Origin of the sequence: Lentimonas sp. CC4, from assembly GCF_902728235.1 — a bacterium.
Lineage (GTDB): Bacteria > Verrucomicrobiota > Verrucomicrobiia > Opitutales > Coraliomargaritaceae > Lentimonas.
Map to the genome: position 1 here is coordinate 3,791,288 of NZ_CACVBO010000001.1, position 115,343 is coordinate 3,906,630.

At 52.3% G+C, this 115,343-nt stretch carries 101 protein-coding genes, 3 tRNA genes and 1 pseudogene (1 of these 105 cut by a window edge); 57 read left to right on the forward strand and 48 right to left on the reverse strand.

Annotation, left to right across the window (positions count from 1 at the left end; translation table 11 throughout):
• The 6 genes from GZZ87_RS16160 to GZZ87_RS16185 form a co-directional block, all read right to left on the reverse strand.
• Window positions 1–1,031: the 5' portion of an MFS transporter gene (locus tag GZZ87_RS16160; RefSeq protein ID WP_162024608.1), read on the reverse strand. The gene continues 532 nt to the left of window position 1, outside the view; only the first 1,031 of its 1,563 coding nucleotides appear in the window; its start codon is at window positions 1,029–1,031; the stop codon falls past the left edge of the window.
• A 447-nt stretch (window positions 1,032–1,478) separates the two neighbouring features.
• Window positions 1,479–2,915, reverse strand: coding sequence for a sulfatase-like hydrolase/transferase (locus tag GZZ87_RS16165; protein ID WP_162024609.1), 1,437 nt, complete (start codon window positions 2,913–2,915; stop codon window positions 1,479–1,481).
• Window positions 2,916–2,942: 27 nt separating this feature from the next.
• Entirely contained in the window at window positions 2,943–4,034 is a 1,092-nt protein-coding gene (locus tag GZZ87_RS16170; RefSeq protein ID WP_162024610.1) for a sugar kinase, read from the reverse strand.
• Between the two features lie 10 nt (window positions 4,035–4,044).
• Window positions 4,045–4,683 carry a bifunctional 4-hydroxy-2-oxoglutarate aldolase/2-dehydro-3-deoxy-phosphogluconate aldolase gene (eda, locus tag GZZ87_RS16175; protein WP_178106547.1) on the reverse strand — a complete coding sequence of 213 codons (639 nt, stop codon included), beginning with the start codon at window positions 4,681–4,683 and terminating at the stop codon, window positions 4,045–4,047.
• Between the two features lie 16 nt (window positions 4,684–4,699).
• Window positions 4,700–6,100: an aldehyde dehydrogenase family protein gene (locus GZZ87_RS16180; protein WP_162024611.1), complete on the reverse strand. Its 1,401-nt coding sequence runs from the start codon at window positions 6,098–6,100 to the stop codon at window positions 4,700–4,702.
• A 4-nt stretch (window positions 6,101–6,104) separates the two neighbouring features.
• Window positions 6,105–7,250 carry a mandelate racemase/muconate lactonizing enzyme family protein gene (locus GZZ87_RS16185; protein WP_244648101.1) on the reverse strand — a complete coding sequence of 382 codons (1,146 nt, stop codon included), beginning with the start codon at window positions 7,248–7,250 and terminating at the stop codon, window positions 6,105–6,107.
• Between the two features lie 248 nt (window positions 7,251–7,498).
• Here GZZ87_RS16185 and GZZ87_RS16190 point away from each other — a divergent pair, with 248 nt between their 5' ends.
• From GZZ87_RS16190 to GZZ87_RS16235, 10 genes are all read left to right on the forward strand, one after another.
• Window positions 7,499–8,428: an XdhC family protein gene (locus GZZ87_RS16190; RefSeq protein WP_162024612.1), complete on the forward strand. Its 930-nt coding sequence runs from the start codon at window positions 7,499–7,501 to the stop codon at window positions 8,426–8,428.
• Window positions 8,422–9,030, forward strand: a complete 609-nt coding sequence (locus GZZ87_RS16195; protein ID WP_162024613.1) for a nucleotidyltransferase family protein — start codon at window positions 8,422–8,424, stop codon at window positions 9,028–9,030. Before GZZ87_RS16190 ends, GZZ87_RS16195 begins: the two co-directional genes overlap by 7 nt.
• Window positions 9,031–9,042: 12 nt before the next feature.
• Window positions 9,043–9,507, forward strand: a complete 465-nt coding sequence (locus GZZ87_RS16200) for a (2Fe-2S)-binding protein (protein WP_162024614.1) — start codon at window positions 9,043–9,045, stop codon at window positions 9,505–9,507.
• Window positions 9,504–11,585 carry a molybdopterin cofactor-binding domain-containing protein gene (locus tag GZZ87_RS16205; RefSeq protein WP_162024615.1) on the forward strand — a complete coding sequence of 694 codons (2,082 nt, stop codon included), beginning with the start codon at window positions 9,504–9,506 and terminating at the stop codon, window positions 11,583–11,585. Before GZZ87_RS16200 ends, GZZ87_RS16205 begins: the two co-directional genes overlap by 4 nt.
• Before the next feature lie 413 nt (window positions 11,586–11,998).
• Window positions 11,999–12,760 (forward strand): DUF3450 family protein, encoded by a 762-nt coding sequence (locus tag GZZ87_RS16210; protein ID WP_162071469.1) that lies wholly within the window; start codon window positions 11,999–12,001, stop codon window positions 12,758–12,760.
• Window positions 12,761–12,780: 20 nt separating this feature from the next.
• Window positions 12,781–14,181: a MotA/TolQ/ExbB proton channel family protein gene (locus tag GZZ87_RS16215; protein WP_162071470.1), complete on the forward strand. Its 1,401-nt coding sequence runs from the start codon at window positions 12,781–12,783 to the stop codon at window positions 14,179–14,181.
• A 19-nt stretch (window positions 14,182–14,200) separates the two neighbouring features.
• Window positions 14,201–14,788, forward strand: a complete 588-nt coding sequence (locus GZZ87_RS16220) for a MotA/TolQ/ExbB proton channel family protein (protein ID WP_162030927.1) — start codon at window positions 14,201–14,203, stop codon at window positions 14,786–14,788.
• A 145-nt stretch (window positions 14,789–14,933) separates the two neighbouring features.
• Entirely contained in the window at window positions 14,934–15,332 is a 399-nt protein-coding gene (locus tag GZZ87_RS16225) for a biopolymer transporter ExbD (protein ID WP_162030928.1), read from the forward strand.
• A 53-nt stretch (window positions 15,333–15,385) separates the two neighbouring features.
• Window positions 15,386–16,042: an energy transducer TonB gene (locus tag GZZ87_RS16230; RefSeq protein ID WP_162028275.1), complete on the forward strand. Its 657-nt coding sequence runs from the start codon at window positions 15,386–15,388 to the stop codon at window positions 16,040–16,042.
• 39 nt (window positions 16,043–16,081) lie between these two features.
• Window positions 16,082–17,437: a tetratricopeptide repeat protein gene (locus GZZ87_RS16235; RefSeq protein ID WP_162071472.1), complete on the forward strand. Its 1,356-nt coding sequence runs from the start codon at window positions 16,082–16,084 to the stop codon at window positions 17,435–17,437.
• Between the two features lie 335 nt (window positions 17,438–17,772).
• Here GZZ87_RS16235 and GZZ87_RS16240 read toward each other — a convergent pair.
• Window positions 17,773–17,846: transfer RNA gene (locus GZZ87_RS16240), tRNA-Cys, on the reverse strand.
• 150 nt (window positions 17,847–17,996) lie between these two features.
• Between GZZ87_RS16240 and GZZ87_RS16245 the strand changes: the two genes are divergently transcribed.
• Window positions 17,997–18,272, forward strand: a complete 276-nt coding sequence (locus GZZ87_RS16245) for a hypothetical protein (RefSeq protein ID WP_162025509.1) — start codon at window positions 17,997–17,999, stop codon at window positions 18,270–18,272.
• Here GZZ87_RS16245 and GZZ87_RS16250 read toward each other — a convergent pair.
• Together GZZ87_RS16250 and GZZ87_RS16255 are read right to left on the reverse strand one after the other, a co-directional pair.
• Complete coding sequence (locus tag GZZ87_RS16250; RefSeq protein ID WP_162025508.1) at window positions 18,269–18,967, reverse strand: sulfite exporter TauE/SafE family protein; 699 nt, start codon at window positions 18,965–18,967, stop codon at window positions 18,269–18,271. The two genes, GZZ87_RS16245 and GZZ87_RS16250, sit on opposite strands and share 4 nt — an antisense overlap.
• A 47-nt stretch (window positions 18,968–19,014) precedes the next feature.
• Window positions 19,015–19,464, reverse strand: coding sequence for a S24/S26 family peptidase (locus GZZ87_RS16255; protein WP_162025507.1), 450 nt, complete (start codon window positions 19,462–19,464; stop codon window positions 19,015–19,017).
• Between the two features lie 283 nt (window positions 19,465–19,747).
• Between GZZ87_RS16255 and GZZ87_RS16260 the strand changes: the two genes are divergently transcribed.
• From GZZ87_RS16260 to GZZ87_RS16275, 4 genes are all read left to right on the forward strand, one after another.
• Window positions 19,748–20,227: a S24/S26 family peptidase gene (locus GZZ87_RS16260; protein WP_162025506.1), complete on the forward strand. Its 480-nt coding sequence runs from the start codon at window positions 19,748–19,750 to the stop codon at window positions 20,225–20,227.
• 172 nt (window positions 20,228–20,399) lie between these two features.
• Window positions 20,400–21,065: a response regulator transcription factor gene (locus GZZ87_RS16265; RefSeq protein ID WP_162025519.1), complete on the forward strand. Its 666-nt coding sequence runs from the start codon at window positions 20,400–20,402 to the stop codon at window positions 21,063–21,065.
• 360 nt (window positions 21,066–21,425) lie between these two features.
• Window positions 21,426–24,785, forward strand: coding sequence for a mechanosensitive ion channel domain-containing protein (locus tag GZZ87_RS16270; RefSeq protein WP_162025505.1), 3,360 nt, complete (start codon window positions 21,426–21,428; stop codon window positions 24,783–24,785).
• Between the two features lie 136 nt (window positions 24,786–24,921).
• A complete protein-coding gene (locus tag GZZ87_RS16275; protein ID WP_162025504.1) occupies window positions 24,922–25,863 on the forward strand; it encodes an AEC family transporter in 942 nt (313 codons plus the stop codon).
• Between the two features lie 350 nt (window positions 25,864–26,213).
• On the opposite strand, the gene meaB is transcribed toward GZZ87_RS16275, so the two are convergent.
• The 7 genes from meaB to mce form a co-directional block, all read right to left on the reverse strand.
• Entirely contained in the window at window positions 26,214–27,206 is a 993-nt protein-coding gene (meaB, locus tag GZZ87_RS16280) for a methylmalonyl Co-A mutase-associated GTPase MeaB (protein ID WP_162025503.1), read from the reverse strand.
• 95 nt (window positions 27,207–27,301) lie between these two features.
• Window positions 27,302–28,822, reverse strand: a complete 1,521-nt coding sequence (locus tag GZZ87_RS16285) for an acetyl-CoA hydrolase/transferase family protein (protein ID WP_244648145.1) — start codon at window positions 28,820–28,822, stop codon at window positions 27,302–27,304.
• Window positions 28,823–28,930: 108 nt separating this feature from the next.
• The gene (locus tag GZZ87_RS16290) at window positions 28,931–30,436 is read right to left on the reverse strand and encodes a sodium ion-translocating decarboxylase subunit beta (protein ID WP_162025502.1); all 1,506 of its coding nucleotides are present in this window, start codon (window positions 30,434–30,436) and stop codon (window positions 28,931–28,933) included.
• Between the two features lie 34 nt (window positions 30,437–30,470).
• Window positions 30,471–30,872, reverse strand: coding sequence for a biotin/lipoyl-containing protein (locus GZZ87_RS16295; RefSeq protein WP_162025501.1), 402 nt, complete (start codon window positions 30,870–30,872; stop codon window positions 30,471–30,473).
• A gap of 45 nt (window positions 30,873–30,917) precedes the next feature.
• Complete coding sequence (locus tag GZZ87_RS16300) at window positions 30,918–31,391, reverse strand: OadG family transporter subunit (RefSeq protein WP_162025500.1); 474 nt, start codon at window positions 31,389–31,391, stop codon at window positions 30,918–30,920.
• A gap of 35 nt (window positions 31,392–31,426) precedes the next feature.
• The gene (locus GZZ87_RS16305; protein ID WP_162025499.1) at window positions 31,427–32,977 is read right to left on the reverse strand and encodes an acyl-CoA carboxylase subunit beta; all 1,551 of its coding nucleotides are present in this window, start codon (window positions 32,975–32,977) and stop codon (window positions 31,427–31,429) included.
• A 42-nt stretch (window positions 32,978–33,019) separates the two neighbouring features.
• On the reverse strand, window positions 33,020–33,424 hold the full coding sequence (mce, locus tag GZZ87_RS16310; protein ID WP_162025498.1) for a methylmalonyl-CoA epimerase: 405 nt from the start codon (window positions 33,422–33,424) through the stop codon (window positions 33,020–33,022).
• A gap of 135 nt (window positions 33,425–33,559) precedes the next feature.
• Here mce and GZZ87_RS16315 point away from each other — a divergent pair, with 135 nt between their 5' ends.
• Both GZZ87_RS16315 and scpA read left to right on the forward strand, forming a co-directional pair.
• On the forward strand, window positions 33,560–35,707 hold the full coding sequence (locus tag GZZ87_RS16315; RefSeq protein WP_162025497.1) for a methylmalonyl-CoA mutase family protein: 2,148 nt from the start codon (window positions 33,560–33,562) through the stop codon (window positions 35,705–35,707).
• Window positions 35,708–35,747: 40 nt separating this feature from the next.
• A complete protein-coding gene (scpA, locus tag GZZ87_RS16320) occupies window positions 35,748–37,913 on the forward strand; it encodes a methylmalonyl-CoA mutase (protein ID WP_162025496.1) in 2,166 nt (721 codons plus the stop codon).
• Window positions 37,914–38,873: 960 nt separating this feature from the next.
• Here the strand turns inward: scpA and murJ are convergent.
• Entirely contained in the window at window positions 38,874–40,430 is a 1,557-nt protein-coding gene (gene murJ / locus GZZ87_RS16325; protein ID WP_162025495.1) for a murein biosynthesis integral membrane protein MurJ, read from the reverse strand.
• A gap of 174 nt (window positions 40,431–40,604) precedes the next feature.
• Between murJ and GZZ87_RS16330 the strand changes: the two genes are divergently transcribed.
• From GZZ87_RS16330 to dxs, 4 genes are all read left to right on the forward strand, one after another.
• The gene (locus GZZ87_RS16330; protein ID WP_162025494.1) at window positions 40,605–41,675 is read left to right on the forward strand and encodes a phosphate acetyltransferase; all 1,071 of its coding nucleotides are present in this window, start codon (window positions 40,605–40,607) and stop codon (window positions 41,673–41,675) included.
• A gap of 39 nt (window positions 41,676–41,714) precedes the next feature.
• Window positions 41,715–42,896, forward strand: a complete 1,182-nt coding sequence (locus tag GZZ87_RS16335) for an AAA family ATPase (protein WP_162025493.1) — start codon at window positions 41,715–41,717, stop codon at window positions 42,894–42,896.
• Window positions 42,897–42,996: 100 nt separating this feature from the next.
• Window positions 42,997–43,236: an exodeoxyribonuclease VII small subunit gene (gene xseB / locus GZZ87_RS16340; RefSeq protein ID WP_162025492.1), complete on the forward strand. Its 240-nt coding sequence runs from the start codon at window positions 42,997–42,999 to the stop codon at window positions 43,234–43,236.
• 51 nt (window positions 43,237–43,287) lie between these two features.
• Window positions 43,288–45,174, forward strand: a complete 1,887-nt coding sequence (gene dxs, locus GZZ87_RS16345) for a 1-deoxy-D-xylulose-5-phosphate synthase (protein ID WP_162025491.1) — start codon at window positions 43,288–43,290, stop codon at window positions 45,172–45,174.
• Between the two features lie 160 nt (window positions 45,175–45,334).
• On the opposite strand, the gene GZZ87_RS16350 is transcribed toward dxs, so the two are convergent.
• Window positions 45,335–45,424 (reverse strand) — tRNA-Ser (locus tag GZZ87_RS16350).
• A 156-nt stretch (window positions 45,425–45,580) separates the two neighbouring features.
• Here GZZ87_RS16350 and GZZ87_RS16355 point away from each other — a divergent pair.
• Window positions 45,581–46,135 carry an acyloxyacyl hydrolase gene (locus tag GZZ87_RS16355; protein WP_162025490.1) on the forward strand — a complete coding sequence of 185 codons (555 nt, stop codon included), beginning with the start codon at window positions 45,581–45,583 and terminating at the stop codon, window positions 46,133–46,135.
• A gap of 135 nt (window positions 46,136–46,270) precedes the next feature.
• The gene (locus GZZ87_RS16360; RefSeq protein WP_162025489.1) at window positions 46,271–47,575 is read left to right on the forward strand and encodes a glycosyltransferase N-terminal domain-containing protein; all 1,305 of its coding nucleotides are present in this window, start codon (window positions 46,271–46,273) and stop codon (window positions 47,573–47,575) included.
• Between the two features lie 42 nt (window positions 47,576–47,617).
• Here GZZ87_RS16360 and GZZ87_RS16365 read toward each other — a convergent pair whose 3' ends face one another.
• The 7 genes from GZZ87_RS16365 to fabG all read right to left on the reverse strand — a co-directional run bounded on the left by GZZ87_RS16365 (window position 47,618) and on the right by fabG (window position 55,150).
• Window positions 47,618–49,372, reverse strand: coding sequence for a GspE/PulE family protein (locus GZZ87_RS16365; protein ID WP_162025488.1), 1,755 nt, complete (start codon window positions 49,370–49,372; stop codon window positions 47,618–47,620).
• A 42-nt stretch (window positions 49,373–49,414) separates the two neighbouring features.
• A complete protein-coding gene (locus tag GZZ87_RS16370; protein WP_162025487.1) occupies window positions 49,415–50,719 on the reverse strand; it encodes a response regulator in 1,305 nt (434 codons plus the stop codon).
• 37 nt (window positions 50,720–50,756) lie between these two features.
• Complete coding sequence (locus GZZ87_RS16375) at window positions 50,757–52,070, reverse strand: response regulator (RefSeq protein WP_162025486.1); 1,314 nt, start codon at window positions 52,068–52,070, stop codon at window positions 50,757–50,759.
• A gap of 25 nt (window positions 52,071–52,095) precedes the next feature.
• A complete protein-coding gene (locus GZZ87_RS16380; protein ID WP_162025485.1) occupies window positions 52,096–52,623 on the reverse strand; it encodes a hypothetical protein in 528 nt (175 codons plus the stop codon).
• A 170-nt stretch (window positions 52,624–52,793) separates the two neighbouring features.
• Window positions 52,794–54,050 carry a beta-ketoacyl-ACP synthase II gene (gene fabF, locus GZZ87_RS16385; RefSeq protein WP_162025484.1) on the reverse strand — a complete coding sequence of 419 codons (1,257 nt, stop codon included), beginning with the start codon at window positions 54,048–54,050 and terminating at the stop codon, window positions 52,794–52,796.
• 62 nt (window positions 54,051–54,112) lie between these two features.
• Complete coding sequence (locus GZZ87_RS16390) at window positions 54,113–54,367, reverse strand: acyl carrier protein (RefSeq protein WP_162025483.1); 255 nt, start codon at window positions 54,365–54,367, stop codon at window positions 54,113–54,115.
• A 36-nt stretch (window positions 54,368–54,403) separates the two neighbouring features.
• Window positions 54,404–55,150 carry a 3-oxoacyl-[acyl-carrier-protein] reductase gene (gene fabG, locus GZZ87_RS16395; protein WP_162025482.1) on the reverse strand — a complete coding sequence of 249 codons (747 nt, stop codon included), beginning with the start codon at window positions 55,148–55,150 and terminating at the stop codon, window positions 54,404–54,406.
• 133 nt (window positions 55,151–55,283) lie between these two features.
• Here fabG and GZZ87_RS16400 point away from each other — a divergent pair, with 133 nt between their 5' ends.
• The 6 genes from GZZ87_RS16400 (at window position 55,284) to proC (ending at window position 60,565) form a co-directional block, all read left to right on the forward strand.
• Window positions 55,284–56,021, forward strand: coding sequence for a pseudouridine synthase (locus GZZ87_RS16400; protein ID WP_162025481.1), 738 nt, complete (start codon window positions 55,284–55,286; stop codon window positions 56,019–56,021).
• A gap of 13 nt (window positions 56,022–56,034) precedes the next feature.
• Window positions 56,035–56,973, forward strand: coding sequence for a hypothetical protein (locus tag GZZ87_RS16405; protein WP_162025480.1), 939 nt, complete (start codon window positions 56,035–56,037; stop codon window positions 56,971–56,973).
• A gap of 44 nt (window positions 56,974–57,017) precedes the next feature.
• The gene (gene folD, locus GZZ87_RS16410; protein ID WP_162025479.1) at window positions 57,018–57,896 is read left to right on the forward strand and encodes a bifunctional methylenetetrahydrofolate dehydrogenase/methenyltetrahydrofolate cyclohydrolase FolD; all 879 of its coding nucleotides are present in this window, start codon (window positions 57,018–57,020) and stop codon (window positions 57,894–57,896) included.
• On the forward strand, window positions 57,893–58,519 hold the full coding sequence (locus GZZ87_RS16415) for an RDD family protein (protein ID WP_162025478.1): 627 nt from the start codon (window positions 57,893–57,895) through the stop codon (window positions 58,517–58,519). Before folD ends, GZZ87_RS16415 begins: the two co-directional genes overlap by 4 nt.
• A 119-nt stretch (window positions 58,520–58,638) precedes the next feature.
• Entirely contained in the window at window positions 58,639–59,751 is a 1,113-nt protein-coding gene (locus GZZ87_RS16420; protein WP_162025477.1) for a hybrid sensor histidine kinase/response regulator, read from the forward strand.
• A gap of 7 nt (window positions 59,752–59,758) precedes the next feature.
• Window positions 59,759–60,565: a pyrroline-5-carboxylate reductase gene (gene proC / locus GZZ87_RS16425; RefSeq protein WP_162025476.1), complete on the forward strand. Its 807-nt coding sequence runs from the start codon at window positions 59,759–59,761 to the stop codon at window positions 60,563–60,565.
• 97 nt (window positions 60,566–60,662) lie between these two features.
• Here the strand turns inward: proC and GZZ87_RS16430 are convergent, their stop codons facing one another.
• From GZZ87_RS16430 to glgB, 3 genes are all read right to left on the reverse strand, one after another.
• Window positions 60,663–60,881: a SlyX family protein gene (locus GZZ87_RS16430; protein ID WP_162025475.1), complete on the reverse strand. Its 219-nt coding sequence runs from the start codon at window positions 60,879–60,881 to the stop codon at window positions 60,663–60,665.
• 108 nt (window positions 60,882–60,989) lie between these two features.
• On the reverse strand, window positions 60,990–61,685 hold the full coding sequence (locus GZZ87_RS16435; RefSeq protein ID WP_162025474.1) for an ATP-dependent Clp protease proteolytic subunit: 696 nt from the start codon (window positions 61,683–61,685) through the stop codon (window positions 60,990–60,992).
• A gap of 38 nt (window positions 61,686–61,723) precedes the next feature.
• Complete coding sequence (gene glgB / locus GZZ87_RS16440) at window positions 61,724–63,868, reverse strand: 1,4-alpha-glucan branching protein GlgB (protein WP_162025473.1); 2,145 nt, start codon at window positions 63,866–63,868, stop codon at window positions 61,724–61,726.
• Between the two features lie 227 nt (window positions 63,869–64,095).
• Between glgB and GZZ87_RS16445 the strand changes: the two genes are divergently transcribed.
• From GZZ87_RS16445 to GZZ87_RS16455, 3 genes are read left to right on the forward strand one after another with little or no spacing between them, the layout of a single operon-like run.
• Window positions 64,096–66,267, forward strand: a complete 2,172-nt coding sequence (locus GZZ87_RS16445) for an LPS-assembly protein LptD (protein ID WP_162025472.1) — start codon at window positions 64,096–64,098, stop codon at window positions 66,265–66,267.
• A gap of 15 nt (window positions 66,268–66,282) precedes the next feature.
• Window positions 66,283–67,062 (forward strand): segregation/condensation protein A, encoded by a 780-nt coding sequence (locus GZZ87_RS16450; RefSeq protein WP_162025471.1) that lies wholly within the window; start codon window positions 66,283–66,285, stop codon window positions 67,060–67,062.
• Window positions 67,063–67,070: 8 nt separating this feature from the next.
• On the forward strand, window positions 67,071–67,316 hold the full coding sequence (locus GZZ87_RS16455; protein ID WP_162025470.1) for a hypothetical protein: 246 nt from the start codon (window positions 67,071–67,073) through the stop codon (window positions 67,314–67,316).
• Window positions 67,317–67,357: 41 nt separating this feature from the next.
• Here GZZ87_RS16455 and GZZ87_RS16460 read toward each other — a convergent pair whose 3' ends face one another.
• Window positions 67,358–67,903: a hypothetical protein gene (locus GZZ87_RS16460; protein ID WP_162025469.1), complete on the reverse strand. Its 546-nt coding sequence runs from the start codon at window positions 67,901–67,903 to the stop codon at window positions 67,358–67,360.
• 35 nt (window positions 67,904–67,938) lie between these two features.
• Here GZZ87_RS16460 and trxA point away from each other — a divergent pair, with 35 nt between their 5' ends.
• Window positions 67,939–68,253 carry a thioredoxin gene (gene trxA, locus GZZ87_RS16465; RefSeq protein ID WP_162025468.1) on the forward strand — a complete coding sequence of 105 codons (315 nt, stop codon included), beginning with the start codon at window positions 67,939–67,941 and terminating at the stop codon, window positions 68,251–68,253.
• 404 nt (window positions 68,254–68,657) lie between these two features.
• Here the strand turns inward: trxA and GZZ87_RS16470 are convergent, their stop codons facing one another.
• A complete protein-coding gene (locus GZZ87_RS16470; RefSeq protein ID WP_244648146.1) occupies window positions 68,658–70,052 on the reverse strand; it encodes a Mur ligase family protein in 1,395 nt (464 codons plus the stop codon).
• A 196-nt stretch (window positions 70,053–70,248) separates the two neighbouring features.
• Here GZZ87_RS16470 and purD point away from each other — a divergent pair, with 196 nt between their 5' ends.
• The 4 genes from purD (at window position 70,249) to GZZ87_RS16490 (ending at window position 73,375) form a co-directional block, all read left to right on the forward strand.
• Window positions 70,249–71,535, forward strand: a complete 1,287-nt coding sequence (gene purD / locus GZZ87_RS16475) for a phosphoribosylamine--glycine ligase (RefSeq protein WP_162025466.1) — start codon at window positions 70,249–70,251, stop codon at window positions 71,533–71,535.
• Window positions 71,536–71,548: 13 nt separating this feature from the next.
• A complete protein-coding gene (locus GZZ87_RS16480; protein WP_162025465.1) occupies window positions 71,549–72,454 on the forward strand; it encodes a S41 family peptidase in 906 nt (301 codons plus the stop codon).
• 61 nt (window positions 72,455–72,515) lie between these two features.
• Entirely contained in the window at window positions 72,516–72,998 is a 483-nt protein-coding gene (locus GZZ87_RS16485; RefSeq protein WP_162025464.1) for a low molecular weight protein arginine phosphatase, read from the forward strand.
• Window positions 72,999–73,012: 14 nt separating this feature from the next.
• Window positions 73,013–73,375 carry a nucleotide pyrophosphohydrolase gene (locus GZZ87_RS16490; RefSeq protein WP_162025463.1) on the forward strand — a complete coding sequence of 121 codons (363 nt, stop codon included), beginning with the start codon at window positions 73,013–73,015 and terminating at the stop codon, window positions 73,373–73,375.
• Window positions 73,376–73,730: 355 nt separating this feature from the next.
• On the opposite strand, the gene GZZ87_RS16495 is transcribed toward GZZ87_RS16490, so the two are convergent.
• Together GZZ87_RS16495 and GZZ87_RS16500 are read right to left on the reverse strand one after the other, a co-directional pair.
• Window positions 73,731–75,302 (reverse strand): choice-of-anchor I family protein, encoded by a 1,572-nt coding sequence (locus GZZ87_RS16495; RefSeq protein WP_162025462.1) that lies wholly within the window; start codon window positions 75,300–75,302, stop codon window positions 73,731–73,733.
• A 237-nt stretch (window positions 75,303–75,539) separates the two neighbouring features.
• A complete protein-coding gene (locus tag GZZ87_RS16500) occupies window positions 75,540–76,337 on the reverse strand; it encodes a DUF4197 domain-containing protein (protein WP_162025461.1) in 798 nt (265 codons plus the stop codon).
• Window positions 76,338–76,606: 269 nt separating this feature from the next.
• Between GZZ87_RS16500 and GZZ87_RS16505 the strand changes: the two genes are divergently transcribed.
• Entirely contained in the window at window positions 76,607–76,993 is a 387-nt protein-coding gene (locus GZZ87_RS16505) for a hypothetical protein (protein ID WP_162025460.1), read from the forward strand.
• A 67-nt stretch (window positions 76,994–77,060) separates the two neighbouring features.
• Here GZZ87_RS16505 and GZZ87_RS16510 read toward each other — a convergent pair whose 3' ends face one another.
• From GZZ87_RS16510 to GZZ87_RS16525, 4 genes are all read right to left on the reverse strand, one after another.
• The gene (locus GZZ87_RS16510) at window positions 77,061–77,504 is read right to left on the reverse strand and encodes a MarR family transcriptional regulator (RefSeq protein WP_162025459.1); all 444 of its coding nucleotides are present in this window, start codon (window positions 77,502–77,504) and stop codon (window positions 77,061–77,063) included.
• An 83-nt stretch (window positions 77,505–77,587) separates the two neighbouring features.
• On the reverse strand, window positions 77,588–78,379 hold the full coding sequence (locus GZZ87_RS16515) for a TonB family protein (protein WP_162025458.1): 792 nt from the start codon (window positions 78,377–78,379) through the stop codon (window positions 77,588–77,590).
• A gap of 6 nt (window positions 78,380–78,385) precedes the next feature.
• A complete protein-coding gene (locus GZZ87_RS16520) occupies window positions 78,386–78,799 on the reverse strand; it encodes a biopolymer transporter ExbD (RefSeq protein ID WP_162025457.1) in 414 nt (137 codons plus the stop codon).
• Window positions 78,800–78,856: 57 nt separating this feature from the next.
• Window positions 78,857–79,591: a MotA/TolQ/ExbB proton channel family protein gene (locus GZZ87_RS16525; protein WP_162025456.1), complete on the reverse strand. Its 735-nt coding sequence runs from the start codon at window positions 79,589–79,591 to the stop codon at window positions 78,857–78,859.
• A 186-nt stretch (window positions 79,592–79,777) separates the two neighbouring features.
• Here GZZ87_RS16525 and GZZ87_RS16530 point away from each other — a divergent pair, with 186 nt between their 5' ends.
• On the forward strand, window positions 79,778–80,887 hold the full coding sequence (locus GZZ87_RS16530; RefSeq protein WP_162025455.1) for a carbohydrate kinase family protein: 1,110 nt from the start codon (window positions 79,778–79,780) through the stop codon (window positions 80,885–80,887).
• A 4-nt stretch (window positions 80,888–80,891) separates the two neighbouring features.
• Window positions 80,892–81,521 carry a dTMP kinase gene (gene tmk, locus GZZ87_RS16535; protein WP_162025454.1) on the forward strand — a complete coding sequence of 210 codons (630 nt, stop codon included), beginning with the start codon at window positions 80,892–80,894 and terminating at the stop codon, window positions 81,519–81,521.
• A 197-nt stretch (window positions 81,522–81,718) separates the two neighbouring features.
• Here the strand turns inward: tmk and GZZ87_RS16540 are convergent, their stop codons facing one another.
• Entirely contained in the window at window positions 81,719–81,997 is a 279-nt protein-coding gene (locus GZZ87_RS16540) for an RNA-binding protein (protein ID WP_162025453.1), read from the reverse strand.
• Window positions 81,998–82,353: 356 nt separating this feature from the next.
• On the opposite strand from GZZ87_RS16540, the gene GZZ87_RS16545 reads away from it, so the two are divergent.
• The 4 genes from GZZ87_RS16545 to GZZ87_RS16560 all read left to right on the forward strand — a co-directional run bounded on the left by GZZ87_RS16545 (window position 82,354) and on the right by GZZ87_RS16560 (window position 86,635).
• On the forward strand, window positions 82,354–84,120 hold the full coding sequence (locus tag GZZ87_RS16545; RefSeq protein ID WP_244648147.1) for an ABC transporter ATP-binding protein: 1,767 nt from the start codon (window positions 82,354–82,356) through the stop codon (window positions 84,118–84,120).
• Window positions 84,121–84,290: 170 nt separating this feature from the next.
• Window positions 84,291–84,596, forward strand: coding sequence for an HPr family phosphocarrier protein (locus GZZ87_RS16550; protein ID WP_162025452.1), 306 nt, complete (start codon window positions 84,291–84,293; stop codon window positions 84,594–84,596).
• Window positions 84,597–84,996: 400 nt separating this feature from the next.
• Window positions 84,997–85,659 (forward strand): TetR family transcriptional regulator, encoded by a 663-nt coding sequence (locus GZZ87_RS16555; RefSeq protein ID WP_162025451.1) that lies wholly within the window; start codon window positions 84,997–84,999, stop codon window positions 85,657–85,659.
• A gap of 124 nt (window positions 85,660–85,783) precedes the next feature.
• Entirely contained in the window at window positions 85,784–86,635 is an 852-nt protein-coding gene (locus tag GZZ87_RS16560; protein WP_162025450.1) for a tetratricopeptide repeat protein, read from the forward strand.
• 317 nt (window positions 86,636–86,952) lie between these two features.
• On the opposite strand, the pseudogene GZZ87_RS16565 reads toward GZZ87_RS16560, so the two are convergent.
• Window positions 86,953–87,120: pseudogene (locus GZZ87_RS16565) on the reverse strand (GIY-YIG nuclease family protein); the annotation flags it as partial.
• 82 nt (window positions 87,121–87,202) lie between these two features.
• A tRNA-Arg gene (locus GZZ87_RS16570) sits at window positions 87,203–87,277 on the reverse strand.
• A 382-nt stretch (window positions 87,278–87,659) separates the two neighbouring features.
• Here GZZ87_RS16570 and GZZ87_RS16575 point away from each other — a divergent pair.
• From GZZ87_RS16575 to GZZ87_RS16590, 4 genes are all read left to right on the forward strand, one after another.
• Window positions 87,660–89,012 carry a porin gene (locus GZZ87_RS16575; protein ID WP_162025448.1) on the forward strand — a complete coding sequence of 451 codons (1,353 nt, stop codon included), beginning with the start codon at window positions 87,660–87,662 and terminating at the stop codon, window positions 89,010–89,012.
• A 67-nt stretch (window positions 89,013–89,079) separates the two neighbouring features.
• Entirely contained in the window at window positions 89,080–89,607 is a 528-nt protein-coding gene (locus GZZ87_RS16580) for an FMN-binding protein (protein ID WP_162025447.1), read from the forward strand.
• Window positions 89,604–90,371, forward strand: coding sequence for a PepSY domain-containing protein (locus tag GZZ87_RS16585; RefSeq protein WP_162025446.1), 768 nt, complete (start codon window positions 89,604–89,606; stop codon window positions 90,369–90,371). The genes GZZ87_RS16580 and GZZ87_RS16585 overlap by 4 nt, the downstream gene beginning before the upstream one ends.
• Window positions 90,372–90,448: 77 nt before the next feature.
• Entirely contained in the window at window positions 90,449–91,405 is a 957-nt protein-coding gene (locus GZZ87_RS16590) for an FAD:protein FMN transferase (protein ID WP_162025445.1), read from the forward strand.
• A gap of 7 nt (window positions 91,406–91,412) precedes the next feature.
• On the opposite strand, the gene GZZ87_RS16595 is transcribed toward GZZ87_RS16590, so the two are convergent.
• The 3 genes from GZZ87_RS16595 to GZZ87_RS16605 are packed head-to-tail and all read right to left on the reverse strand — an operon-like array spanning window position 91,413 to window position 96,428.
• A complete protein-coding gene (locus GZZ87_RS16595) occupies window positions 91,413–92,522 on the reverse strand; it encodes an endo-1,4-beta-xylanase (protein ID WP_162025444.1) in 1,110 nt (369 codons plus the stop codon).
• A 12-nt stretch (window positions 92,523–92,534) separates the two neighbouring features.
• On the reverse strand, window positions 92,535–94,931 hold the full coding sequence (locus tag GZZ87_RS16600) for an alpha/beta fold hydrolase (RefSeq protein ID WP_162025443.1): 2,397 nt from the start codon (window positions 94,929–94,931) through the stop codon (window positions 92,535–92,537).
• A 48-nt stretch (window positions 94,932–94,979) separates the two neighbouring features.
• Window positions 94,980–96,428, reverse strand: coding sequence for an MFS transporter (locus tag GZZ87_RS16605; protein ID WP_162025442.1), 1,449 nt, complete (start codon window positions 96,426–96,428; stop codon window positions 94,980–94,982).
• 196 nt (window positions 96,429–96,624) lie between these two features.
• On the opposite strand from GZZ87_RS16605, the gene GZZ87_RS16610 reads away from it, so the two are divergent.
• Genes GZZ87_RS16610 through GZZ87_RS16620 form a run of 3 tightly spaced genes read left to right on the forward strand, consistent with a single transcriptional unit; the run spans window position 96,625 to window position 102,155 of the window.
• A complete protein-coding gene (locus GZZ87_RS16610; protein ID WP_162025441.1) occupies window positions 96,625–98,970 on the forward strand; it encodes a hypothetical protein in 2,346 nt (781 codons plus the stop codon).
• 3 nt (window positions 98,971–98,973) lie between these two features.
• Complete coding sequence (locus GZZ87_RS16615) at window positions 98,974–100,485, forward strand: sulfatase (RefSeq protein WP_162025440.1); 1,512 nt, start codon at window positions 98,974–98,976, stop codon at window positions 100,483–100,485.
• Between the two features lie 23 nt (window positions 100,486–100,508).
• Complete coding sequence (locus tag GZZ87_RS16620; RefSeq protein ID WP_162025439.1) at window positions 100,509–102,155, forward strand: sulfatase-like hydrolase/transferase; 1,647 nt, start codon at window positions 100,509–100,511, stop codon at window positions 102,153–102,155.
• 286 nt (window positions 102,156–102,441) lie between these two features.
• Here the strand turns inward: GZZ87_RS16620 and GZZ87_RS16625 are convergent, their stop codons facing one another.
• The 6 genes from GZZ87_RS16625 to GZZ87_RS16650 form a co-directional block, all read right to left on the reverse strand.
• A complete protein-coding gene (locus tag GZZ87_RS16625; protein ID WP_162025438.1) occupies window positions 102,442–102,885 on the reverse strand; it encodes a biopolymer transporter ExbD in 444 nt (147 codons plus the stop codon).
• A gap of 3 nt (window positions 102,886–102,888) precedes the next feature.
• The gene (locus GZZ87_RS16630; RefSeq protein ID WP_162025437.1) at window positions 102,889–103,302 is read right to left on the reverse strand and encodes a biopolymer transporter ExbD; all 414 of its coding nucleotides are present in this window, start codon (window positions 103,300–103,302) and stop codon (window positions 102,889–102,891) included.
• Window positions 103,303–103,570: 268 nt separating this feature from the next.
• A complete protein-coding gene (locus GZZ87_RS16635) occupies window positions 103,571–105,178 on the reverse strand; it encodes a DUF11 domain-containing protein (RefSeq protein WP_162025436.1) in 1,608 nt (535 codons plus the stop codon).
• A 323-nt stretch (window positions 105,179–105,501) separates the two neighbouring features.
• Window positions 105,502–106,263: a succinate dehydrogenase/fumarate reductase iron-sulfur subunit gene (locus tag GZZ87_RS16640; protein ID WP_162025435.1), complete on the reverse strand. Its 762-nt coding sequence runs from the start codon at window positions 106,261–106,263 to the stop codon at window positions 105,502–105,504.
• Between the two features lie 27 nt (window positions 106,264–106,290).
• Window positions 106,291–108,234 carry a fumarate reductase/succinate dehydrogenase flavoprotein subunit gene (locus tag GZZ87_RS16645; RefSeq protein ID WP_162025434.1) on the reverse strand — a complete coding sequence of 648 codons (1,944 nt, stop codon included), beginning with the start codon at window positions 108,232–108,234 and terminating at the stop codon, window positions 106,291–106,293.
• Between the two features lie 12 nt (window positions 108,235–108,246).
• Entirely contained in the window at window positions 108,247–109,059 is an 813-nt protein-coding gene (locus GZZ87_RS16650; RefSeq protein WP_162025433.1) for a succinate dehydrogenase cytochrome b subunit, read from the reverse strand.
• A gap of 360 nt (window positions 109,060–109,419) precedes the next feature.
• Here GZZ87_RS16650 and GZZ87_RS16655 point away from each other — a divergent pair, with 360 nt between their 5' ends.
• From GZZ87_RS16655 to GZZ87_RS16680, 6 genes are all read left to right on the forward strand, one after another.
• Window positions 109,420–111,015: a CTP synthase gene (locus GZZ87_RS16655; RefSeq protein ID WP_162025432.1), complete on the forward strand. Its 1,596-nt coding sequence runs from the start codon at window positions 109,420–109,422 to the stop codon at window positions 111,013–111,015.
• A gap of 6 nt (window positions 111,016–111,021) precedes the next feature.
• Window positions 111,022–111,567, forward strand: coding sequence for a DUF5069 domain-containing protein (locus GZZ87_RS16660; RefSeq protein WP_162025431.1), 546 nt, complete (start codon window positions 111,022–111,024; stop codon window positions 111,565–111,567).
• A 63-nt stretch (window positions 111,568–111,630) separates the two neighbouring features.
• Window positions 111,631–112,428: an indole-3-glycerol phosphate synthase TrpC gene (locus GZZ87_RS16665; RefSeq protein ID WP_162025430.1), complete on the forward strand. Its 798-nt coding sequence runs from the start codon at window positions 111,631–111,633 to the stop codon at window positions 112,426–112,428.
• A 42-nt stretch (window positions 112,429–112,470) separates the two neighbouring features.
• Window positions 112,471–113,304 carry a 16S rRNA (adenine(1518)-N(6)/adenine(1519)-N(6))-dimethyltransferase RsmA gene (gene rsmA, locus GZZ87_RS16670; protein WP_162025429.1) on the forward strand — a complete coding sequence of 278 codons (834 nt, stop codon included), beginning with the start codon at window positions 112,471–112,473 and terminating at the stop codon, window positions 113,302–113,304.
• A 54-nt stretch (window positions 113,305–113,358) separates the two neighbouring features.
• Window positions 113,359–114,672 carry a dicarboxylate/amino acid:cation symporter gene (locus GZZ87_RS16675; protein ID WP_162025428.1) on the forward strand — a complete coding sequence of 438 codons (1,314 nt, stop codon included), beginning with the start codon at window positions 113,359–113,361 and terminating at the stop codon, window positions 114,670–114,672.
• Window positions 114,673–114,754: 82 nt separating this feature from the next.
• Window positions 114,755–115,213, forward strand: coding sequence for a RidA family protein (locus tag GZZ87_RS16680; protein ID WP_162025427.1), 459 nt, complete (start codon window positions 114,755–114,757; stop codon window positions 115,211–115,213).
• The last annotated feature ends 130 nt before the right edge of the window (window positions 115,214–115,343 follow it).

Here is a 115,343-nt window from a genome sequence, read left to right on the forward strand (position 1 = left end):
CTCAGACCAAGACTCACGATAATCCAAACCATGCCGCCGATAATGAGCGGACGACGACCCAGCTTATCCACCAGCAGTAATCCGAAAACCGTGAAGACCAACGCGGTCAATCCAATCCAAATCGCTTGAGAAAAGGCTGCATTTTCGCCGGCCCCCAATTGCTGGAACACCGTCGGGGCATACACCAGAATCGCATTGATCCCTGTAGCTTGCTGAGCGACCGAAATCGTCAACGCAATGATCATCGTCAAACGCATCGGACTGCCGAGCATTTCCTTGATTTGCCCTCCGATCGTGTGCTTCTCATCGCCCATATGCATACTGTCATTCATCTCATCGATGTGATGGCCAATCTGTTCTTCGGGAAGCAGTTTACGCAAGGTCGACTTTGCACACTCGACGCGCTTTTGCAGCATGAGCCAGTAAGGACTTTCTGGGATTTTCAGAAGCAGGAAAAACCAGACGAGTGCAAACGGGATTTCCGAACCAAGCATCCAGCGCCATGTATGTTTATCCACCCCCAGGGAGAGCGCCAAATCAGACCCAGAGCCTGCGAGCTGTAAGATGTAGTGATTGACAAAATACGCGCCAGATAAGCCGACGACGATGTTGATCTGTGTCATCGACACGAGCTTCCCGCGCCATGCTGGCGGAGCAATTTCACCGATATACATCGAAGCCAATGTAATCGAACTAAATGCCAACCCACCCAAGAAACGGGCGGCGACCAGCATTTCAAAGCTCGTTGCAAAGGCGGAACCTAGCGCTGAAACCAAATACAAGACAGCCACCACCAGGATCGCGAGTTTACGCCCCCAACGATCACTCAGATAACCCGCAAACGGCAGCGCAATTAACACACCCAGCGCTGGCGCACTGGCCGCAGTGCCGACCTCTAAAGAACTCAAGCCAAACTCAAGTTTAAGGAACTCAAGCGTTCCGGAAATAAGAACGGCATCTAAGCCAAATAGAAAGCCCCCCATTGCCACGATCGTGGCGAAGGTAAATGCATTGCGTTGATATGAGGTCATAATTTTCAGAATAAAGGGGCGGTTCAGTAAGAAACAGCCCGTTCGGCTGCGTCAGTGAGACATAAGGTCTGTGATAATAGCGAAGTATCCCATATTTGGACGAATCAGAGAATAGCGAATACTCTAATAAACATAGCTGATCCTGTAATCTGGGCAGCGTGCCCCCCATCTAAGTTGGACAAAGCCCGTAGCGTGCAACTTTAACAATCGCCACCAGTAGGGGCTTTGCTCGCGAAGACCGCGAAAACGCCACAACGCAACGCACCCCGAAAAGCCATCGATACCACCACAACACTCCAAACGAAAACGGTGATAACGGTTCGCGAAAGTCGCCTGCAAACACTTCATTCCATAAATTGACCGTAGCGTTCCTGCTAGCTGTTTCAGCGGAGTGCTGCTACCACCCGTAAGCCAAATCCTTAAGGACTTGAGTAATTTGAGACAGACTCAACGAATCTCAAAGTCCTTATCGTAATTGGGCATGTCCTGCTCATTCCACATATCACGCGCTTCCATGGCGTGGAACCACCTCGGCTCGGTATGCGTGCGGCTCCATTGCTCGACTTTCGACACCATGGACTCCAACAATTCTGGATATTGGCCGCTCAGATCATGCTTCTCGGAGATATCCTTTGTAATATCATACAGTCGCCACGGGCGATTGCCCTCGCGCACAATCTTCCACTGATCCTGGCGTGCACCGACATCCGTAAAGCTACTACGGTGACGCATGGCAAAAATCATACCACCCTCGCGCGGATTGGTGCCTTCGATGATCGCTGGCATGACATTTAAACCATCCAGTTCCTTATGCTCAGGAATGGTGGCTTCACCGAGCGCGGCAAAGGTCGGATAAAAATCGAGCGCGGAGACGGGATAGTCGAAGTTCACACCGGCACGCACATGCTTCGGCCAGTGCATAAACATCGGCACGCGGAAGCCACCTTCAGTCGTGGTGCCCTTCTCGCCGCTCAATGGCGTATTCGTGGCGCCAGCTTTGAGCTTACCGCCATTATCGCTAAGAAAGATCACTAAGGTGTTCTCGAATTCGCCATTGTCTCTCAACGCCTCGGCGACTTGCCCCACGCCACGGTCGACGGCAGCCATCATACCTGCGAATTGGCGGCGTTTCTTGTCCTTGATATTCGCATACTGCTCCATGTCCTCAGCTTTGGCTTCTAATGGCGTATGTGGTGCATTGTAAGCGAGATACAGGAAGAACGGCTGATCCTTTTTCGATGCTTCGTTAATAAAGCGCACCGCTTCACGCGAAAGCCCATCGGTCAAGTATTCCGTTTCATTCACCTCTTTACCGTTGTGCTCTAGCGGCACTAGGTAGTCGTTGATATACTTTTGACCTGCATCCTTTTGCCTCTGATAGGCCGCTCGATACTGGTCGGGGAAGAAGTTATGCCCGCCTCCAAGGAACCCGTAAAAGTCATCAAACCCACGATTGTTTGGATGATATTGAGGCTCAATTCCCAAGTGCCACTTCCCGATCGCACCAGTATAGTAACCAGCATCTTGCAATACCGTTGCAATGGTCGTCTCACTCTCCGGTAGTCCCAGTTTATTATATTCCTCGATGCCATGCCCACTATTGGGTAAATTAAAGGGCGCACCATATTCATGCGGGTAGCGCCCTGAAATGAGCCCCATACGGCTCGGCCCACAGAACGGATGCACCACATACGCTGACCCAAAGATCGTGCCATCACTGGCAAGTCGATCCATCTGTGGAGTCTGAATATCTGGAGATCCATTGAATCCCACGTCTGAATAACCCAAGTCATCACATAAGATGAGGACAATATTAGGCCGCTCAGATGCAACTAAGGATGCACTGAGAACAAGGGATGAGACTGCGAGGAGTTTGGTAAGCATTTTGGGTATCACACAAGAAACGAGACGTTAGCGAACAACGCGACCGGATGCAGAGCCTCCCATGAGGGCTTCGACCTCGGAGCGTGTTGAAAAGTTAAAGTCACCCTTGATGGAGTGCTTCAGGCACGATGCGGCCACCGCATACTTCACCGCAGTTTGAGGCTCGCTCAACTCAGGAGTGGTCAGTGCAAAGATCAGGCCACCGGCAAAGGAATCGCCACCACCGACACGGTCGACGATGTTCTTGATCTCGTAGGACTGATAGTTGCCATCTGCATCCAACGGAGCAAACGCAGCTTTATCGGACGCCGCATCAAAGAGCATCGCGCCCCAATTGTTATGCGTTGCGGAATAGCTCTCGCGCAAAGTGATCGCCACCTTACTGATATTCGGGAACTGCTGCACGACCTGACGTGCGACATCAGGATAGCGTGACGTATCGAGCGCACCGGAATGCACATCTGTATCACCGGCACGAATACCGAGCACATCGTGACAGTCTTCCTCGTTGGCAATGACCACGTCCACAAATGGAAGGATCTTACGCATGGTCTCTTGAGCCAACTCACGGGCAGTCTTACTGCTATCCCAGTCCCACAGCTTGCCGCGGAAGTTCAAATCGATCGACACTTGTGCACCAGCTGCTTTGGCTTTTTGTGCCGCAACCAATGTCGCTGCTGCAGCATTGGCGGACAATGCGGGAGTGATGCCACTCAAGTGCAACCAGCTCGCGCCGTCAAAAATAGACTCCCAATCATACTGCTCGGCAGGTGTGATCGCGATCGCCGAATCGGCACGATCATACACCACATTGCTCGGGCGTTGATTTGCACCGGTCTCCAGGAAGTAGAGTCCTAGACGGCCCTTGTCTGTGCGTAGAATATACTGCGCATCGATGCCGACAGCACGAACCGAGTCCATGGTCGCTTCAGCCAAGCTATGCTTTGGCAGCGCAGTGACATAGCGTGCCTTGCCTCCAAAGTTGCAGATCGATGCAGCCACGCTGGCCTCAGCGCCTGCGTAGGTCACATCAAACGTGCGCGTTTGACGTAAACGAAGATTCTCTGGTGCCGCGATGCGACCCATGATTTCACCAAAAGTAACGACGATATTGCTCATAATAGTATCCTTATTTCAATGCGTCTGTGACGCTTTTTGCACGGGCAGTGATTCCAGCCCAATCTTCTTGATCTACGAGATCTTGTTGCACGATCCACGACCCACCGATGCAAGGGACATTGTCCTCTTTCAGATAGTCGTGCATGTTCTCGGCATTCAAACCACCTAATGGGAAATATTGAATACCGAGGTGCTTATAGGGAGTGCTGATACTTTTGAGATACTTGATCCCCCCAGCGGCCTCCGCAGGAAAAAACTTAACAAAACGGCAGCCCAACTCGATCGATATTTCGAGCTCTGATGGCGTTGCAATGCCAGGGCCAAACGGCAAGCCAGCCTCGATCGCCGCACGAATCACACGTGGATTCATGCCTGGAGCCACGCCGAAGTGGCCGCCTGCGGCTTTCACCGCATGTGCTTGTTCGGGCGTCAGAATCGTGCCGACTCCGAGTAAGACCTCAGGCACTGCCGCGCTGATCGCCTTCACGGCCTCAAGCCCGGCGTCGGTGCGTAGCGTCAGTTCGATGACGTCAATCCCGCCTGCCAGCAACGCTTTCGCAAGCGGCACGGCATGATCGACGTTTTCGATTGAAAAGCCTGCGACGACTTTTGAGTCGGCAAGGCGTTTAAGTATTTCGTCTGGAAACATAATATTTTTGATTGGGTTAGTCTCCAATTAAAACGGACACACGCTTCAGAGTGAGATACTCCTGTAGGCTATAACGTGAGCAATCTTTGCCGACGCCGCTCTGCTTCAGTCCACCGTGTGGTAGTTGAATCGAATAGTGTGGCTCGTTCACACACACGCTACCGGCTTTAATATCGCGCGCCGCAGTGAGCGCTTTCTTCAGATCTTTGGTGAACACGTATGCGGCCAGGCCGAACTCCGTGTCATTCGCCAACGCGATCTCGTCGTCCGCATCCGAGAATGAGAGGATCGGCAGCACCGGCCCGAAAATCTCTTCACACGACAGACGCATCTTGCGTTTCACATTGCTCAAGATCGTCGGCTCCATGAAATAACCCGGCCCATCGACCGCAGTGCCACCGCAGACGATTTCAGCGCCGTCGGCCTTCGCAGATTCAACGAGACCGAGCACGCGTTGGCGCTCTTTGTCTGTGATCAGCGGCCCCATCGTGACATCGGCCGCACGCTTCTTCGCGAATGCGACAAACTCGTCATGAACCGATTCATGCACAAAGCAACGGTTCGGCGACACACAGACTTGACCAGTATTTGCAAATTTCAGGTCGACGATTTTGTTCGCCGCAGCTTCGACATCGGAGTCTGGATAAACCAGAACCGGACCGTTGCCACCGAGCTCGACGGAGAAATGTTTCACACTCGTGCACGAGGCATTCATCACTTCAAGCCCACCACGAGTCGAACCGATCATGGTCACCAACTCTGGCACATCACTCTCAAGCAACACGTTTGTCACCGAGTGATCGGCAGCAGTAATCATGTTAATCACACCGTCAGGGATACCTGCATCCTTCGCCAAGTATGCCACTTCGTAAGACGCCAGCGGTGTGAACGAAGACGGCTTAATGATCACACTACAACCGGCAGCCAAGGCAGGTCCGATCTTGTAGCCGACATTCAACAGCGGGAAGTTCCAAGCGAGGAAACCGACAACTACTCCTAATGGCTGACGCTGCACATAGTGCAAAAAGCGGCCATCTGGGTCATGCAGCACGGGTTGATCGAGGCGCTCATACTCTTCGAGGAAGAAACGCAAACACGTCGGCAACATGTCAAAATCATATTCAGCAATCTCGCGGGTCTTACCAGTCTCCGCCATGAGCAAAGTCACGATACGCTCACGGTTCGCGTCGAGCAGCTCCGCGTAGCGAAGAATAATCGTCTTACGCTCTGCTGGCGTCATTTTGGACCATACTTGAAAGCCGGATTGCGCAGCATCCAAGCTGTCTTGAATCAGCGCTTCGTTGATAGCAGGCACCATACCGAGCACTTCCTCGGTGGATGGATTGATCACATCGATAGTTGTCTCAGTCGTGACTGACTGACCATTGATGAGCATTGGATATAGTTGAGTAGACATAAAATTATTTCTCTGTTTGTTGAACACAGTATTGTTTAAGAGCTTCGCGATCCGGCTCGACACCGAGTCCAGGCGCAGTCGGAACAGTTGCGACCCCGTCTTTGATCTCAAGCGCCACCGCATACATCTCATCACGCATCGGATTCGGCGTGCGATCCACTTCCAGTAGTGGCTCAGCAGACTCTGCACGCCCTGGCTCGTAGTAATTCGTCGCCAAGAAGTGAGTGGCCGTAGCAAGGTTGAGCATCGTTCCCCAAGCATGTGCTACCAGGTTGACACCATGCGAAGATGCGATTGCTCGAATCTTCAGCGCTTCAGTTGGCCCGCCGCAATACGCGAGGTCAGGCTGAGCGATTTGCACACCGCCGGCGCTGAGTAGGTCTTGAAAGCCCCAACGGGTTTGTTCGCACTCGCCCGTTGCAATCGGCACATCCAGCTTATCAGAAAGTTGACGGAATAGACCACGATGCTGCGGGGAGAGCGGCTCTTCGAACCATGCATAGTTGCACTCGTCTAACACACGCCCCACTTCAATTGCTTCCGGTAAATCGTAAGCATGATTCGAGTCGGCCATCAGGCGCGTATCCGGAAAGGCTTTACGCATCTCACGCACTAGCAACTTGTCGAACTCGATGTTTTTACCGACTTTGATCTTCAGCGCCTTAAAGCCCTGTGCGATGTAGCCCTTCGCCTCCTCGAGGATTCCCGCTAGCAATTCAGGCTCCGGCACTTTTTTGAAATACATCCCAGTCGCATAGCAGGCGACTTCATCGCGCAATCGACCGCCCATCAGCTCGGAAGCCGAAACGCCGAGCAATTTGCCCTTCAAGTCCAACATCGCCATATCAATACCTGACATCGCGCCCATCATGATGCCCTTGCGCGCAAAATCCAGAGAGGCACGCCAGCAATGCTGCCAGGCAGCTTCGTTTTGTAGCGGGTTCCAGCCGATCAACAACGGCGCATAAAAGGAATTAATCGCAGACTGCGTAACCTCAGCTGGGCCATAGCATTCGCCCCAGCCAACCGCACCAGAATCGTCAATTACTTCGACCAGAAGTCCGTGCCTGCAGTCGTAGTGCCACTGCGAGAAGCCGAATGATTCTTCCAGCTTATGCTGTAAGCGGTAAGTTCGGATGGATTTTATCATTATAAAAAAAGTAAATCAATGTGCTGCATTGCATGGAGCATGCAACGTCCCCGACAGCGCGCCGAGTGGCATAACTATGCCAGATACGCGCCCATCCGAGAATGGCGAATACTCCAATAAACATGACCATTCTTGCTCTCTGAACCGATCGATGGTCAACATCACCCATATTAAATACACAAATCACTATATGCAGGTGCCATGATATATGATAAATTCCCCGAACTCCCCTCCTCCATCACGCCTCCTTGAACTGGACTAAACTAACATCTGCCCTACTGAGCGCTCCTCTGCGATCCCATGTGCTCATCTCACTGGTTTCGAAGGAAGGCTCCAGCTACCTACAACCTGGAGCGCGTATGCTCGTGCGCGAAGATGGCAAGCATTGGGGCAATATCAGCGCGGGCTGCCTGGAAGAAAAAGTCACAGATCTGGCGCTGCACTGTTTGCGCACGGGAAAGAGCCAATTAGTCACCATCGACACGCGTCCACACTACGGCTGTTTTGGCAAAATCACATTATTGATAGAGGTCTTCACCAATGCCACTGAAATGGCAGAATTATTTCAACAAATATCCGAGCGTCTTGCCCGCCGTGCCACCTTCAACATCGAGACCGACTACTCGGATTTAACACGATCACCACTCACCCGCATCAGCGAAGCTACCACCTCGGGCAACAGCCTGATCGAGACCGTGCATCCCGTCGAACGGCTACTGATCTTCGGCAATTGGCCTGACGGTCAAGCCCTCGCCGCCATGGCGCGCATTCTACAGTGGGAAGTCTCCATTTTCGATGCGAACGCTCCGCACTTTTCCATCGAAGACACGCTGAGCGAACAACGCATCGACTCAAAAACTGCTGCAATGGTCATGACACACAGCCTCGCAAGTGACACGCGCTGCCTAAAGACCGTCCTCTCTCTGAACTTCGGATACATCGGAGTGATCGGCTCACGCAAAAGAGGCCAAACGCTCGCCGAGTCGATTGCCGACATCGGAGCTTACCATTTAATCGAAGCGCTCGATCAAATCCACTGCCCATCCGGCCTAAATATCGGCGGCAGCGGCCCCGAAGCCATTGCCCTTTCCGTATTAGCTGAAATCCAAGCCACCTTCTCAGCCCGCGACGGCTCCGCCCTGAAGCACCGCTCCATCCCGATCCACTGCACATGCTAAATCAGAGCACACAGATCGGTGCGGTTATCTTAGCCGCAGGCTCATCCAGTCGCCTCGGCACACCGAAGCAATTGGTCACACACAACGGAACAAACCTACTCGAACAGACGATCCAAGCAGTGCGCTCCGCAAGCAACGGCCCAATTCTAATCGTCACAGGGGCGCACGCCGAGCGCATCGAAGCAACGCTATCCTCCCTCACCCAGAAAAATATACGAATCCATCGCAACACTAATTGGGAATCCGGAATGGGTAACAGTCTCGCTCACGGAGTCTCCGCTCTACTGGAAAACGCCCCGCACTTATCCGCGATCCTAGTGTCCGTTTGCGATCAACTACATATCAACGCCATACACATAGACACCCTGATCGATCGATCCACACAACAGCCGGATGGCATTGTGGCATCCAAATACGGCGACACGATTGGGCCGCCCGTTCTATTTCCCAAAACATACTTCACAGACCTCAAGAACTGCTCTGGCAATAAAGGCGCTAAGGCCATCCTATCCCACAACCTCAACGCCGTCGTCACGGTCGATTTCCCCAACGGAGAAGTGGATATCGATACACCGGACGACCTCAAATTACTCCCCTCTTAACCCTATCTATCCATGGATCTCGAATTAAACATCAACGGCACAGTGCATGCACTCGAAAATGCCGACCCAAACATGCCACTCCTATGGGCATTACGCGACACACTAGGACTAACCGGGACGAAGTATGGCTGCGGCATCGCTCAGTGCGGCGCCTGCACCGTGCACTTAAACGGCGCACCCATTCGCGCCTGCTCACTCCCCTTGGCCGCAGCGGCCGGTGGTGAAATCACAACGATCGAGGGACTGTCCGAAGATGGCAGTCACCCGGTGCAACAAGCATGGATCGAAGAAGACGTGCCACAATGCGGCTATTGCCAAGCGGGGCAAATCATGTCGGCCGTCGCGCTCCTGCAGCAGAACCCGAACCCCAACTACAACGACATCGATCAATTCATGGCAGGTAACCTCTGCCGTTGCGGCACCTACCCACGCATCCGCAAAGCCATTCAATCCGCAGCCCAGAAACTCGCCCAATGAAAACGATACTATGCTCCCGTCGTGACTTTCTCAAAGCCACTGGCCTGTCCGCCGCTGGCCTCGTCTTAGGTTTTAGAGCCGCGCAAGCCGCCTCACCAGCAGACTCAGAATTCAAGCCCAATGCTTACATCGTCATCAGCGAAGCAAGCGGCGTGCTCCTCTACATTCCCATTCCGGAAATCGGTCAAAACATCCGCACCACGTTTGCCATGGTGTTAGCCGACGAGCTCGGTGCCGACCTCAACAGCGTCACACTCAAACAAGCACCACCACAGGCTGACATCGGCCATCAAAATGCCGGAGGCAGCAACAGTGTCCGTCGCCAATACCAGCCCCTGCGCGAAGCCGCAGCCATCGGCCGTGAAATGCTCATTGCTGCTGCCGCCAAAGAATGGGGCGCACAGCCAAAGGATTGCCGGGTCGATGCCAGCATCGTGTATGGCCCGAGCGATGTATCCATGCCATTCACGCAAGCCGCGAAACTCGCAATCGGACAACCCGTGCCGACGAGCGCACCGCTCAAGCCAGCCAGCGAATTTAAATACATTGGCCAAGCCACCCGTTGCCTCGACACGACAGATATCGTCACCGGTAAAATGACCTTTGGTATCGATGCCTATCCAAAAGACCTTGCCTACGCCGTGCTACTGCGCAGCCCTGTGCACCAAGGACAGCTCAAGAGCTTCGACGCCAGCGCCGCGAAGGCCATGCCTTCAGTTAAAGACATTTTTCAAGTTGGCAATGCCGTCGCAGTCATCGCCACCAACACTTGGGCAGCCATGAATGCCTCACGCGTCGTCTCCGTAAAATGGGACGAAGGTGAAAACGCTACGCTCAATACTGAAACACTCGACCAGCAACGTATTGATGCCGTCACGTCCGGTAACGAAATCACTTTCAAAAAAGGCAATTTCGACAACGCCTATTCCAACGCCGCCATCCAACTGGAATCGGAGTTCTACATCCCCACCATCGCGCATGCCACATTGGAGCCACCCAATTGCACCGCATGGTTCCATAACGGCCGCGTCGAAATATGGGGCAGCTGCCAAATGTTGGGGCGCCTACACAAACAGTTACCACGCATAACGGGGCTGCCACACGAAAAAATCACTTACCATCAGTTACGCATCGGCGGAGGATTTGGCCGAAAGCTTGAGATCGATTATGTCGAAGAAGGCATCGCGATTGCCAAGCAAGTCGACTATCCCGTTAAAATGATCTTCACCCGTGAAGACGACATACGACATGATCGCTACCGAGCGCCCGACCAATACAAGTTCCGCATTGGTCTAAACCAGTCAGGGTTCCCCGAAGCAATTGAAGAAGCCAACGTGCTTAAGCCCAAAAAACGCGCCAGCGAACTCGCTCGATTCTTCGACACCATTGCAATGAAGCACACCACAGTGCCAAGCGGATTACCCAGCGGCTGGCTACGAGCCCCAGGGCACAATGTGACCAGCTTTGCCGAACAGAGCATGATCGATATCATGGCAGAAAAATCAGGCATCGACCCGATCGACTACCAACTCGCGCTACACGGCGACGCCGAAACCGTGCGCAAACTGGGCTGGAAAAACGCGCCCGCAAACATTCCTGAAATCTGCGAACTACTTAAAATCGTTAAGCAGCGCTCCAACTGGAAAGGCGACTCAAACTACGGCTATGGCCTCTCCACCTTTACTGGCTACGGCAGTTACAGCGCAGTCGTCGCACTGGTATCCAAGAGCGGCGGCTCCCGACCGGTCGAACGTGTCTATGCTGCAGTCAATTGCGGCACCGTTATCAATCCACTCGGCGCACACGCTCAAGTCGAGGGCGGTATCATCGATGCACTCGGTGCAACGCTCTATCAAAACATCACGCTTAAAAAAGGCCGCGTCGTGCAAAGCAATTATCACGACTTCAAACTCTTACGCATGGCAGAACACCCCGAAGTCGATGTGCATTTCGTAGAGAGTGATGCGAAACCACAAGGGTTGGGTGAAGTCTCCTACCCCGCAATGCCAGCGGCAACAACCAACGCACTCTATGCTGCGACCGGTAAACGGATCACAAAACTGCCACTACGAAGTTAGCCACGCGCACAGTCAAATAAGCGAATAGCAAGAATAGTCATGTTTATTGGACTATTCACCGTTCTAATCTAAATGCGGATATGAGATAGTCATCTATCTCCCCGATTCATTAGTATACGCAGACTCCAGACGCGCTAACACTTAGCCGTTCAGCTTACCAATGGAATGATCATCCCATTGGAACATTCAGCAATACGACACGCACCACCTCTACACCTACCTTAGAATTCCTCTCCCAATGGGCTCAGTGGCAACATTACCTATATTTTATACGTAAATGACTATATCTTAAAAGCTCTAGATATAGTAAGTTCACGGTCAAGCTACCGACGCTCCCCTCAACACATTGCCTCAAACCAGCGACTATCGCGTAACATCTTGCACTGCAAAGACAGCAAGAACTCATCTATTTTATGAAAACTAAACTCCTACTTGGGATCGCACTCGGGATCACCGCAGCGACGTTCCCATTAAACGCACAGACAGACCTCGAATCCACCCGCGACGTGCTGGACCAATGGGTTCAAACTCGTCAAATCACTTCCAAAGAGAAGAGCGACTGGCGCTTGGAACAAGCGATTCTGACTGACACACAGAAACTCCTAAGCAGTGAGCTGACTCGCCTAGACACCTCACTCGAAGAACTCAATAGCTCTGCCACTGCAGCCGATGAAGATCGCGCCGAACTCACGGCAACCAAAGAAGCGATCGCCGAAGCCTCAGCCGTCGTCGAAGGCAGCATCATAGATCTAGAGACGCAGATTAAAGCGATCGTGAAAACGATGCCAGCGCCGCTAGTTGATAAGATCAAGCCACTGATTCGTCGCCTGCCAGAAGACTCCAACGATACCACGCTCTCCCTCGGCGAGCGCGTGCAAAACATCGTCGGTATCCTCAGCCAAGCGGATAAGTTTAACACCACCATCACTCAAACCAGTGAATCACGCGAACTGGACAGCGGCAAAGTCGTCGAAGTGCGCACACTCTACTGGGGCCTCGCGATGGCCTACTACGTCGATGCCGCAGGCGAATATGCTGGTATTGGCTTCCCTGGAAAAGATGGCTGGGAATGGCCTCAAATCGACGGCGCAGGCCCGCAAACCAAGAAACTCTTAGATGTCTATGAAGGCAGCGAAGAGATTCAGTTTGTCGAAGTCCCCGCCCGCATCAACTAAGCCCTTTATTACGCGATATCATGCAAGCACTTTCTAAAACGCTCCTCGCCCTCACCGTGGCTACCCTTGCGCTGCCATTTGGCGCACAGGCACAAACCTTTGACGCTGCTGGCGGCAAAGCCAAGGCCGACCTCGATGCGGCCCTGGCCGAACTCACTCAAGTGCGCGAATCCATCGCCGCTGAGAAGATTCCACTCATCAGCGACGTTTCGAAACTCGAAGATCAAGTCAGTCAAAAGAGCGACGAACTCAATCGCCTACGCCGCCTACGCGACAATAGCGACCTCGGCCTCAACCGCCTGCGCGACCAAGTCGAAGCCCTGCAATCTCAAAATGAATACGCTGGCAGTCTGCTCGACGAATTCGTGCGCTCCTTTGAGACGCGCATTGATTACAGCGAGACTCAACTCTATGCAGACACCGCCGAAGAAGCACGGCTCGCACTTGACGATCCCAACATGAGCACCACTGAGCGCTTCCAAAAGCAGATCACAGTGATCGGTGTCGCGATCGATCGCCTGCAAGAACTCGTCGGTGGTTACACCTTCGAAGGTGAAGCCCTCGCCCCCTCTGGCGAGATTGAAACCGGCACCTTCGCAGTCTTCGGCCCGAGCGTTTATTTTGCATCGAATCAATCAGAACTGTCCGGCGTAACCTACAATAAGCTCAACGCCGCGGTCTCTGCCATCGCCGTGCCCGCCAATGCACTCGGCATCCGTCCATTCATCGAGACCGGCGAAGCCAGCATCCCAACCGACCCGACACTCGGCAAAGCGCTCAAGATCCAAGAAGGCAACGATAGCATTGCAGAGCACCTCGCAAAAGGTGGCAGTGTTGGTGCCGTCATCATCGGCCTTGGCTGCGTCTGCTTATTACTCGGTCTGGTCAAATTCTTCGAAGTCACCAGCTTCAAAACACCGAAGCCCGAAAACGTTCAACAAGTCCTTTCGCATGTTACTAGTGGTGATCTTGACGCAGCACAAAAAGCAGCATCCAGCATCTCTGGCGCAGGCGGCGTGCTACTGAGCACTGGCGTCGAATATGCCGACGAAAAGCGCGGCACACTTGAAGAAATCCTTTACGAAAAGATCCTCGCGGCACGTCCAAAGCTCGAACGCTTCCTTCCCTTCATCGCGCTCACTGCAGCAGCCGCACCACTCCTCGGACTGCTCGGCACCGTCACTGGTATGATCAAAACCTTCAACTTGATCACCATCTTCGGCACCGGCGACGCAAAGAGTCTTTCATCCGGTATTTCCGAAGCACTCGTCACCACCGAGCTTGGCCTGATTGTTGCGATCCCCGCACTAATCCTACACGGCTTACTCGCACGCATGGCGCGCCAAAAGATCGGCGACCTAGAGCAAACCGCTGTCGGCTTCATCAATGGCGTCGTCGCTTCCAAGCACGAAGACAAGTAAGCCCCAACCTCATCCATAGATGTTTGAAAAAATCATAGGCATTTGGCTAAGCGGCGGCTGGGTAATGATCCCACTCGCTCTCCTAGCCGTGCTCATTTACTCCAGCGGCATCCAGTTGCTACTCTTCTTACGTAAGGGTAACATACAGCTCGGCCATGAAAGTGAATGGATGAGCTGGATCTACGATCCCTCCAAAGCCACAGGCCGCGCCGGCGAGATCATTCGCTACACGCAGGAAAACATCTCCGAGTCTAAGCACGTGCGTAACCGCTTCGAAGAAGTGCGTCAAAGTATGCTGCACGACATCGAGCGACGTATGATCTTTCTGAATACACTCGTCGCAGCCGCCCCACTCATGGGGCTACTCGGCACCGTCATCGGCATGCTCGGCACCTTTGCCGCCATCTCCAGTGGCGGCGGTGCAGAAACCGCAGCCATGGTCGCAGCAGGGATCTCCGAAGCACTCATCACCACACAAACCGGCCTATTTATCGCACTACCAGGCATCTTCCTAGTCTTAGTCGTGCGCCGCCGTAAACACGCCATCGAAGCCGCACTCGCACGCATCGAAGCACTCAGCCTCACGAAGCTTTCGTTGAAAAGCTGAAATACGGAAAATTTGAAACATGGAAACGTGGGAATACGTAAACTTTGAAATCCGGAAACACGGAAAATCTGAAACGCAGCTTCCCCACTTTCACTCCCCTCACTTTCACTCTCACTCCCTTCACTTTCACTCCTTTCACTAAATCATGCGCCGCAACCTAGCATCCGAAGACAGAGACGACGTCGAGATCAACCTCTCGCCCATGATCGACATGGTGTTCATCCTCCTCATTTTCTTCATCGTCACCACCGTGTTCGTCGAAGAGACAGGCGTCGAGGTCAACAAGCCCGAAGCCTCTGCAGCCATCCAGCTGGAGAAAAACAGCATCTTGATCGCCGTCACCGCCAATAACAAAGTCATCTATGGCGGACGCGATATCGGCGTCAGTGGCGTCGCGCCCATCGTCAAACGACTCACCTCGCAAGAAGACATCCCCGTCATCATCCAAGCCGACCAAGGTGCCAGCCACGGTGTCTTCGCCCGCGTCTATGGCGAAGCCAAACTCGCCGGAGCCAAATCCATCAACTTCTCAACGAAGCGATAGCTTCGCTTACAGTTTCAGATTTTCAAACTTTCAGCATCTCAGCTTTTCAATAAATGTCATCGGTTTATAAATCTCCTAAAGGAAAAGGCACCCGCACCATCGGGGTGTTGCTCGGCCTCGGCGTCAGTGCGCTCATCTTCCTAGCGATCCCGCTGACGCAGATCTTTACCGAATACGAAAAGACTCCTTCCGACATCGAATCAATTGAACTGGCAACACCGCCACCACCACCGCCAGAGGACGAACCTCCACCACCGCCAGAGCCCGAAGAGGAAGAGCCACCTCCTGAACTCGACACGCCACCGCCACCGGTCAGCTTAGAACAGCTCGACATGGCACTCGAACCCGGCACCGGAGACTCCCTCAGCGGTGACTTCGCGCTCCCGACCGTCGATCTCAAACAAAACCTCGGCAGTCTCGACATTTTTGACCTTAGCGACGTGGAAAAGAAGCCACATCCCAAGAAACAAAGCGCACCTAAATACCCAATGGACGCCACACGCCGCGGACTCAGTGGCTACGCCATCGCAGTCTTTATCGTCGATCAAAACGGCAACGTCATCGACGTTGACATCCCGAAATCAAGTGACCCCATTTTTGATAAGCCGACCATCGAAGCGATTCGCACGTGGAAATTCAGTCCCGGTGAAAAAGACGGCAAAACCGTTAAAACACGTATCAAAATCCGCATCCCTTACGAAATCGAATAAGCCGCACGCACCACGCGACACCCACACACACTTTTTGCCATGAACAAACTCCTGCAACTCCTCCTCGGCCTGACCGTCTCGCTCAGCACGCTCAGCGCACAATCCGATCCCACAAAAAACATGTGGAACGACCCGGCCTTCGTGAATTCCTTCACTGGCAGCTACGGCATACTTTCCGAATACGAGCCACCCATTTCCAACGATGAAAAGCTCGTCCTGCGCGCCGTCATGGACGCGATCAAGTCCAACCCGCGCGCAGCTATCCAGCAACTCGAGCCGCAGATTAAAGCAAAGACCAGCGCCGCCTTCGACTTCATCCTCGCCAACCTTTACTTCCAAGAGGGCGACCTAAGGAACGCTGAAAAAAACTACAACAAAGCGATCCGTAAATTCCCGAACTTCCGTCGCGCCTATAAGAACCTTGGCCTCGTGCAAGTGCAGGCTGGCAAATATAAGGTCGCCGTCAAAACCATCTCCAAATCCATGGAACTGGGCGATGTCGATGGCCGCTCCTACGGACTCCTCGGCTACGGCTACCTCACGCAAGAGCTCTACTACCCAGCAGAGACCGCGTATCGTCAGGCCATCCTAATGAATCCCGAAACACTCGACTGGAAGCTCGGCCTCGCCCGCTGCCTGATGGAAACACAGCGCTACGAAGACGCCATTGCCCTCTTCGACACACTCATCAAAACACAGCCCAACCGCCCAGACTTTTGGCTCCTCCAAGGCAATGCCTACATCGGCAACGACAACCCAATGGCAGCCGCACGTAATATCGAAATCGTCCGCCGCATGGGTAAGGCGCAGCTCGCCACCCTCACCCTACTCGGTGATATTTACATCAATAACGATGCTCCCGCACTTGCACTCGATGCCTATCTCGCCGCACTCCAACTCGCCGGCAATAAAGATACACACTCACTCATACGCGCCGCCAAAATCCTCACCCGCAGCGGCAACTACGACGAAGGTAAGGTGATGATCGCACAGACACGCCAGCAACTCGGCACTCAGATTAAAGATGCCGACGACCTCGCACTGCTCATTCTCGAAGCCAGGATTGCACGCGCCGAGGACGACAACGAGACCGCCATCACAGCACTCGATCAAATCATCAAGCGCGACGCCCTCAACGGCGAAGCCATCATCGACCTCGGCCGCATCTACGCCGCCCAAGGCGAACTCGCCAAAGCAATCAACCGCTTCGAGCAGGCCGAAAAGATCGCTGAATTTGAGCGCAAAGCACTCATCGCCCACGCACAAGCACTCGTCGCCAACACAGACTATCAAGCAGCACTACCACTGCTACGCCGCGCCCTCTACATGGAGCCCGACGAAAACATCGAAGACTACCTCAAACGCGTCGAACGCGCTGCCCGCAACAAAGCGTAGGGCGCGTTGCTTGGAGACTGTCTCACAAATAGAGCTATAAGGATTATCGACGTCATAATCGTAATCTTACTCATAATCTTAATCCTCTGGACTGATTTGTAAGGTCTTCAATCAGAACGCTTCGATTATGATTACGATGAAGAGTAAGATTAAGAGAGTAGCAGCCACGCCAGCAATTTTCGGCTCAAAAGATACGTAGAATAATCGGCCTGCTCAATATTCACAGCGACTTCCGATTCAAATAAAGGCAGTTTAAAGGCACTGCTATCAAAGGAGAACCAGCCCCATTCGCACAAAAAAAGCCCTCACTCGTTATGAATAAGGGCTTTAAAAGATGGAGGCGCGGGTCGGAATCGAACCGACGATAGAGGATTTGCAGTCCTCGGCCTTACCACTTGGCGACCGCGCCTTCTCAAAAATTGATGTGGGGAAAAAGACGCAGGAAGCCGACAAGATCAAGTGTATTCTGCACATAAAATGATTTTATCGATTTGGTTTGTCTACGAGTGATATTTTTTAATTCTCAGAAGCCTCCATATTCCCCCACATCAAAAGAATCATGCCCCTCACTCAGCGAAGACGCTCCATCACCTCATACGACTCGAAACGTAGCGCGCCATCAAAGTTCATACCGAACCTGACCCAACTCCAAGAGGCGCTTACAGACCTACCCGACCCTGAGCTGTGGGCTGAAAATACATGCTCGTGCTCCATACTCGTCGAGAAGAAGCAGAAGTTCATCGAATTCACGCGCAAGCGTATCAATCGCGGCAGCTCCCGCCCCTATCGCTGGATTTACGAAGGTAAAATCCTGATCCGCAAGCGCGACGCCTAGAACGGGTGGCACATCCAATCCTCCGCCCCCTCGATACCGAGCGTCGTGCGTAAGCGCCAGGCGATCACCAACGCGGCAATGAAAGCCACACTGCGCTGAATACGTAGTAGCCACTTCGAACTCACACGCTGGTTGAGGCGCATGAATTGGCTCTGCGCCAACCAGAGCAGCGGCAACGTGCCTAGGCCAAACCCGATCGCGAACTCCGCCCCTTTTAATGCCGAGCCTGAAAACAAGGCTAGGCCGAAGATCATATAGAGCGGGCCGCAGGGCAGCAGCGGACTGGCAAAACCGATCATCGCAGCTGCCACTGGCTTCGAAAGCTTAAAGAAGCGAGCTGTGCAGCGCCGGTAGATGCTCCCGAGCCACTTCGGCTTTGGCAAAAATCGATCCAGCCTAAATGCCACGATCACAAAAAACACCACGAGTATCCAAGGCAGGTAGTTTAGCCACGAGTCCTCGACCGAGCGAATCACGACACTTCCAAAGGCACCAGCCAGAGCACCCACCAACCCGTAGGCAAACAACTTTGCCAAATGGTAACAGGTCAACACCAACTGTGGACTGGCATCCTCGGCGCGCGTAGGCGTGAAGGCACACGAAAGTGGGCCGCACATCGCTACGCAGTGCACACTCGTAATCAACCCGGCCACCATCGCAGTGGCGCCATTATAAACTGTCTGGTAATCAAACACGTATCTATCGATTCAAGACAACGACGCGCGCAGCAAAAAGTAAAGCACTAGCGAGCAGTCGGCTCTGATGCTTCGTTGTAGAGCACTGTATATAGCACACCGAGTAAATTCTTTCGAGTCACCCGTTCTTTATCTTCGCGAGTATTATTAATGCCCTTCGCGACCCATGCCTCCGGACCAGCTCGACGTATCAATTGGTGTAGCACACGAACACCCTCCTTAGTCGTATAACCAACCGTCATCCCGGCCTCTAGGTCATCAAATTCAATTGGCCGCACGATGATGATCGTATTCTTCGTTAACACCGGCTCCATCGAAACGCCACTGGTGCGCGCCATATAGGCACCACTGTCGCGAAACTTAACCATCTGCCCGAGCTTGAACGCTTCATCATAGTCCAGAGGCGCAAAGGTGGCGTTACTCTGCGAGGTGGAACTGCAACCGACGAAGCAACAGCCAGCAAATAGTGCCGCAAGTAGTAGAAGCGTTTTCAACATCACACTTACACTCCTAATATACGGGCTTAAAGCAAGCCACTTCAAGTGTTCTTACGGCTTATATATACAGAGTTTATATGACAAATTTCGCCAAGTGCGAATGAGTTGTAAAAACCACAAGAAACTAGCGCATAGCCCACATTGCCAGCAACTTGCGCGGCCTCTACGTGATATTACGTATATAATCTACGTAGTCTACATGCCACATAATAGCAGATCTAACCCACGAGAATACACGGATCACGCGATACCCTGTTAAGCCCTCAGAAGGTATACTATTGGCATGAAAACAACCACTCTACTCGCAATCATCACCCTCAGCCTTACAGCGGTCTTTTCAGCCAATGCTGCACCGAAGTCTTCCGCTCCATTTGCAAAAGCACTTCAAGACGCTGAGATGATTGCCTCCCTCAACCCAGAGTGGAGTGTGCAGCGCACAACAGGAGATTCCATGGGTGACTTTTACGGCGACAACTCGCTGATCCTCGTTCAAGCAGCCAGCATCAAAGACATCCGCGTCGGCATGATGGTTGTTTACCGCTCACCAGAAGGCGAACTCATCGCCCACAAAGTAGCTGCACACAACGGCAACTCGCTCACAACAACCGGAGTCTCCAATTGGAGCGTTGACCCCTTCCCTGTCACAAACGACATGATTGTCGGCACCGTATTCAGCGTATTTCACACATCAGGTGCTCCAAGTGGCCAAGTGCTCGCTTCGAATGGCCAACCACTCCCAACTGCACTCTGCAAAACATTTTAATTAAACACTTTCGGATGGATCATTATTCGTTGTTTTCATCTGTCCGATAAAAAAGAGCCTCTTCCACACTTGCGGGAGAGGCTTTTTCTTTTGAATATTTAATATCACCATGCCAGAACTACTCATTAATCCAAGCGAGTCCCCTAAACACGACTCTTCTCAAGATATTTATATGAAAAAAGTCATCGTCATCGAAGACCAAACCATCCTGCGAGATCTAATCTGCCAACTAGTAGAAAGTTACACAGGAATGGAAGTGATTGCCCAAGCTGGCTGTGGAGCTGACGGCTATGAACTATGCATCGAGCACAAGCCCGACCTGGTCATCCTCGACATCATGCTGCCCAACTTATCCGGCAGTGAAGTGCTCCGTCGCCTCAAAGCAAAGAACCCAAAAATCAACATCCTGATCTTCTCCGCAGCGGCCTCCAACAGCATGGTCAATCGCCTACTCAAGGCAGGCGTTACCGGATACATCGAAAAAGATGCAGGCCTCGCAGAACTCGAAAAAGCAATTTCCCTCGTCTCCGAAGGACGCTCTTACTTTAGTCCTCGCATCGTTGATGCCATGCGTGAGCTAATGATCAACGGCGGCCAAGACGACTCCCTGGATTCGCTCACCTCAAGAGAGCGCGAGATCGTGCAACTCATCGCAGAAAGCTACAGCAACAAGGAAATCGCCGCAAAGCTTGGTATGAGCGTTCGCACCGCCGACACCCATCGCACCAACATCATGAAGAAGCTGGATCTACACGATGTAGCCGCTCTGACCCGCTGGGCGATCGCCAACAAACTGGTTAACCCCATCGGCGGAGACATGAGCACTGCCGAGGTCTAATCACCGCATCACGCATTTTTCAATAAAAAGCCCCATCGACTCGACTCGATGGGGCTTTTTCATACCTCAAAGAGTCGTTTGAAACTAGAAAACAGGAGTTAAAGCCCCAATATCAATGCTTTCTACAGCATTTGTGGTTCGCAAAATTGGCAGTAACAGGTGATACTCAAAATGCGCCATGACTAAAGACTGACTTGCTACGCCATCTACGGACTTCGGCGAGAATAGTCGTGCCGCAGACCTCCGTCTGACTCCTCACTTCTAACTCCTGAATATAGGTTTCATACATACTAATAAACATTGAGCTTCAACTAGTGGAGCGAACTAGCTTATCTGACGCGCCCGACCGGACTAGATGTAATGACAAAACGACGACCTCTACATAAAACCCTCGTGGTCTTAGCCGCAGCCATCAGTTGTGCGCTCAATACATTTGCTCAAGAAGCACCCACGACCGCAGCCGCACCCCAAGCCAGTAATGCGACCGCGCCAGCCACGCTAAGTAGCCGAGCTGCCGCCATCCAAAATGCCCAACAAGCACTTTTAACGCTGCAGGCAGACACCACCCTCGATGAGGCAGCACGCACACTGCAACAAGAGGCGCTCACCGACGCCATTCAGCATTATAATAATGCAGAAGGTAACGAAGCGAAAACAGCTGCCCTGAAAGCGACTGCCCAGACAGCAAAGACTGACATCGCGACCACACAACAACAGCTAGAAGACCTATCCACCGTTCAACAAGCGAGAATCATCAGCGATGTCCACGACCTAGAGGCACTCGAGCAACAAGCTGAAACCGCGCGCGACAGTTTAACAGAGCTGAATCAATCTAAGATTGAGCTCCAGAAAACACTCGAAGAACTAGAACGGCGCCCACAAGAGATTACCTCACGACTCGTCAAAGCCAATGGTGAGTTAAATAGCATCAACGCAGCGTTAACAGTCAACCAGAGTGAAAAAAGCACTAATCTCAGCAAACAAACATTACTCGCCGCACAAAAAGATGATCTCACCACTGAAATCGAAATGCTCAGACAAGAAGTCGCCGGGCAAAGTGACCAAAATGCACTGATCAACAGCAAAGTGCTACTCACTGGTAGACAAATTGAGAATACTAAAGCCGCCTTAGACAGCATAGACCATAAGCTCAATCGCGCACGTATGTCTAAGGCAGAGCGCGTCATCGCCGAAGTCGCCGACTTAGTCGAAGCCGCCGCGGGCAAAGGAGAGCAAGTCGACCAACTCTCAGCCGAAGTTACAGAGCTAGCCCAGGACCTCAAAGAATCCACCAACCAACTACAAGCACTCAATCGCTCCTACGACGAAATGATTGAGCGCACCGCGGATCTACATACGAAATTTAGCCAATTCGAACGAGAGATTAATATCGGTGGGTTAGATGGCATTCTCAGTAAAGTCTATATCGAGCAGCGTCGAGCACTCCCAAGTATACAACAGGTCTCATTTTCCATCAAACAACGTGTCAATGAGCTTAGAAACACTCGCTTAAAAGAATTCTCATTGCATGCCAGAGTTCTAAATCAAAAAGAATATAGGAAGCAGTTCCGAGCACCATTGGAAGCCGAGGTCGAAGCGCTACTCGACCAGCGTAACGCATTGCTGAAACAAGCCGCCGATCAGCAGAGGGCTATTTTTAAATACATGACGAATGTCGATCTCGCGGAAAGAGATTACGCCGCCGTCCTTAAAAAAGTCAGAACTTATTTTAACGAAAAGCTCTTCTGGAAGAAAAGCTCCGCCCCCCTCTGGGAGATTCAATCAATCGATATAGGAGGCGCGGCTAAGTGGCTCATTGGTATGGACCGTCTCGTCGAGCTCCAACGCCGCCTAAGCACCTCAATACAAACCCACCGCTACCAAAGTGGATTCTTCGCAATCATATTGGCCGGACTCATTCTCTCTCGTCCACGCATCAAAAGATTAGTCAAAGAACGCGGAAGACGTATCCAAAACACCTCGACCGATTGTTTTTCAAACACTTGGTGGGCCGCGTATGGCACCGTGCTGCTCTCGTTGCCAATCCCATTAGTCATAGGCGCCCTATCTTGGACACTCGGCCAAGACCCACACTCTTCTGACTGGCTACAAGGCATCAGCAAAGGCTTACACTGGTGCTTTATAATCGCGACATGGACATGCTTCTTAATCGCATGCTGCGCAAGAGAGGGCCTAGGGATCAACCATTTCGGCTGGCATAAAGAGAGCGCCCGCAACCTCCGGCGCTGCCTCTATTCATTCCTAATCATCTGTATCCCCAGCATGCTCGTAGTATGCAGCATGGTCTATGAGGAGACAGCATTGCACTTCGACTCAGTCGGCCGCATCGGCTTCATCATGATCATGGTCTGGGCATTCTGGATATTGAGGCGCCTCCTCAAACCCACTGACGGCATCTTCTCGCAATACCAGAGTGAAAACCCTGATCGCTTCGAAACCAGAACTGCCCCGCTCTGGTCACTACTGCTCATCGCAAGCCCCATCGCACTCATCATTCTAACCGTCCAAGGTTATTTTATAACATCCTTGGCCCTCGCACTCGAGCTACTCGCAATCATCGGCCTGATCACATTTGGCAGTGTTTGCTATTATTTCGCCCTGCGTTGGTTCATGATCAAAGAGCGAAAAATCGCGCTCGAAGAAGCGATTAAAGAACGCAACGAACGTATTGAAGCAAACCGTAAAAAAGACGATTCCGAGCAAAGCACTGAACCCACAGCTCCAGCAGGCACCCCAGAATTAGACCTAGAAAAAGTCGGCCAACAAACACGCAGCATGCTGCGCTCACTGTTCACGATCGCTGTGATTGTTGAAATCTGGTTCTTAGTCACGCACACACTTCCGATCGACGAAGCGCTCGGATCGATCTCATATCGAGGCTGGTTGCGCCCGCTCGATCTATTCTATGCATCTGCTATCCTCATCATCATGACTGTTGTCGTGAAGAATCTACCGGGGCTATTAGAGTTAAGCGGCTTACGTCAATCCAAGTTGGATGTGGGTGCTCGCTATGCGATCACCACAATTTCTCAATACATCGCTGGCGCCTTTGGCTTGGCACTTGTTTGTAATGTATTACACGTCAACTGGTCGATGTTTGGCTGGATCGCAACCGCATTGAGTGTCGGCCTAGGCTTTGGATTACAAGAAATTGTCTCTAATTTTGTCTGCGGTATTATTCTTCTTTTTGAACGCCCGATACGAATCGGCGACATTATTACCATTAATAATGTCACAGGCACCGTCTCGCGTATTCGCATGCGTGCCACAACCATAATCAACTGGGATCGCCAAGAACTCATCGTGCCCAACAAACAGTTCATCTCCGATGCACTGATCAATTGGACACTGACGAATTCAGTGAACCGAACCATTATTACCGTAGGCGTGGCTTATGGCACTGATACGATTCGCGCCAAAGAGATTCTCACTCAAATAGCAAAGCAACACCCACTAACATTAGAAGACCCGGCACCTCTAGCCACTTTCGAAGAGTTTGGTGACAGCTCACTGCTCTTGCGCCTACGTGTTTACCTCCCCGACTTAACTGATCGTATTAACGTCATCTCAAATTTACACGACACCATCGACCAACGCTTCAAGGCCGCCGGTATCGAAATCGCATTCCCACAACAGGATCTACACATTCGGTCGATAGATGACACGGTGATTCAAAATACAGGAATTCAGAAACCTTAAAAAAGGAGTTAGAAGTTAGGAGACAGAAGTTAGAAGCTGAATATCTGCGCCTTACGCGTTTCATGAACAAAGACTACACTCGAACTCCTAACTCCTGAATATAAGATAACCGACACCAGCAACTAACAACGCTCCCGTGCTTCATGTAATCAATACACTCACACCGGTCTTTCTCGTGATCGCCCTCGGCTATTACTTAGGCAAGAAAGCGATCCTATCGGAAAGCTTCCTCGGTGAGTTAAACCGCTTATTATTCAGGGTCTGCCTCCCCGCACTGATCGTGCATAGTATGGCGACCGCCACCGAGATTCCCGAAGGCACGGGAATCATCATACTGCTGTTCATACTGGCGACATTCGCCGTTATCGGCCTATCGATACCGGCCAGCCGACTGCTACGCTTACCCCGTGCCCGCGTGGGCACGTTTGTGCAAGCCACCTTTCGCGGGAACCTCGCTTACGTCGGCATCCCCATCATTCTCTACGCCCTGCGCGATGCCCCCGCCGAAACCGTCGCATCCGTGATCGCTCAGACAATGTTTGTTTTTGCCCCCGCAATGGTCATTTACAACGTCGTCTCTGTCTTCTTTCTAGTCAGTAGCCACGAAGCCAGCGCCGGAGAAAGCCTGAATAAAATAGTCATCCAGATTCTCAAGAATCCACTTATCTTAGCAGCGCTGATCGGATTCTGTCTCTACACACTCCCCTTCGACCTCCCACGCGCCTTACTCGACACGCTACAATTCACCGGCCAAATCGCCGCGCCCGCGTCACTGATCTGTGTCGGCGGCAGCATGGCATTCGTCTCGATGGAAGGACGCTACCGCAGTGCACTCGTCGCGACCGCACTCAAAATAGTGGCCGTCCCCGCAATCGCTTACTTCCTCGCAACGATCTTCCAAGTCGAAGGACACAGCCGACTCATTCTACTCGTGCTCAGCGCCACACCCACGGCAGTCGCCTCCTACGTCATGGCCAAAGAACTCCACGGCGACGAAGCCCTCGCCGCAGGCTCCATCATCCTCAGCACCGCGCTCAGCGCAGTCAGCCTCGCGGTGGTGATCGCACTGTGTTCGTAAGTGCCGAATCAATGTTTGTCCCGTAACGCCTCCTCCCATCACTCGCCGCAGCTTCCACGCAGAACCGCTCCACGACAAGCTAGGCGCACAGTCGGATATGCATTCCCCTCCCACGTGGGGATGAACCGATGGCGAAGACCTTATTGAACCTGATATTATAAATTCTGTCGAAGACCGCCCTTACTTCTATACTTCAGGAACCTAGGTGAGCACGATGCCTTCGCCGTCTGCGCGAGCACAGCCCCTACACTGATTCAATCACCTTCATCCAACGAGGTCGTGCCTTTCATGTCATTCCCATTGTGGTCGTTGCTCCGAATCAAATCCCGCAGGCAGTTATCACTTAAGGTCTAAGCGTCCAGCAATTCGCTCAGCGCCATCGATACTGGGATTTCGCCGAGTCCCACTGCTGTCTCCATATTTTGAATACGAGGACCGTTTTGTTCCGTGAAGCGCTGCATGACAGCTAGCTGTAATAGAGAGTTGAACCAATCGACATTCTGCTCTTGGCGGCGTTTCTCAAAGACGCCTGTGGCGGTCATCTCATCTCGAAATTGCATCACAAGCTCCCATACCTTTTCAACGCCCTCGCCTTCAAGCGCGGAACAGGCCATTGCTTTCGGCTTCCAACCCGGCGTGAACGGATGCAAGAAATGCAGCACGCGCGAATACTCAACGCGTGCCATATCAGCCTTCATCTTATTATCGCCATCGGCCTTATTCACGACGATCGCATCAGCGAGCTCGATCACGCCTTTTTTGATACCTTGCAACTCGTCGCCTGCGCCTGCGATTTGCAGGAGGAGGAAAAAGTCCGTCATGGTGCGCACGGCGGTTTCGCTTTGGCCCACACCGACGGTCTCGACCAGAATCACATCATAGCCGGCAGCTTCACAGAGCAAAAGCCCCTCGCGTGTGCGCGCAGCGACACCTCCGAGGCTTCGGCCGGAAGGTGATGGGCGAATGAAGGCGTTCTCATGACGGGATAGATCCTCCATACGGGTCTTGTCGCCTAGAATACTACCGCCATTGATGGAGCTACTCGGGTCAACAGCAAGCACGGCAACTTTTTTACCCTGGTCACAGAGCGACATGCCGAGTGCTTCGATAAACGTGCTCTTCCCTGCCCCGGGAACACCCGTCATACCCACACGCATTGCGCCGCCAGTGTGCGGCAAAATACGCTGCATGAGCTGCTGAGCAGGCAAGCGGTGCTTGGGCGCCGAGCTCTCCACTAAAGTGATCGCCATGGCCAAATGGCTACGTTCTCCAGCGCAGACTCCTGCAACTAGAGCATCAATATCAGGTTCTCGACGGCGTGCTATTTTTCTAGGTGATGACATCTATCAACTGTGTAAATTATTCAAAAAAAACTCTCAATCCTAATCAATGAAAAGGATTGAGAGTCGATTAAAAAGCAAAGCGCTTTGTGTGACTCTTAGTCTTTCGAATACTTCGAAGACCAATCGACGCCGCGCATGTCCTTCTTCTCCAGGAATGTCTCATGCATCGCAAAGCATGTGCGAAGTGTCTGTGGCGTATGACCATCCTTAACATTAGCGAAATATGCGTGCAGTTGCTCGCGGTATTCTGGGTGCACACAGTTCTCGACGATCTCAGTCGCACGTTGAACAGGGTCCTTACCGCGCAGATCGGCGATGCCCTGCTCGGTGATGATCACCTGCACAGAGTGCTCACTGTGGTCGAGGTGAGCCACCATTGGCACGATTGTGCTGATCGCTCCACCCTTCGCAATCGATGGGCAAGTGAAGATGGAAATATAAGCGTTACGAGTGAAGTCACCCGAACCACCGATACCGTTCATCAAGTTGTTACCCATCACGTGCGTGGAGTTCACATTCCCCCAGATATCCACTTCGATCGCTGTATTGATCGAGATGATACCGAGACGGCGAACGGCTTCCGGGTGATTGGAAATTTCTTGCGGACGGAGCACCATGCGTTGCTTGAAGAAATCAAGATCCTCATACACTTCCTTCAAGAACGGAGGCGATACAGTCAATGAAGTCGCACTAGCGAAAGTGATATCGCCGCTGCGCATCAAGCCGATGACACTGTCTTGAATCACTTCTGAATACATTTCAAACGGAGGAATGCTCTCGTTGGCACCGAGTGCACCAAGCACCGCGTTGGCAATGTTACCCACACCCGATTGGATCGGGAGGAATTCTTCAGGGATACGGCCAGCTTTGAGCTCGTCCGCAAGGAAATCGGCGACGTTCTCACCGATCTTGGCAGTCACAGCATCGGTTTCTTTAAAACCACCGACTTCGTCTGGACGGTTGGTCTTAACGATACCGACGATCTTCGCAGGGTCGACTTTCAATGTTGGCGAGCCAAAACGGTCGCTGCACTTGTAAACTGGGATCTCGCGACGGTGCGGCGGATCAAGTGGCTCGTAGATGTCATGCAATCCGCTCAATTCTTCTGGATGCGCTTCATTGAGCTCAATCAGAATATGATCAGCAACACCACAGAAGGTATTACTCGCACCAACACTTGTAGTCAGCACGATCTCACCATCTTCACTGACGGAAGCGGCTTCAACCACAGCATATTTGATTTTACCAAGGAAACCATAACGAGCAGCCTGCGGCAGCATCGAAAGGTGCATGTCGAAGAACTTAGTTTCACCCTTGTTGATCGCAGCGCGAAGTGACTTATCACTCTGATACGGAGTGCGAAACAAGACCGCATTAGCGCGAGCAAGCTCACCATCGAGGCTATCGCCTGTGGATGCACCCGTAACAACTCCAATCTTAAAATCACGACCTGCATCGTGTTCTGCGTTTGCGCGACGCGCGATTGCGGTCGGGATTTCCTTGGCAGCACCAGCAGGAGTGAATCCGCTGAAGCCGAGGATATCCTCATTATTAATCAATGCAGCCGCTTCATCGGCAGTCATCACTTTATATCTGGAATCTTCTAACATGGTCATATTGGATTAAACTTTTCTTATTTGTATATAGGAATCGAGCCAGCTATCGCACTACGCAGACGTCTACAGGATGCTGCGCGCTCTTATTAAAAAATGATCATCAGCGACTTAGTGGCCGGAGTTCGAAAGAAGCGTGAGGAAGAAACCTGCAACCAATGCAGTGCCGATCACACCCGCAACATTCGGGCCCATCGCATGCATGAGTAGGAAGTTACTCGGATCTGCCTTCTGGCCTTCGACCTGGCTGACACGTGCGGCCATTGGCACCGCACTCACACCGGCCGAGCCGATGAGTGGATTAATTTTATTCTTTGAGAACACATTCATTGCTTTCGCCATCAACACGCCACAAGAGGTAGCGATACCGAAAGCAACAATGCCAAGAAGTAAAATGCCGAGTGTCTCGGCACGTAGGAAGCGATCGCCTGTCATCGTGACACCGACACTAGTGCCGAGGAAGATGGTGATGACATTGATCAACTCATTCTGAGCAGCCTTACTCAGGCGCTCGGTCACATTACACTCACGCAGGAAGTTACCGAACATCAACATACCGATCAACGGAGACGCTGGCGGAACAAGCAAGATACATGCAACAGTGACAACCACAGCAAAGACGAGCTTCTCTAGACGACTGACCTTGCGCAGGCTCTTCATGCGGATCTTACGCTCTGCTTTAGTCGTCAACGCACGCATAATGGGTGGTTGAATGACAGGAACGAGCGCCATGTAACTATAGGCAGCCACCGCAATGGGTGCCAACAGCTCTGGCGCCAAGGAATTGGCCAGGAAGATCGAGGTCGGCCCATCGGCTCCCCCGATAATACCGATCGCGCCCGAGGCTTGATCCGAGAATCCGAGGAATTGCGCACCGATGAACGTCGCGAAGACACCGAACTGAGCCGCCCCACCGAGCAACAGCATGCGGGGGTTTGCAATGAGTGGACCAAAGTCCGTCAATGCTCCCACTCCGAGGAAAATCAACGGCGGGAAGAGCTCAAGCAAGATACCAAGCTGAATGTAGTGAAACAAGCCACCGGTATGTTCACTATTCAACTCGGTCAGCACTGCGCCCTTAGTGAGCGCATCACCGACTTTAGTATCGGCAGAAACCACACGACCGGTGGCATCTGCCCATACCAAGACATCTGAATCAACCAGCGATACATCGCCAATCAATAGAGTCCCCACATCCTCAGCAGGATTTGAATTACGGTCACGCATCACATATAACAATGTGTTCGTGCCATACTCACCCACTTGCTCACCTGCCAGTAATGCGACAAGTGACTCTGCGCCGAGATCGCCTGCCGTTTCAGGCAACACTTTCTCTACCGCATTTAATTGAACTGTCTGCCCTTCTTGAGCACCAACGACCAACACCTCACCTGAGACCGGGGCGCGAACCACGCTAGCAGGTTTATTAATAATACCTTGTGTCGGTAAGTTTGCGAGCATTGCGCCAAATGCGATAGGGACCAGCAGCAACGGCTCAAACTTTTTATAGACAGCAAGATAGAGAAGCACAGCAACCACCACCCACATGACCAGCATGCGCCAGTCAAGAAAGGCAAAGCCTGTGTTACCGTAAAGTTGTTCGAATAGTTCAATCATGAGATAGGGACTCTCTGTTATGTATTATGATCGCTTAAGAAAGAGTGACCATGACTTGGCCTTCTTCAACGGCATCGCCTGCTGCGACTAGGATCGCAGTAACAGTGCCAGCCTTAGGAGCGGCAACGATGGTATTCATCTTCATTGCTTCGAGTGTAATGACTGTTTGCCCCTCTGCGACAGTATCACCAACGGCGACATCTGCAGAGACCACGACTGCGGCCAATGGGCTAACGACACCATCACCTGAACCACCAGCGGCTGGAGCAGCTGGAGCGGCGACTGGAGCCGGTGCTGGCGCTGCAGCAGGAGCGGCAACACGTGCACTGCCACTTGGAGCAGCTGATCTTGGAGCCGGAGAGGCAAAGCCCTCGTCCAACAGTTCTACTTCGACTTCATAAGTCTTACCTTCGACACTTATACGTAAACGTTTCATGTTATTATATTCTCTAAATTGTTGTTTGTTTGTTAATGGATTCCACTAGCGCACACGGTGCGATGAGAAGATCTGACGGCGGCCTTCTTGAGCCCAGCCAGGACCTCCCGGACGAATCGATACGATACGATGCGCACGGTCTCCAATCACAGAGTGCACGGCTGCTGCCAGAACTGCCATCAGCGCAGGGTCTTCCCCTTCACTGACTGGAGCTGCTGCAACCGGAGCTGCCGCTGGAGCTGGAACTGGAGCTGCCGCAACTGGAGCTGCCGCAACTGGAGCTGCCGCAGGTGCTAGGTTTGCCTTCGCAACAGCTGCTGCAACCGCAGCATCCGCTTTCGCAGCAATCTTGGCATCGTAGCGACGAAACACTGCACCGATGGCCGCTGTCACGAGTGCAAGAAGCACCAGGACAACCATGACGAAACCAAAGCCTACGACGACAACTTCCGTTGTCCCCGAAGTCTGAGCTTCGGCAGCGGGGCCGCTAGCGGCCAGAATTATGTTTAAATGATTCATATGTAATACACGTGGTTAATACCGTAAGACGCAGCTTATAGTGGGATATTACCGTGCTTCTTAGGCGGACGTGAATCACGCTTACTCAGCGTATTACGAAGCGCAAGAGCAATAGCAGCACGTGTCTGAGAGGGCTCAATCACATCGGTGATCATTGCGTTGGCAGCGGCTTGGTAAGGAGACGCAAACTCATTGCGATACTCTTCACTGATTTCAGCAGCACGCTTCTTAGGATCTTCAGCTTCCTTCAGTTCCTTACGGAAGAGGACGTTCACAGCACCTTCAGCACCCATCACCGCGATTTCCGCAGTTGGCCAAGCGAAGACCATGTCCGCACCAAGGTCGGCCGAGCACATCGCGAGATAAGCACCACCGTATGCTTTACGCATGATCATAGTGATTTTCGGCACAGTCGCAGCAGCATATGCAAACAGCATCTTCGCACCGTGGCGGATGATACCACCCTGCTCTTGAGCAAGACCTGGCATGAAGCCTGGAACGTCAACGAGCGTTACGATCGGGATGTTATAGATATTACATGTGCGGATGAAACGAGCACCCTTGTCAGAGCTATCGATATCCAATGTGCCAGCCTTCACCATTGGGTTATTAGCAACGATACCTACGACGACACCTTCGATACGTGCGAAGCCAACGATCAGGCTACGTGCGAAGTCAGGCATAATTTCGAAGAAGTCACCGCCATCAACCAAACGATCGATCACTGCCATCACATCCAAAGGCTTCTTTGGTGAGTCTGGCACGATTTCGTTCATCTCCAAGTCATCGGAGAGATCGAGGTCAGTCAAAACGTGTGGGGGATCTCCAAGATTGTTACTTGGCAAGAATGACAACAACTTCGAAGTCATCGCCATCGCATGTGTATCATCATCAGCCACCAAGTGGATGTTACCAGAGATGCTTGCGTGCGCTGCTGCCGAAGCGAATTGCTCCAACTTAGCGACTTCACCAGTTGCCGCTTTAATCACGTCTGGTCCACAGATGAACATGTTCGCAGTGTCGCGAGTCATGATAAGGAAGTCAGCCAATGCCGGCGAATACGCAGCACCACCCGCACAAGGGCCAGCGATCACAGCGACCTGAGGCACCACACCAGAGAGCAATACGTTCTTAAAGAAGATCTGGCCGTAACCACTCAAGGAGTCGACACCCTCTTGAATACGTGCACCTCCGGAGTCATTCACACTCACAACTGGCATACCAGCTTCAACTGCGAAGTCCATCAGATCACAGATCTTCTTCGCATGGATACGTCCTACAGCACCACCGCCAACAGTGAAGTCCTGCGCATACGCAGCAACCCCACGGCCATCGACGAGGCCAGTGCCACAAACGACACCATCATAAGGAAGCTTCTTATTCGCCAGGCCAAAGCGCTGACAAGTGTGCTCGGCATGCATTCCGAATTCTTGAAACGTGCCCTCTTCAAAGAGATTTTCAAGACGTTCGCGAGCACCCATCTGCCCCTTGGCATGACGCTTCGCTAGTTTTTCTTCGCCACCAGCCTTGCGCGCAACCGCACGCCGCTCACGAAGCTCTTCAAGTAATTTTGGATCTATAGCCATAATTGATATCTAGTTGTTGATATTTAAAATTAATATGTAAGTCTACTTCTTCTCTTGGCAGAACTCAGTCAGCACGCCACGAGTCGATTTTGGATGAAGAAACGCAACCAACTTATTCGCAGCGCCCTCAAAAGGCACTTCATGAATCAAACGCACACCTGCGTCCGAAGCCTGCTTAAGTTGCCCCACCACATCATCCACGCGGAATGCAATGTGGTGAATACCTTCGCCGTTCTTTTCAAGGAACTTCGCAATCGGACTATCTGGCGAAGTCGGCTCAAGCAACTCAATGTGAACATCGCCCGCCTCAAAGAAAGCAGTGCGCACTTTCTGCGACTCTACTTCTTCGCGACCATGCAAATGCAAGCCAAGTGCTTTTTCATAATACTCGATAGAATCTTCGAGGTTGTGGACGGCGATGCCGAGGTGATCAATTTGCTGAATCATAATCTAATTTTCGGGTTAATAACGACCAAATTGAGGATTAGATGAACTTACGTCAAATGTATTCTGTATTAAATTAACTTATTGACAACTTTTACTAATATTCTAGCTTTCTAGTATTAGTTAACCAAAATCCAAATGAACAAGGATCCAAAAAACACAAAAAAACTCCTAGAAGAGTTCCCTGCCGCAACACCAGAACAATGGCGCGAAGCCGCCGAAAAGCTACTCAAAGGCGCGCCCTATGATAAGATCATGGAGCGCCAGTCCCCTGAAGGGATTCGCCTGAAGCCGATTTTCTGGAAAGAAGTATTAGAGTCACTGCCTGCAGCAGAGACTCAACCTGGCTTCGACGGCTACCTCCGCGGCACCAAAGCATCAGGCTACCGAGTGCAACCATGGGAGATCGCTCAAGAGCTACCTTACGGCACTCCAAAAGAATTTAACGATGCCGCCAAGGCCGACCTAATGCGCGGCCAAGACGCGCTTAATGTCATCCTCGACATCGCGACACTCAAGGGACTCGACCCAGACAGTGCCCAAGCTGGGGAAGTCGGCGCATGTGGTCTTTCAATCGCCAACCTACAAGACATTAAAGCCGCATTCTCCGAGATCCTCCCCGAAGCGGTCAGCTTCCACATCCGCACAGGATGCGCAGGACTCACAGTCGGCTCCATCTTCTTCGCATGGTTGAAGGAGCAAGGCATCGCACTGGATAGCGTTAAGGGCAGCCTCGGAATGGATCCGATCGCAGTGCGCTCCGCAGCTGGCCAACTCCCAGCCGAACTCGCCGAACTACTCGACGAGCAAGCCGTGCTCGCAGAATTCTGTGCGAAAGAAGCACCGTCCATCCGCTCGGTAGGCGTATCGACGACACCTTACCACCAAGCAGGCGCATCCGCAGTCGAAGAACTCGGCATCGCACTCGCCACTGGTTCTGCTTACCTCACCGAGTTGACCGCACGCGGCCTCTCCGTCGATGACGCTGCTAAGCAAATCCGCTTCAGCTTCTCAATCGGCCCGAACTTCTTCATGGAGATCGCAAAGCTGCGCGCAGCACGTGTGCTCTGGTCACAAGTCGTCGCCGCTTTCGGTGGTAGCGCCGAAGCGCAGAAGATCAACATGCACGCTCGCACAGGTCTCTATAATAAGACGAAGAAAGACCCATACGTAAACATGCTCCGCACCACAACCGAGGCCATGAGTGGCGTCATCGGCGGTGTCGACAGCCTCTGCGTTGGTAACTTCGACGAAGTCTCGCGTCTACCAGACACCTTCAGCCGTCGCATCTCGCGTAACACTCAGGTCATCCTGCAAGAAGAGTGCGAACTCACCGCAGTGGTCGATCCAGCTGGTGGCTCATGGGCAATCGAATGGTTGACCGGTGAAGTCTCCGAAAAATCGTGGGCATTCTTCCAAGAAATCGAATCTAAGGGCGGTATCGTTCCAGCACTTAAAGATGGATTCATCGCAGACACACTTGCTAAAACAGCAGCTGGCCAAGAGAAACAACTCAACCAGCGCCGCGTCAGCCTAGTCGGCACAAACGTCTATCCAAACCTTGACGAAGCAGAACTGGAATCACGCCTCCCCGACTACACAAAGCTACGCGAAGAGCGTGCTCAGGAAATCGCCCGCGCCCGTGTCGCAACCGACCCAGACGCAGATGCCAAGATCATGGCTGCACTCACAAAGGTAGCCGAAGTTGATCGCGCTGGCCTCATCGACGCAATCATCGACGCTGTCAGCGTCGGTGCCACCATCGGTGAAATCACAAAGACCGTCCGTGCAGCAGCGAACCCTAGCCAGCTCATGCAGCCGCTACCCGTCGCACGTCTCGCTGCTAAATACGAAGCAATCCGCGCCGCATCTGCAAAATACAAAGCAGCAAACGGACACGGACCGAAGCTCTTCCTTTGCAACCTCGGACCACTCCGTCGCCACAAAGGCCGCGCAGACTTCACCAAGGGCTTCTTCCAATCAGGAGGCTTTGAAGTAATCTCACCCGCAGGCTTCGAAACACCTGAAGCAGCCGTCGCAGCACTCGGCGAATCCGGCGCAGCGATCACAGTCGTTTGCGGCACCGATGGCGACTACGAAGAAAACTTCGCGAACTACGCTCAAGCCATCAAAGCAGCCAACCCGAACACACGCGTCTTACTCGCTGGCTTCCCTGGAGCCAACGAAGCAGACTACCGCGCAGCCGGCATGGACGACTTCATCTTCGTCAAGTCCGATAACTACGCGACTAACCGCCAAGCCCTCGAACTCCTCGGCGTGCTTTAATCCATCATTCATAAATTACTAGCATTTAGCATTTAAGATAATGAAACCTGATTTTACAAATATCGCCTACGAAGCACCCAAGCCAAACGCAACACGCGAGGACTGGGCCGCTCAGGTCAAACAAGAAACCGGTAAAAGTGTCGACGAACTCGTCACTGAAACCATGGAGCAGATCGACGTCGATTCGCTCTACGGCAAAGACGCCTACGAAGGCATGGAGCACCTCGATTATACCGCAGGTATCGAGCCAAATCTTCGTGGACCCTACGCGACCATGTATGCCTTCCGCCCATGGACAGTTCGCCAATACGCGGGCTTCTCCACTGCCGAAGAGTCCAACGCCTTCTACAAGCGTAACATTGCAGCCGGTCAGCAAGGTCTGTCCGTCGCATTCGACCTCGCGACACACCGTGGCTACGACTCCGACCACCCTCGCGTGGTAGGTGACGTGGGTAAGGCTGGTGTCGCGATCGACTCCATCTTGGACATGAACGTGCTCTTCGATGATATCGACCTGAGCAAGGTATCCGTCTCCATGACAATGAACGGCGCCGTGCTGCCAGTTCTTGCGTTCTACATCCTAGCCGGCCTCGAACAAGGCCACAAGCTGGAGCAGCTCGCAGGCACGATTCAGAACGACATCCTTAAGGAGTTCATGGTGCGTAACACATACATTTACCCACCGACACCATCGATGCGTATCATCGGCGACATCTTCGAGTTCACCTCGCAGAAAATGCCGAAGTTCAACTCGATCTCGATCTCCGGTTACCACATGCAAGAAGCAGGTGCGACTGCCGACCTCGAAATCGGCTACACACTCGCCGACGGTCTTGAGTATCTCCGCACAGGAACTGAAGCTGGCCTCGACATTGATGCCTTCGCACCTCGCCTCTCGTTCTTCTGGGCGATCGGTAAGAACTACTTCATGGAAGTCGCGAAAATGCGTGCCGCACGTTGCCTCTGGGCAAAGCTGGTCAAGCAATTCGACCCGAAGAATCCAAAGTCGCTAGCACTGCGCACACACTCGCAAACATCTGGTTGGTCGCTCACTGAGCAAGATCCATTCAATAATGTAACGCGCACCGCAATCGAAGCGATGGCAGCCGCCTGTGGTCACACACAGTCGCTCCACACCAACGCGCTCGACGAAGCCATCGCCCTACCGACTGACTTCTCTGCACGTATCGCACGTAACACACAGCTCTTCCTCCAAGAAGAAACCGGCATCTGCCGTTTCATCGATCCATGGGGCGGTAGCTACTACGTCGAAGCACTCACTCAAGAAATAATGCAAAAAGCATGGGGTCACATTGAAGAGTGTGAGAAATACGGCGGCATGACAAAGGCCATCGAAGAAGGCATTCCAAAGCTTCGTATTGAAGAAGCCGCAGCACGTCGCCAAGCGCGCATCGACTCCGGCAAGGAAACCATCGTTGGTCTCAACAAGTATCGTCTCGAAAAAGAAGATCCGCTTGAGATCCTCGACATCGATAACTCTGCTGTGCGTGACTCGCAAATCGAGCGCCTCAACAAGCTTAAAGCGGAGCGCGACAACGACGCCTGCCAGAAGGCACTCGCTGCCATCACCAAGAGCATGGAAACCGGCGAAGGCAACGTTCTCGAACTCGCAGTCGAAGCCGCACGTTGCCGTGCGTCGCTCGGTGAAATCTCCGACGCTGTTGAAGCCGTCGTCGGTCGTTACCGCGCCAAGATCCGCTCGATCAACGGCGTTTACGCTAAAGAATTCGGAAGCACACCAATCATGGACGACGTTAAAGAACTCATCACTAAGTTTGAAACCGAAGAAGGTCGCCGCCCTCGCATCATGATCGCGAAGATGGGACAAGACGGACACGACCGTGGCGCCAAGGTGGTTGCTACTGGTTATGCCGACCTCGGATTCGACGTCGACATCGGCCCACTCTTCCAAACACCGGAAGAGACCGCACGTCAGGCTGTTGAGAATGACTGCCACCTCGTGGCCATGTCGTCCCTCGCAGCCGGTCACAAGACCCTGCTTCCATCACTCATCAGTGAGCTCAAGAAGCTCGGCCGCGAAGACATCATGGTCGTCTGCGGTGGTGTGATCCCAGCACAGGACTACGACTATCTCTACGAGAACGGTGCCAGCGCGATCTTCGGCCCAGGAACAGTCATTCCTGATTCCGCCAAGAAGATATTGGAACTGCTACTCGAAGACTAGAGAACGTCGAGCATTGAACGTCCAACATCGAACGTTCAATTAGAGAGACACCCATTCATCAATGGCGCGGACTTAGTTCCGCGCCATTTTTTTGTGCCTACACAGAAGCATCGGGAAGGACGGCCTCCGCGCCGTCCGCCGAACCAAAGCACAGAACCAAAGCACCCGCGATCACCTCAAGCATGCGGTTGTTACTACACTTTTTTTGATGATCGAGAACATGTATAATCCTAAAAAGGAGTAGTTAGAAGTTGGAAGGTAGGAGTTAGAAGCTGAGCATCAGCGCTTCATAGCCCCTGAACCGCTCGCCAATTGGCTTCGCCCTTCGGTTGAATGTCGCTGCGCTCGGCAGGGGCGTCACACTCGACTGTAAGCACTTCATTACCAAAGACTAACTTGCTACGCCAGCTACGGCAGACCTCCGTTTGACTCCTAACTTCTAACTTCTAACTCCTGAATATAGGATAATCGCAACACTGGCCGGAAGGCAGAGCAATGGGGAATATAAACAGGCAAATCAGTCTCTCATTCACACACAGCATACCTAAGAGTCATGAATGAGACCGAGCAGACGACCGAATTAACATCCCAATGCACGACTTGCATCAGTGAAGCATCCTGCAGCACTTGTCACACTGGGCTCTGCCCAGGGACGGTGCTCGCTGGAATATTCGCGGTTATTTGGCTAGCCGTGGCAATCTGGGCAAGGCGTGTAACTGCCAGAGCTCAAGCGACCGAGACCAACGAAGAGTAGGTCTGCTGTTTACGGCACCTCGCGAGGACAGGAACCGTTACAGAACTCTGAGACATGTGGCCTTTGCGCGGTCTTCGCAAAGCAAAGCCCCTACACTGGATCAGAGACACTTTTCACAATCCATGAGACGCTCAAGGATCGCATGCCCCGAACCCCATTCAAAGTTCGACGTTTAATGTTGAACGTTCAATGTCCAGAGCGCTGCGTCAGCGCCTCTTAGGCAGCACGCGTCGCACCATCCCAGCGAGTAGATCCAGCTCCTCGAACTTGAGCATATACAGCACCCCGAAGTAGAGCGCCGCGCCACCTGGCACAAACACACCGACGATCACCGCGGCATTTAACTTATCGGCCAGCTCAAAGCTCAGCACCAAACCATGGCCGATAAAGCAAAACAGCCCCATCGCCACACCAGCGCATAGAATCTTCGCAAACGCTCCACGTAAATGTGAGAACCCCACTTCACTGCGATGCTTTGAAAGCGCCCGCCAGAGACAGGCCGATTGCACAATCGCGGCGAGCACATTACCCGCCGCAAGACCACAGGCACCGAAGAACTGCATCAACACTAGACCGCTTATCAAATTCACGACCAGACACAGGCCCGCCACACGCACGGGCGTCTTCATATCCTTACACGCGTGCAAACCACGCGTTGCAAAGGTCGCCGCAGAATAGAACGGTAGCCCTAAGCCATAGATCGCAATCAGCGGAATCGTTTGCGCGACATTTTGCGTGCTAAACGCTCCCCACCGAAACAACAGCTCCAGAATCGGCTGCCCCAGAACGAACAGCCCCACGCCTGCTGGTAACGAAATCCCTACCACCAAGCGCATGCCTTGTGTCAATGCACTCGCAAAACCTTGATCGTCTTTATCCGAGACCGCACGCGCCAACAGCGGGAAGAACACCGTCGCCACCGCGACCGTAAAGATCCCCAGCGGCAACTCCATCAACCGACTCGCGAGATACAGCACCGACACCGCCGACTCATCCAGTGAATACGCCAGCAACCGCGATACTAAAATATTCACCTGCAAAATCGCCGCCCCCATCAGGCCAGGCAAGAACAAGCGCCACAACTCACTCATCTCGGCTGAAGCACGCCGCTTCTGCAACCGCGGACGCCACCCTTGACGCGCCAGATCCCATGCCGGCAACATCAGCTGAAACAGCCCGCCCACCAGCACACCGCCACAGAGCCAATACACGATCCGCGCCTGATCATCGTTCAGCCACATACCTGCGACCAACGCACCTATCATCGCGAGATTCAGTAACATCGGCGTGCTAGCAGCGACCGCAAAGCGCCCTAGAATATTGAGCCCCGCCGAGATAATCGCCGCTAGGCAGATAAAAATCATATACGGCAGCAGCACCACCGCCAACTCAGCGCCTAATGACCAACGATCCGAGAGCATCCCACTCTTTGCGAGCGTGCCAAACACGAGCATCCCACTCACCACCAGCGCCGACAATATCAGCAATAGCCTCAGTAACACCTGGTTAAAAAAGGCAAACGCAGCCGAGCGTCCCGCACGCTGTAGCACATCCGAAAAGATCGGCACCATGGCCGAAGTAAGTGCGCCCTCCCCCAACAATCGGCGAAAAAGATTTGGCAAAGTAAATGCTAGAATGAACGCATCATTCCACGCACTCGCACCCAATGCTGCAAATATCAGAATATCACGCACCAGCCCCAGCACACGCGAACCGACCGTCGAAAGGCTGACAACTACGATATTCTTAAGGTTTTTGAGCATAAATGATGCGTCGGCTACAAACAGAACCGAACAGTCACAAGAAACTACGTCTCAAAAAACTTTGGCAATTGTATATTTCATGCTCTACCAAGAAGCTATTTTTCACTTTCATGCCTACTTAGAACCATTTTACCCCGTTCTCACTTAAACCACATACCTTACTAGATACATACGATGCCATTAATCGCTAAACTTGCCGAGCGCCTTAAACGCCACCCGAAACGCGTAGTCTTCCCTGAAGGCTCCGATCCTCGCATCCTTCAAGCCGCGCGCAAATTTGCCACGCGCGGCCTCGGTATCCCCGTGCTACTGGGCGATCGCGCTAAAATTAAGTCCAATGCAGAAAAGCTCAACATCAGCCTAGAGCACATCCGCATCATCGAGCCCCGCCGCAGCAGCGAGTGGGAAAGCTTCCTGAACAAATTCCAAGGCCTGCGTCGTTTCAAAAACATGAACGACAAAGAAGCCGCGGATTATTTAGATAATACCAACTACTTCGCGACGCTCATGCTCGCCACAGGCCAAGCAGACGCGATCGTCTCCGGTGCAACCAGTAACGCATCCAGCGCGCTGCGCCCACTGCTACAAATCATTCCGCTCCACGAAAATGTTTCGAACATGTCCTCGCTAAACATCTTCGACCTCGAAGATCCAGAGACAGGTAAAGACCGCGAACTCTTCCTTGCCGACTGCGCCGTCATCCCGAACCCAACGAGCGAGCAGCTCTGTGACATCGCAATCACCACTGCCGCACTAAGCTACCACCTGACCAACATCAAGCCACGCGTGGCACTGCTCAGCTACACCAGTAAGAGCAAATCCAGCAGAAACCCGACCGTGGCAAAAATGAAAGCCGCGACCGAGTTAGCACGCCAAAAGGCCATTGAGCTCGGCATCCCAATGGATATCGAAGGCGAGCTACAGGTCGATGCCGCACTCGACCCAATCGTAGCGAGCACTAAGAACATTGAAGGCTCTGTCGCGGGGCGCGCTAATGTCTTGATCTTCCCTGATCTACACTCGGCCAATATCGCCTCCAAACTAGTCCATATTTTGACCCGCGCGCGTAATTACGGCCCGATCCTCACTGGCCTCAACAAGCCTGCTGCTGAAATCAGCCGTGGTGCCACCGCCAGTGATATCTTCGGCACCGCCGTCATGGTTGCCTCTCAAGCAATCGACCACAAATTACTCTATCCGACGGATAGCGACGATCTCAACGAAGACGTCACTATCATCGACTAGTTTCACCCTCTCTCCCGCGTTGCGCCAACCGCTCCAACTATGCCTTGTCCTGAGCCAAAAAACGACACCGAGCTGCTAACAGCTCCGAAGAATAAGACTACGAAGCGTATTTTCATCGCAGCCACGCGGATGAACGATGGTAAGACGACGACCAGCCTCGCGCTGTTTGCCGCCCTACGTAGCTTCACGCCCAAGGTCGGTTTCATCAAACCAGTGGGGCAGCGCTTCGTCGAAGTCGAAGGACATCAAATCGATGAAGATTCCGTGCTGCTCGATAAGATCTTCGACGTCAAGGTGCCGATCAAGGCGATGAGCCCGATTGCGATTCACTCGACCTTCACACGGGATTTCCTCGACGACCCTTGCAAGAATCATGCAACCATCGTCGATCAGATGTGCCGCGCCTTCGACCGTGCCGCCTTCGAGAAGGAGTATGTCATCATCGAAGGCACCGGCCACGCAGGCGTAGGCTCAGTGTTTAATTTGTCCAACGCAGACGTGGCAAAGCGCCTCAAAGCAAAAGTGATCATCGTCGCCCGTGGAGGCATTGGCCGCCCCGTCGACGAAATCGCGTTGAATAAAGCCCTATTTGCACAAGCAGGCGTCGAGGTGATCGGGGCGATCATTAATAAGGTCGAGCCCGACAAGATTAAAATGATCGAGAAATACAGTGGTATCGCGCTAAAACGTATGGGCATCCCACTGCTTGGCTGCATCCCAGTTGAAAAGAAACTCACGGTGCCGAAGCTCAACCAAGTCGTCGAAGAGGTAAAAGGCCGCTGGCTCAATGGCCGTGAACACGGCGCCAGCGAACGAGTCGAGCGTGTCTTGATCGGTGCGATGGCCGCGAAGGGGCTCGTCGACCTACTCGAGCGAGGTTCACTCATCATCACCCCTGGCGACCGCGAAGACATCATACTCGGAGCGATCGCCGCAGAAGGCATCGCAGGCGAAAAAGTCGTCTCAGGCATCATTCTCACGCGCAATGTGCTACCACACCCGAAGCTCATGGAGATGATCGCCAAAACCAGCATCCCCGTCATCATTTGCCAAGACGATAGCTATGCAGTGGCCTCGAAGATCAATAAAATGACCGTCAAGACACAGCCCAGCGACAGCGATAAAATCCCAATCATCAAGAATCTCATCACCGAAAACATCGACCTCGATGTCATCCGCCACGCCTTCGACTCGGATAACAGCATCGCTGAAAATATCTAATCGCGCTCATCAAAATTGCCCGCAGCACGGGCAAAACTTCTGGCGTCTGTGCTCGACGAGTGAACGCTGACCGATTAAACGTCTCGTTTCTCTCTTAAACATGCCAAAGCAAAACGACAGTCTCACCTTCGAAGGCGCCCTCGAACGTCTCGAACACATCTTAGAATCCATGGAAAGTGGCGACACGCCATTGGCTGACCTCGTCGCAAAATTCGAAGAAGGATCCAATCTCTTGAAAGTCTGCCAAGTGAAGCTCAAAGAAGCAGAACTAAAGATTGAAAAGCTCAATATTACCACTGGCGAAGTCGAACCCTTTGAGGGCGACAACACCGAGGCCTAGTGCGCATACTACCTGCAAAACGCACGCTAACCGATCGAATTTGTTAAAAGCATGGGCCTATTAGAGCGGATCAAATCCCCCGACGACGTTAAGCAACTATCTGAGGAGCAACTACCCGAACTCGCAGCCGAAATACGCGAGCGTATCATTAAAGCCACCTCGATAAACGGTGGCCACGTCGGCCCCAATCTCGGTGTCGTCGAGCTAAGCATCGGCCTACACCGCGTCTTTAACACACCAAAAGATCGCTTCGTCTTCGACGTCGCCCATCAAGGCTACGTCCACAAACTGCTGACTGGGCGCAATGGTAAAGACTTCGACAAAATCCGCCAATGCGGTGGACTCAGCGGATTCTTAAACCGCAGCGAAAGCGAGCACGACGCGTTCGGCGCAGGCCACGCAGGCACCGCCCTGTCCGCCGCACTCGGCATGGCTACCGCACGCGACAAGCGCGGCTCGGACGAGCACGTCGTCGCGCTCTGCGGAGACGCCGCCTTCACCTGCGGGATCACCATGGAAGCGCTCAACAACGTCGCCACCTCGACCAAGCGCCTCATCATCATTCTCAACGATAACAAATGGTCGATCGCCAAGAATGTCGGCGCCCTACCACGCTATTTCAACGAGCTCATCACCAACCCGGTCTATAATCGGCTCAATGACGACTTCGAATCCCTCCTGCAGAAGCTCCCCGGCGGTGAATCCATCATCCAATTCGGCTCGAAATGGAAAAAGGAGACCAAGGACTTCCTCGTCCCCTCCTCGCTATTTGAGAAATTCAACGTGCGCTACATCGGCCCCATCGACGGCCATGACCAAGCACAGGTCGAGCACTACCTAGAATTTGCCAAACAAGCCGAGCAGCCCGTGCTACTGCATATCCTCACCACCAAAGGCAAGGGTTACGACGTGGCACTCCAAAATCCCGAACGCTTTCACGGAGCTAGCCCCTTTGACATCAAAACCGGTAAAGGCGCACCCGCAACTGGCAACCCTGGCCCGAAATATCAGGACGTCATGGGCAACACCTTGGTCAAACTAGCCAAGCAGGACAAAAGCATCGTCGGCATCACCGCAGCCATGCCAGCCGGCACCGGACTCAATATTTTAGAAAAAGAGCTACCCGACCAATTTATTGACGTCGGCATCGCCGAAGAGCACGCCGTGCTCTCAGCCGCAGGCATGGCCACCTCAGGCTTCCACCCCGTCTGTGCGATTTACTCAACCTTCCTGCAACGCGCCTATGATCAACTGATCCACGACGTCGCCCTGCAACACCTGCCCGTCATGTTCTGCATGGATCGTGCTGGGCTCTCGCCTAACGACGGAGCCACGCACCACGGACTATTCGACCTCACTTACCTGCGCAACATTCCAGGCGTAGTCGTCATGGCACCGTCCAACGAAGACGAACTCGCCGATATGATGGCCACGGGCATTGCCTATCAAGGCCCGTCCTTTGTGCGCTACCCACGCGGCGAAGGCCCAAACGAGCCGATCAAAGAAATGCCTATAGCCCTTCCCCTCGGCAAAGCCGAACGCCTACAAGCCGAAGGCGAAATCGAAATTTGGGCGATTGGATCGATGGTCGCCGACGCAGAAGCACTCGCACAGCAGCTACATGTGCAAGGCATTCAAGCGGGCGTCATCAATGCACGCTTCGTTAAACCACTTGATACCGAACTATTGCTAGAGTCCGCGCAAAGCGCCAAGCTCATCGTCACGATGGAAGACAACATCATCAGTGGCGGCTTCGGCACAGCGATCATGGAAGCCCTGCAAGAGGCCAACAGCCTACGCCCCGTCGTGCGCATTGGTTGGCCCGATCAATTCGTCGAGCACGGCAACTCCGTCGCAGCCCTCCGCGCCAGCGTCGGCATCGACCCCGAGTCGATCCTAGAAAAAGTGCTCACGCGCTACAGAGCCTTGGAAAGCTAACAGGCCACAGAGCTCTAGAATTCATCAGACTCTACCGGGCTCATACACCGAAGAGTCGCATCGTCCAGGCATAGCCACCGACACTGGCCGGGAACAAACGACCGTATACAAAAAAACCGCCAACACTGACAAACAGTGAACTGACGGTTTCTTATTTTCATGGCGGAGAGGGAGGGATTCGAACCCTCGGTGCCGTTTCCAGCACACATCCTTTCCAGGGATGCACAATCGGCCACTCTGTCACCTCTCCCCAAGAAGGCGTTGAAAAAACTCTATCACAAAAATAGGTCAATAGAAATCGAAGGGCATTTACCTAAAAATGCAAAAAAACGATTATTGACGACGATATGGTGCAATCCTAGCTTTCCCAACGAGTTTAAAACTCATCCTTTCTATTTAATTCACAATGAAACATAAATTTGCCTGCATCCTCCTTTCTCTCGTCACTGTTGGCCTGTCCGCAGCAACCAGCACCAATACTGCTCCGGAGAAAACACCCGAATCACCATTCAACACAGTCGGCATTCGTGTTGGATTCGATGACGATGCAAAAGTCAGCCTAACTAGCTACGAACTCTACGAAACATCCGACCCACAATGGAGCTGGGATCTCGGCGAAGATATGAGCACTGGCATCGGCTACGAAGCAGCCGTTGGTGCGCTTGCCGGCGAAGGCGAAGTCTCGGCCTATATTCATTTCGGATTCACACTCGAATTCGCACACGACGCGCTCCCAGTGACTCTTGTCCTAGCCACAGGCCCATCACTCTACTCCGAAGATACTTTTGATAATTTCGACCTTGGTGGAAATATTCAGTTCACCAGCAGCGCAGGTCTTAACTGGCAAGTATGCGATGGATGGGCAGTCGAATACCGCTACCAACACACATCGAATGCTGGACTCAAGAGCCACAACCCTGGCTTAGAAATGCACGCATTCGCATTGTCACATAACTTCTAAAGAACGCAGAGACACCTGCAGTCAATTTATGATACTAGGCCAGAAGCAATCTGCTTCTGGCCTATTTTTTTTTATCCCCCCAACCACTCGTTTATACTTTAAAACCGGAAGAATAAGCACTGGTATCTCTGAAAGATGATTTGGTTATATAGATTGTTGTATCTTCCGGCACTCCTCATTGCGCTCCCCTACTATGGATTCCGCATGTGGCGCCGTGGCGGCTACGCAAAAGACTTCCAACATCGACTCGGCCGCTTCCGCAGGCTGGATCCGCCAGCGGCTGGCAAAAAGCGCATCTGGCTACAAGCGGTAAGCGTCGGCGAGATACTTGCAATTGGCCCACTCATCCAAGCGCTCCAGGCCGATAACACGATCGAGATCGTGCTAACCACCACCACCAGCACTGGCTATGCAGAAGCGCGAAAACGCTACAAAGGCCAGGTTTGCAGCATTGGCGTCTTCCCACTCGATTTCTGGCTATTCTCGCGCTTAGCATGGAAGCGGATTCAACCTGACGCGATCATTCTAACCGAAAGTGAACTGTGGCCAGAGCACTTGCACCGTGCTCGCAAAAATGAAGTCCCTACCTTTTTGGTCAATGCGCGCATTTCAGACACAAGCTTCAAGCGTTATCAAAAGGTGCCAAGACTGGCGAAACGTCTTCTACAAAAGTTAGACTATGTCTTTGCAGCCAGCGATCTTGATAAAACACGCCTGCTGACTCTAGGAACCAAGCAAGCAACGACCGCCTCCACTGGTAGCATAAAATTTGACGTATCGATCGGCGAACGACTCAACGAAGCTGCACACACCGCGCTCCTAAAGGAACTAGGATTTGATACACCAACAAACCAACCGAAGCCTTTCATACTACTAGGCTCTTCCACTTGGCCAGGTGAAGAAGCCGCACTCCTACGCATTCAAGAAAAAATCATCGCAACCGGCGTGGACTGCCGTCTGCTCCTAGTGCCTCGCCATGCCGAACGAGGGGCAGAACTAGTGCGCCTCCTTAAAGAGCAACCACTCAACTGGCATCAACGCTCACAAGGCCAAACGACTACAGAGCCAACCCGTATCCAGCTAGCTGATACAACTGGCGAGCTCACTCGCCTCTCTCAAGTAGCGGATCTCGCCTTTATCGGCAAAAGCCTCACCCCCAACATGGGCGGGCAAACACCCATCGAAGCCGCAGGGCTGGGAATCCCAATCTTAATGGGGCCGAACATGACGAACTTTAAAGACGTATCAAAGTCATTAGTCCGAAGCGGCGCAGCTCACGTAGCAGCAGATGAAAGCAGCCTCGAAAAAGGAATTGCCAACTTGGTCAAAGACGAAGACACACGGCAATCGATGTCCCAAGCTGGCAAAGATTGGCACGCAAAGAATAAAGGCAGCAGTGAACGAATCGCCAACAGGATCCTAAAAGCGCTGCACAATTAGGCCGAAGCTTCTGCAGTTCGCAGCATCGAGTAAAGAAGCTGGTTAACTGCTAGCCTCAGCAGCAGCCTCGTCATCTCCCTCGTATTCTTCCATATCTGGTGGCACAGCCCCCAGCGCCTCTTCCATGGTAGTCAGCCCTTCTCGAACCTTAAGCATACAGTCCTGGTGCAGAGTCTTCATACCATTACGCATCGCGATACGCTTCAACGCGACGGCCTCCTCTTCGGCATTGATCGCCGCAACCAACTCTTCGCTGGTTGGCATCAATTCGTGAATACCCACGCGCCCCTTATAGCTATTGCCACCACAACTTGGGCAACCATCTTCACTAGCACGTGGAACCTTCCCCGACCAGCCAAGCGCACGCTGCATAATCGCAGCTTCATTCCCCTCTTGTAGGTGCGTCTGCTTACAAGTTTTACAGACACGGCGCATCAAGCGCTGCGCACAGACACATACCAAAGACGCCGAGATCATGAATGGCTCAATGCCCATCTCAGTGAGTCGTGAAATGGTCGTCGGTGCGTCATTCGTGTGCAATGTGCTGAATAGCATGTGACCAGTCAGCGCAGCTTCAACCGCAATACCAGCAGTTTCTTTATCACGAATTTCGCCAACAAGAATCACATCCGGATCCTGACGAAGGAAGGCACGTAGCGCAGTGGCAAAGGTCAGACCGATCTTACGCTGCATCTGCATCTGCAACAGACCAGGTAACGTATACTCGATCGGATCCTCCGCCGTGCGGATACAGACATCGACCTTATTGATTTCATTCAATGCCGAATATAGCGTCATTGACTTACCCGAACCTGTAGGACCGCAGTGCAGCACCATACCATATGGACGCGTGATGAGCTCACGATATTTGCCTAAATTCTCCTCCGAAAAGCCCAATGCGGGCAAAGGCAAGGTGCTCTTCTGCTTATCCAAAATACGCATCACGATACCCTCACCATGATTCAATGGGGCTGTCGCCACACGTAAATCGACATCAATACCCTTTTTATTGAACTGCTTAAACTGGATACGTCCATCCTGTGGCAAGCGCTTCTCTGCAATATCGAGCTCAGACATCACCTTCAAGCGTGCCAACAATGCACCTGAGGCAGCAGGCGGCATCGAAAGCTGGTTTTTCAACACACCATCAATACGCACACGCACACGTGTTTCAGTCTCAAAAGGTTCGATATGAATATCACTCGCACCTGCAAAGTAGGCTTCTTCGATAATACGATTGCCCAGCTTAATAATCGGCGCGGACTCTTCATCCGAGAAATCATCTTCCGATTCCTCATCACTCTCGAAATCCATGCCGAGCGCTTCAACCACATCACCAAAACCAACAGCTTGGCGCTCTCCTTCATCCCCCTGCAGCGCATCATTAATCGCACTCTCCAACCCAAGTAGCACTGAGACTGGCATACCTGACATCGTTTTGACTTTATTTATAACCTCTAAGTCAAAAGGGTTACTCACTGCTACGATGACATAATCACCAGCAACACCCAATGGTAATACGGAGTTATTGCGGCAGAAGTCCTGCTCCAATTTAGAAAAAGTCGAATCAGTAACCAAGCATCGCTTCACATTGATCGGCGGTAGATCAAACGCTTCAGCCTTAGCAACTAAGACCTGAAATGGAGAGATCTTATACTCTTCAAAGAGCAAGTTCTCTAACGCGACACCTGATAAATCCTCTTCGGTGGCGATTATCTTCTGACATTGAGTATCCGTTAAGCGCCCCATCTGGAGCAAATTTTTAACGATCGAAGCTTGGATGCGGGCTAGTGCCATAAGTCAACAGGGGTTAGAGTCAGTCAATAAAACTCAAAAATATCAAAGATTCGCCAATTTAGGGTTTACCAAAGGCAGTTTGCATAGATCGCCTTCACTCAGGGGGTTTCTGCCCAACTCCAAGCGACGAGCTAATGCCTCAACAGACTCACCCGATGCTAACAGTGCATGAAATTGGGCCGCTTGCATCTGTTGAACTAATTGCCCAATTCGCCCCTCTGGCGCAGGGACAACGACTTTCCCCAAGGCATGTTTTAACATATCCAGTGTGATCGGCCCATCTTCGGCCTGCGCCACCGCCCGAGAAATAACATCCTGCACCTGCTGATAATTACCAGGCCATTCGAATGCCAACAAAGCATATACCGCCTCAGCGCTAAACTCAGCAGGTTTCGACCTTGCCGACCGATCCGCAACCAAACGAGCAACGCGACGAGCATATTGCGCAACATCCGTCGGGCGCAGTCGCAACTCTGGCAGAACACAGCCGGCAGCCCCGGTCTTTCCGATAAACGTGGCACCTGACATATCGCTCTCCAGCAAGTAAATAAACCGCGTGTTATTTGCAGCGTTCACTTCCTGTAAAAGGTCAGCATGATGTTTCGCTTCGGTGATTTGATCCGGCGAAGAAAGACGAATTGAAATGACATCACTCATCTCATCACGGTTAAGCAACTCTTTGACCTTCTCCTCGCCTCCAGCCCTAAAGGCTTCAAAGTCAAGTAACTGTATCGGCTTATCAAGATTCCCACGCCAAGCAGACAGATCCTTCACCGCGAGCGCCGCATCCCCACCAATAGGCTCTAAAAGAAACAGATGCGATTCTGACTGAGCAGCCTGCCAGACCTCTTGCATGAAACGTTTCGACACAGCACACCCGACGCTAAAGAAGCGAGGTTCCTCAGGGTAAGTGTCACATTCTGCCTCCTCAACTGAACCATCACGAGCAGACTCGATGGAAAGTGTATCTTTCTCCTGCTCGGTCATCGCGTCAGCAAACTTTGCGACATGCGATAGAAATGCCGTTGTATCCAAAGGTTTCTCCATCACCAAGGTGACACTCATATTCGCAACTTTAACGAGTTCTGGTGTGTTCATTAGCCCTGAGACCAAAATAAAAGGAAGATTCGGATAGAGCTCACGCGCTTTCTTCAGAAAATCAGCACCATCCATCACTGGCATCTTATAGTCCGAGATCACCAAATCATACGGAATCTCGTCTAGCTGACTGATCGCTCGCTCAGGCCGGGTTGCCATATCTACCTGATAATTATGCCCACGGAGTAGATCCTGAAGCATTTCAGCATAGTTTTCTTCGTCATCTAAAACCAATATTCTTCCAGCCATAGTCTAAATTATTCGTTAAGGATATAGATCCCCCAATTTACTTTAATGTCGCCTCAATCACAGTGAGATCTGTGCCATAAAAAGCCGACACCTGGGTATTGTCCCCCTCGAACAAAATCGAAGCTGCTCGCACGTAATCGACACGTGAACTCAACAACTGCGCCTCAAAGCAAGCTCGTGGCGTAGCAGCTGTATTGGAGTGCAATGCAGTCATCACCGCGGCGAGTGTCAGCACGTCCCCCGGATTAGATTCCATCACCTCGCGAACAACCCCACGCAACTGCTCATAATTATGATCCCATAAATGCTTGCTCAAATATTCCTGAGCAGGCGCTTCAAAACGAGACACTGAGCCCAAGCCTTTTTCTCTAACAATATCGACGACCATCTGCTGCGCCAAAATCGCAATGTCAGAAGCACACTCACGTAGTGCCGGCACACGAACCTCCGCAGTTCCCATCAGAATATACAAATGCTCATCAATACGTCCTTCATCAAAAAGCTCATCTAGGTCGCCGCGCACACAAAAGATCGTCCTCGATGGGATATCAATCGAATCAAAATCTCCTGAACACTTCGACAAAGATCCCACCAGAAGTCTCTGCTCAGCACTCATCGACTCGACCTCTAACAATACAAAGGTAACACGCTCGGCACCTGACGCCCTTGCCTCACTAAACAGCGACAGCGCTTGCTCCACATCAAATGAACCAGGTCTAAGGAAGATAAAGCGCTCTTTTTCGCTTTCGTAGAAGTTACGTATATCCTCACAGATCAAGCGAAAGTGAGTGCCCACTTCACCGATCAAAGACAATGTCGATTTGAAATTGCGTAGACTGTAAAGACGCTCAGCAAAATGGATCGATGCTTGAGATTTACATGGAAACGAACGAAACGTGAAACCCAGCCCGGCATCGTCACTAGCCCCTTCAATAGACTCATTGGCAGGGTAAGCGCGCCCCGACGAGTCCGTCTGTTTGCAGCGCCTAGACTCCTGAATGAGCTCAGAGGTGCGCTCTAGCAAAGAAAAGATATTGAGTGGCTTCAAAAAGACACCTCCAACTCCCCCACTAATGAGTGCTCGGATCGTATCATTCTCGAGATAACCAGAAACCATAATCACAGGCACTTCAGGTTTCAGCTTTTTAATCGCCCCCATGAACTGCTCACCAGTCATCTCTGGCATTTTATGATCAGTCACTACCAAATCATAATCAGCGTTCGCAAACACTTCAACCGCCTCAAGGGGATCTTCCAGCGACGTCACAATGTAGTCCGCTTGCTCAAAAATATCAGTCAGCAAACTGTTAAAATCTACATCATCGTCTAAAATTAAAACACTATAAGCCATATATTATACTCTAATCTCGCTAGCACTACTCATCTTCAGCTGCTTCAGCTGCTGCCGCTTGCTCAGCGGAGATCGCCTCCTCCAACCGTTCAAGACCTCGGCTCATGGATGCCATTGAGGTGCTATACCAAACGACTTTGCCATCTAACAATTCCTCCCAATGCTTAACGACAGGAGCACTCAAATAATAACAACTCGCGACCATGTAAGTTTGCTCGACCTTATCGAAAGGAATCGTCGAAGAAGCCTGACATAGCGATATATCAATCTCAGTCGAAGGCAACGGACGGATTTCAATATGATCCAAATCAACCAGTCCAATATTATGCTCCTCGACGATATGCTCTAACAAACGAGCCTCATCCAACACCTTTAGATCATAGACCATTGTATTTAATATCGAGGCTTGCCTCAATAGCTCTGGGGACTGAACCGCGTCCATAAATTTCTCATTAGCCGCCTCCAAGTCTACACTGGAGAGCAAGCCCTTATTGACCAAGGATGATCCAAGAAATCGATTACTGCGAAGAATAAGTGCTCTATATTGCTGCATTAGGGTAATTGCTAATCACCTTGCGATTAATGGCTCATCACGTCAAGACGTGAGAGCAAGCAAACCCGCAATTTTATGCATAATAAACGCACAAAACCATAGCTCCGGACAAAACAAAAAAAAGCCCGCGACGAATCGCGGGCTTTTGATCAATTGTATCGGATGATGATTTAGACGAACTTCTTAAATAGAAGCGTCGCATTATGCCCACCGAAACCAAGATTATTACAAATCGCTACATTCACTTCTGCTTCACGCATCGTGTTTGGCACACAATCGAGATCACAGTCTGGATCAGGCTCTTCATAGTTAATCGTAGGCGGAATCTTACTATCACGAATAGCAAGGGCACAGACGGCCGACTCAATACCACCAGCAGCACCCAAAAGGTGACCAGTCATACCCTTTGTAGAAGTCACCGGAATCTTGTATGCATGATCGCCAAGCGCCTTTTTAACAGCTCCAGTCTCAAACTTATCGTTATAAGGCGTCGAAGTGCCATGCGCATTGATGTAATCGACATCCTCAGGCTGAAGACCCGCTTCCTTAATCACCTTAGAGATAGCATAAGAAAGTGCCTTACCTTCAGGATCTGGAGATGTAATGTGATAGGCATCACAAGTCGCACCATAGCCAGCAATTTCACAAATGATATTCGCACCACGCGCTTGAGCATGCTCGAGAGTCTCCATGACCAACACGCCAGAACCTTCGCCCATCACGAAACCATCACGCCCCTTATCGAAAGGACGGCTAGCGCGCGTAGGATCATCGTTATACTGAGTGCTCATCGCCTTCATCGAGCAGAAACCAGCATAACCGAGTTCCGTGACAGCAGCCTCACTACCGCCAGCAATCATCAAATCGACTTCATTATCACGCAATAAGCGAAAAGCCTCACCGATACTGTGCGTGCCTGAAGCACATGCACTGACAATACCGTAATTGGGCCCACGTGCGCCGACCTCAATCGCTACCACACCACTCGCGATGTTTGCAATTAGCGACGGGATCATAAATGGAGACACCTTACGCGGCCCCTTCTCAAAGAGACGGCGACTTTGCGTTTGAGTCGTCAACATACCACCGATGCCCGAACCAATCAGCACACCGAAACGATCTGCATCTAGCTTCGTAGGATCCACATCCGCATCTGCCAACGCCAACTTAGAGGACGCCACAGCAAACTGGGTGAATCGGTCATTTCGACGAGCCTCTTTCGGGTCCATGAAATCACCTGGCTTAAAGTCCAAAGCTTCCGCTCCGATCTTAGATGCGTATTCTGTCGTATCGAAAGAAGCAACCTTATCGATACCACTCTTACCTGCAAGCAGACTATCCCAAAAGGGCTCGACTCCGTTGCCATAGCTGGTGACAGTCCCGATTCCCGTTATAACTACTCGTTGCCTTTTAAACGCTTCGTCCATGGTATATTATAAAAAGTAAGCCGCGGTTAAGCGGCTTAAGTGGTGAAAATTATCAGGAAAGCTTATCCAGCTTTTTCAGTGATGTATTTAACGACATCGCCAACAGTCTGAAGCTTTTCAGCGTCAGCTTCTGGAATTTCGCCGTCAATCTCATCCTTGAACTCTTCTTCGAATGCCATGATCAGCTCGACTGTGTCGAGAGAATCAGCACCAAGATCGTCAAGGAAAGACGCTGCTGTTGTTACCTGCTCTTCATTTACGTTGAGCTGGTCTACGATGATTGTTGTTACGCGTTGTTCGATTGTTTGTTCTGACATAATAATTTTTAAGTTAGGATTAAACTCTTTTCAGCATCACATGACCATACCACCGTCAACTGTAAAAACCTGACCGGTGATATAACCTGCTTCTTCTGAAGCGAGAAATGCAGTGGCGTGCGCGATATCCTCTGGGGCGCCCATGCGCTTCATTGGAATGACACCGACAATGCCCTCTTTTTGTTGTTCATTGAGTTCTGCAGTCATGTCCGTGGCGATAAAACCAGGTGCCACGGCATTCACCGTGACATTACGCGCTGCAAATTCTTTCGCGAGGCTCTTAGTGAGACCGAGCATACCAGCTTTTGCAGCTGCGTAATTCGCCTGACCAGCATTGCCAGTAAGACCGATTACAGAAGAGATATTAATAATGCGCCCCCAGCGTTTACGAGTCATCGGACGCGCCAAGTTCTTAATCCAGCTAAAGCAGCTGGTTAGGTTAGTGTCGATCACATCGCTCCAGGCATCATCGCTCATACGGAACAGCAAGCCATCCTTAGTAATGCCAGCGTTGTTCACCAAAATATCAATATTGCCATGCTCTTTGAGGAGCTGCTCAGAAGCAGCAAGCACTGCCGCGTTGTCAGCGACATCCACTGCCAGTGATTGCGCAGAGCCACCGCTCGCATTGATTGCATCCGCAACCGCCCCACAGGACGATGCCGAACGGCTCACGCAAATCACATGATGCCCTTTACTTGCGAGAAGCTCAGCAATGCTCTTCCCAATTCCGCGGCCCGCTCCAGTGACGAGGGCTATTCTTTTATCAGTCGTTTCAGTCATTCAAAAAAGTATCCGTAAGTTGCTTTTTGCTATCGGTAAAGTCTTCCGCATTATTTTGATCAGGGGCAAGCACGAATGTTACTTTTATCGAGCAATATTGACAGCAGCGGTTTAAGTAGACTCAAGTGCTCGCATGTCAAAGCCCGAAGAACAACGCATCCAGAAAATTATAGCCCATGCTGGCATCTGCTCACGCCGTGAAGCAGAGCGCCACATCGAAGATGGTAATGTGCGGGTAAACGGCAAAATTGCCCAACTTGGCGACAAAGCACTCCCTGACGCAGCGATCTTCGTCAACAACAAGCCCATCCTGCAAAAACAGGAGCGCTCGGTCACCTTGATCATGAACAAGCCCAAGGGCTACGTCTGCACGAACTCAGACCCCTTTGCCGAACGAACCGTCTTCCAACTCCTTCAACCAGATCTCCAGCGACTGCGCCTCTACTGCGCTGGGCGACTCGATAAAGACAGCGAAGGCCTCCTAGTGATCACCAACGATGGCGAGCTTGCCAACAAGATCGCGCACCCGAGCACCGAAATCACCAAGCGCTACCGCGTCGTGCTTAACAAAGACTTCAACAGGGCAGACACCGCTAAACTTCTAGCAGGCGTCGAATACGAAGGCGACTTTCTCAAAGCAGAAAAAGTCCTCCCCGCCCCCGACATGGGCGAAGGCTCTGCGCGACGCCTCGAAGTGCACCTGCACCATGGTAAAAAGCGCGAAATCCGACGCCTATTTGAAGCACACCGCTATTTCGTTAAAAAACTGGTCCGCGTGCAAATCGGTGGCATCGTCCTTAAAAACATCCCTAAAGGCGGCATCAAAATCCTCGGCAAAAAGGACATTGAGCGCCTCTTCGACAAAAAATAGCCCCTACCGCATTATGAACCTTTGGCGAAAACGCTTCCAACTCGCATGCTTAGCGGTGCTCAGCACAGCAGCGCTACATGCCCAAGATGTCATCCTGCGACTCGCTCCATCCGAAGCAGCGCCAATCATCGCACGAGTTGACTGGAACACACCGGAAGTGCAATCCGCACGCCCAGTGCTCGAAGCCGACAAAGCCCGCAGCGGCTGGAAATGGATCGAGCACACCACCACACTCGACGGCTACATTCCAACCAGTAGTCTATCCAAAAACTTCGAGATCGCACTCAACACCCACGTGCGTGCCGCTCCAAAGGCAAATGCTCCGATACTGACGAGCGTTCAGACCAAGGACCGCATCCAGATCACAGCGAGTAATGACCAATGGTCAACCGTCCGCTTCCGCAAAGCAGTGCCCGTTTACTTCAGGGAACATACCCTGCCGGCACACACCGCTGATCAAGTCCCAGGACACGTGCTTCCTGCTCGACGCACGATCGACCCCGATGCCAAAACCGCAAACATTGATCCCCGCGCCCTCGCCCCAGAAAATGTGAAATGGCGAGCGGCACCCCCAGGCACAGCCAAGCCAGCACCCCCACAAAGAGAAGAACTCATTCCACGACGCGCAGCACCAAGCAGCATCATGACCCGCTCGGCCGATCTCCAAGAATCAGAACTACCACAAGCCCCCCAAGTCGCCTCAAATGCGCCGATACGAAACGTCAACGGCATCCTCGTGCGTGAAATCACCAACTCCGGCCCACGCTACCCGATCCGCCTAATCACACGCAACGGACAACGTATCGCCTACGTTGATATGTCACATGTTTTTATCAGTGACCTGCGACCATTCCTCTCCAAATACGTCCAAATCATCGGCGAAGTGAGACCCGTAGTGCCAGGCAGCCAAGATCTTATAATTCAAGCTCGCACCATCCGCATCGCCGAATAACTCTACCCAACTTTCAACACAACCTTCTGACACACATACCAATCATGCAACTCATCGACGGCAACGCTATCGCAGAATCCATCATTGAAGAACTGACTCAAGAAGTCAGCGCCCTTCCAGGCAAGAAACCTGTCATCGCCGTCATCCGTGTCGGTGAAGACCCCGCATCGGTCTCCTACGTCCGCAAGAAAGAGAAAACTGCGGCACGCATCGGCATCGGCAGCCGCATGCACATCCTCCCCGAGGATGTTAGCAAAGAGGACCTCTTTGCCCAGATCGACGCATTGAACGCAGATCCCGACGTCAGCGGCATCCTAATCCAAGCACCTCTGCCCAATCACATCGACGAGACTGAAACGTTCAATCGCGTCCTGCCCGGCAAAGACGTGGACGGCTTTAACACCGTCAACATCGGCAAGCTTTGCCAAGAAGACAACAGCGGCTTCGTCGCCTGCACACCAGCCGGCATCGTGCAGCTCATCAAGCGCAGCGGCATCGAAACCGAGGGCAAGCACGTCGTCGTGCTCGGCCGCAGCCAAATCGTTGGCAAACCAGCTGCACTACTGATGATGCAGAAGGCCTGCCCGGGCAACGCCACCGTCACCGTCTGCCACTCCCGCACTGCCGATCTGCCGAGCATCACACGTCAAGCGGACGTGCTCATCGCCGCGATCGGACGTCCCAATTTCGTCACCGAAGACATGGTCAAAGACGGCGTCAACATCATCGATGTCGGCATCAACCGTGTCGAAGACGCCAGCAAGAAGAGCGGCTACCGCCTCGTCGGCGACGTCGAGTTCGCCACCGTCGCACCAAAATGCGCCCACATCACGCCCGTCCCCGGCGGCGTAGGCCCAATGACAGTTGCCATGCTCATGTATAATACACTGAGCGCCTTCAAAGCCAGTCAGGCCGAAGGATGAGCGACCAACCACCGCCCATAAAACCGAGCAATGTGCTCGACTCCATCCTAAGCGACAGCGGCCCGATGCCCACTGCCCGCTTGGGCATACGCGCATTGGCATTCCTAATGGACTTCGTGCTACTCACCGCATTAGCGACTTTCATCATCTGGAAAATCGTCATGCCACAGGAGCACCCCGGAGCCTTTGCCGAGTTCAATGAATGGTCTCAAGAGATTATTGCCTGGTTCAGTGAAGGCGGCAGGCAAGCAGGCGCGGAGCAACCCCAATGGAGCGACGACCTGAGTGAAGCACTGATTTACGCCCGCGATCTTCAGCTATTAATATTTTGGCTCTACTTCGCCATTGGAGAAGCCTTCTTCGCCGGAAGCTCACTAGGCAAACGCGCGTGCCGACTGCGCAGCATTAGCACCGCCACAATGGGCACGATGCCCATCATGGCAGGCGTTGTCCGCGGAGGGCTCAAAACATTAACACTCTTCCTCGCATTCCCCATCGCACTACTCGCCACGCTCGGAGCACTGTTCTTCAACAAACGCCGCCAAATGGGGCATGATTTACTCAGCCGCACCGCAGTGATCGATGAGAAATATTTAAACATGCCCACGAAGCCTTCCTCATAGTTTGCCCCTTCAAATTCATTTTACTGTTTTAACTTCTTAAAAATCAGTCTATCTCTACTCGCTCTCAAACACTGAAGCACGGCATCAGCCAACATTCGCCCCATCAAACCAGCACCATTTTGAGCACCAAACGTAAGCCCAAAATCCTCGTCGTCGACGACCAACCCATCAACATCAAGCTGCTGCAACGCAAACTTGAGCGTCAGGACATGGAAGTCCTCGTGGCCTACAACGGACGCGAATGCCTAGACATCGTCGAGAAGGACCTGCCCGACCTCATCCTACTCGACATTATGATGCCCGAGATGGATGGCATCGAAACCTGCCAACACCTCAAGGCAAACCCGGCAACAGAAACCATCCCCATCATTTTCATCACCGCTAAGGCCTCCAAAGAAGGAAAACTCGAAGGCCTCGACGCAGGCGCGGTTGACTACATCACGAAGCCCATCGATCTGGACGAGACACTCGCCCGCGTGCGCACACAGTTACGCCTCCAGGAGATGTTCCATGAGAACCTCGAGCTGCAAAAGCGCCTCGGCGACGTGCGTAAAGCAGCCGCAGTCGGAGCCATCACTCAAGGCATCGCCCATAACTTAAACAACCTGCTTGGCGTGGTCGTCGGCTACCTCGATTTGATCAAAAACGGCTACGATAGCCCCGACATGGTCAAACGCAGCGTCATGCTGATGGACCACGCGATCAACCGCATGGTCGGTATCATCCGCCAACTCGGCACCATCGCCAACAACGAGCGCATCGAGCTCTCCAGCCACCGCATCGAAGCACTCCTGAGTAACAGCATCGAACGCCTAAAAAAGGAACACGAAATCGACGCTGGAATTGAAGTCCACTCGCAGTTAGAGGACGGGGCAACCATTTCTGCCAACGCTGAAACATTCGAGATCATCCTCGGCAAGCTCCTCATCAACGCATGGGAAAGCTACACGAAAAACACTGCAGATGCCGACAGAAAGATCCAGCTGACCGCACGCGTCTCACGCGACAAAGGCCCTGCCGTGCTGGAACTGAAAGTCATCGACCAGGGCACCGGCATTGACCCCGAAGTCGCTGACACACTATTTGAGCCCTTCATCACCACCAAAACCTCAGTTGGTCGCGGCATGGGGCTCACGATTTCACGACACACCATCCGCAACCTTGAGGGCGACATCACCCTCAATCCAAACGCGGACGGCGGCGTAACCGCCACAATGACCCACCCTTTATAATTCAATAATGAGCATTAAAATCGTATTTATCGGAGCAGGCCGCATGGCCTCCGCCATCGTCCGAGGCCTCCTTGAAGAAGAGCACTACACACCGGACGAAATTGCCTGCACCTGCGGTGACGATCCCAGCGGTCCTGAACTTGCCGAGCAAACTGGCATTCAATTCGCCAAGGACATCAATAAAGTTATCCGTAAAACGGAAACCATCGTGCTCGCCTGTAAACCACAGCAGCTGAACGCGATTGACGATGAGCTCGCCCAAGCAGCGCACGGGAAATTAATCCTTTCGATCCTAGCAGGCACACCACTCGCACGCCTCAGCGCTAAGTTCTGCAACGCACGTAACGTCGTGCGCACCATGCCCAACACGCCTGGACAAATCGGCGCAGGCGTCACCGCATTCGCACCACTGAGCCCACTCAGCCCGAAGGATCAAGACATCGTCGAAAACATACTCAGCTCGCTGGGCAACTTCCACGAAGTCGAAGAAGCTGATCTCGACGCAGTGACTGCCCTTAGCGGCAGTGGCCCGGCCTATGTCTTCGAATTTGCCGCTGCCCTCCGCGAAGCTGGCATCCAGTGCGGACTCGACGAAGCACTCTCTAGCTCACTCGCAATCGACACTCTGCTCGGTGCAGCCATGCTCCTAGCCGACAGCGAAGAGGGCCCCGAAGCCCTGCGCAATGCAGTCACCTCCCCAGGAGGCACTACCGCCGCAGCGCTCAAAACATTTAGCGATAACGATTTCCGTGGCCTAGTCGCCAAAGCACTCGAGTCCGCAAAAGCGCGCTCCCTCGAACTCGCAAATGAATAAGATCACCTAAGCTGATAGGACTCTCGCAACCAGAGACAACTGATCGTCAGAGCCAGCGAAGAGCACCTACGCAAAGGCACCCTTTTAAACCGTCGCACTAATAATGCGGCGGTTTTTCGTTGGCAGGCATATCGCCTGCCCCAGCCACACCACCTGATGATAGCGCATCCATTTGAACCTTCTGACGCTGCACTAACTTAGTCAGCGCATCGAGCCGCTTCGCTAATTCATAGAATTCGGCATCTTGCTCAGTAACGTGGCGCTCCAAATGCGCTAATTGACTCTGCAGCTCGGTAATAGGTTCGATTTCAGACATGTTAAATTAAGCGATACTACGCACCCAAGATAGGCGCAACACGGGAAACACAAAATGAGCAAACTTCGTATTTCCCAACCGAAGCACATTGCAGATCGAGACATTGGCTTATTCGCGAGATAAGACTCGATCCACTAAACCATACTCAAGCGCCTGCTCTGCATTCGTATAATACATTTCATCGCCAGCAGCAGAAAACCAACTCGAAGGCAATTGCTCGAATTCACTCCAATATGCCCGCAGTCGGGCATTCTCTTGTGTATCGACATCATACACGCCTCCGTCCTCACTCAGATTATCGTGCACCATTAAGATCGTATTCGGATAAGCCGTCCGCACACCAGTGCCACTTGCAACAATCAGCGCTCCTGAAGAGTGACATCCACCAATCGCGTAAGTATTCACCGGGGCAGCACTCATACGTATCGCATCCACCACCGCAAAGGCATCGTCGTAATAACCACCATTGGTGTGAACATACAGGTCAATTGGCGCGGAAGGATCCTGCTCGTTCAAAAGCAACAAGCTAGCAATCACTAGCTTTGTGCTGTTCACATTAATATCAGCCGTCAATAGAATCTTACGTGAAGCGAAAAGCGCTTCATCCAATTCAGGGCGAACATTCAGATTCCCGGACTCTGCCAATAGATCGAATAGATAACTGAGGTCAGAAGCAATCTCATCGTCGTTGAGCGCAGCCAAGCCCCCCACAGAGGGAGCACTTGTCACGCGCCACAACAATACGATCAACACTCCAAAAATCAGCAGAGTCCTAAATACTTTAAGCCCATTACTCTCGGCCATAACGACTTCTTCAACAAATCACATCACTCAAGTAGCGACTACGCTTCGCCTTGGAAGCGGAAGACACTCATCGAGACGGGAGGCAACTCCAGCTTGATCGAATACGGACGTCCGTCCCACTCAACCTCATCGGCAACGACACCTCCGTCATTACCAAAGCCTAGGCCGCCGTAATCCTTCGCATCTGTATTGAGAATTTCCTTCCAGTATCCTGGATACGGCACGCCCACACGAAAACCTTCGCGTTGCACTGGCGTATAATTACCAACCACAGCCAAGGTATCAGTCTTCTCACTGCCATTACGCAAAAAGGTGAGCACACTGTTATCCGCATCAGAGGCATTGATCCACTCGAAGCCATCTGGGCGATTATCACCAGCAGCGAGGCCAGGAATCTCACGGTAAATACGATTTAGGTCACGCACGACTTTTTGCACGCCTTCATGATCCATATACTGAAGTAAGTGCCAGTCTAAGCTACCGGCATGCGCCCACTCAGCGGATTGACCAAAGTCACAGCCCATAAAGAGCGTCTTCTTGCCCGGCCACATCCACATGAATGCATAGAGCAAGCGAAGCTGACGCGCTTTATTCGACATCGGCTCGCCCGGCATCTTCATCATCATCGAGTTCTTTCCGTGCACGATCTCATCATGCGAGAACACTTGAGTGAAGTTTTCGGAATACTGATACAGCATACCGAACGAAAGCTGATGATGCTCGTATTTACGATAGATCGGATCCTTCTGGAAATACTCCAGAGTGTCATGCATCCAACCCATATTCCACTTCATATCAAACCCGAGGCCACCTTCAGAAGTCGGCTTCGTCACACCTGGAAATGCGGTGGACTCCTCGGCAATCATCAGAGTGCCAGGGTAATATTTGTGCACGAGATCGTTCGTGCGACGGAGGAAATTAATCGCTTCGAGATTCTCACGACCACCATATTGGTTTGGTATCCACTGCCCTTCCTCACGGGAATAATCGAGATACAGCATCGATGCCACTGCATCGACGCGCAATCCGTCAATATGATAACGCTCGCACCATGCCAGTGCGCTCGCAATCAGGAATGTGCAGACCTCGTTGCGACCATAGTTGAAGATATAGGTGCCCCAGTCTTGGTGAAAGCCCTGGCGTGGATCCGCATGCTCATAAAGTGCGGTGCCATCGAATTCACCGAGCGCGAAACTATCCGTCGGGAAGTGCGCAGGCACCCAGTCCATAATCACACCAATTCCATTTTGGTGCAGTGTATCGACTAGATACATAAAGTCTTCTGGCGAACCGAAACGATACGTCGGCGCAAAGAACCCAGTCACCTGATAGCCCCAAGAACCATCAAAGGGGTGCTCGGAAAGCGGCATGAACTCGACGTGCGTATACTGCATGTCCTTCAAATAGTCGACCAACTCGCCAGCTAACTCGCGGTAAGACAACGGACGACTCGCATCTTCAATCACTCGTTTCCAGGAACCGACATGCATCTCATAGATGGAGATCGGTGCATTCGCCCAATCCGTCGACTCACGTGTTTTGATCCACTCAGCATCGTTCCACTCATAACCGTCCACTTTACAGACGATCGAGGCGTTGCCCGGAGGCGATTCAAAGCGCGTGCCGTAAGGGTCGGTCTTCAACAATGGATATTCATGCTGCGTGCCGATCTCAAACTTGTATTTCGCGCCGGCCGCAAGCCCAGGGACAAAAACCTCCCAGATACCAGAAGCACCGAGACTACGCATCGGATGGTAGCGACCGTCCCAATGATTAAAATCACCAACGAGTGAAACACGCTTTGCACTCGGAGCCCAGACTGCAAACGACACTCCTGCGACACCATCGAGTTCACGTAGTTGCGCACCCATTTTATTATGCGCCTGATGCTCATTCCCTTCATTAAAAAGATACACATCATTATCGGACAAGCTCGGTAGAAAGCTATACGGATCATAGAATTGACGTATCTCGCCATTATAGCGCTCAATTCGCAGACGATATTTAAAGACATTCTTGCGCTTAGGCAGGATGCCCTCAAAGAAACCGTCGTCCGTTAAACGCTTCAACGGGTAGCGCGGCCCATCGGGCTTTGACACATCCACGACCTCGCAAGTTACGGCGTCGTCCAAAAAAGCTCGGACAACGATGCCCGACTTTGATCCTGCTTTATAGGGATGCATCCCTAATACTGAGTGCGGCTGACTCGATGCCACCTGAGTAATCGAGTCGAGAAGGGTTTTAGAAACAATCACAGAGAAAAGAAAAGACTAGTTATATTATCATTGGCAAGAATCTTAGCAGTTCCGAAACGATTTCAGCGAAAAAACACTGTAGAAGTTCCACTTGATTGCCACTCATGCGATAAAAGACTTGTCCACCTAAAATACCCCGCTCATAGTCCCGCCCCGTGCCACGAATCGCCCGGTTATTTCCTCTCCTTTTACTCATTACGAAGTTCTCGCTTCCGCTAACTGCGGCATTGCCAGAGCTCAGTTCGATTGAGCCCTTAGAGTTCGATGAAGCTGCGCAACGCTTAGTTGCTCGTGGCGACGCCCGTCTAGATTTTCAGGATACTCGCCTGAATGCGGATCGCATCACTTACTATCAAGAATACGGACTCGCCGATGCGCTCGGCAATGTCTCGATCTCTAGAGACGGTTATCGCCTTATCGCAGACCGCCTGAGCTACGACACTCAAGACAGTGTATTTGCGGTCGACATCCTGCGCACGGGGCAATGGCCATTCTATATCTCGAGCGTCAACGCCGGTGGCACCGCAGAGAAAACAACTTTCCAAGGAGCCACCTTTTACTACGGCAACCCGGGCACATTTACGCCAAACGTCAGCTCGAATCAAGTCGACTACACCAGCGAAGATGGCGCATTAGCCATGGCGTCGCCAACCTTTAGAATCGGCAGCGTTCCGATCATAAAATTACCGAGTTACACTTACTATACCGATCAAATGCCCTACCTGCTCGAAGTCGACGTGGGCTCCGACAGCGACCTCGGCACATATATACAGACGACTACGCTATTTCCCGTCAACTCATGGCTTCGCGCAGGAGCCAACTTAGACCTATACACGAAGCGTGGCGTGCTCGCGGGCCCCACAGCTCAGTATTCCTACAACACCGAGACTCAAACGATCAATGGCGCGCTCAGCACCGGCTACATCAACGACCAAGGCGACCCGGACCCAGGTCTTTACAACCAACCGATTGACTCGGATCGCGGATTTGTCGAATGGCGCCACCAACAACACATCGGCGAGCGCATCAGCCTAATCGCATCCGCCAGCTATTGGTCAGACTCCGAAGTGACTCGCGATTTCCGCGATAAGTATTACAACGACAACCAACAACCGGACACCTTTGCTGAAGCGGTCTACGCAGGAGACAACTACTTCCTCTCCACCTTCGGTCGCTTCCGCCCGAACGACTTCCAACTCGTTCAAGAGCGACTCCCAGAAGTGCGCTTTGATTTACTCCCAGTCCCAGTCTTTAATACTGGCGCCTACCAACGCTTCTCCGCCAGCTACGTGCATCTCGAAGAAGACTTTGGATATGTGACGGATGACTTCGATGAAACCAGCGAATCAGATCGCTTTGACTTCACCTACCGCATTGAACGCCCCGTGCTGCTAACCGACTGGCTGACCCTGACACCACTCGCAGGTGCACGCATCACACACTACGAGAATCAACAAATGGATCCGGAGGCATTGGGCAGATACAATGATCCCTACAGCGGCAACTCAACGGCGGTCTACCTCGAAGACGATCAATATACCCGTAGCATTTACGAAGTCGGTTTCGATCTCGAAGCACGCGCCTACGCGACCTACGCGACTCAGAATAAAACATGGGGAATCGACGGCCTACGCCACCAGGTTCGCCCAGTCATGCGTTACCGCTACTTCTCTGACCCTGACTCCAACAATGAAATCGCCGCGATTGACCGCGAAGCATTCGACTTAAACCGTCCACTGCTCGACCTCAGCGATTTGCGCAATGTTGACTCTATTGACGAAATGCACCTCACACGTCTGGGAGTAGAAAACCTCTTCCAAACTCGCTCAGAAGGCTACGGCTCACGCACCTTAGCCGCATTAAATTTCTACCAAGACATACTCTTCGAGAAGCAACAGAGCTACGACGGCGACAAGCAAGACACCTTCAACGCCACATGGGTCGAGCTAATGTTAACCCCAGCACCATGGCTCAGGTTCGAACTCGCCAGTCGCTTTAAAACCGAGGACCTAACCCTCGAAGAACTGCGCAGCCGCACCTCGATCCGAAGCGGTGAGATCTGGGAAATCGGACTCTCCACCGACTTCCTAAATAATAACATCAATCAATATCGCATCGACTTCATCTATCGTGTCAACGAGCGCCACTCATTCCTACTAGACACCCGCTACGACTCAGAGACCGGCCAATTCACCAAGACAGAAATCGGCGTCAACACCCGACTTAGCAGCGCTTGGGAACTCATTTACGCCGTCACCTTCCGCCAAGACGCAAGCCGTGAGAGTGACGTCGAATTCACTATCCGCTTACAGTTAGCTGGTCAGTAGCACTGAAAAATAGCGATGGAAGAAGCCCTCCTCCCTTCAAATGACTTCGCCATACGGCTACCGGCGTTTGAAGGCCCCTTGGACTTATTGCTCTACCTGATTCGCCGCAATGAAGTAGACATCTACGACATCCCGATCGAGCACGTCACCACGCAATACATCGAAGTGCTCGACTCGATGGAAAACCTCGACCTCGAAGTCGCAGGTGAATTCTTCGTCATGGCAGCGACACTCATGTATATTAAAAGTCGCATGCTGCTGCCGCAAAAAGACCAAGGCTCCAATCTAGATGTAGAGGAAGACGACATCGACCCCCGCTGGGAGCTGGTGCAGCAACTCCTCGAATACAAAAAGTTTAAAGAAGCATCCTCCGAGATCGAAGAACTCATCCTCAACAGCAACGATCTCATCGCTCGAATCGGCCCAAAAGAAGCACTAGAAGCCGTCGAGCGACCACTAAAGCCTGTCGAGCGCGTTGACCTTTGGAACACCTTCAATCAAGTGCTGCGCCGACTCGCCGAACGTATCACAACAGGCGAGATCAACGCAGAGCAAGTCACCGTCGCAGACCGCATGGAGTTCATCCTACTGCGCTTCAAGGCCAAGCCCAACTTCCTGTTCTCTGAGCTCTTCGAGTCCACGACGACCATTACCACGATTGTCGCCACATTTCTCGCCGTGCTGGAACTCACACGCCTCGGCGAGATACTCATTCAGCAAGATCGCGCCTTTTCCGACATTCGCTGCCAGCGTGGCACTAATACAGGCTTTACCTTTAATAGCACCTTCACCTAAAATTCAGTATGCTGCGAAAGACAAACAACTCCAGCCACCTGATCGGAGTCGGCTTAGACAACAAAGACGGACATAAACGAATCACTCAAGCAGAGCGCTTTGCCATCGTTGGCGGCTCCAACGAGACACACGAGCGCATGACCGAAACTGTCATCAAAACCTTTGAAACACTCGATCGCTGCGGCAAAACACTCGACAACGTCGAAAAGCAAGAACTCGCCGAAATCATCCACAAAAACACCCCAGATCAATGAGCCGCTTGACAGCTCGCCCCGAACACACCTAATTTCACGAACTACTTTATGAGCGAAGAACCGAAAAACCCCTTTCTAGAAGGCGACGAAGTCCCTTCCGACGAAGCCGCAGCCGCAGCAAAAGCACTCGCAGAAGAAGCGAGAGCCGCACGCGAGAAACTGAAGGCAGAAATGCCCAGAGCACCGATGCCCCGCGCACCGGCAAAGCCAGCACCCGCAAAGCCAGCACCCACCGCAGCTAGACCTGCCGCGCCAGCAAAACCTGCGCCCCGCACACCAATAGCCGCACCGACAAAGCCTGCACTCCGACCAGCTCCTCCCACAGGCACAGCAACACCAACTCCTGCAGCGCCGCGCCCAGCGACACCCACTCCTACCCCAGCCGCAGCTCGACCTGCGGCACCAACTCCTGCACCCGCAGCAGCTCGCCCAAGCGCACCGGCTGCCGCGGCACCGCGAGCAGCAGCAGTCAAGACGCCACCAGTTGCCGTTGAAGAATCCTCGATCAGCGTCCCTTCGCTCATTATCGATGCCGTCGCCGCCGCCGTCGCAATCGCATTTACCGCGCTCCTGTTAAAGGACGTCATGCCTTTCTTAAACTAATTACTAAATTCAAAATCTTATGTCTGAAAACATCACAGAACTCGATAGCAGCAACTTCGAAGCTGCAATAAGTGCATCCGTCCCAGTCGTCGTCGACTTCTGGGCACCATGGTGCGGCCCTTGCAAAGCAATTGCTCCAATCCTCGAAGAGCTCGCTGCAGAACTTGGCGACGCAGTCAAAATCTGCAAAGTCAACGTCGACAACAACAGCGAGATCGCTGGTAAGTTCGAAATCCGTGCGATCCCAACGATCTTGGTATTCAAGAACGGCGCAGTCTCCGATACCATCGTAGGCCTCACGTCCAAGGACGACTTGAAAGCGAAGATCTCTTAAAGGATCCGAACGCCTCTCTTTTACCCAAGCACCCGACTGAAAAGTCGGGTGCTTTTTTTTTGCTTGGTGTCGAATGCATTGATTCAAGTAGCGCGAGTCACTGTAGCTGCGCTCTTTATATACTCACGCGCATCATGGTTTGTGAAAAGTGCGTTCATGCTATTTCGCTATAGTGCTGTAGGGGCTTTGCTTGTCCCAGACCATGAGCTCTGTCGAATAGGCGAAGACCGCGCAAAGGCCACACGCATAGGAAGTGGTAAAACTTTAGCTGCCTTCGCGGGTGCCGCCCTTCGACAAGCTCTGGGCCTTGAGCCTGTCGAAACGGCAAGCAGCACCCCTACGCCAGATGCTTCAACAACGCGGTCTAAAGACACGCGCTACCACATACAGGTCAACTTCCCGCCCTAACCAAGCAACGCTGCCGTGCGCTGTGGAATCGCATCAAAGGCACCGTTAGTGAAAAAGATGAAAACACCCCCCTCAGTCGCCGAGCAGTCCTGCTGAACTTGATCAAACAGTGCCTCATTCGACTCGAATGCCTGCGCAGCGCAGCCCCCCTGAGACAATTCAGCGACCATAGTCGCAGTATCTAAGCGCTCATCGGCCGCCATTGAACCAGCTCGATGCACCGCGCCGAGATAGACTCGATCCGCTCCAGACAGCGCCTTCGTAAACGCATCCTGAAAAATTGACGTGCGCGCCGTATTACTACGCGGCTCAAAACTCACGATCAGCTCACGCCCGGGATACGCAGCCCGCAGTCCCTCCAACGCGCCAGCAATCGCAGTCGGATGGTGCGCAAAATCCTCCAGCACCGTCCAACGCTCACCACTGTGCAGCACATCCTGTCGACGACGCACTCCACCAAAGCGTGACAACGCACTGAGATCAAAGTCCAGCGGCGAGGCATGCCCACAAGAAAATGCCGAAGCGAGCGCAGCCATCGCTGCATTGCGCGCGTTGAACAAGCCGTGCATCGACCAACTGACTCGCGTCCACAACGTGCCCTTCCAGATCAGATCAAACGCCGCGCCCTGTGGCCCGTCTTCAAAATTCGCGATCTCCAAATCATTGCCCGCCTCAGTGCCAACTCGCACGACTCGCGTCCAAGGTGCAGGCAAGAGTGCCGTAATATTCGCATCATCCCCATTCACAATGGCGCAGCCTGCGCTCGGGATGATCCGTAAAAAGTGGCGAAAAGTGCGCTGCACATCTTCCAAATCTCGAAAAATATCCGCGTGATCAAATTCCAAATTATTCAGCACTGCAATCTGCGGACGGTAGTGGATGAATTTACTACGCTTATCAAAAAATGCGGTATCATACTCATCCCCCTCAATCACAAAGGCCTCGCCCTGCCCTAAACGTGCGCCACCCGGCAAATCATTCGGCACGCCACCAATCAACCAGCCTGGCTCAGCACCTGACTCTTCGAGTAAAAAGGCAGTGATCGTCGAAGTCGTCGTCTTACCATGCGTGCCAGTAATCACCACTGGCCGACGCCCCAGCAGCACTGTATCGTGAAACAATTGCGGCAAAGAAATAAACGCGACTTCCGACTGATTCAATAGCCACTCCACCTCAACATTACCACGGCTCATCGCATTGCCCACGACCACACGGTCAGGCTTCAGCTCGGCAAGACGCCCCGCATCGTAACCGTCAAAGACTTCGATGCCTGCATCAGCCAACACATCCGACATGGGTGGATAAATGCCTGTGTCTGCGCCACAGACCTCATGCCCCTGCTCGCGCACCAACAATGCCGCATTTCCCATTGCCGTTCCGCAAATACCCATAAAATAAATCCGCATCACACAGTTCTTAGGATCACCACCAAAAACTCAAGCGACAATCTCCGAAGTGAAACAGACATTCCTGTCTGTCACAGCGAAATAGCCATTCCGTTTTCTTAACTCCTAATTCCTAATTCCCAATTCTCCCTCCTTCTTTTCCTTTACCTCGTATGAAGATTCTGGAAACGTGCTCTCAATTATGGCCGATACATCTAAGCTTTCTATTCTTGTCGTAGGTTCTGGAGGACGTGAACACGCCCTCGTTCAAATGTGCCTAAAAAGCCCGCTCGCCGAGCGCGTCATTGCTACACCAGGTAACGGTGGCATGGCATCCGAAGTGGATTGCTACAACGTAGGTGTCGAAGACATCGACGGCATCGTCAAACTCGCACAGGACAACAACATCGGCCTCGTCGTCGTCGGCCCAGAAGTGCCCCTCAGCCTCGGTCTCGTGGATGCGCTCCAAGCAGTCGGCATTCCTGCCTACGGCCCGAACGCACAAGGCGCACAGCTCGAATCGAGTAAAGTCTTTTGCAAGGACTTCTTCGCTCGCCACAACATCCCGACCGCAGAATACGGTAGCTTCACCGAAGTTGGCCCTGCACTTGAATATTTAGAGACGCACCCTGCACCGATCGTCATCAAAGCTAGCGGCCTCGCAGCTGGTAAAGGCGTGATCATGGCCGAGACGCAAGACGAAGCCATCGCCGCGGTGAAAGACATGCTCGAAGGCAATGCCTTCGGAGAAAGCGGCCACGAGATCGTCATCGAAGAAACACTTTACGGCGAAGAAGCCTCCATCCACGCCATCGTATCGGGCGACGACTTTGTCTGCCTGCCACCAAGCCAAGACCACAAGCGCGCCGGCGAAGGCGACACCGGCCTCAACACCGGCGGCATGGGCGCCTACACACCAACCAGCCGCGTCACACCAGAGATGCAGGCCGAGATCGAAGCCCAAGTCATCCGCCCGACCCTCGACGGGTTTAAGGCAGACGGTATTAACTTCTGCGGCACACTCTACGCTGGTCTGATGCTCACGCCAAAGGGTGTGCGCGTGCTCGAATACAACGTCCGCTTCGGTGATCCAGAAACACAAGTCCTCCTGCCAATGGTCGCAGATGACCTCGTGCCAGTGCTCCTTGCCTCCGCAAAGGGCGAGCCACTTCCTGAGAAGCTCAACTTCCACCCAGGCGCGGCCATCGTGATTGTATTGGCAGCAGGCGGCTACCCCGGCAGCTACCCGAAGGGCGACACCATCACTTTCCCTGAAGCCACACCAGAGCGCTCAGCGATCGTCCACGCAGGCACCAACCGCGCAGACGACGGCACCATCACCACCAACGGTGGACGCGTCCTCGGCGTCAGCGGACAAGCTCCGAGCCTACAAGAAGCAGCCAACCTCGCCTACAGCGTATGCGATCAGGTCAACTTCGAAGGCAAATATCTACGCCGCGACATCGGCCATAAGGAACTCAACCGCTAAGCCTTTGCCGAACATGATGACCGTTCGACAACTTCTACGCACAGCGGTCATCTGTGTGGCGGCAGCAAGCTCTCAAGCACAGGGCCTCGACGAGGCCTTGTTCCCAGGCTTGGATAGACACAGCGACGAAAGCATTCGTCTGCATGGCCTCGCACAACTGTATCCGGGGCGCGTTCTATTTGAAGCACCGCAACTGACGACCGTCACCGAAAGCCGTGTCGCCACCCGCGTCGAAGATTTGCCGCGTGAGATTAAATACGTTCGTCTCTACCGACTCGACGAGGCACAGGCGGTGCTCGAAGCATTCCAATCACACCAGGCACTGATCCTGGATTTTCGGTTTTTAAAATCCGAAGATACCGCAATCGATCTATTCGATCACTTTGCCACCACTGGCTGGACTCAGGAGTTAACCACCATCGGCACAGTGCCCGCAGGTCTGATCGAAACTGATCTCAACGACTCATACACACTGCGCGACACACCCGTCATCGTGCTATGCAACCGCGAAACCGCAGGCCCCTTCGAAGCAATCTTACACACGCTCCAAGAAAACGGATCCATCATCGCTGTAGGCGAACCCACCGCAGGACACACCGGATTTTACGAACCAACAGTGCCCAATGCATGGATTCTCAACGGAGAAATTCGCCCCGACCACGACACCTCACTCGTTGGCAGTGGATTTCTGCCACGCATACAGATCGCTCTCAACGCCGAGGCAAACTACCTCACTTATCATCTCTACGAGGCAGGCACCGACATCACTCAACTCCTAAGGAAAGCAAATCAGACAACAGCCCAGAGTGACGACACACTCAACGATCATGACATCCCCATCGAGACCGATCAGATACTGCAACGCGGAGTTGATATCATCGCCGCCCTGCAAACACTTCAGCACCAACCCGAACTCTAACCACATAACACAGGCAAAAGTGTTGTCCCCTCCAACCAAACTTGCCTAGTATCACGACTCAATGGCTCAAGATCGCAACCTCATCCTCACAATCTGCACAGGCAATGTCTGCCGCAGCCCGATGGCAGAAAAACTCCTGCAACACGCACTCGCAGCAGAAGACTCGCCCTTAAAGGAGCTGATCGTGGAATCCGCAGGCGTCGCCGCGGGATACGGAGAGCCCGCATCGAGCAATTCAGTTGCAGCGCTCAAAAAGGTAAAAATCGACCTCTCCCAGCATAAGAGTCAGCCAGTCACACAAGAGCTCCTCGACCGCGCCTTCCTGGTCCTAGGCATGACCGACTCGCACCTCGACATCATCGAGCACTACCACACCGAGCTGCCCGAGCGTATGCACCTCTTCCGCGAATTCATGGGACCAGACGCAGATGAGCAAATCCCCGACCCTTACGGTCAAAATTTTGATGCCTATCAAGAATGCCTCGATTCGATGGTTGAAGCCATCCCTTCCATCGTCGCCTATCTACGTAAGGAATACAAATAGCCACACGCACGACGATGCCTTCTGACATAGCTAAACTGACACAGGCACTTCTAGCGTTCCGCGATGAGCGCGACTGGAAGCAATTCCACAACCCCAAAGATCTAGCCACCGCACTTTCGATCGAAGCCTCGGAGCTACAAGAAATTTTCCTTTGGAAAAACGGCACAGAAATCGACGAAACGATTCAGGCCAAGCGCCAACACCTTGAGCACGAAGTCGCCGACATTGCCGCTTATCTGCTGCTACTCTGCAACGAGCTTGACGTCGATTTAGAGTCAGCCGTGCTCAACAAAATAGAGCACAACAAAGCGAAATACCCCGCCGACCAAGTCCGCGGCAACTCCAAGAAATACAACGAGTATCACGAGCAGGGCTGAGCCCTTCGTATTCAGGTAGGGGCTTTGCTTGCGAAGACCGCGAAGGCAAGAGACGTTGTAAAACTCCGCAAGCTTAAGGCCTTTGCGCGGTCTTCGCAAGCAAAGCCCCTACCACAGGATAGCGAAACAGCTCGAATACACTTTTCACAAATTATGATGCGCGTGAGTATACCAAACTTAGCTTAGGCCGTATTGCTCCCCAACAAATTTAATCCGCACCGAGCTTCCTCTCAGGACCTAACATGCAAACCTCAAAACAGAGTTTCTAGACTACGAATTAAACCACCATTCGAAACACAGAAAAGCCGAGCCACACAATTGCGACTCGGCTTCTGTATTCAGAATTTAGCTACAATTAATCGAGATCGATCGTATAGAGTGTCGTCGTGCCACTCACTTCATTCGCGACGGCAATCATAGGCTGATGCGTCGGGCTCTTCGAAGCAGGGATAAAGTCAATCCCCTCAGGCCCGAGATCACCCGCAGTGCCATCTTCGGCATTACCAGCGAAATCGCGATTATTGACGTAATCCACAAAACTCACATCACGTGGATCGGTAATGTCGAACACCATGATTCCACCCGAACGCTCAAGCCCGACGAAGGCATAAGTGCGCCCGTTAATTTCGCCCAAAGCGAGTGCTTCAGGCTCAGGTCCCTTTGCATCAGAGCGTCCGTCAACACTGTCGTTCTCATCATTCTCAGAATTGAAATGCTCAGGATAAAACTCTGCGAGGTAGGACTCGATAAAATCGCCACTGTCGTAAACCAACTCCCCCTCGGTGCTGAAGATCGAAAACGAGCGAGCGCCCATACTATACAGTTCGTCGTGGAAGCCATCACCATCCACATCGCCCTCAGTCACTAAGATTTTCAGTCGGCCTAAGTTTTCATCCTTTTGAAGCTCCGCCGCCAAAGGAAAAGCACTCGGATCTAAATCTAATTTCGAAACACGCTTTTCATCTTCATAGTCCCCATACTCACGCCCATCGCCTTCATTCGCAGTGACGATGTAGTCCTGATTGCCAACTGAATAAGACTGAATCGAGTCTGGCATATACAGACCATGCACTGGCCAATTCGCGACACGGATCATGTCATCCTTATCCGACACATCGAGCGTATTGCCCAAGGCCGCGTGGCTCTTACTACCCAGCCCAAAGATATCCACCGCACGCTTACGGCGCAGATCGATTTTTACCATCGCATTGTTCTCTTGGCAGGCAACATACGCGTTGCGCCCAGCCGAATCAATTGCAACAAACTCAGGCTCCAAGTCTTGTGCAATCGCAGTGCCCTCAGGGCCACTGATACGCACGCCAACAACATCAGCCTCAGTGAAGTTCGTCAAAGGCACCTGAGTGACATGACGGCGACGGCTCCAACCATGTTGCTCAATCACCGTAACAGAGCCTTCAGGGTCAAATGAATAATCCGAATTCGGCTCACCTTCATTGGCCACCACCAGATACTGCCCACTGGCATCATACGTCAGCATGTCCGGCAAATAGCCTGCCGAAACGACCTCTTTGATATCACCCTTTTTATTCATAAATACAACCGAGCCACGTTCTTCCGCAGAATCGGCACCAACGGCGATGGCCACTTCATTCATCCACCACCGCGGATTGATCGCGACACTGTTAGGGTTTCCAAAGGCACTCAAATCGACTGAACGCACTAGCTCAGGTGATTCTGGCGAACTGATATCGAAAATATCGATACTGTTGGCATAGCCATTCACGACATACATCTGCTGCGTGCGAGCGTCGTATTTCACGATCTCTGCGGCCGATTCATCAAAGACATCCTCAGCCGCACCATTACGAATCGAGCTGATAGGCTTGAGCGTTAATTGAGCAAATGCCGCGTTTGCAGCAATGCCGAGCGAGAGTCCGAGTAGAGTTGTTTTCCAGGTAGTATTCATCTTTGCAGTTATTAGAATTTTGAAAGGCCATTGCCTTACCTGAATAATTCTCAGGTATATTCAAAATAACTGCCCCGTGTGAAGTTCCGGCTCAGAACACGTAACAACTCTGTGAACGCGCATAACCTTACTCTCAAATTCTGTGTATGGTGAATGAACTTGCGACAACTAGAATCATAAGGACTAAAAACAGTCTCAGTGGGCAAGTATAGCGCCACCATCGAACCGAACCACAGCCTACTCGCTACCGAAGAGCTTCTTTAATAAATCAGTCGAACGTGCGAGTGGATCTTCACGAATCGCTTGCTCTTCCAGAGCCATGGCATCAAACAAACTATCGAGCGCCTGCTCATTGACATACTGATCGAGGTCAAACGAGTCTTTGTCGCCCTTACCGACCAACGATTGAAACTTCGAGAACAGCCCGCCGCCAACCTCTGGCAACGCGTCTTCCATTTTCTTATAGCTACGTGTCGCACCCGTCGAATCTGTCGCAGCAGCAATTAAGGGCAGCATCTTCTCAGACAGCTCCTCACGCGAGTTCTTCTCTAAAAAGCGAGTGATCGCATCATCCTTCCCCTTCCACAATTTATTCAAATCGTCCATGGTCAGGCCTTGAATCGCCTTTTTAACAATTGCCGGCGAAGCTGCCACGCCCTCTTCTGCGGCACGATTCATGGTCGCCTGAAATTCATCGAGCCGATAATCCTGCCCGACCAATGCCAGTGGCTTGCGAAAGCTCTCTACAGACTTCGGCAGCGGCACACGAAATAAATCCGAATCCGAGAACCCGCCCTTTTGACTCAGCTCCGTTAACGCGCGCTCTGCCGAAACTGCCAGCGCCTCGCGTAGCGCAATGGCCAATTCGTCGGCACTGCCAAATGCCTCGGTCGCGGCATCCGAACTTGATGCGCTCTTAAACAAGGACAACGCCCGACTCCCCCAACCACCTTCGGCATGCAGCAACGAAAATGGAGACAGCATCGAAGTGATGAGCAGCGACAAAATAACAGTGGTTCGGGACTCGAAGTTCATAGATCGTAGCATCTCGACTTTCAGTAAAATAGCGAACCAAACGACCATCGAATCTCTGCATTCGTCGCGAGTGAACAGTCTACGACGTCGAAAAGCACTGATCACACACGATCCGCACCGCTACACTACACTTTCTGCGCCCTTTCTACCGATGCGCGATGAATCAAGACCGATTCTGAACTGAGCGGTTAAAATTGTCGAACTAAGGAGTATCGGCTATTAGACGTCTCAGCTCCGAAGCGTATTGCCAAAGATGCTATAATAGTCGCATGAATACACACGACTACCGCTCCATCAGTGGACAAATTGGACTTATTTTACTACTCACTTCTAGCACCGCGCTCACCGCCTCAATATGTCTATATGAACAGACTGCCTCCATCTATTACAAAGTCTTCGCAGCTGGCGCCCTGCTCTTAATTGGCATCTCACTCGATATTCTGAAAAACAGCTTCAACAACTACCGACGACGTAAGCAGCTGCGTCCCTTGCAGATCGAGCCTGAACTCCCACTGCAATACGACCTCAATGCAACGCAAAAGCTCTGGAATCCCTTTAAATTCTTCAAATCACGCCTCGGTAAATCCACCACAAAAACTCAGATCGAGCTAAGCAATGGTCACTTAATCAATCTGCGCGCAGACTCACACAAGTAACGGAAGCGGCACGGTTGACGACCGCGGAACAGAAGCCTTGATAGCAAGGATCCTAGCGAGCGTCAGCCTACAACTCCTCGGCACGTTGCCCAACCTTACGAATTAGGTTAGCAAACTGCGTGCGCTCATCTTCGTTCAGCACATCGAACAACACATTAAGGTCTTTCGCGTGGGCCTCAAAACTGGGCTCGATCAATTCAAGGCCTAAGTCGGTCAAATGCACCAGCACCACACGCGCATCTTCGATACTGCGCTCCCTTCGCACCAGACCGCGCTTCTCCAAGCGCTGCACCGCGGTGGTAATCGACCCACTGGTCAATAAGATCTTCTCCCCGATGACATTGACTGGTTGAGCACCTAAATGGAGCAGCAGTTCCAACACGGCGAAATCACTCAACGAACTCAAACCAGCCGCATTAATACTTTTCTGGCTATACGCGTTCACCGCGTGCGATGCCTTCCAAAGCAAGAGAAACAGGTGGGGTCCGGAATTCTGGTAGATCTTGGCCATGCGAGAGACAACCTCCGACATCACTTGACGTCAAGAACACTTCACTTCGCCTGAAGCTACCTCACTCGCCACGACCTCAGAACTTAATCCACCATTCTGAAGGTCATCGTAAAACTATTGCCCTTCCCTGTTGGCGTCACGCCACCAGAACCCACGCGACTAAATGCCGCCTTCACGGACGCGTCGAAAGACACATTGCCCGATGCTGGACGTAAGCGGATATTTGTAATACGACCGGAACTGATTACATCAAACTCCACCGTGACCGTCAGTCCGACGCCCGCAAGATTCGCGGGCTTTATCCATGCGGCATTAAGGCGACGATTTAATTGATCGCCGTAGCGTTGCCAAGCAGTGCGCTCAGCTGCAGTCACACTTCCGGAATTGTGCACCTGGGTCGGCAAATTGTTCTCCAATTGCTTCGCAATATCCCTAGTATTAATGGTAGGCGCTTTATACGTCGGCTTAGGCGGCGTAGGCTGACGCGGCTTCGGCGTTTTCAGCGGATTCTTGTTCCTAAATTCATCCAGCGACATCAATGGCTCTGCCTTTGCCAGCTCAGGCTTCGGCGGCTTCGGTTTCACCGGCGTCGGCGCAGGACGTGGCTGCACTGGAGCAGGCTCAGGCATCACCGGTTCCGGAATGTCCAGCGGTTCCAGATCAGGGATCTCCAAATCCAGCGGCGTTTCCATCGGCACAGTATCATTCGGCGGCGTTGAAGGCGATTGCGGGCTCGGCTCGCTGATCATCTCGAAGACATGCGGCTTATCCTTAGGCAAAAAGGCTTCGACGATGGTGGTCAAAAACAAGCAGACCAGCAGGGCGACATGTAAAATGCCCGATGCCCACAGTGACTGATTTTTACTTATCTTCATGTCGCGCTATTTAACCTTCGTATCTAGACTAATCTTTGAGAGCTTCCGCTGCTTGATCATATCAATCACGGTAATGACCTTTTGATACGGCAGGTTCGCATCGGCACGAATACTCAAGACAGGCGGCGCGGGATCCATTGCCATGGTATCAAGTAAGTCGCCTAGTTCCTGCAACGACACTTTATCTTCGCCCCAATAATAGTCGCCGGCTTTATCGACCGAAACCGCCTGAAACTCCTCACGATCGTCGGGTTGCGATTTCGAAGCCTCGACGGGAAGATTCACATCGATGGTCTGCTCCAGCAGCGGAGTCGTGACCATGAAAATAATGAGCAATGCGAACGCGAGGTCGATCAACGGTGTTACGTTGATCTCCGTCAGGGCAGACATGCGATCTTTGCGATGGAAGTTACGAGCCACTATTGAATCAATTAGGAATTAAAAATTACGAATTAGGAATTAGGATGAGCGCAGTGGCTACGCGTTCGTCGCAGCGGCTTGCGCTTCGAGTTCAATTCGGTCAGCCACGGTGCTGGCAAAATTCTCGAGCTCAACGACCGAGATCTTGGTATTTTGGAGCAAATAGTTGTAACCAAACACGGAAGGAATCGCAACGAGCAGACCAGCCACCGTGGTCAGCAACGCACCCGAGACACCAGGCGCAAGACTCTGCAAGCTCGCGGAACCCGCACCTGCCATACCACCAAAAGCATCCATCACCCCCCAGACGGTGCCGAGCAATCCGAGAAACGGCGCCCCCGTCACGATGGAGCCGAGTAACACCATCTTTGTTTCGTAACGAATAATTTGCTGAGCAAGCGCACGTTGAATGGCATTCTCCACATGCCCCATACGAAGCGTGGCACGGTGTGTATCCGCATCAACGAGATTGCCACCATAGCGGAAGAACGCCGCCAAGGCATCGCGCACGATATCGTAATATGGCCCAGTGCCCTTGCCGGGACGTTCTGGCGGCAAATCCAAAAGGTGCTCTTCTTTACCTAAGAGACGCTCGTAGCGCTTATTTTGAGAACGCAAGCGAGAGAGATCCATATACTTACCAAACAGCACCGACCATGCGAGCACGCTACAAACGATCAGCACCATCACCACGATCTTACCGGCAAAATTCGACTGCCCGAAATAGGTGAAAACATTAGGCCCGCCGGAGGCCTGAAAGAGAAGTGAATCAAATACGGTGGTTAAGCTCATTTTCTAGAAGTGCAAAAAGGGATATCATGGATAGACTCTTATTAACAACAGGCGTTCAAATCCTCGCCAGCATAAAACCAAATTCGCGATAAAAACCTTTCATCAATTCATCTCGAATTTGGTTTGCCCGCAGCCAAAGAGCTACCTACACATTCAACACAAACCATTCAACTCCCTATAAGATACATGGAATACAAATCACAAACGCTTCAAGAACTCAAAGCAAATGCCCACACCGCTATCTCTAAAAAAGCGATCGTAGGCATCGACGGCTTCGTCGATAAGATCGTGCACCCCGTCGACAAACGCACGGGCCCAGGCGACCAATTCACCCCGATTTCGACCATTGCCGAGTTCGGCTCACGTATCAGCTCCGCAGCAGGCAAGAGCGCCAACATCGAGCTCGCTCCGGTCGTCGAAAAGCTCGGCGGTAACGGCCCAATCATGGCCAACGCACAATGCGCACATGGCATCCAAGTCCGCTACCTTGGTGCGCTAGGCAAAGAGAACATTCACCCTGTATTTACTGAATTCGCCGAGAAGACCAATGCCGTATCGATCACAGACCCCGGCATCACTCACGCAGCTGAATTCTCAGATGGCAAAATTATGCTCGGCTCAATGGCCAGTCTCGACGAGATCAACTACGAGCAAATCGTCAACGCAATGGGCGCAGATGATCTGAGTCAAAGCTTCGGCGAGGCTGACCTCATCGCCATGGTAAACTGGACGATGATCCCCTACCTCTCCGAAGTCTTTAGTGACTTCTTAGAGAAACTGCTCCCCAATTTGCCAGAGAATCCAGAGCGCATCTTCTTCTTCGATCTCGCCGACCCTGAAAAACGCTCCAAAGAAGACCTCCTCGAAGTTTTGGACATTTTCGGCAAATTCGAAGCCTACGGTAAAGTCATCCTAGGGCTCAATCTCCGCGAAGCGGAGCAAGTCGATGAGCTTCTAGGATTCGACGCCATTGAGAACACGCCAGAAAATCTTCAAGTCATGGCAGCGCGTATCCGCGAAGCACTCAAGCTCGACACCTTAGTCATTCACCCGACACACGATGCCGCGTGCGCCACTCCAGAAGGCACTGCCTACGTAAAAGGTCCCTACTGTGAAAAGCCAAAAATCACTACTGGCGCTGGCGACCACTTTAACTCTGGGTTTGTCACTGCACGCCTGATTGGACTCTCGCCCGAGGCAGCACTCACTGTCGCAGTCGCGACCTCCGGTTTCTACGTCCGCACCGCGGCCAGCCCGACACTCGATGAACTCACCGAGTTCATCGGCACTTGGTAAACACATGGCTGGACTTTTTGTCACATTCGAGGGCACTGAGGGCTGCGGAAAATCAACGCAAATCAAAGCCCTCTCGGATCGTCTCCAACGCCAAGGCCAACGGGTATTGCAAACACGTGAGCCCGGCGGCACTCCGCTAGGTGAAGCCGTGCGCAACCTGCTGCAACACGACAAGGCCGGCGAAGGCATGTCCCCCGAAGCTGAACTGCTCCTCTTCACAGCGAGTCGCGCACAGCTGACACGTGAACGTATCCTGCCCGCCATCGCCCAAGGCGAGATCGTGCTCTGCGACCGGTTCATGGACTCCACCACGGTCTATCAAGGCGTCGCTCGACAGATCGATACCGAGGCCGTCGCCACCATCAACCGATTTGCCGTCGGCGAAGCGCGCCCAGATCTAACGATTCTGATCGACCTCTCCCCCGAGGTCGGCATGGCACGTGTGCGCACCCGCGGCGATGGCCAGCTGGACCGCATGGAACAAGAAGCCATCGAATTCTTCCAAGCCGTGCGCGCAGGCTATCTCAAACTCGCAGAGTCTGAACCTGAGCGCTTCATCGTGCTGGATGGCAATGACTCAGTCGAAGAGCTAGAGCAACAGATTTGGGCTGCAGTGCAGGCGCGGTTGGCGTAAACGCCAGAACGTCGAACTTCGAACGCTCAACTTTGAACGTCTAATAATAGAGAAGCGAAGTCTCCCCGTATGGGGCGTGCGTGTGCGAACCGCGAGAGGCCGAAGAGGCTTCAAGTTCCAATCGCGGGCAAAGCCCCGACTAACATTCAAAGTTCGACGTTGAGCGTTCGAAGTTCAACGTTCGTGCCCAAAGGGCACTAATCTTCTTCGCGCTTTGTGTCTGACTGCTCGCGCTCTTTAGCGACGTTCACCGTCAACTTACGACCAGCAAACTCCTGACCGTCCAACTGGCGAATCGCTTCGTCCGCGCCTTCAGAGTCTTCCATTGTCACAAAACCGAAACCACGAGGACGACCGCCCCCTGGGCGAGTTACGATGATCGCTTCTTCCACGGCGCCGCAGTTTGAGAAGATCTCACGAAGATCATCACCGGTGGCATCGAAAGAAAGATTTCCTATATAAAGACGAACAGACATGGTTATGTAAAATTAAACGTTATAAGTTTCAGTTGTATATTGGGTTATCCCCGAATACCGATTGAAAAAGTGCTGAACTGGCGCAAGACACAACCATAATCCTTAAAAGAGTAGTTAGAAGTTAGAAGACAGGAGTTAGGAACTGAGTATCAATGCTTTCTGCGGTATTTATCGTTCGCCAAATTGGCCGAGACTATCGACACGCTAAGCGGTTCACGACCAAAGACTAACTTCTAACTCCTCACGTCTAACTCCTGAATATAGAAAAATTTAAATCGATTCAGATTTGCTAAATCCAGCACCCAAGGATTCCGTCACTATAAATTTCCACTTTTCCGTGTATTCCCTATTTTTCCGTGAGCACCACTAAGCCAAAAAAACAAAACACGATCCTTAGGGTCTCTGCCTATCTATTCCGCTACAAACGCCTATTCTGGCTCACGATCGGACTCGCAGCAGGCATGACCGTAATGGAAATTGCCGTGCCCTACGCGATCAAAGTCATCCTAGACGACATCGCCACCACCGGCGCAATGTCCGGACTCCTGTGGGGCGTCGGCATCATCGCCTGCCTCTATATTGGCAGTGAAATCTTCAACAGCCTGCGCATTCGCGTCAACAATACCCTCGAGCAACAAGTGCTACTCGAGATGCGGCGCGATCTGCACACCAAGCTACTGCGCCTGCCTGTATCATTCTACGATCAGCGTAAAAGCGGAGAAATCTCTTCCCGTGTAATCGAAGACGTCGCCGCAGTCGAACGCGCACTCCTCGACGGCACCGAGCAAGGCACCGGCGCCATTCTACGAATCGTCGGCATCACCGCCGTGCTATTTGTGATGCAGCCTGCCCTCGCATGGTGCGTCTTCCTGCCCGTGCCACTCCTGCTGATCTGCGGCATTCTTTACTCCAAACGCTCCCGTCTCGTATGGAAAGGCGTGCGCGAAAGCTCAGCCGACTTAAATAGCCTCCTCGTCGAAGACATCCAAGGCAACCGCCTCATCCAGACCTTCGGCCTCCAAAAGCGCGAATCCGCCCGTTTCGAGCAACGCGCCGAAGACCTCAAGTCTAAGACGCTTAAGGCCATGTATCGCTGGTCGATTTACAACCCGGCCACGACCCTCGCCACCAAACTCGGCTTCCTTAGCATTGTCGCCTTCGGTGGCTACCTCGTGCTGCAAGACACCAGCGGCTTCACCATGGGTAAACTACTCGCGTTCTTCCTCTACGCCAACATGCTCTACCAGCCGATCTCACAATTGCACGGACTGAACCACCTAATCGCCGCAGGCCGCGCCTCTGGGGAGCGCGTGTTCGAAGTGCTCGACGCTGCTGTCGATGTGGATGAACCGACCGAACCACACCCGCTACCAAATGCACCGATCGAAGTCGCTTTCGAAAATGTGCAATTCGAATACCCCGGACGCCCCGCAGTGCTCAGCGCCCTAAATCTCACACTCGAAGCGAACAAGGTCACCGCACTCGTCGGCCATACTGGAGCAGGTAAGTCCACTGTCGCCAACCTCGCGATGCGCACCTACGACGTCACTCAAGGCACCGTCAAACTCACAGGCGAAGACATCCGCAACATCTCACTCTCCGAGCTGCACGACAAAGTCGGCCATGTCGCTCAAGACCCCTTCCTCTTCGAAGGCACCGTGCGCGACAACCTCCTACTCGCCAAATCCGACGCCACCGAAGCACAGATCGCCCACGCACTGGAGCAAGCCTGCGCGCGCGAATTCGTCGACGCACTACCCGAAGGGCTCGACACCAATATCGGCGAGAAAGGCATCCGCCTGAGCCAGGGCGAGAAGCAACGCCTGACCATTGCACGCGTGCTACTCAAGAATCCACCCTTCGTCATTCTCGACGAAGCCACCGCCAGCGTCGACACCATCACCGAGCGAAAAATCCAGCTCGCACTCGACCATTTAGTAGAAGAACGCACCGTGCTCGTGATCGCGCACCGCCTGTCTACCGTGCGCCGTGCAGATAAAATTGTCGTCCTCGAGGCTGGCCAAATCATCGAATCCGGCTCTCACGAAGAACTGCTCGCTCAAGACGGCCACTATGCCAAACTATGGCACCACCAAAGCGACCTGATCCCGGAGCACAGCTAAGTTTACCTAAAAATCGACAGCACTCGCATATTTTTACCCCTTGACGCTGTTTTTCCTCAACGACTATATTTCGCACTCGACTAAAATTTTTGTCAGATCTTTTTTTAAACCAAAATTGGATTACAACTTGCTATATTGCCTGCTGACATCTTTTTTGCCGACATTCATCCATGACCACACAAGAAACCAGCGATTCCAACGAAACACTTAGCAAAGAACTAGTCGTTCAGAACAAGATGGGCATTCACGCCCGTCCTGCAGCGATGATCGTGCGCATTGCCAACACCTACTCCGGTGAGGTATGGGTCGATAAAGATGATGAACAAGTGAACGGAAAAAGCATCATGGGTCTCATGATGCTCGCAGCCGGCAAAGGTTCGAAACTGACAATACGCACCGAAGGCCCCGTCGATACAGCAGAGAAAATGCTCCTCGACCTCGAAGACCTCTTTGCTCGACGCTTCGAAGAAGCATAGATTTTAAGCAGTTCAACACCGCAAATCTGCCCCACTCAATTCATTGACGGGGCTTTTTTGTGCCTGCTCCGCGGCTCTAGGCGCGACGCGTAAACCTAAAAAGCTGAGTTGAACCGTTAATAAACGTGAATGCACGTCAATCACAGACCCTAAGTGCATAATCTTTAGATACTAAAGAACGTCTCTAACTAAGAACCGTGAGTTAGCTAGTTCGCTATTTTGGCAGCGAGGCGGATTCACGTTAATTAACGCCCATTAACGGTTTAAGAATCAGAGCCCAAGCCAACTGCCGAATCTAGGTTAAAATGATCCTCCCGCTCAAGTCTGCCGCGTTGACTCGGCGCAGCAATTAAACAAATGTTTAAAACTAACATATCAAGCCAACTCACAAGACCAGAGCATGCCCACACTTTCCGAACCACCCAAGGCAGACAAAACCCGCTGCGACATAATGCGCGCTGCCGAACAGCTATTCGCGGAAAAAGGCTTCCGTGCGATGACATTACGCGACGTCACCCGCGAAGCACAGGTCAACCTCGCAGCCGTCAACTACCACTTCGGCTCCAAACAGAAACTCATGCTAGCGGTGATACGCAATCGCTTTGAGCCGATCAACGTTGAACGACTGAAACAACTCGACGCCCTCATCGCAGAGCATGCCCCCGAATCAGTGCCAGTGCATGCGATCTTCGACGCACTCTTCCGCCCACTCTTTGAAAGCGCCAGCAGCGAAACCGGAGTCGACTATGGCCTCATGCAAATGATTGGTCGCGCCATCACCGAGCCAGCAGATTTCATCAGCACCATACATAAAGAACTCTTCACCGAGCTCTCACTGCGCTTCATGTTAGAACTCAAGCGCAGCTGCCCCCACATTTCAACGACCGCTCACCACTATCGCTTCTTCTTTGCCATCAGCACCATGATCGGGGCGATTGTCGAACAAGTCCGACTCGAAAACCTCTCCGAAGGCATACTCGACCCCACCGACTTCGACACCCTCGTCGAAGAGCTAATCACTTTCACCGTCGCAGGCTACATTCAAGGGAACCCCAAGCCATAATCATACTCCTAATCCTGCTGAACCCTAAAAATTGATTAAGAGTCAGATTAGGATGACGATTAAGAACCGACCTCGAACTCCTAACTCTCAACTTTCTCACTTTCCACTTTCCACTTCCCAATAGATGCAGCCACTTCGCACACTCCTCATCCTCATCAGCATGATCGGATGCACCACACACCTTGCCGCGGAAGCAAAACACTCCGACCTCGACACCCAGCGTCTACTCGACATCAGCAAGCGTGAACAGAAAATCTACCAACAACTCGCCGCCGATCCCGAATTCTATTCCGCAGACGATTTAGAGCGCCATGTCAACGACCTCATCGTCTCCTACAGCAGCTACCTCATGGAGAATCCCAACGACGTTAGCGCACTTGTTCTTTACGGAAAGCTACTGCGCCGCGTCGGCAAGAACGACGAAGCCTTTAAAGCCTTTCTAACAGCCGACGCACTCGATCCAAGCATCGCCGTCGTGAAACAGCAGATCGGTAATCACTTGGCTGAAACTGGCAAAGGCAAAGCTGCCCTAACCTTCTACCTCAACGCCATCGAGCTCGATCCCGATGTGCCCGCCTACCACTACGCACTCGGCGAGATCCTCTACACCTTTCGCGATCAATTCCTCGAAGAAGCCATCTTCACCAGCGACGCCATCGACCGCGAAATGATCAAAGCCTTTCAAAAAACCGTGAGTCTAGAGCCAGATAACTTCGACTCACAGATGCGACTCGGCGAAGCCTACTACGACCTCGCTAGTCCCAACTGGAAAGCTGCACTCCTGCATTGGGAAAAACTCCGTAAAACCATCTCCGAAGACGATACACTACGCGCCCAAATCGTCGACCTCCACAGGACGCGTGTCCTCGGCAAACTAGGCCGCACCACCGAAGCCAAAGCGCTCGCGGAGACCATTGTGCAACCAGGCTTACAGCAATCGAAGCAACAAATCCTCGCTGAGCTCTCGAAGTTTTAAAGCGGCGAAAAGCAGAAATCAGCGCGAAACTAAGCAGGGCTGACACAAAGCACCGTCGCAGAAAAGATGCATGATCACCACGCATATGTCGCTCGACAGGAAAGTCGCCCCCAGAACATCACGATCGCGAAACTCCACAAGTATCGCCGTGCCGTCGGCGCTCGATTAAAAGTCGAAGTATACATCCTCCACTCTGTGCGCCCCGCGAGCTATTCCAACTCACCTACGCGCAAGACCAATTGATCTGCAAAGGTCACACGTCCTTGAGCAAAGGCTATGGCGTCTTCGAACGATTCAGAAAGGCGCCAACCGCATGCTTAAAATAAACGTTTCGCAGAGAACGCCCTACCCGAATGAGATTTCAAGTAGGATTCAGATTCGAGTGCTTTCATCTTATCTGAAAACGCCGCATAAAACACCAATATCCAAGGAGTGTATTTAGCGGTATGCGAACTATTCCCGCGGTTATAATCACCCAGTCTCCGCCCACTGGGCTACGCCTCACACTCATGCTCGTATCCTCCACGCTTAGATGGCTACGCCATGCGAAGCCTGAAAGGCGAACGATGGTGCTCCCGTTGAGATTCGAACTCAAATTTGCGGCTTCGGAGACCACTGCTCTATCCATTGAACTACGGGAGCAGATCAATATGTGGCTAGAGTTGTGACTAGTCCGATGGGGTCAACGCGAAAAGAAGCCTGACACTGAGATTAGAAAGGCAAATGCACCGACTAGGCACTTCGGAATGCGAGAGCGTGTCTCTTTGCACTGCGGCGCAGGAACCCTCGCAGTGCACCAAGGTTCGTATGACGCAGCTTACACGAACTGATACGCACCAAGCCATTAAGTCCAACCATCAATTCGGCGAAGCTAAAGTCCCTCCCGATGCGCGCTCTCCTGCGGGCAAAGAAGACAAATACGTATTATTTGCAAATGAGACACAGTATCAAAAAATAATTTGACAGGCTAAACGAAGCGCTATTGAGACTCATTCCCAACACTAACTAAGCAGTAAAACAAACAATGAAACTACAACGACTAATCACCCTCCTCGCACTCTGCAGCGCGGCTTTCGTAGCCACGCTCCCAGCGCAAGAGGCACCGCAGGCACTCCCCTCTCAAGCCGAGATGTGGAAAATGATCCAGGCACAACAGAAACAAATCGAAGCACTCTCAGCGATGGTGCAAGCGAACCAAACCGAAGTTTCCACGGCTCGCACGGAACTTGTGTCTGCTAAAAACGAAGCTGCAAATGCCAAGGCCGAAGCAAGCAATGCAGTCGCTCAGCTGAAGCAAACTCAGCAGCAAATCGAAGCGACTTCGCTTGCAGTTGAAGAAATGGGCGACAGCGCCTTCAACATGCCTGCATGGTATACTAACACCTCAGTCGGTGGTTATGGTGAGTTGCACGCGAACTTCAACAACGGCGCGGACAACGAAATCGACTTTCACCGCTTCGTGCTGTTCTTCAATCACGAATACAACGACTGGATCTCGCTCTTCACTGAATTCGAACTCGAGCACAGTCTTGCAGGCGATGGCCAAAACGGTGAAGTCGAACTGGAACAAGCGTTCATCCGTATGGCTTGGACACAAGAGTTCAATACTGACGCCGGTGTCTTCCTGATGCCTGTCGGTATCCTCAACGAAACACACGAGCCTAACACTTTCTATGGTGTCGAGCGTAACCGTATCGAGTCGAACATCCTGCCAAGCACATGGTGGGAAGGTGGCGTTAAAGGCACCTATCGAACTGAAAGCGGCTTTGCATTCGACGGCACAATTAGCTCTGGCCTCGATGTGCCTACCACAGGCAACAGCGCATACCGCATTCGCAGCGGCCGCCAAAAAGTATCTGAGGCCACCAACGACGAAGTTGCCATTGCTGGTCGTGTCAAATACACAGGTATTGCAGGCCTAGAGCTCGCAGCATCGGTCTTCTATCAAGATGACCTTGCCCAGACATCCAAAGACGATTTCTCAGGACTACTGACAACCACGCACGCGGTTTACCAACACGGCGGTTTCGCACTCCGTGCACTTTATTCCCGTTGGGATCTTAGCGGTGACATCGACAACTCTGACGCAGAGGAGCAATACGGTTACTACATCGAGCCATCCTACCGCTGGTCTGTCAGCGAAAAATACGGCGACGTTGGCGTCTATGCGCGCTATAGCAACTATGAGTTCTACCGCTGGGGCGATATCCAGGAAAATGAGATCTACGAAGTGGGTATCAACTACTGGCCAACTGACAATGTCGTGTTTAAGGCAGACTATCAGTATACAGGCGATGCCGACGAATTCCAACGCGCAGACGCTGGCGACAACGACATCGACAGCATCTTCAACCTAGGTGTTGGCTACCAGTTCTAAGCGATTTTTCCACGGCCGGTGCTTGCGCTCTTCGCAAGCACCGGCTTTTTTCGCATCTACGACACTTATGCCCTCACGCACTTTCATACCACTCATTGCACTTTACTGCCTACTATTTGGCAGCACGCAGCTATGTGCGCTCGAAGAGGTGTATCTGGAGCCAGAAGTATTCATCAGCCAAAGTTTTGACGGCGAACCGGAGCAAAAGGTGCTCTGGTTGACAAAGGACACCAAGGCTTCGATCAAGCAAGTGCTCGGCCGCGACTACAGCGGCATGCGTATACGCTACTGGCAACAGGGCGGACGCACTGCATGGATTCTGGATGAGCTAGGCAAAGTCAAACCAATCACGACCGGGTTTGTGGTCGAGAACAATCAACTGGTATCCATGCAGGTGCTCATCTACCGTGAAACACACGGTTGGGAAGTGCGCTACCCGTTCTTCACCGACCAATTTAAAGGTCTCGAGCTAGGCGATAAAAACCGCCTAAATAAAAAAATCGACGGCATCAGCGGCGCGACACTCTCTGTCAACGCCCTCACTCGACTTTCTAAACTAGCGCTGCACCTACACAAGGAGGCCGCCCAACAATGAGCCTGCAATTGCCACGTAAACGCACGATCCTCGCATGGCACCGCTGGCTGGGAATCGCATCTGCACTCTTCTTGCTGAGTCTATCCATCACCGGACTCGCGCTCAACCACACCGAATTTCTAAAGCTCGATCAGGTTCAGATCAAAAGCAGCGTCATCCTCAACCGCTATGGCATGGCCAGCGGCGAATCCATCGATGCGTATCGTATCCATCAATCCGATACACTGGCACATCTCAACGGCCAACTCTTCTACAACAACGCACCACTCGCCAGCGCAAGCCGACCACTGGGCATCATCGAAGGCGATCCGATCTCTGTCGTCGCGACAGAGACACAGCTCATCTACCTGACAACTGAGGGCGAATTCATCGAATCCATCGATAGCAATCAGCTCCCCTACACGACATTGATCGCCGTCGGCACCACCATCGACGGAAGCCCCCTACTCATTAGCGCCGAAGGTAATTGGACGCCCGATGCCGACTGGCTTGAATTCGACCGATACCAGGCAAGCTACAACGTCGAACCGCTCGAAACCATCACACTCGACGAAGCCAATGCCAACACCCTCCTCGATGCGTTTCAAGGCGGCGGCGTCTCGCTCTACCGCGTGCTACTCGACCTGCACTCAGGCCGCCTCTTCGGCTGGGCTGGACGCACACTGATGGATCTCTCCGCGATCGCGATCATCATTCTCATCACCTCAGGAATCGGCGGTTGGTTACGCAAATCACGCCGCCCCAAAACACCGCCGATCTCCTAACTCCCTCTCAGTCCTAAAGTCTCAGGTCTCAGTCCTCAGTCCTCAAGTCTCAGGCCTCACTCCTCAGCCCTCACAAAATGCAACGCCGACGCTTCATCAAAATCCTAGCGACTAGTGCCGCAGGCATGAGCCTAGGAAACATCGCATCTGCTCTGCCCACACTCCAAGCGGTTCGCTGGAGCGGCTACACGCTTGGCGCCGAAGGCAGCTTCACGCTCTACGCCAAGGATCGCTCAAGCGCTCAAAACGTCCTTAAGCATTGCTTCGCAGAAATACGCCGCCTCGAATCGTTGTTCAGTCTCTACGATCCGACTTCAGAGCTTTGCCGTCTCAATCGCGACGGACAACTCAACACCCCCTCCCCCGAATGGCAACCGCTCTTAGCCGCGATCGATCAAGCCTACGCACTGAGCAATGGATTGTTCGACCCCACTGTGCAACCGCTCTGGCAGACCTACGCAACGCACTTTAAGCACTCCCCCGAAACCACAGCAGCGCCGCACCCGCACGAGATTGCCGCGGCACTCAAGCGCACCGGATGGCAGCATATCGAGCACGACACGAAAACGATTCGTTTCAATCACCCAGGTATGCAGCTCACCCTCAACGGGATTGCCCAAGGTTACATCACCGATCACATCAGCGATATTCTTAAAAACGCAGGCTATCAACACGTGTTAATCGAACTCGGCGAGACCCGAGCCATCGGCTCACACCCTGAGCAACGCCCGTGGAGTATCGGCATCAAAGATGCACACTATCCCAGCGAACTCCACGACGTAGCCGAACTCGACAATCAAGCCCTCGCCACCAGCGGCAGCTATGGCAGCCCATTCTCTAAAGACGGCCACTACCACCATTTAATTCACCCACAAACAGGACTCCCTGCGACACGCTGGAAGAGCCTCAGCGTGATCGCGCCCACGGCCACACAAGCCGACGCACTCTCTACCGGCTTATCCTTTGCGAGCGCCAAAGAGATTGAAACCATTCAGAGTAAGCACTCCGAGCTACGCGTGCTCAAACAGAGCTAGCAGAACACTACTCTTGCGCAGCCTGCAGCAACTCTCGCTGCAGCGTATAATACGCGGGCTTCGGTGCATACTCGCGATCGAAGATACTACCATCATAGGCTTCACGTTTCACATACGCATCTGCATCGCTAAGGTTCCAAACATTCCAGGTGACAACACCCGAATGGCGCTTCGACAATAGCACTCGCAGTATCGCACCAAAGGTCTCGGCTTGCGCCTCGTAGTCTTTCTTCTTTTTAAGCCACACGTTATTCTCCGTAACATGAAATGAGAGTTCATTGGCATGCGCCCATGCAATCAACTTCTCCAAACGCTCCAAGTTCCCTGGCTCTTTCTCCCAGCCCACATCCACATGCGCCTGCCAGCCGATACCATCGACGCGCAGACCTTGTTCTCTCAAATAATACACGAGCCCACATACTTTACCCCATGCACCGCTCTCCATCTTGCCGTGCTGATTAATGATCAGCTTCGTATTGGGCGCATGTTCGTTGGCGATCTCAAACGCCATCTTAATATACTGCGGAGGACGCATTGGCACAGTCTCATCGAAGCCTAAGATCGTCCAAGGGTTCTCCCACTTATCAGTGCCAGGCTTCGGACCAAACCACTCGCCTGTTTTAGGCTCGACCGTCTCATTCACCACATCCATCCAGCGCACTTGCGGATGCCCATCGTAGCGTTGACAAAGCGCAGTCATAAATTCGGTCAAGTTCTGCTCCAACTCTGCTGGTGTGCGATCATCTTCCAATGTCCACTTCGAAGCCTGCGGACCGATCGGCCCATGCATACGAATCAACTGACCATGCTCGGCCGCATACTCCACCCACGCATCTGCGATCTTCCAATTCCAGCGATCTGGCATCGGATGAATTCCGGGCTGCTTAAAATCATTCTCCGGGGTGATGTAACTAAACTCACGAGCTAACAACCCCGACGTGCGTGACCGCTTCTTCCAGCCTGTGGTGCCGCCGACATACACATTCCCTCTGGGATAATACTGAGCCACGATCTCGCGAAGCGGCGCCCCCTCAGCGACGGGGAGTTCAAACTCCTCCGCCAACAACGAAACTGGAAATAACAAACAAAGAGAAATCAGACGCTTAAATATAATCATAAATCCGTGTATTTAACGTGGATCTAAATATCCTAATTCCTCTAAAAACAAAGTAGCTCGCGTCAGTGTATCGGCAAAGTTCTGAGTGTGGCTACCTTTATGAAAAAAGCTGTGATGCTGATCAGGATAGAGCACCACTTCACATGGGTTTCCTAGCTCATGCATCTTCTCGGCATAGGCCAAACTGCGTTCTGCACTCGTCGTCGTATCGCGATCTCCATTGAAGATAATCGTCGCCGGCTGCTCACCGTGCATCTGATCGATCGGTGAGATCACCATCCAATCCGGCTTAATATACCAATGCCCAAAACCCAGTGGCCCCGTATCTAACACAGGGTTAAACAACAGCAATGCATTCGGCCGCGGACTGACCCCTACGAGTGATGCCTCCTTTGACTCATAACCACGCACTGTGGCAGTCGCGGCAGCAAGGTGCCCTCCCGCAGATCCGCCAGCTGCAGCGATACGATCAGGATCAATCCCTAACTCATCCGCGTGTGCACGCACATACTGCATGGCTTGCATCGCATCATACGTGCTCTCCAGAGGCGTGGTTCCATGTGTATTCTTGATTCGATAATTCGGACAAATGACGACCATGCCACGACTGGCTAAATAATTCGCCTGCCAATAAAACGCACGCTCATCGCCCGAGGCCCAACCGCCACCATGAAACGCAACGAGCGCAGCGCGCTGATCACTCGCACACCACCCCTCGGGCTTAAAGACATACAGCGACAATTCACCTTCAGCACGTTGCGCATAAGACAGCACCAAGTCTGCCTCTCGCCACTTCATCTGATCGGTCGGATCAACTGCAACGGAGGGCGTAGCCACTTCTACCCAACTTGCCATCGCACCGTCGTCGGTATTGATACCATGAATACGTTTATACACCGTGGCCTTGCGCTGCATGTTGAGCAACGCTTCTGCATACTGCGGATCATTAACCAAATTGCGCGTCTCCTCTGGATCTTTTAAATAGTCATACAATTCGATATCCACCACAGGCCCCGCAGTGTCTCCCTCGTAGAATCGCAGATCGATCCATTCAATATAACGGTAGCGTTCATCACGCCAGGCGTAGCCCATAATTTCGTCATCCCCTCGATAGCGTGGGAATTGGCTCACAGCAAATGGCTTCACCCGCTTCTTAGGATTCTCAAGCACAGGCTTCAAACTAGTGCCTTCAATCCCAGTAGGCTCTTCAAGCCCAGACAAATCACACAGCGTCGCAAAGATATCGACCAGTTCGACAACGGACTCCGAACTCGCGCCCTTCACTAGCTTCGAATCACGCGGATCGATAATCATGAACGGCACCCGAGTGGATTGCTCATAATTCGTGTGCTTACACCACATACCATGATCGCTCAAGTGATAGCCATGATCTCCCCACAGCACGACAATCGTATTATCGGCTTCAGCACTCGCATCTAATGCATCCAGCACCTTACCCAACTGCGCATCCAGATACGAAACCGCAGCATAATAACCATGAATCAACTTCCGGCCGGTATCGTCAGGAATCGCACTGGGATCAGACAACAGCGGCACATCGGCATACGACCCATTGCGTAACTCCCAGCCGGGCTGAAAGTGATACTCCGGTGATCCCTCTGGACGCGCCGTTAGCGGATGCAGCTTAAACTGATCTGGCTCATACAAATCCCAATACCTCTTAGGCGCAATGAACGGCAAGTGTGGTTTCTTGAAACCAACCGCGATAAAGAACGGATCATCCTGTGGAGACAGTTTCTCAATCAATCCAACCGCAGTCTTGGCAATCTGCCCATCATCATACGCTTCGTCAGCCACATCTTCGGTGCCTTCATAAGGCGGCGATCCTTTTAATACTTTTGTTAGAAAGTCCCAATACCCCAGCTCTGGATTCGCCTCACGGGCGGCACGCACCTTGGCGACATACTCAGGGTTCACCAAACCATACTCACTCTCCGGATTCTTATCAAAAATATCATACGGCCCACTCCACGATTGGGGGTCATCACGATCATGCCCTTCCACCGTGCGATAATCATAAATCTTACCCACGCCTGCAGTGGTATAACCATTACGCTTAAAGTGTTGGGGGATCGTCACCACATCAGGATTCTCATCGCGAATCTTGGTTTTCAAATCCCAAATCCGAGTTTGATCCGGCCGCAACCCCGTCATAACACTCGCCCGCGAAGGCCCACATACTGCTTGTTGGCAATGCGCATTGAGAAAGGTCATGCCCTGCTCGGCCAAGCGTTCAAAGTTCGGGCTGACGACGGTCTCGTCGCCATAGTTTGACAACAAAGGCTTCAGATCATCCACCGCAATGAAGAGAACATTTGGACGCTGCGCCGCACTCAGGCAGGCGACCGATAGAAGCGCACAAACAAACAGTCTTAAAAAGTATTTCATTATAAAGGATCAGTATCATGCATCTAACGCAGATACATTGACGCTCACCTACACCTGACCGCGACGTGCTTCAAGCTGGTCGCGAATCTCCGCAGCCTTCTCTCTATTAATTGGGAATAGCTTCAACAAAGCCAGAGCAGCAATCAACGATACGACTGGTATCACTATATAGCCGATTCGCATGTTTTGATACACCGCTTCTGGTTGAGCTCCCTCCAGCGCGGCATCAAACCCCGTCATCTCAATCAACGGCCCAGAAATCAAGAACCCGACACAGAAACTAAACTTTAGAATCCATGAAAAAATCGAAGCGAAGCTACCTTCACGGCGCTCTCCTGTTTTCAGTTCATCATAGTCTACAATATCGACCTGCATCGACGGCAACATCAACCAGAGTCCAGCGTAACCGACACCAATGAAAGCGGTATTCACCAGCATCAACCAGGGATAGTCTGGATTAAAGGTCCACCACGTCGTGGACGCCGAAGCCAGCACAATACAAACGGCAATGCCTAAGCACTTATTCTTACCGATACGCTCCGACAGACGGCGAAAAATCGGAATAAACATTAAACTAAAGATCGTGTAGACAAGTGTGCCCCAGCCAGCAAACACCGAGCTTTTAGCCCAGTCGCCGCCAAGCACATAGTAAGTGCCCACATAGCGACCATAACTATCAAAAATCGCTGTGCCTAATAAGAAAAACAAAGTGAACATGCACAAAATCAGGAATGCACGATTTGAAAGCGTTTCCCGCAAACTATGCAGCAGCTTCACCTTATTCTGACGTAGCTTCACTGATTCATAATAGCGCTCTTTTACAAAAATAGCCGGTATCAGCCCGCCGACCAAAATACAGACCGAAATCCCCAAACTCACATAACGCATACCATTGGCCGTGCTAGCAACTAACTCCCCCGTGCCAGGGTCGGCTGCGAAAAAGAGCGGACGTAGCGTGATCCACCAAATCCAACCATTCACTAACCCCGCAAGCGTCTGAAAATAACCACGCACTTCCGTCACACGGGTGCGCTCATTATAATCCGGAGTCATCTCCATCAGCATACTCTGATACGGCATCGCCCACACGGTGAAGCATGTATAAAAGAGGATACCGAACCCAATCACCCAAAACATGTTTTGCTCTGGAGTCAGCCCCACGGGAAACCAAAAGATCAAAGGATACGTAATCGCCGATAGAATCGCACCAACGAAGATGAACGGACGACGACGCCCCCAACGCGTGCGAGTATTATCCGAAATCCACCCCATGATCGGATCAACCACGCCATCCCACAGACGCAACGACATCAAAATAATCGCCACATAAAGCGGACGCATCTCCAACTCCATATTAAATAATGGATAGGCAATACTCACGAGCACCCAAACCGACAGGATATCGACAGGCCCGCCCAAAGCATAAGCCAACTTCTTCGTAAATGGGACATGGTCGCCTGCCGCGATAGGAACGTTTGGGGAACTGGGGATACTCATAAAGATCAAAATTGGGGTGAACTTCCCTACAAAACAAGGGCATTATTGCATTATTAAAAACAACTTACCACTGAAAAAGGGCACAAGTTAGTGTGCACTTTTTCATTCTTTTGAACTGAAGTTTAAATGAACTATCACATTTACCTTCAATTCTCCTCAGTCAAAGCTTAGTCTCATACTACCTACTACTTCTGCAATGAATCCTCACCTACCCAAAACACTCTTAGCACTCTGCGCCAGCAGCTCAATCTACGCGCTCAGTAGCTGCTTACAAGCAGACACAATGGAAGCCTCCCTAAGTATCAATGCCGACACCATAGAGCAGACAGCAGACCGCCATCGCCTCACTGGCACCAATGTTTCCCTATGGAGCCGCGTCGCAATCGTTGAAGATCAAACCTTCCAAGACTATATCAGCGAGTGGCACCCAGCAACGATCCGCATGCCCGGAGGCTCATGGTCCAATGAATACTACTGGAATGGTAACGGCGTGCGCATCGGCCCAGAGCACGAACTTGAAAATTTCGATACCAGTCAACAAAATGCCGATGGCACATGGGAAGTCGATTATTCCGGCTACGCACCCGGCTTCCGCCTTCATGGTGAAGCGCGCCACCTGTCAGATTACCACGGCGACTTAGATGTGCGCACACAGCATGAGTGGATTAACAATCTCGACGCTAAGGCGATGGTCACCGTCAATGTCGGTTCCGGCACGCCACAAGTCGCCGCCGAGTGGCTCAAATGGGCGAACCTGACGAATGACTACGGCGTCAACCAATGGGAAATCGGCAACGAACTCAACGGTGATTGGGAACTCGGACATCGTCTACCCGACGGATCATCCATGAACGGCACCGTTTACGCGCAGCGCTTTCTCGAATTTTCCAAGGCAATGCGTGCCGTCGATTCCACGGTCCAACTCGGTGGCCCTGCGAGTTCCGACCTCGGCCTCGACTTTGTCGAAGAATTGATCCGTGACAGTGGCGATTCACTCGATTTCGTCAGTTTCCACGCCTACCCCGTCGGCGTCCAAACGATCGACAGCAGCCATAAATTCGCCGCAATTGATGAGCTGCGCGACGCAATTCACAAGATCGATCAGTGGATTGAGAAATATCAACCGGGACGCAAAGAAGAGATCGAGATCGGCATCACCGAGTGGAACATTAAGGTCAACGAAGACCGTGACACCGCCGACCTAATCAACGGACTCTGGTCCGCACTCTGGATCGGCGCACTGTTTGAAGAAGGTGTCGATTTCGCCAACCAGTGGGACCTCACCACTTACGTCGAAGAAGGTGGGCACAGTGCCTTCTATATCGACGAAGCCACTACCACCGTCATCCCGAAAAGCCAATACTGGGCGCTATGGATGTGGAACAATCTAATGGGCAACGAGCTCGTAGCGTCCAAGATCAAAGGCACCGACCAGCTACAAAGCTTTGTCACAAAATCCGAGAGTGGCCTTCAGGTGATGCTAGTCAATACATCCGAGACAGACGCCGCTCGACTCACCTTAAAACTAGAGAGCCAACAACGCCCACAACTCATCGGCATCCAACACACGTTCTCTCAGGCAGAGTATTTTTGGGATCCACATGCCCACAAGCCACTATGGAGCCAGAAACCGTCTCAAAAGAAACTACACTTCGACAAAAGCCGCTTGATCCATGTGCCAGCCTTTAGCATCTGTGTCGTGCAACTCGCTTGGAAAGACGCTCCCGCCTTGCCATACACCCCAGCAACCCGAGCCCAAGAACCGGAGTTAAAGATCCTACTCCCCGAACGTGCGCCCGCCGATCGTCCAATCGAAGGATGGCTAGTCGCCACCGATTCCAACAAACGACTTCCACAACTCAACGTAGACAATCCCACCCTATCCATCGATGGCCCCGCAAGTATCGACCAAAGCACATTGAAACTAATCAATGGAGCAGCTCACTTCACACTAACCCCACACGGCGCAGGAACAGTGCAGATCACGGCAAAGAACCGGCACTTAAATACCACACAAAGCATCGAGCTCGTCGCACTGAGCGAGCGCAAGCAAGTCAACTGGACCTTTGATAATCCGATCTCCCAATGGCAGGTCGAAAGCACTTACGAATTAAGCGCAGATCCATCAATCAAGCCGAACCAATATGTCGCCGCGGCACGCATCGAGAATCAACTCCCAGTGAAAGATGCCGATCAACTCTTCCACTTCGAACCACTCCCGAGCGACAAGCTTCCGTTTAAAAATGCCGTGGGTGTGATTGGTCAGTTGCGCGCCGCACACAATTTAAAATGCGCTGATCCTAAAGCAAAAATCAACATCATCCTCCAGAGCGATGCGAACCACTGGATGCCTCTCGGCTCAGTTCAGCTCTCCGACATCATCGGCAAGTGGCAGGATTTCGAATTCAAAGCCACGAAGCCCGAGCATCTAGATGCCATGGGCAAACTCTACTCAATTCGTATCCAGATCCAATCACTCGCTCCAATCACTGGCGACATCTACCTCGACGATCTCGGCTTCATCTTCCGCACCGGCCTATAAACAATGAAACCCACAATTTTAAAGTCTCTGTATACTGCAGCCGCTATATGCATCACCTCACAGGCCTTCTGCGCCACACAACCGAATGTGCTATTCATCGCCATCGATGATCTAAAGCCAACCATCGGCGCTTATGGCAACGAAGTGCCAACACCCTCGATCGACCGCATCTCGGACGCCGGCACCACCTTTCTCAATGCACATTGCCAGCAAGCCGTTTGCGGTCCCTCACGTGCCAGCTTAATGACAGGCAAGTATCCCGACTATACTCAGATATGGGATCTTCAGACTCTAATTCGAGATATCCACCCAGACATCGTCACGATCCCACAGTATTTCAAAGCGCAAGGCTACCAATCCGTAGGAGTCGGCAAAATCTACGATCCACGCAGCGTCGATAAAGGCTCCGACACCGCATCGTGGAGCCAACCCTACGCACACACCTGGCACCTCGACTACAATGCACAGACTGGTAAACCCACCGGGCACTATCACAATGCAAAAACCAAAGCACTCGCCGCCGAAGCCGAGGCACAAGGTAAGACCGGTTGGAATGCGATTAATAAATACCTATTCAAAAAAGACGCTTGGCCAGTGGTAGAATGCGAAGACCTACCGGACAACGCCTACGACGACGGAGCCATTGCCGATTACGCAGTCAACGAACTCGCGAAACTGGCCAAGAAAGACACCCCCTTCTTCCTCGCAGTCGGATTCAAAAAACCACACCTCCCTTTTGTCGCACCGAAAAAGTATTGGGATCTCTTTGACCGCGACTCCATCGAACTCGCCCCCTTCCAAGAGCACGCCGAAGGCAGCCCCGACTATGCATGGCATGATTCCAACGAGCTCCGCTCCTACAACGGCGTGCCAACGAAAGGTGACCTCGACGAGCCAACGCAGCGCAAACTCATTCACGGTTACTACGCCAGCGTCGCATATATCGATGCACAGGTTGGAAAAGTGCTCGATCAACTCGATGCACTCGGCCTAGACGAAAACACCATCATCGTCTTTTGGGGCGACCACGGATGGCACCTCGGCGATCATGGCATCTGGTGTAAGCATACGAACTACGAGCAAGCCACACGCGTGCCTCTCATCATCACCATGCCGGGCGCCTCGCAGCAGATCACCACTATGCCAGCGGAATTAGTCGACCTCTTCCCGACCCTCTGCGACTTAGCGGGCTTGCCGAAGCCCGAAAATCTCGACGGCATCAGCCTCGCTCCGACAATCACTGACCAAGATCAAAAAGTGCGATCCATCGCACTCAGCCAATTCCCACGCGGTAGCAAAATGGGTTATGCCCTGCGCAGTGAGCGCTTCCGTTTCGTCGCTTGGTATGAAACAGGCAAAAATAGCGGCGCACAAAAAGGCGACACCATTACTGCAACCGAGCTCTACGACTACCAAGTCGACCCCTTGGAAACGCGTAATCTAGTCAACGACCCGCAATACGCGAAAGTCGTCGCAGCCATGCAGCAAGCACTCCGCCAACGCGTCGAACGATAGACACGAACTTTTTTAATATATTTATGAACACGCACACCATTACTAAACGACTATTACCCGCCTTAGCATTAGGAATTTCTCTATTACCCTGCACACAAAGCACCGCTGCCGCGAAGGCCAACCGTGCTCCACAAGCAGACAAAGAGCAGCCTAACGTCATTTTCTTTATCGCAGATGATATGCTACCCAAACACTTCAACTGCCTACCACAAGGCAAAGGTAAGAACCTCACCCCCAACATCGACCGCCTCGCCAAGGAAGGCACGGTCATGTTGGAACAACATGTGGCCTCGCCAATCTGCACACCCAGTCGCTACAACGTGCTCACGGGCAACTACGCCAGCCGTGCCAATAACGCCTGGTTTAAAAGCACTACAAAGAAAGAAGGCCAAAGTGTCGTCGAGTTCAACACACACATCATCAAAGGCGACACCACCCTCCCCGGCCTACTGCAAAAGGCAGGTTACACCACAGGGATGACTGGCAAAAACCACGTCGTCGAGGTGCACAATCTCAAACGATTCAAAGACTTCGATGCCAGTGCCAAAGACCCAGAAAACGCCTCCAAACTTAAAGCAAATCATGATCACGTCTGCCAAGCGATTCGCGAAGTCGGCTTCGACTACGTAGATAATGTTTACCACAACAATCCTGACTTCCTCGGACTGCATGAAGTCGCGGTGCAAAATATGGACTGGATCACTGAAGGTGGCGTCGAGTTCCTAAAACAAGATCACGACAAGCCCTTCTTCCTCTACTTTGCGACCACCGTGCCACACGGCCCAACCAAGGAAAAACGTTCATGGAATGCCGACCCACTCATTACCGCAGTCGGCTACTTAGACGAAACGCCAAATGTGCAGCCCGCGCGCTCAACCATACCGACACGCTTGAAAGCTGCTGGCCTACCCGTAAACGACGACACCGCCAACATGCTCTGGCTCGATGACGCAGTCGGCGCACTACTCGACGCACTCGAAGCAACTGGCGAACTCGACAACACCGTGTTCTTCTTCTTTAGCGACCATGGACAAAGCTCCAAAGGCACCGTTTATCAAGGCGGGGTGCACGATCCGAGCATCGTATGGAAAAAAGGCGGTTTTCCTGTGGGATCCACATGCGATGCCCTCGTTTCGATCGTCGATTTCGCTCCTACGATTCTCGACATCGCTGATTACGACTACTCAAAAGTGACTTTCGATGGCAAAAGTTTCCTGCCATATCTCAACGGCGCAGAGCAGCCAGAAGGCCGTGTCCTCTACTTTGAACTCGGCTACGCTCGCGGCGTGCGCAAGGGTGATTGGAAATACATGGCGATCCGCTATCCCGAGCACATCGAACGCATGAGCCCCGAAGAACGCGCAGCGACACTCGAAGAATGGAATGCCGAGCGCCGCCGCAAACACTTGAAAATTGTAACCGAAGACCCAACTCAACCATTCAGCCACCTCACAGCGATTCCTGGCGGCGGTGATGCCGAAAAGAAATCAACCGGTTCCTACCCTGGATATTTCGATCGCGACCAACTCTACGACCTCTCCAAGGATCCAAGAGAACAGGTAAACTTAGCCAACAATCCTGAATATACCGCGAAGCTAGCCGAGATGAAAGCTGCGTTAAAACAGCAACTCGACACACTCCCTGGCGGCTTCGGCGATTTGAAAAAGTAGCCCGACGCTACACGATATCAATTCATCAATGATCACACAAAGCGTGGAGGGTTCGTCACCTTTCACGCTTTTTTTTGTGCCGACTTGGCGTGAGACCATGCAGTCGGCACTATGCTGACGCGCATCAAGGATTGTGATTCTTGATGGTTCAGAAATGTGCGCAGGGGTCGTGCTTGCGCGAACCGCGTAGGCAGGAAACGTTCCGAAACTCCATGACCTAAGGCCTTAGCGCGGGCTTCGCGAGCAAAGCCGCTACCCAATGTTAGTCGATACGATCGACACACCTTCAGCCATCGTCGCCCAAAGCAAAGTTCACCGCTTCTATTCCAGCAACTGAGCAAGCATCCATCACTTTAACGATCTGCCCATGTGACACTGCATCTGCTGGTGAAATCGTGACAATAGCCTCGACCTTGTTCGCGCTACTGGCCTCCTTGAAACGGGTCAGCATCGAGGCGAGCTCTTCCAACCGCGAAACATTCGGAGTATCATACGGGTAATCGTTAACGACGACCTGCCCGTCGGGGCGGATTTCGATAATCTGCTCATCTGGCAAGTCGAGCGGCTCGGATTGCTCGACCGTGCCGGGCAATTGAAAGGACAAATCCGCCTCTTGCTGCTCTAAAGTGGACGACACCATAAAATAAATGAGAAGTAGAAACACGACATCGATCATCGGTGCAATCGGCACACCGCCCTTCTCTTCTGGTCGTTTTTTGAGTTTAGCCATTCCTTACCTCGCTTGATAGGTCGCATAGATCACTTCGTAAGCACCGACTTCGGCACAGGAGCGGAGCACTTCCTTAATATCGTGATACGATGTAGCACGATCCGCCCGAACATGAATACGCAATTGAGGATTCTCTGATAGCGACGTTTTGATCGTCTCCTGCATGCCTTCTAGCGTATGCGGTCGCGCACCTAGGTAGATTTGGCCGTCCGCATCGATGGAGATCGTGCCACGATCAGCGAGGTCCTCCGGCACATCGCTGGACGCCGACTCTGGCAAATCAAGTTTCACACGGCGATCCGCCTGCGCCAAAGTGCTGACCGTCATAAAAAAGACCAGCAAGAGAAACACCATGTCGATCATCGGTGTCATCGGAAAGTCTTCTTCCGGAGGAGATGTAGATCGACGGCGTGCCATGTTTAACAGTGAGGAGTGATCAGTGATTCCAAGCTCCTATAGCAACTGCCTCGGAGCGAGCATTCTCTCGAAGTCGATGCTGAACCAGCAACACCCCGAAACAGAGTTTCGAGGCTACAGATTAAGTCATCATCAAGAGTAAACATGGATCTATATAATATGAGCTAAATCTAAAACGATTCAATCGCTAGGCAAGGTTTGAGTGCTGGCACAAAAAAAGAGGCGCCCGCATTGCGGACGCCTCTGAAAGCTTTATGCGTATCGGGTCTTAGTAGACCTGAGTTGCTTCTTCTTCAGGAACTGGAGTCTTAAGAAGATCCGAGTTCATCTGAGCCTTGAAGCGAGCATCACCAACGGAGAGTGCCTTAGCAACAACACGGAACTGGATGATTTCCTTAGCAGCCAATGATGGGTAAGCAGCGAAGTTCACATTGTTTCCAGTGATTGTGCCTTGTGTGTCACCAGCAGCGGAGACAACAGACAGTTCACGTGGGATCTGGATGTCTAGCTTCACGTTTGTATCAGGAGCTGTTCCTTGGTTAGTGATTTGGATGATGTATGTAGTTTCCTCACCAACAAGAAGAGGATCCTCAGTATCGATCACTTCGATCAGAAGTGCAGGGTAACCGCGCCATTCTGTGCAAGCGTCATCATTACCGCTCAAGCCGTATTCAGCAGAAGAAGCCGAGACTTGGTTGCAGTATGTGCCTTCTTCAAGACCAAGAACAGTTACGTCGAAGTTCTTAGACTCACCAGCACCAAGGCTGACTGTCCATGTAGCTGTGTTACCGTCGATCTGTGCTCCAGAAGCGGAGAGAAGCTTGTTTTGAGCAGGAACTGTGTCAGTGACAACCACATCGCTGAGTGCGACATCGCCAGTGTTCTTAGCAACAATCTTATAAGATGCACGCTTACCAACGAATTGCATTGGTGTGCCGTCCTTAGTGACTTCAAGACCAGCTTCAACAACCTTCACATCGTCGCTGTGTGTGACAGCTCCTGGAGTGTTAGAAGAAGTCGCGGATGCAACGTTAGTGTGCTGACCATTTGCGACAGCAGTTGTGTTGATCGTGATCTCACGGCTTTCACCCGGAGCGAGTGTGCCGACTTCTGTAACAAGGGTTGTCTCACCACTTTCATGGGAGATACCAGCAGGCAATGTATCTGTAACAACGACATCGTATGCGCAGAAGTTACCAGTATTTGTCACTGTGATAGTCCAAGGCACACCTGTGTTGATCAAGACTTGCTCGTTTGGAGTTGTCTTGACGATCGCAAGCTCTGGCACACCAACAGATGTTGTTGTGCAAGCGTCTTGGATCGCTGTGATTGTCGCACAGCTGCTGAGATCAGTAGCTGATGTTGGCTTAACAACCAATTCGAGTGGTGCTTGAACACCATTTGCAAGGTTGTAGAGGGTCCATGTTACATTGCTACCAGAGACTTCTGCTTCTGGGTTACTAGAAACATAAACTGTGCCAGCGGGGATCTGCTCTTTAACAATGACCTGCTTCAGATCTTGCTTCGCAGTCACGGTGTAATTGTATGTGAATGGCTCATTAAGTGCAACTGTAGCAGGTGCAGACTTATCGAGGCTCACAGCATACTGATCGATCGAATCAGAAACGACGCCTGGAGCGCAGTCATCTTCAGCAACGACAGCTTGCTCTTCCACGACAACCACTTCTGGTTGCTGATTGCGGTAGTCATGCACGTGACGATTATTCGATGGAGTCTTCATATTGAAGACTGTGGATTCAGGAGAATTCGACACTGTGAAATTCTTACCCTCATCCGGTGTGCGTTCAGCAGATAGCTGAGCAACGGATAGGGCCATAATTCCTGCAAGTGCAGAAGCTCCAATGAGCTTTTTCATAATATTCATATAGTATTTATGGGTTTAGGTTTGATTTAGCTTGTTGATGCGAACTGGTGAGTCCGCCCATCCGCATATTGAAGATGAGGTTAAAAACCTATGAATAAATAACGTAATATCGAGTCTAAATGCATTTTTTCACGATAAAGTATAAGATGACAAAAGAACTGCCCTCTCCGGTTGAGGCAAGTAACTCCCGAACCTCACGACCCCGCGACAACAAGCACAACGTAAACCACTGATAATTAGTTAATAACAAAAAAAGGCGACCGTGTTAACACACGATCGCCTTTGATATAAACAGTCAGACTGCGAGTCTAAGCCTAAGGCACGAGGTAGAAGAAATCCTTCACCTTCGCTGCAGTATAGTCGCGATTTAGCTGTGCAATCATGTCGAGAGAGATGCTCTTCGGGCAAACCGCTTCACACTCACCGATGTTGGTGCAACCGCCGAAACCTTCGCCATCCATCGTGCTAACCATAGCCAGCACGCGACGATCTTTCTCGGGCTTACCTTGCGGCAGGCTATTCATGTGAGAGACCTTCGCAGAGGTGAACAACATCGCTGATGCATTCGGGCAAGCCGCCACACAGGCGCCACAACCGATACATGCCGCCGCGTCCATCGCGTAATCCGCAATGCCTTTGGCGATCGGGCTCGCATTTGCATCAACCGCCGTTCCAGCACGGGCAGTAATGAAACCGCCAGACTGGATGATCTTCTCGAATGCGGTGCGATCTGTAACCAAGTCCTTAATAACAGGAAATGGAGCAGCACGCCATGGCTCGATCGTGATGGTTTGACCATCATGGAAGTGGCGCATGTGCAACTGACAAGCAGTTGTGCCATTTTCCGGACCGTGCGGGACGCCGTTAATCGTCAGCGAGCACATACCACAAATACCTTCGCGGCAGTCATGGTCGAATGCAACTGGCTCTTCACCATTCGCAACTTGTTGCTCCGAGAGGATATCAAGCATTTCAAGGAAAGAAGATCCTTCCGAAACATCGTCGAGTTGATACTCAACAAACTTGCCTTGGCTCTGGCTGTTCTTTTGACGCCAAACTTTAAGTGTAAGTTTCATAATTCTATCTTTAGTTGAGTGTTTCGCTTACTTGTAGCTACGGGTTGCGAGTTTGACCTCCTCATAGACGAGATCTTCTTTATGTAGAGTCGGATCGACATCGTCGCCCTTATACTCCCATACGCCGACGAAAGTGAACTTGTCGTCATCACGCAGTGCTTCACCTTCATCCGTTTGGTGCTCAGAACGGAAGTGACCACCACAGGACTCTTCACGCATCAGCGCATCACGACACATAAGTTCGCCGAATTCCATAAAGTCAGCGACACGACCCGCACGCTCTAACTCAGGATTGAGCGAGTTCGCATCACCGACGACGCGAACATTGGCCCAGAACTCCTTACGTAGCTCTTGAATTTCCTTAATCGCAGAAGTTAGGCCTGCCTTATCACGTGCCATACCACACTTATCCCACATAATTTGGCCAAGGCGCTTATGGAAGGAGCGTGGAGACTCAGTGCCATTGATAGACAATAGCTGATCAATGCGCCCTTTAACATCGGCTTCAACCTTGGCAAATTCAGGATGTTCTGCAGTCACATTACCTGCGACGGCAATACCTTGCTCAGCAAGATAGTTACCAACGGTGTAAGGCAGAACGAAGTAACCATCAGCCAAACCTTGCATCAGCGCAGAAGCACCGAGGCGATTCGCGCCGTGGTCCGAGAAATTCGCTTCACCACCGACAAATAAGCCAGGGATCGAGCTTTCCAAATTATAATCCACCCAAAGACCACCCATTGTGTAGTGGACCGCAGGGAAAATCATCATCGGCGTCTTGTATGGATCTGCACCTGTGATGCAGCTATACATGTCAAAGAGATTACCATAACGCTCAGCGATTGCAGGCTGGCCATCGCGCTTGATCGCGTCACGGAAGTCGAGATACACACCGAGACCAGAGGAAGCGATACCGCGACCATCGTCACAGGCTTCCTTCGCTGCACGAGAGGAAATATCGCGTGGAGCCAAGTTACCAAAGCTCGGATACTTACGCTCCAAGTAATAATCGCGCTCTTCATCAGGCACTGAATTTGGATCGAGCTTACCTTCACGGATCTTCTTCGCAGTCTCTTTAGACTTCGGAGCCCAAACACGACCATCATTACGAAGCGACTCAGACATCAGCGTCAACTTGGACTGCTGCTCACCGTGAACTGGAATACAAGTTGGGTGAATCTGAGTGTAGCAAGGATTCGCGAAACCAGCACCGCGCTTGTGAGCGCGATAGGCTGCGGTCACATTACAACCCTGCGCATTAGTCGAAAGGAAGAACACGTTACCATAACCACCAGTCGCCATGACAACCGCATCTGCAGCGTGACGAGAAACCTCGCCAGTCACCATGTTACGAACGATCACACCCTTGGCGTGGCCTTCAACCTTCACCACATCGAGCATCTCGTGGCGGTTATACATTTTCACCTTACCGAGACCGATTTGCTTACTCAACGCGGCATATGCACCGAGGAGAAGCTGCTGTCCAGTTTGGCCGCGAGCGTAGAATGTGCGAGACACCTGCGCGCCACCGAATGAACGATTCGCGAGCATGCCGCCGTATTCACGAGCGAATGGCACACCTTGAGCGACACATTGGTCGATGATGTCGTTACTGACTTCAGCGAGGCGATACACATTGGCTTCACGAGCACGATAATCGCCACCTTTAACAGTGTCGTAGAACAAGCGGCGAATACTATCACCGTCATTCTGATAATTCTTAGCGGCATTAATACCACCTTGAGCGGCGATACTGTGCGCACGACGTGGGCTGTCTTGGTAGCAGAAGCACGAGACATTGTAGCCTTGCTCAGCGAGACTTGCCGCGGCAGCACCACCAGCAAGACCAGAACCGATCACGATCACGTTATATTTACGACGATTGGCTGGATTCACCAGCTTCATCTTAAACTTATGGTTCGACCACTTGTCAGCAAGCGGCCCTTCAGGAATGTTTGAATCAAGATTCATTATAAGTCGGTCCTATTTTTGAATGATTACCTCAACGACATCCACTGTCACCGTCTCAGCAGAGACCTTCGCAGCGTTGCCTTCCGGATTTGACTGAGTCAACGCACCAGCTAACACTCCCGCTGGAATCGATGCAAAGCCTAGAAATACCACGACCGCATATGCCACAGCAATACGATCCAACCGCTTGCGCCATAGTTGATTACGCAACCCCATAGACTGGAACATGCTGCTAACACCGTGTGAGAGGTGAATGCTAAGCAATGCCATCGCTACGATATAGAAAGCAGACACCCACCAGACCTGAAAGCCTGCGACCATCATGTCGTTCACATTGAAGACCATGACCTTCTCGGCGCCATTATAGACCTCATGACCATGCTTCACGAGTGCCACATCGGCAATCTGCTCTTCATACTCACTGCCCGGCACGTTGCGCACGGTGAAGTGAAAGATGTGAAAGATAATGAACAGGCCAAGAACCACACCGCTCCAGCGCATCGCGCCGGAAGCAAAGCTCTTCTGCACATTCGCTTTCGCTTCGTAGCCTTGCGGACGCGCTCTGCGATTATCCAGAGTCAACGAGACTGCTGCCCAAATATGCACTCCGATGATCCCAAGGAGTGAGAGACGCACCCCCCACATCACGACCGCTGGCAGTGAATGCAGGTGATATGCATACTCATTAATATAATGAGCCCCGAGATAAATCTGCAAATTCCCGAGCACGTGACCGAGAATAAACAAAACAAGAGCAAGCCCTGTTAAGGCCATTAGGATTTTTCGACCGATGGTCGATTTTAGAAAGCTACACAGTGAGCACATAATCTTCTAGACGTATTAAATGAGAGAGAGCTAAGGGATAGGTCGTTTTTTTCAAACCACTACCCAACCAAAGTCAACATATAAGAAAACCTAATAAGGCAAGCGGTGGAATGCGATAATCCGAACCATCCCCGAAGCAGCCACACTGTAAAGATGAACAATTGCTCAAAGTCCACCCCTAAATAACAAAATCTAATGCAAATCGACACCGCCAACAGCTTAGCTTATTGAAAAACTTCTTTTAAAGAAACGCCCAAAAAGGGTTGCCAACCCAAAAGGACAATCAATTGAATGCGAGCCTGAAGGCGCTTCGGAAAACGAGCGCTTTCAACTTTTTTTATTATGACGAAATCTAAGAACATGAAATACATTTTTGTCACCGGTGGTGTGGTATCCTCGCTCGGCAAAGGGCTCACCGCAGGCGCTCTTGGCGCCCTCCTCGAACAACGCGGCCTCAAAGTGCGCATCCAGAAGTTCGACCCTTATTTAAACGTCGACCCAGGCACAATGAGCCCCTTCCAGCATGGCGAAGTGTATGTGCTCGACGACGGAGCCGAAACAGATCTCGACCTTGGCCACTACGAGCGCTTCACATCCGGCAAGCTCGGCAAGCTCAACAATCTGACTTCCGGCCAAGTCTACGAACGCGTCATTAAGAAGGAACGCCGCGGCGACTACCTCGGCGCGACTGTTCAGGTGATCCCACACGTCACCAATGAAATTAAGCAGCGCATCTACGACGGTGGAGCCGAAGACGTCGACGTGCTCATCACCGAACTCGGTGGCACGATCGGCGACATCGAAGGCCTCCCCTTCCTCGAAGCCATGCGTCAATTCGCGCTCGAAGTCGGCCGCCAAGACGTGCTCTTCCTACACTGCACGCTGCTTCCTTATCTAAAGGCAGCAGGCGAGCTCAAGACCAAGCCCAGCCAACAAAGCGTCGCGAAACTCCGCGAAATCGGCATCCAGTGCGACATCCTCGTCTGCCGCACCGAAGAGCCAATGACCAGTGAGATGCGCCAGAAGCTCTCCCTATTCTGTAATGTGCCGGTCAAAGCAGTCATCGAAGAGCGCGACGTCGAAACATCGATCTATGAGCTACCACTCGCACTCAAAGCCGAGAATGTTGACGACCTCGTCATTGATCACCTCCAACTCGATGCGCCCGACTGCGACATGAAAGTGTGGCACGACGTGGTGCGCCGCCTCAAGGCTCCTAGCCACAAGGTCGAAATCGGCGTGGTCGGTAAATACATCGAACTGCAGGACGCTTACAAATCCGTTTACGAATCCATCATCCACGCAGGCATCGCAAATGACGCCTCTGTGCGTATCGTCCGCCTAGATGCAGAGGAAATCGAAAAAGATCCAAAGCGTTACCTCGGCAACCTCGATGGCATCCTCATTCCCGGCGGCTTCGGCGACCGTGGCACTGAAGGTAAAATCGCAGCCGCACAATTTGCTCGCGAAAATAACATCCCTTACTTTGGCCTCTGCCTGGGCATGCAAATCGCGGTTATCGAATATGCGCGCAACGTCGCAGGCCTTGAAAACGCAAACAGCAGTGAGTTCAACCCTGAGACACCACATCCGGTCATCACGATCATGGAAGATCAAAAAGACCTGACCACCAAAGGCGGTAACATGCGCTTGGGCGCTTGCCCTTGTAAACTTTCGAAAGACAGCTTCAGTTTCGACGCCTATGGCACCGAATTGATCGACGAACGCCACCGTCACCGCTTCGAGTTCAATAACGACTACCGCAAGCAACTCGAAGACGCAGGCCTACGCGTGGCTGGGGTGAACCCCGAGCGCGACCTCGTCGAGATCGTCGAGATCGCGGAGCATCCTTGGTATGTTGGCGTGCAATTCCACCCGGAATTCAAGTCGAAGCCAAACGCAGCACACCCGCTCTTTGCCAACTTCATCGCCGCCACACTGAAATATAAGAAGTAGTCTAGTATGGAACATCACAACTACTCCACACGCCTCAAAGCAATTTGGGATATTGCAATCGCCCAGTATCAGAGCGGCAACCGCAAGCCAAACACCTTCTTTGACGCTGCAACACTCGCAGAGTTAGCATCCATTGGCCTCAACCCAATGGACGTCTACGACCCCGTCGAAGACCATCTCGACGGCGCAGAAATAGACTTCACTACCTTCCTTCTGGTTTCCGACGCGCGACGCGACTACTTCCTAAACAGTCAAAAAGGCATTCCATCTGACAAAGTGATGGATCGCGACGCTCTGCCAGCCAGAGACAGCGAAGCCCGTGGCATCGTGTGGTTACCACGTATTATGCCCAAGGCACTGGCAAAACTACGCGGCGAGCTCCCACCAGAGACCATGTATGGCTGCGGCGGCGACCGAGCCTTTTTCAAGCCAAACAACATCCATCCAGCCGAATTCCTAAGAGCCGTCTGGGCCTACGAAGACGAGCCTGAAAAACTCTTCGACTGGGTCGAAGCACGCCGCGCAGCAACAAAGTCCGAAACTGCGTCTTGATCTTCCTGACATACATGTAATTTCTAAAGGTCTGCCCAATTGATACGGCAGACCTTTTTTCTTATGGATAAATTAGCCGAAATCATGGCCGCCAAGCGGCACGCCCTGCGCAACCAGATTCGCCCCGTGCGCGATTCCGAACTCTCGCGCCTCGCGGACATGCAGCGTCAAGGCGGCAGCTTCCTCAAAGCCCTCGCCCGCAACGATCGCCTCTCAGTGATCGCCGAGATCAAGCGCAAGTCCCCGTCCGCTGGCGAAATCGTCGAAGCCAGCCTCGATGCCGTTGATCAAGCACGTAAATATATCAACGCCGACGCAGACTGCCTCTCCATCCTCACCGACACCGATTACTTTGGTGGCAGCCTCCAAGACCTTTGGGACGTCGTCGAATTCCTCGAACAGCATGAACGTAGAACACCGTGCCTACGTAAAGACTTCATGGTGCACCCTGTGCAAGTCGTTGAAGCAGCCGAAGGTGGCGCACGCTGCATCTTGATCATCGTTCGCGCCTTGGCAGACGACGAGATCAAAGCCCTACGCGACGCAGCGGGCCTTGCCGGCCTCGACGCGCTCTACGAGATTCACGAAGAACGCGAGCTGGAAAAAGCCCTCAAATTCGACCCGAAAATTGTCGGAGTGAATAACCGCGACCTCAAGCGCTTCAAGACCGACCTAGCGGTATCCGAACTACTGATACCGCAAATCCCGGACGACATTATCAAAGTCAGCGAAAGCGGGATCTTCGACATCGAAGACGCCGAACGGGCCAGCGCCTGCGGCGCCGATGCCATTCTCGTCGGCGAAGCACTCATGCGCTCCGAAGACACCGAAGAACTGATGGAAGCCTTCCATAACGCATAGTTAGAATTCCTGATTCCTAATTCCTAATTCCTAATTCTCCCAGTGCCACTAAGCCCCACAGCCACCCGCGAGCTCCTCAATCAACTGGAGCACTTCCCTAACAAAAAGCTGGGACAGAACTTCCTCGTGGACGGCAACATTGTGCGCAAGTCCATCGAAATGGCTGATATCGACGAGAGCAGCCACGTCGTCGAAGTCGGTCCAGGGCTCGGCACGCTGACACGTGCGATTCTAAGCAGCGGCGCCACCGTTTGGGCAGTCGAGCGCGACAGCACACTGGCCGAACACATCCGCACCAATGTGCTACCCGAGCAGCCGAACTTACATCTGATCGAAGGCGACTGCCTCGACTACCCACGCGCAGAGCTTCCAATCGAACAAGCCGAAGCAGGCTTTAAGATCGTCGCCAACCTCCCCTACGCCGTCTCCACACCATGGATGGAGGCCATTATCTCCGGGCCACTGCCACAACGCATGGTGCTCATGCTGCAGAAAGAAGCCGCGGATCGCTACGTCGCCAGCCACGGCAGCAAAGCATTTGGAGCGATCTCTATTTTCCTGCAATCGGTCTATACCGCACACAGCAAGCATCTCGTCTCAGCGCAATGCTTCCATCCTGCTCCAAAAGTCGACTCAGCACTTCTACGGCTCGACCTGCGCGAAGACGCCGTGCACTTCTCCGCCCCTGCGCGTGAGTGCATTCGCCGCATTTTCACCCAACGCCGCAAACAACTCGGCGCCCTCTGCCGACGCGACCCACAACCCGAAGCAGCACAGTGGTTTGATTCCATCGTCGCAGCCGGCGTCAAACCGACAGTGCGCCCCGAAGAGCTACCAATCGAGCACTGGCAAAAACTAGCCAGATTACTTCCCTAAGCCAAATACCATTTCAGTCTTTCCGCGTTTCATAATTTCAGCTTTCCTAAAACCATGAACCCCATTCGCTGGAAACTGCACTGGCAGATATTACTCTCACTGATATTAGCAGGGCTCTTCGGTGCACTCATCCTGCCTCATTCGGGCGAAGGCTTCAGCGTCGGGGCTCTCACCTTCAGCCAATTCATAGGCAAGCTCTTCATGAACGCGCTTAAAATGGTGATCGTTCCGCTGATAGTGGCTTCGATCATCAGTGGCATCATGCACCTCGGAGCCGAGAAAGGTGTCGGCCGAATGGGCTTCAAAACGTTTCTCTACTATACCTGCAGCGGAGCCGCCGCCGTGATTGTCGGAGTGATCGTAGTCAATCTGATCCAACCCGGCAACGTCGATGCAGAAACAGCCACCGCGATGCTTGGCACTGGAGCAGAGACATCCATCAACCAAGGCCTCATGGCAAAAGTGGAAGGCCGCAGCTCCAGCGACATGTTCGACATCTTCCTACGCATGTTTCCGTCCAACATCGTCGATGCAGCCAGCAACAATGGACAACTCCTCGGCGTCATCACCTTTTCCATACTCTTCGGTGCCTTCATCGGCAAGCTGCCGAAGGAGCAACGCGAGACACAGCTAAAGTTTTGGGAAAGCACTCAGGAAGTGATGCTAAAGTTAACCGACTTCATCATCCGCTTCGCACCGATCGGCGTGTTTGGCCTCGTGGTGCCAGTCATTTTTGAAACCAACCTCGGTGACCTTTTCGGCACACTCGCATGGTTTTTCGTTACCGTCCTACTGGCCCTCGCGATCCACTTCGCGATCAACCTCGCGCTCGTGCTCAAGTTCATCGGCAAGATCAACCCCATCACTCACTATAAGGAGATGATTCCTGTGCTGCTCACCGCATTTTCCACGGCCAGCTCATCTGCGACCTTACCACTAACGATCGAGACAGTCGAAGAACGTGCGGGTGTTTCTAAAAAGACCTGCTCCTTCACGCTACCACTCGGTGCGACTGTCAATATGGATGGCACCGCCCTCTACGAATGCGTCGTCGTGCTCTTCATCGCACAGCTTTACGCATCAACCGGGCAAGTCGCGCTCGGACTCGGCGATCAGCTACTCGTCGTCTTCCTAGCCCTCACCACCAGTATCGGCGTCGCCGGCATCCCCGCCGCCAGCCTCGTCGCCATCGCCGTCATCCTTCCGGCAGTCGGCCTCCCGGTCGAAGCCATCGGCGTGGTATGGCTCACCGACCGCATTCTCGACATGTGCCGCACCTCGGTGAATGTGTTTAGCGACACAGTCGGCGCCGTCGCTATCGCCCGCAGCGAAGGTGAAAGCCCGTATGAGGGAAATACTGAAAGCTGAAATACGGAAATTCTGAAAATTCCCCGAGCGCTTCTGCATTTCAGACTTTCAGGTTTTCCATTTTTCAGCTTTTCTCCCTCCCATGACTACTGACCAACGCCTCGCCGAACTCGGCATCGAACTACCGATCGCACCTGCACCAGCGGGCAACTACGTCGCCTGCATGCAAGTCGGTAACCTCCTCTACATTTCTGGCGCAATCTGCCTCGTCAACGGACAGATGACACACACTGGCAAGATCGGAGAGACCCGCGACATCGCTTACGGCCAAGCCGCCGCACGCGTCTGTGCACTCAATCTGTTGGCAGTCGCCAAAGGGCACCTCGGCGACCTAGATAAGGTCTCCCGCGTCGTGCAACTCAACGGCTTCGTCAACGGCGTGCCAAGTTTCGCCGACAGTCCAGCCGTGATCAACGGTGCATCCGACACTATGGTCGAAATCCTCGGCGACCGCGGCCGCCACACACGTGCAGCCGTCGCAGTGACTGGCCTGCCACTCGACACGACCGTCGAGATTCAAGCGATCTTCGAAGTGGCATAAGCATTCAGTATTTTAGTTTTAAACCGCCAGGAATCCGCAAGGCGGGAAAAACCAGACTGACATCCTACGAGGTTGACCTCAACCCATGGAGTAACTTCGATACGCCCATACCCCACGCTGCACCCCTAAA

Bases quoted from the DNA above. Each gene is read 5' to 3' on its own strand.
- GZZ87_RS16245 (WP_162025509.1), top strand. From the start codon at position 17,997: ATGCCCCTCACTCAGCGAAGACGCTCCATCACCTCATACGACTCGAAA.
- tmk (WP_162025454.1), top strand. From the start codon at position 80,892: ATGGCTGGACTTTTTGTCACATTCGAGGGCACTGAGGGCTGCGGAAAA.
- GZZ87_RS16645 (WP_162025434.1), bottom strand. From the start codon at position 108,234: ATGAATCTTGATTCAAACATTCCTGAAGGGCCGCTTGCTGACAAGTGG.
- GZZ87_RS16255 (WP_162025507.1), bottom strand. From the start codon at position 19,464: ATGTTGAAAACGCTTCTACTACTTGCGGCACTATTTGCTGGCTGTTGC.
- fabF (WP_162025484.1), bottom strand. From the start codon at position 54,050: ATGGACGAAGCGTTTAAAAGGCAACGAGTAGTTATAACGGGAATCGGG.
- dxs (WP_162025491.1), top strand. From the start codon at position 43,288: ATGGGCCTATTAGAGCGGATCAAATCCCCCGACGACGTTAAGCAACTA.
- GZZ87_RS16285 (WP_244648145.1), bottom strand. From the start codon at position 28,822: ATGACCATGTTAGAAGATTCCAGATATAAAGTGATGACTGCCGATGAA.
- GZZ87_RS16600 (WP_162025443.1), bottom strand. From the start codon at position 94,931: ATGAAATACTTTTTAAGACTGTTTGTTTGTGCGCTTCTATCGGTCGCC.
- GZZ87_RS16405 (WP_162025480.1), top strand. From the start codon at position 56,035: ATGAACCTTTGGCGAAAACGCTTCCAACTCGCATGCTTAGCGGTGCTC.
- GZZ87_RS16235 (WP_162071472.1), top strand. From the start codon at position 16,082: ATGAACAAACTCCTGCAACTCCTCCTCGGCCTGACCGTCTCGCTCAGC.
- GZZ87_RS16495 (WP_162025462.1), bottom strand. From the start codon at position 75,302: ATGAATACTACCTGGAAAACAACTCTACTCGGACTCTCGCTCGGCATT.
- trxA (WP_162025468.1), top strand. From the start codon at position 67,939: ATGTCTGAAAACATCACAGAACTCGATAGCAGCAACTTCGAAGCTGCA.
- GZZ87_RS16500 (WP_162025461.1), bottom strand. From the start codon at position 76,337: ATGAACTTCGAGTCCCGAACCACTGTTATTTTGTCGCTGCTCATCACT.
- GZZ87_RS16640 (WP_162025435.1), bottom strand. From the start codon at position 106,263: ATGAAACTTACACTTAAAGTTTGGCGTCAAAAGAACAGCCAGAGCCAA.
- GZZ87_RS16315 (WP_162025497.1), top strand. From the start codon at position 33,560: ATGAACAAGGATCCAAAAAACACAAAAAAACTCCTAGAAGAGTTCCCT.
- GZZ87_RS16575 (WP_162025448.1), top strand. From the start codon at position 87,660: ATGAAACTACAACGACTAATCACCCTCCTCGCACTCTGCAGCGCGGCT.
- GZZ87_RS16185 (WP_244648101.1), bottom strand. From the start codon at position 7,250: ATGATAAAATCCATCCGAACTTACCGCTTACAGCATAAGCTGGAAGAA.
- GZZ87_RS16530 (WP_162025455.1), top strand. From the start codon at position 79,778: ATGGAATACAAATCACAAACGCTTCAAGAACTCAAAGCAAATGCCCAC.
- GZZ87_RS16655 (WP_162025432.1), top strand. From the start codon at position 109,420: ATGAAATACATTTTTGTCACCGGTGGTGTGGTATCCTCGCTCGGCAAA.
- proC (WP_162025476.1), top strand. From the start codon at position 59,759: ATGAGCATTAAAATCGTATTTATCGGAGCAGGCCGCATGGCCTCCGCC.
- GZZ87_RS16225 (WP_162030928.1), top strand. From the start codon at position 14,934: ATGCGCCGCAACCTAGCATCCGAAGACAGAGACGACGTCGAGATCAAC.
- GZZ87_RS16415 (WP_162025478.1), top strand. From the start codon at position 57,893: ATGAGCGACCAACCACCGCCCATAAAACCGAGCAATGTGCTCGACTCC.
- GZZ87_RS16455 (WP_162025470.1), top strand. From the start codon at position 67,071: ATGCTGCGAAAGACAAACAACTCCAGCCACCTGATCGGAGTCGGCTTA.
- GZZ87_RS16490 (WP_162025463.1), top strand. From the start codon at position 73,013: ATGCCTTCTGACATAGCTAAACTGACACAGGCACTTCTAGCGTTCCGC.
- GZZ87_RS16265 (WP_162025519.1), top strand. From the start codon at position 20,400: ATGAAAAAAGTCATCGTCATCGAAGACCAAACCATCCTGCGAGATCTA.
- GZZ87_RS16215 (WP_162071470.1), top strand. From the start codon at position 12,781: ATGCAAGCACTTTCTAAAACGCTCCTCGCCCTCACCGTGGCTACCCTT.
- GZZ87_RS16660 (WP_162025431.1), top strand. From the start codon at position 111,022: ATGGAACATCACAACTACTCCACACGCCTCAAAGCAATTTGGGATATT.
- GZZ87_RS16270 (WP_162025505.1), top strand. From the start codon at position 21,426: ATGACAAAACGACGACCTCTACATAAAACCCTCGTGGTCTTAGCCGCA.
- GZZ87_RS16450 (WP_162025471.1), top strand. From the start codon at position 66,283: ATGGAAGAAGCCCTCCTCCCTTCAAATGACTTCGCCATACGGCTACCG.
- GZZ87_RS16480 (WP_162025465.1), top strand. From the start codon at position 71,549: ATGATGACCGTTCGACAACTTCTACGCACAGCGGTCATCTGTGTGGCG.
- GZZ87_RS16390 (WP_162025483.1), bottom strand. From the start codon at position 54,367: ATGTCAGAACAAACAATCGAACAACGCGTAACAACAATCATCGTAGAC.
- GZZ87_RS16580 (WP_162025447.1), top strand. From the start codon at position 89,080: ATGCCCTCACGCACTTTCATACCACTCATTGCACTTTACTGCCTACTA.
- GZZ87_RS16625 (WP_162025438.1), bottom strand. From the start codon at position 102,885: ATGGCTAAACTCAAAAAACGACCAGAAGAGAAGGGCGGTGTGCCGATT.
- murJ (WP_162025495.1), bottom strand. From the start codon at position 40,430: ATGCTCAAAAACCTTAAGAATATCGTAGTTGTCAGCCTTTCGACGGTC.
- GZZ87_RS16290 (WP_162025502.1), bottom strand. From the start codon at position 30,436: ATGATTGAACTATTCGAACAACTTTACGGTAACACAGGCTTTGCCTTT.
- GZZ87_RS16305 (WP_162025499.1), bottom strand. From the start codon at position 32,977: ATGGCTATAGATCCAAAATTACTTGAAGAGCTTCGTGAGCGGCGTGCG.
- GZZ87_RS16505 (WP_162025460.1), top strand. From the start codon at position 76,607: ATGAATACACACGACTACCGCTCCATCAGTGGACAAATTGGACTTATT.
- purD (WP_162025466.1), top strand. From the start codon at position 70,249: ATGGCCGATACATCTAAGCTTTCTATTCTTGTCGTAGGTTCTGGAGGA.
- GZZ87_RS16330 (WP_162025494.1), top strand. From the start codon at position 40,605: ATGCCATTAATCGCTAAACTTGCCGAGCGCCTTAAACGCCACCCGAAA.
- GZZ87_RS16525 (WP_162025456.1), bottom strand. From the start codon at position 79,591: ATGAGCTTAACCACCGTATTTGATTCACTTCTCTTTCAGGCCTCCGGC.
- GZZ87_RS16560 (WP_162025450.1), top strand. From the start codon at position 85,784: ATGCAGCCACTTCGCACACTCCTCATCCTCATCAGCATGATCGGATGC.
- GZZ87_RS16400 (WP_162025481.1), top strand. From the start codon at position 55,284: ATGTCAAAGCCCGAAGAACAACGCATCCAGAAAATTATAGCCCATGCT.
- xseB (WP_162025492.1), top strand. From the start codon at position 42,997: ATGCCAAAGCAAAACGACAGTCTCACCTTCGAAGGCGCCCTCGAACGT.
- GZZ87_RS16230 (WP_162028275.1), top strand. From the start codon at position 15,386: ATGTCATCGGTTTATAAATCTCCTAAAGGAAAAGGCACCCGCACCATC.
- GZZ87_RS16430 (WP_162025475.1), bottom strand. From the start codon at position 60,881: ATGTCTGAAATCGAACCTATTACCGAGCTGCAGAGTCAATTAGCGCAT.
- scpA (WP_162025496.1), top strand. From the start codon at position 35,748: ATGAAACCTGATTTTACAAATATCGCCTACGAAGCACCCAAGCCAAAC.
- GZZ87_RS16615 (WP_162025440.1), top strand. From the start codon at position 98,974: ATGAAACCCACAATTTTAAAGTCTCTGTATACTGCAGCCGCTATATGC.
- GZZ87_RS16165 (WP_162024609.1), bottom strand. From the start codon at position 2,915: ATGCTTACCAAACTCCTCGCAGTCTCATCCCTTGTTCTCAGTGCATCC.
- GZZ87_RS16470 (WP_244648146.1), bottom strand. From the start codon at position 70,052: ATGGGTATTTGCGGAACGGCAATGGGAAATGCGGCATTGTTGGTGCGC.
- GZZ87_RS16360 (WP_162025489.1), top strand. From the start codon at position 46,271: ATGATTTGGTTATATAGATTGTTGTATCTTCCGGCACTCCTCATTGCG.
- GZZ87_RS16585 (WP_162025446.1), top strand. From the start codon at position 89,604: ATGAGCCTGCAATTGCCACGTAAACGCACGATCCTCGCATGGCACCGC.
- GZZ87_RS16205 (WP_162024615.1), top strand. From the start codon at position 9,504: ATGAAAACGATACTATGCTCCCGTCGTGACTTTCTCAAAGCCACTGGC.
- GZZ87_RS16515 (WP_162025458.1), bottom strand. From the start codon at position 78,379: ATGAAGATAAGTAAAAATCAGTCACTGTGGGCATCGGGCATTTTACAT.
- GZZ87_RS16170 (WP_162024610.1), bottom strand. From the start codon at position 4,034: ATGAGCAATATCGTCGTTACTTTTGGTGAAATCATGGGTCGCATCGCG.
- GZZ87_RS16300 (WP_162025500.1), bottom strand. From the start codon at position 31,391: ATGAATCATTTAAACATAATTCTGGCCGCTAGCGGCCCCGCTGCCGAA.
- eda (WP_178106547.1), bottom strand. From the start codon at position 4,683: ATGTTTCCAGACGAAATACTTAAACGCCTTGCCGACTCAAAAGTCGTC.
- GZZ87_RS16510 (WP_162025459.1), bottom strand. From the start codon at position 77,504: ATGGCCAAGATCTACCAGAATTCCGGACCCCACCTGTTTCTCTTGCTT.
- GZZ87_RS16665 (WP_162025430.1), top strand. From the start codon at position 111,631: ATGGATAAATTAGCCGAAATCATGGCCGCCAAGCGGCACGCCCTGCGC.
- GZZ87_RS16630 (WP_162025437.1), bottom strand. From the start codon at position 103,302: ATGGCACGCCGTCGATCTACATCTCCTCCGGAAGAAGACTTTCCGATG.
- GZZ87_RS16675 (WP_162025428.1), top strand. From the start codon at position 113,359: ATGAACCCCATTCGCTGGAAACTGCACTGGCAGATATTACTCTCACTG.
- GZZ87_RS16365 (WP_162025488.1), bottom strand. From the start codon at position 49,372: ATGGCACTAGCCCGCATCCAAGCTTCGATCGTTAAAAATTTGCTCCAG.
- GZZ87_RS16195 (WP_162024613.1), top strand. From the start codon at position 8,422: ATGCTAAATCAGAGCACACAGATCGGTGCGGTTATCTTAGCCGCAGGC.
- GZZ87_RS16605 (WP_162025442.1), bottom strand. From the start codon at position 96,428: ATGAGTATCCCCAGTTCCCCAAACGTTCCTATCGCGGCAGGCGACCAT.
- glgB (WP_162025473.1), bottom strand. From the start codon at position 63,868: ATGCATCCCTATAAAGCAGGATCAAAGTCGGGCATCGTTGTCCGAGCT.
- fabG (WP_162025482.1), bottom strand. From the start codon at position 55,150: ATGACTGAAACGACTGATAAAAGAATAGCCCTCGTCACTGGAGCGGGC.
- GZZ87_RS16595 (WP_162025444.1), bottom strand. From the start codon at position 92,522: ATGATTATATTTAAGCGTCTGATTTCTCTTTGTTTGTTATTTCCAGTT.
- GZZ87_RS16355 (WP_162025490.1), top strand. From the start codon at position 45,581: ATGAAACATAAATTTGCCTGCATCCTCCTTTCTCTCGTCACTGTTGGC.
- GZZ87_RS16590 (WP_162025445.1), top strand. From the start codon at position 90,449: ATGCAACGCCGACGCTTCATCAAAATCCTAGCGACTAGTGCCGCAGGC.
- meaB (WP_162025503.1), bottom strand. From the start codon at position 27,206: ATGTCATCACCTAGAAAAATAGCACGCCGTCGAGAACCTGATATTGAT.
- GZZ87_RS16485 (WP_162025464.1), top strand. From the start codon at position 72,516: ATGGCTCAAGATCGCAACCTCATCCTCACAATCTGCACAGGCAATGTC.
- mce (WP_162025498.1), bottom strand. From the start codon at position 33,424: ATGATTCAGCAAATTGATCACCTCGGCATCGCCGTCCACAACCTCGAA.
- GZZ87_RS16180 (WP_162024611.1), bottom strand. From the start codon at position 6,100: ATGTCTACTCAACTATATCCAATGCTCATCAATGGTCAGTCAGTCACG.
- GZZ87_RS16550 (WP_162025452.1), top strand. From the start codon at position 84,291: ATGACCACACAAGAAACCAGCGATTCCAACGAAACACTTAGCAAAGAA.
- GZZ87_RS16370 (WP_162025487.1), bottom strand. From the start codon at position 50,719: ATGGCTGGAAGAATATTGGTTTTAGATGACGAAGAAAACTATGCTGAA.
- GZZ87_RS16210 (WP_162071469.1), top strand. From the start codon at position 11,999: ATGAAAACTAAACTCCTACTTGGGATCGCACTCGGGATCACCGCAGCG.
- GZZ87_RS16260 (WP_162025506.1), top strand. From the start codon at position 19,748: ATGAAAACAACCACTCTACTCGCAATCATCACCCTCAGCCTTACAGCG.
- GZZ87_RS16295 (WP_162025501.1), bottom strand. From the start codon at position 30,872: ATGAAACGTTTACGTATAAGTGTCGAAGGTAAGACTTATGAAGTCGAA.
- GZZ87_RS16220 (WP_162030927.1), top strand. From the start codon at position 14,201: ATGTTTGAAAAAATCATAGGCATTTGGCTAAGCGGCGGCTGGGTAATG.
- GZZ87_RS16335 (WP_162025493.1), top strand. From the start codon at position 41,715: ATGCCTTGTCCTGAGCCAAAAAACGACACCGAGCTGCTAACAGCTCCG.
- GZZ87_RS16540 (WP_162025453.1), bottom strand. From the start codon at position 81,997: ATGTCTGTTCGTCTTTATATAGGAAATCTTTCTTTCGATGCCACCGGT.
- GZZ87_RS16610 (WP_162025441.1), top strand. From the start codon at position 96,625: ATGAATCCTCACCTACCCAAAACACTCTTAGCACTCTGCGCCAGCAGC.
- GZZ87_RS16200 (WP_162024614.1), top strand. From the start codon at position 9,043: ATGGATCTCGAATTAAACATCAACGGCACAGTGCATGCACTCGAAAAT.
- GZZ87_RS16435 (WP_162025474.1), bottom strand. From the start codon at position 61,685: ATGGCCGAGAGTAATGGGCTTAAAGTATTTAGGACTCTGCTGATTTTT.
- GZZ87_RS16650 (WP_162025433.1), bottom strand. From the start codon at position 109,059: ATGTGCTCACTGTGTAGCTTTCTAAAATCGACCATCGGTCGAAAAATC.
- GZZ87_RS16375 (WP_162025486.1), bottom strand. From the start codon at position 52,070: ATGGCTTATAGTGTTTTAATTTTAGACGATGATGTAGATTTTAACAGT.
- folD (WP_162025479.1), top strand. From the start codon at position 57,018: ATGCAACTCATCGACGGCAACGCTATCGCAGAATCCATCATTGAAGAA.
- GZZ87_RS16555 (WP_162025451.1), top strand. From the start codon at position 84,997: ATGCCCACACTTTCCGAACCACCCAAGGCAGACAAAACCCGCTGCGAC.
- GZZ87_RS16460 (WP_162025469.1), bottom strand. From the start codon at position 67,903: ATGACGTCCTTTAACAGGAGCGCGGTAAATGCGATTGCGACGGCGGCG.
- GZZ87_RS16680 (WP_162025427.1), top strand. From the start codon at position 114,755: ATGACTACTGACCAACGCCTCGCCGAACTCGGCATCGAACTACCGATC.
- GZZ87_RS16635 (WP_162025436.1), bottom strand. From the start codon at position 105,178: ATGAAAAAGCTCATTGGAGCTTCTGCACTTGCAGGAATTATGGCCCTA.
- GZZ87_RS16620 (WP_162025439.1), top strand. From the start codon at position 100,509: ATGAACACGCACACCATTACTAAACGACTATTACCCGCCTTAGCATTA.
- GZZ87_RS16380 (WP_162025485.1), bottom strand. From the start codon at position 52,623: ATGCAGCAATATAGAGCACTTATTCTTCGCAGTAATCGATTTCTTGGA.